The 115343-nt window shown below is 53.5% G+C and carries 90 protein-coding genes and 1 tRNA gene; 54 read left to right on the top strand and 37 right to left on the bottom strand.

The genetic code is table 11. From position 1 onward, the window contains the following. The first annotated feature begins 154 nt into the window (after positions 1-154). The 4 genes from QTO31_RS08400 to QTO31_RS08385 all read left to right on the top strand — a co-directional run bounded on the left by QTO31_RS08400 (position 155) and on the right by QTO31_RS08385 (position 5212). Positions 155-952 carry a hypothetical protein gene (locus QTO31_RS08400; RefSeq protein WP_301428739.1) on the top strand — a complete coding sequence of 266 codons (798 nt, stop codon included), beginning with the start codon at positions 155-157 and terminating at the stop codon, positions 950-952. A gap of 464 nt (positions 953-1416) precedes the next feature. Then, positions 1417-2955 carry a sulfatase gene (locus tag QTO31_RS08395; RefSeq protein ID WP_301428738.1) on the top strand — a complete coding sequence of 513 codons (1539 nt, stop codon included), beginning with the start codon at positions 1417-1419 and terminating at the stop codon, positions 2953-2955. 5 nt (positions 2956-2960) lie between these two features. Then, a complete protein-coding gene (lgt, locus tag QTO31_RS08390) occupies positions 2961-3806 on the top strand; it encodes a prolipoprotein diacylglyceryl transferase (RefSeq protein ID WP_301428737.1) in 846 nt (281 codons plus the stop codon). Next, on the top strand, positions 3803-5212 hold the full coding sequence (locus tag QTO31_RS08385; protein WP_301428736.1) for an alkaline phosphatase family protein: 1410 nt from the start codon (positions 3803-3805) through the stop codon (positions 5210-5212). Before lgt ends, QTO31_RS08385 begins: the two co-directional genes overlap by 4 nt. Positions 5213-5326: 114 nt before the next feature. Here QTO31_RS08385 and QTO31_RS08380 read toward each other — a convergent pair whose 3' ends face one another. The 4 genes from QTO31_RS08380 to QTO31_RS08365 form a co-directional block, all read right to left on the bottom strand. After that, positions 5327-6187 carry an FAD binding domain-containing protein gene (locus QTO31_RS08380; RefSeq protein ID WP_301428735.1) on the bottom strand — a complete coding sequence of 287 codons (861 nt, stop codon included), beginning with the start codon at positions 6185-6187 and terminating at the stop codon, positions 5327-5329. 73 nt (positions 6188-6260) lie between these two features. Further along, positions 6261-8627, bottom strand: a complete 2367-nt coding sequence (locus QTO31_RS08375; RefSeq protein WP_031460034.1) for a xanthine dehydrogenase family protein molybdopterin-binding subunit — start codon at positions 8625-8627, stop codon at positions 6261-6263. Between the two features lie 44 nt (positions 8628-8671). Beyond that, a complete protein-coding gene (locus tag QTO31_RS08370; protein WP_031460035.1) occupies positions 8672-9154 on the bottom strand; it encodes a (2Fe-2S)-binding protein in 483 nt (160 codons plus the stop codon). A gap of 135 nt (positions 9155-9289) precedes the next feature. After that, positions 9290-10105 carry an SRPBCC family protein gene (locus QTO31_RS08365; RefSeq protein WP_031460036.1) on the bottom strand — a complete coding sequence of 272 codons (816 nt, stop codon included), beginning with the start codon at positions 10103-10105 and terminating at the stop codon, positions 9290-9292. 386 nt (positions 10106-10491) lie between these two features. Between QTO31_RS08365 and QTO31_RS08360 the strand changes: the two genes are divergently transcribed. The 7 genes from QTO31_RS08360 to QTO31_RS08330 all read left to right on the top strand — a co-directional run bounded on the left by QTO31_RS08360 (position 10492) and on the right by QTO31_RS08330 (position 22147). Continuing rightward, on the top strand, positions 10492-10992 hold the full coding sequence (locus tag QTO31_RS08360; RefSeq protein ID WP_031460037.1) for a MarR family winged helix-turn-helix transcriptional regulator: 501 nt from the start codon (positions 10492-10494) through the stop codon (positions 10990-10992). Between the two features lie 54 nt (positions 10993-11046). Then, positions 11047-12861, top strand: coding sequence for an ABC transporter ATP-binding protein (locus tag QTO31_RS08355; protein WP_301428734.1), 1815 nt, complete (start codon positions 11047-11049; stop codon positions 12859-12861). 59 nt (positions 12862-12920) lie between these two features. Then, complete coding sequence (lon, locus tag QTO31_RS08350; protein WP_301428733.1) at positions 12921-15401, top strand: endopeptidase La; 2481 nt, start codon at positions 12921-12923, stop codon at positions 15399-15401. 90 nt (positions 15402-15491) lie between these two features. Further along, positions 15492-16310 (top strand): carbohydrate kinase family protein, encoded by an 819-nt coding sequence (locus QTO31_RS08345; RefSeq protein ID WP_301428732.1) that lies wholly within the window; start codon positions 15492-15494, stop codon positions 16308-16310. A gap of 342 nt (positions 16311-16652) precedes the next feature. Further along, positions 16653-18893 carry an FdhF/YdeP family oxidoreductase gene (locus QTO31_RS08340; RefSeq protein ID WP_301428731.1) on the top strand — a complete coding sequence of 747 codons (2241 nt, stop codon included), beginning with the start codon at positions 16653-16655 and terminating at the stop codon, positions 18891-18893. Between the two features lie 85 nt (positions 18894-18978). Continuing rightward, the gene (gene fdhD, locus QTO31_RS08335) at positions 18979-19830 is read left to right on the top strand and encodes a formate dehydrogenase accessory sulfurtransferase FdhD (RefSeq protein WP_301428730.1); all 852 of its coding nucleotides are present in this window, start codon (positions 18979-18981) and stop codon (positions 19828-19830) included. A 610-nt stretch (positions 19831-20440) separates the two neighbouring features. Then, positions 20441-22147, top strand: coding sequence for a DUF262 domain-containing protein (locus QTO31_RS08330; RefSeq protein WP_301428729.1), 1707 nt, complete (start codon positions 20441-20443; stop codon positions 22145-22147). A 51-nt stretch (positions 22148-22198) separates the two neighbouring features. Here QTO31_RS08330 and QTO31_RS08325 read toward each other — a convergent pair whose 3' ends face one another. From QTO31_RS08325 to QTO31_RS08310, 4 genes are read right to left on the bottom strand one after another with little or no spacing between them, the layout of a single operon-like run. Further along, the gene (locus QTO31_RS08325) at positions 22199-23302 is read right to left on the bottom strand and encodes a metal ABC transporter permease (protein ID WP_301428728.1); all 1104 of its coding nucleotides are present in this window, start codon (positions 23300-23302) and stop codon (positions 22199-22201) included. Between the two features lie 12 nt (positions 23303-23314). Continuing rightward, on the bottom strand, positions 23315-24190 hold the full coding sequence (locus QTO31_RS08320; protein WP_301428727.1) for a metal ABC transporter permease: 876 nt from the start codon (positions 24188-24190) through the stop codon (positions 23315-23317). A 20-nt stretch (positions 24191-24210) separates the two neighbouring features. Beyond that, positions 24211-24987 carry a metal ABC transporter ATP-binding protein gene (locus QTO31_RS08315; RefSeq protein WP_301428726.1) on the bottom strand — a complete coding sequence of 259 codons (777 nt, stop codon included), beginning with the start codon at positions 24985-24987 and terminating at the stop codon, positions 24211-24213. A 13-nt stretch (positions 24988-25000) separates the two neighbouring features. Continuing rightward, entirely contained in the window at positions 25001-25918 is a 918-nt protein-coding gene (locus QTO31_RS08310; protein ID WP_301428725.1) for a metal ABC transporter solute-binding protein, Zn/Mn family, read from the bottom strand. A 739-nt stretch (positions 25919-26657) separates the two neighbouring features. Between QTO31_RS08310 and QTO31_RS08305 the strand changes: the two genes are divergently transcribed. Continuing rightward, complete coding sequence (locus QTO31_RS08305; RefSeq protein WP_301428724.1) at positions 26658-28946, top strand: histidine kinase N-terminal 7TM domain-containing protein; 2289 nt, start codon at positions 26658-26660, stop codon at positions 28944-28946. An 800-nt stretch (positions 28947-29746) separates the two neighbouring features. Here QTO31_RS08305 and QTO31_RS08300 read toward each other — a convergent pair. The 4 genes from QTO31_RS08300 to QTO31_RS08285 all read right to left on the bottom strand — a co-directional run bounded on the left by QTO31_RS08300 (position 29747) and on the right by QTO31_RS08285 (position 34227). Beyond that, positions 29747-31291, bottom strand: coding sequence for a nicotinate phosphoribosyltransferase (locus tag QTO31_RS08300; protein WP_301428723.1), 1545 nt, complete (start codon positions 31289-31291; stop codon positions 29747-29749). A gap of 203 nt (positions 31292-31494) precedes the next feature. Next, entirely contained in the window at positions 31495-32730 is a 1236-nt protein-coding gene (locus QTO31_RS08295) for a tetratricopeptide repeat protein (protein ID WP_301428722.1), read from the bottom strand. A 73-nt stretch (positions 32731-32803) separates the two neighbouring features. Beyond that, a complete protein-coding gene (gene rph, locus QTO31_RS08290) occupies positions 32804-33556 on the bottom strand; it encodes a ribonuclease PH (RefSeq protein WP_301428721.1) in 753 nt (250 codons plus the stop codon). Between the two features lie 71 nt (positions 33557-33627). Next, entirely contained in the window at positions 33628-34227 is a 600-nt protein-coding gene (locus tag QTO31_RS08285) for a DNA-3-methyladenine glycosylase family protein (RefSeq protein WP_301428720.1), read from the bottom strand. 176 nt (positions 34228-34403) lie between these two features. Here QTO31_RS08285 and selB point away from each other — a divergent pair, with 176 nt between their 5' ends. Together selB and QTO31_RS08275 are read left to right on the top strand one after the other, a co-directional pair. Next, positions 34404-36254: a selenocysteine-specific translation elongation factor gene (gene selB, locus QTO31_RS08280; protein WP_301428719.1), complete on the top strand. Its 1851-nt coding sequence runs from the start codon at positions 34404-34406 to the stop codon at positions 36252-36254. Between the two features lie 81 nt (positions 36255-36335). Further along, positions 36336-37514, top strand: coding sequence for a zinc-dependent metalloprotease (locus QTO31_RS08275; RefSeq protein ID WP_301428718.1), 1179 nt, complete (start codon positions 36336-36338; stop codon positions 37512-37514). 90 nt (positions 37515-37604) lie between these two features. On the opposite strand, the gene ligA is transcribed toward QTO31_RS08275, so the two are convergent. The 3 genes from ligA to QTO31_RS08260 all read right to left on the bottom strand — a co-directional run bounded on the left by ligA (position 37605) and on the right by QTO31_RS08260 (position 42713). Further along, complete coding sequence (ligA, locus tag QTO31_RS08270) at positions 37605-39734, bottom strand: NAD-dependent DNA ligase LigA (RefSeq protein ID WP_081910065.1); 2130 nt, start codon at positions 39732-39734, stop codon at positions 37605-37607. A gap of 253 nt (positions 39735-39987) precedes the next feature. Next, positions 39988-41067 (bottom strand): M24 family metallopeptidase, encoded by a 1080-nt coding sequence (locus QTO31_RS08265; protein WP_301428717.1) that lies wholly within the window; start codon positions 41065-41067, stop codon positions 39988-39990. Positions 41068-42014: 947 nt separating this feature from the next. After that, complete coding sequence (locus QTO31_RS08260) at positions 42015-42713, bottom strand: hypothetical protein (RefSeq protein ID WP_301428716.1); 699 nt, start codon at positions 42711-42713, stop codon at positions 42015-42017. A 177-nt stretch (positions 42714-42890) separates the two neighbouring features. Between QTO31_RS08260 and QTO31_RS08255 the strand changes: the two genes are divergently transcribed. From QTO31_RS08255 to QTO31_RS08235, 5 genes are all read left to right on the top strand, one after another. Continuing rightward, entirely contained in the window at positions 42891-44210 is a 1320-nt protein-coding gene (locus QTO31_RS08255; protein WP_301428715.1) for a hydroxymethylglutaryl-CoA reductase, degradative, read from the top strand. 186 nt (positions 44211-44396) lie between these two features. Beyond that, a complete protein-coding gene (locus tag QTO31_RS08250; protein WP_301428714.1) occupies positions 44397-45446 on the top strand; it encodes a hydroxymethylglutaryl-CoA synthase in 1050 nt (349 codons plus the stop codon). A gap of 13 nt (positions 45447-45459) precedes the next feature. Then, the gene (locus QTO31_RS08245; protein ID WP_301428713.1) at positions 45460-46629 is read left to right on the top strand and encodes a thiolase C-terminal domain-containing protein; all 1170 of its coding nucleotides are present in this window, start codon (positions 45460-45462) and stop codon (positions 46627-46629) included. A 77-nt stretch (positions 46630-46706) separates the two neighbouring features. Then, positions 46707-47336, top strand: coding sequence for a YIP1 family protein (locus QTO31_RS08240; protein ID WP_031460856.1), 630 nt, complete (start codon positions 46707-46709; stop codon positions 47334-47336). After that, positions 47333-47728 (top strand): Zn-ribbon domain-containing OB-fold protein, encoded by a 396-nt coding sequence (locus tag QTO31_RS08235; protein WP_301428712.1) that lies wholly within the window; start codon positions 47333-47335, stop codon positions 47726-47728. Before QTO31_RS08240 ends, QTO31_RS08235 begins: the two co-directional genes overlap by 4 nt. Before the next feature lie 328 nt (positions 47729-48056). On the opposite strand, the gene QTO31_RS08230 is transcribed toward QTO31_RS08235, so the two are convergent. From QTO31_RS08230 to QTO31_RS08200, 7 genes are all read right to left on the bottom strand, one after another. Next, positions 48057-48359, bottom strand: a complete 303-nt coding sequence (locus tag QTO31_RS08230) for a rhodanese-like domain-containing protein (protein WP_236631275.1) — start codon at positions 48357-48359, stop codon at positions 48057-48059. 120 nt (positions 48360-48479) lie between these two features. Beyond that, positions 48480-50246: a SulP family inorganic anion transporter gene (locus QTO31_RS08225; RefSeq protein WP_301428709.1), complete on the bottom strand. Its 1767-nt coding sequence runs from the start codon at positions 50244-50246 to the stop codon at positions 48480-48482. Between the two features lie 9 nt (positions 50247-50255). Beyond that, entirely contained in the window at positions 50256-50756 is a 501-nt protein-coding gene (locus tag QTO31_RS08220) for a protein tyrosine phosphatase family protein (protein WP_301428707.1), read from the bottom strand. A 108-nt stretch (positions 50757-50864) separates the two neighbouring features. Beyond that, positions 50865-51233, bottom strand: a complete 369-nt coding sequence (locus QTO31_RS08215) for a rhodanese-like domain-containing protein (protein WP_301428705.1) — start codon at positions 51231-51233, stop codon at positions 50865-50867. A 92-nt stretch (positions 51234-51325) separates the two neighbouring features. Continuing rightward, entirely contained in the window at positions 51326-51901 is a 576-nt protein-coding gene (locus tag QTO31_RS08210; RefSeq protein WP_301428703.1) for a DsrE/DsrF/DrsH-like family protein, read from the bottom strand. A 31-nt stretch (positions 51902-51932) separates the two neighbouring features. After that, a complete protein-coding gene (locus QTO31_RS08205) occupies positions 51933-52181 on the bottom strand; it encodes a sulfurtransferase TusA family protein (RefSeq protein WP_031460863.1) in 249 nt (82 codons plus the stop codon). A gap of 75 nt (positions 52182-52256) precedes the next feature. Continuing rightward, positions 52257-53438: an MBL fold metallo-hydrolase gene (locus QTO31_RS08200; protein ID WP_031460864.1), complete on the bottom strand. Its 1182-nt coding sequence runs from the start codon at positions 53436-53438 to the stop codon at positions 52257-52259. Positions 53439-53755: 317 nt separating this feature from the next. Here QTO31_RS08200 and QTO31_RS08195 point away from each other — a divergent pair, with 317 nt between their 5' ends. Together QTO31_RS08195 and QTO31_RS08190 are read left to right on the top strand one after the other, a co-directional pair. Then, complete coding sequence (locus QTO31_RS08195) at positions 53756-55021, top strand: MFS transporter (protein WP_301428702.1); 1266 nt, start codon at positions 53756-53758, stop codon at positions 55019-55021. Positions 55022-56732: 1711 nt separating this feature from the next. After that, entirely contained in the window at positions 56733-56876 is a 144-nt protein-coding gene (locus QTO31_RS08190; RefSeq protein ID WP_301428701.1) for a hypothetical protein, read from the top strand. Between the two features lie 61 nt (positions 56877-56937). On the opposite strand, the gene QTO31_RS08185 is transcribed toward QTO31_RS08190, so the two are convergent. Further along, positions 56938-57483 carry an AAA-associated domain-containing protein gene (locus QTO31_RS08185; RefSeq protein WP_031459903.1) on the bottom strand — a complete coding sequence of 182 codons (546 nt, stop codon included), beginning with the start codon at positions 57481-57483 and terminating at the stop codon, positions 56938-56940. 768 nt (positions 57484-58251) lie between these two features. Between QTO31_RS08185 and QTO31_RS08180 the strand changes: the two genes are divergently transcribed. Together QTO31_RS08180 and QTO31_RS08175 are read left to right on the top strand one after the other, a co-directional pair. Then, positions 58252-59349 carry an NAD(P)-binding domain-containing protein gene (locus QTO31_RS08180; protein WP_031459902.1) on the top strand — a complete coding sequence of 366 codons (1098 nt, stop codon included), beginning with the start codon at positions 58252-58254 and terminating at the stop codon, positions 59347-59349. Positions 59350-59620: 271 nt separating this feature from the next. Next, positions 59621-59696: transfer RNA gene (locus QTO31_RS08175), tRNA-Arg, on the top strand. Between the two features lie 200 nt (positions 59697-59896). Here QTO31_RS08175 and QTO31_RS08170 read toward each other — a convergent pair. The 4 genes from QTO31_RS08170 to QTO31_RS08155 form a co-directional block, all read right to left on the bottom strand. After that, entirely contained in the window at positions 59897-60187 is a 291-nt protein-coding gene (locus QTO31_RS08170) for a helix-turn-helix transcriptional regulator (protein ID WP_031459901.1), read from the bottom strand. 113 nt (positions 60188-60300) lie between these two features. Then, positions 60301-61635 carry a DUF5010 domain-containing protein gene (locus QTO31_RS08165; RefSeq protein ID WP_301428700.1) on the bottom strand — a complete coding sequence of 445 codons (1335 nt, stop codon included), beginning with the start codon at positions 61633-61635 and terminating at the stop codon, positions 60301-60303. A gap of 91 nt (positions 61636-61726) precedes the next feature. Then, complete coding sequence (locus QTO31_RS08160) at positions 61727-63886, bottom strand: sodium:solute symporter family protein (protein WP_301428699.1); 2160 nt, start codon at positions 63884-63886, stop codon at positions 61727-61729. 33 nt (positions 63887-63919) lie between these two features. Continuing rightward, positions 63920-64201 (bottom strand): DUF4212 domain-containing protein, encoded by a 282-nt coding sequence (locus QTO31_RS08155; protein ID WP_028459820.1) that lies wholly within the window; start codon positions 64199-64201, stop codon positions 63920-63922. 363 nt (positions 64202-64564) lie between these two features. On the opposite strand from QTO31_RS08155, the gene QTO31_RS08150 reads away from it, so the two are divergent. The 4 genes from QTO31_RS08150 (at position 64565) to QTO31_RS08135 (ending at position 70086) form a co-directional block, all read left to right on the top strand. Next, entirely contained in the window at positions 64565-65542 is a 978-nt protein-coding gene (locus tag QTO31_RS08150) for a deoxyhypusine synthase family protein (protein WP_031459898.1), read from the top strand. 299 nt (positions 65543-65841) lie between these two features. Then, a complete protein-coding gene (locus tag QTO31_RS08145; protein WP_301428697.1) occupies positions 65842-67392 on the top strand; it encodes a potassium/proton antiporter in 1551 nt (516 codons plus the stop codon). Positions 67393-67445: 53 nt separating this feature from the next. Further along, complete coding sequence (gene pepF / locus QTO31_RS08140) at positions 67446-69257, top strand: oligoendopeptidase F (RefSeq protein WP_301428696.1); 1812 nt, start codon at positions 67446-67448, stop codon at positions 69255-69257. Between the two features lie 31 nt (positions 69258-69288). After that, entirely contained in the window at positions 69289-70086 is a 798-nt protein-coding gene (locus QTO31_RS08135; RefSeq protein ID WP_301428695.1) for an expansin EXLX1 family cellulose-binding protein, read from the top strand. 168 nt (positions 70087-70254) lie between these two features. On the opposite strand, the gene QTO31_RS08130 is transcribed toward QTO31_RS08135, so the two are convergent. After that, the gene (locus tag QTO31_RS08130) at positions 70255-70638 is read right to left on the bottom strand and encodes a hypothetical protein (RefSeq protein ID WP_301428694.1); all 384 of its coding nucleotides are present in this window, start codon (positions 70636-70638) and stop codon (positions 70255-70257) included. Positions 70639-70912: 274 nt separating this feature from the next. On the opposite strand from QTO31_RS08130, the gene asd reads away from it, so the two are divergent. Next, a complete protein-coding gene (gene asd / locus QTO31_RS08125) occupies positions 70913-71962 on the top strand; it encodes an aspartate-semialdehyde dehydrogenase (RefSeq protein ID WP_031459893.1) in 1050 nt (349 codons plus the stop codon). Then, complete coding sequence (locus QTO31_RS08120; RefSeq protein WP_301428691.1) at positions 71959-73011, top strand: hypothetical protein; 1053 nt, start codon at positions 71959-71961, stop codon at positions 73009-73011. Before asd ends, QTO31_RS08120 begins: the two co-directional genes overlap by 4 nt. 250 nt (positions 73012-73261) lie before the next feature. On the opposite strand, the gene QTO31_RS08115 is transcribed toward QTO31_RS08120, so the two are convergent. Next, on the bottom strand, positions 73262-73615 hold the full coding sequence (locus QTO31_RS08115) for a response regulator (protein ID WP_301428690.1): 354 nt from the start codon (positions 73613-73615) through the stop codon (positions 73262-73264). Positions 73616-73771: 156 nt separating this feature from the next. Here QTO31_RS08115 and QTO31_RS08110 point away from each other — a divergent pair, with 156 nt between their 5' ends. The 18 genes from QTO31_RS08110 (at position 73772) to QTO31_RS08025 (ending at position 92232) form a co-directional block, all read left to right on the top strand. After that, positions 73772-75376 (top strand): helicase HerA domain-containing protein, encoded by a 1605-nt coding sequence (locus QTO31_RS08110; RefSeq protein ID WP_301428689.1) that lies wholly within the window; start codon positions 73772-73774, stop codon positions 75374-75376. 256 nt (positions 75377-75632) lie between these two features. Continuing rightward, entirely contained in the window at positions 75633-77942 is a 2310-nt protein-coding gene (locus QTO31_RS08105; RefSeq protein ID WP_301428688.1) for a transketolase-like TK C-terminal-containing protein, read from the top strand. Positions 77943-78336: 394 nt separating this feature from the next. Then, positions 78337-78852 carry a thiol peroxidase gene (gene tpx, locus QTO31_RS08100; protein ID WP_301428687.1) on the top strand — a complete coding sequence of 172 codons (516 nt, stop codon included), beginning with the start codon at positions 78337-78339 and terminating at the stop codon, positions 78850-78852. A gap of 244 nt (positions 78853-79096) precedes the next feature. Next, positions 79097-79813: a 30S ribosomal protein S2 gene (rpsB, locus tag QTO31_RS08095; RefSeq protein ID WP_031459887.1), complete on the top strand. Its 717-nt coding sequence runs from the start codon at positions 79097-79099 to the stop codon at positions 79811-79813. 161 nt (positions 79814-79974) lie between these two features. Next, positions 79975-80502, top strand: coding sequence for a translation elongation factor Ts (tsf, locus tag QTO31_RS08090; RefSeq protein ID WP_028459804.1), 528 nt, complete (start codon positions 79975-79977; stop codon positions 80500-80502). Between the two features lie 69 nt (positions 80503-80571). After that, positions 80572-81306, top strand: a complete 735-nt coding sequence (gene pyrH / locus QTO31_RS08085) for a UMP kinase (protein ID WP_031459886.1) — start codon at positions 80572-80574, stop codon at positions 81304-81306. Next, on the top strand, positions 81306-81863 hold the full coding sequence (gene frr / locus QTO31_RS08080; RefSeq protein WP_031459885.1) for a ribosome recycling factor: 558 nt from the start codon (positions 81306-81308) through the stop codon (positions 81861-81863). Before pyrH ends, frr begins: the two co-directional genes overlap by 1 nt. A 25-nt stretch (positions 81864-81888) precedes the next feature. Further along, positions 81889-82614, top strand: coding sequence for an isoprenyl transferase (locus QTO31_RS08075; protein WP_031459884.1), 726 nt, complete (start codon positions 81889-81891; stop codon positions 82612-82614). Continuing rightward, positions 82568-83458, top strand: a complete 891-nt coding sequence (locus QTO31_RS08070) for a phosphatidate cytidylyltransferase (protein ID WP_301428684.1) — start codon at positions 82568-82570, stop codon at positions 83456-83458. Before QTO31_RS08075 ends, QTO31_RS08070 begins: the two co-directional genes overlap by 47 nt. 35 nt (positions 83459-83493) lie before the next feature. Beyond that, positions 83494-84447: an alpha/beta hydrolase gene (locus QTO31_RS08065; protein WP_301428682.1), complete on the top strand. Its 954-nt coding sequence runs from the start codon at positions 83494-83496 to the stop codon at positions 84445-84447. A 413-nt stretch (positions 84448-84860) separates the two neighbouring features. Then, positions 84861-86012 carry a glycosyltransferase family 87 protein gene (locus QTO31_RS08060; protein WP_301428681.1) on the top strand — a complete coding sequence of 384 codons (1152 nt, stop codon included), beginning with the start codon at positions 84861-84863 and terminating at the stop codon, positions 86010-86012. 228 nt (positions 86013-86240) lie between these two features. Then, positions 86241-86363: a hypothetical protein gene (locus tag QTO31_RS08055; protein WP_301428680.1), complete on the top strand. Its 123-nt coding sequence runs from the start codon at positions 86241-86243 to the stop codon at positions 86361-86363. 22 nt (positions 86364-86385) lie between these two features. Continuing rightward, positions 86386-87849 (top strand): cellulase family glycosylhydrolase, encoded by a 1464-nt coding sequence (locus QTO31_RS08050; protein ID WP_301428678.1) that lies wholly within the window; start codon positions 86386-86388, stop codon positions 87847-87849. Positions 87850-89688: 1839 nt separating this feature from the next. Next, positions 89689-90855, top strand: a complete 1167-nt coding sequence (locus QTO31_RS08045; RefSeq protein WP_031460004.1) for a M50 family metallopeptidase — start codon at positions 89689-89691, stop codon at positions 90853-90855. Further along, on the top strand, positions 90855-91079 hold the full coding sequence (locus QTO31_RS08040; protein WP_301428677.1) for a hypothetical protein: 225 nt from the start codon (positions 90855-90857) through the stop codon (positions 91077-91079). The genes QTO31_RS08045 and QTO31_RS08040 overlap by 1 nt, the downstream gene beginning before the upstream one ends. Continuing rightward, positions 91079-91591 (top strand): CRISPR-associated protein Cas4, encoded by a 513-nt coding sequence (gene cas4, locus QTO31_RS08035; RefSeq protein WP_301428676.1) that lies wholly within the window; start codon positions 91079-91081, stop codon positions 91589-91591. Before QTO31_RS08040 ends, cas4 begins: the two co-directional genes overlap by 1 nt. 93 nt (positions 91592-91684) lie before the next feature. Continuing rightward, positions 91685-91936 carry a hypothetical protein gene (locus QTO31_RS08030; RefSeq protein WP_031460001.1) on the top strand — a complete coding sequence of 84 codons (252 nt, stop codon included), beginning with the start codon at positions 91685-91687 and terminating at the stop codon, positions 91934-91936. After that, a complete protein-coding gene (locus tag QTO31_RS08025; RefSeq protein WP_031460000.1) occupies positions 91933-92232 on the top strand; it encodes a hypothetical protein in 300 nt (99 codons plus the stop codon). The genes QTO31_RS08030 and QTO31_RS08025 overlap by 4 nt, the downstream gene beginning before the upstream one ends. A 322-nt stretch (positions 92233-92554) precedes the next feature. On the opposite strand, the gene QTO31_RS08020 is transcribed toward QTO31_RS08025, so the two are convergent. The 4 genes from QTO31_RS08020 to QTO31_RS08005 form a co-directional block, all read right to left on the bottom strand. Beyond that, positions 92555-93166, bottom strand: coding sequence for a biotin transporter BioY (locus QTO31_RS08020; protein WP_301428675.1), 612 nt, complete (start codon positions 93164-93166; stop codon positions 92555-92557). A gap of 182 nt (positions 93167-93348) precedes the next feature. After that, positions 93349-94380, bottom strand: a complete 1032-nt coding sequence (locus QTO31_RS08015) for an alpha-ketoacid dehydrogenase subunit beta (RefSeq protein WP_031459998.1) — start codon at positions 94378-94380, stop codon at positions 93349-93351. A gap of 21 nt (positions 94381-94401) precedes the next feature. Then, positions 94402-95367 carry a thiamine pyrophosphate-dependent dehydrogenase E1 component subunit alpha gene (locus tag QTO31_RS08010; RefSeq protein ID WP_031459997.1) on the bottom strand — a complete coding sequence of 322 codons (966 nt, stop codon included), beginning with the start codon at positions 95365-95367 and terminating at the stop codon, positions 94402-94404. Between the two features lie 293 nt (positions 95368-95660). Next, positions 95661-96092: an Hsp20/alpha crystallin family protein gene (locus tag QTO31_RS08005; protein ID WP_031459996.1), complete on the bottom strand. Its 432-nt coding sequence runs from the start codon at positions 96090-96092 to the stop codon at positions 95661-95663. A gap of 308 nt (positions 96093-96400) precedes the next feature. Here QTO31_RS08005 and QTO31_RS08000 point away from each other — a divergent pair, with 308 nt between their 5' ends. Then, positions 96401-96625, top strand: a complete 225-nt coding sequence (locus tag QTO31_RS08000) for a type II toxin-antitoxin system prevent-host-death family antitoxin (protein WP_031459995.1) — start codon at positions 96401-96403, stop codon at positions 96623-96625. Between the two features lie 142 nt (positions 96626-96767). On the opposite strand, the gene QTO31_RS07995 is transcribed toward QTO31_RS08000, so the two are convergent. Then, positions 96768-97679: an SPFH domain-containing protein gene (locus QTO31_RS07995; RefSeq protein WP_301428674.1), complete on the bottom strand. Its 912-nt coding sequence runs from the start codon at positions 97677-97679 to the stop codon at positions 96768-96770. Beyond that, the gene (locus QTO31_RS07990; RefSeq protein WP_301428673.1) at positions 97676-98665 is read right to left on the bottom strand and encodes an SPFH domain-containing protein; all 990 of its coding nucleotides are present in this window, start codon (positions 98663-98665) and stop codon (positions 97676-97678) included. The genes QTO31_RS07995 and QTO31_RS07990 overlap by 4 nt, the downstream gene beginning before the upstream one ends. A 312-nt stretch (positions 98666-98977) precedes the next feature. On the opposite strand from QTO31_RS07990, the gene QTO31_RS07985 reads away from it, so the two are divergent. Together QTO31_RS07985 and QTO31_RS07980 are read left to right on the top strand one after the other, a co-directional pair. Further along, the gene (locus QTO31_RS07985) at positions 98978-101116 is read left to right on the top strand and encodes a BMP family protein (protein WP_301428672.1); all 2139 of its coding nucleotides are present in this window, start codon (positions 98978-98980) and stop codon (positions 101114-101116) included. Positions 101117-101697: 581 nt separating this feature from the next. Continuing rightward, positions 101698-103779 (top strand): 3'-5' exonuclease, encoded by a 2082-nt coding sequence (locus QTO31_RS07980; RefSeq protein ID WP_301428671.1) that lies wholly within the window; start codon positions 101698-101700, stop codon positions 103777-103779. Positions 103780-103881: 102 nt separating this feature from the next. Here QTO31_RS07980 and QTO31_RS07975 read toward each other — a convergent pair whose 3' ends face one another. Beyond that, positions 103882-105378: a DUF4129 domain-containing protein gene (locus QTO31_RS07975; RefSeq protein WP_301428670.1), complete on the bottom strand. Its 1497-nt coding sequence runs from the start codon at positions 105376-105378 to the stop codon at positions 103882-103884. Between the two features lie 428 nt (positions 105379-105806). On the opposite strand from QTO31_RS07975, the gene QTO31_RS07970 reads away from it, so the two are divergent. The 3 genes from QTO31_RS07970 (at position 105807) to QTO31_RS07960 (ending at position 112134) form a co-directional block, all read left to right on the top strand. After that, on the top strand, positions 105807-108749 hold the full coding sequence (locus QTO31_RS07970; RefSeq protein WP_301428669.1) for a transglycosylase domain-containing protein: 2943 nt from the start codon (positions 105807-105809) through the stop codon (positions 108747-108749). A gap of 337 nt (positions 108750-109086) precedes the next feature. Continuing rightward, positions 109087-110586 carry a glycosyltransferase family 39 protein gene (locus tag QTO31_RS07965; protein WP_301428668.1) on the top strand — a complete coding sequence of 500 codons (1500 nt, stop codon included), beginning with the start codon at positions 109087-109089 and terminating at the stop codon, positions 110584-110586. Between the two features lie 198 nt (positions 110587-110784). Further along, the gene (locus QTO31_RS07960; protein WP_301428667.1) at positions 110785-112134 is read left to right on the top strand and encodes a dihydrolipoyl dehydrogenase family protein; all 1350 of its coding nucleotides are present in this window, start codon (positions 110785-110787) and stop codon (positions 112132-112134) included. 107 nt (positions 112135-112241) lie between these two features. Here the strand turns inward: QTO31_RS07960 and QTO31_RS07955 are convergent, their stop codons facing one another. After that, positions 112242-113522, bottom strand: a complete 1281-nt coding sequence (locus tag QTO31_RS07955) for a hypothetical protein (protein WP_301428666.1) — start codon at positions 113520-113522, stop codon at positions 112242-112244. A gap of 204 nt (positions 113523-113726) precedes the next feature. Here QTO31_RS07955 and QTO31_RS07950 point away from each other — a divergent pair, with 204 nt between their 5' ends. Next, entirely contained in the window at positions 113727-115325 is a 1599-nt protein-coding gene (locus QTO31_RS07950; protein ID WP_301428665.1) for an amidohydrolase, read from the top strand. The last annotated feature ends 18 nt before the right edge of the window (positions 115326-115343 follow it).

Genomic DNA, 115343 nt, shown 5'->3' with positions numbered 1-115343 from the left:
TTTCTGGGATCGAAATGGAGGCGTCCGCATATTCGGTTATCCGCTGTCCCCTCCAGCCCTGCTGCATAGCCCTGAGGATGGTCATCTGTGCGTAACCCAAGATTTCGAGCGGCAACGGTTGGTATTTTGTCCTAGCCTCCCCGAACCCTACCGTATGCAACCGATCCGTATTGGCGCAGAGGTACTGCTCAAACAAGGGCGCAACTGGGAAAACTTTCCCAAAGATATACCAACTCCTGGATGTGATTTCTTTCCCGAAACGGGTTATACCCTCTGCGAACCGTTTCGCAGCTTCTGGCGAAACCACGGATTAGATTTAGGAATGGATGGAATAGCATGGGCTGAGTCACTTGCGCTCTTCGGTTACCCAATCTCTAAACCAATGGTAGAGACGAATGCAGAAGGGGCAACAGTGTTGACGCAGTGGTTTGAGCGAGCACGGTTTGAGTATCATCCTGACAACCCACCACAGTACCGCGTCTTGCTTGGCTTGTTGGGGAAGGAATTATACGGCAGCCATCGAACAGGAGTTGCCTCGGTAAGTGGAATTGTTTATGTCGAGCGCATTGCCAGAGCGTTTGTTGAGTCGGGCCTTTTCTGGGACATGGTTCATCGGCCAGATAGTGGAGTCAACATTAGCAAAGCGTCACTCTCGATCCGTGGGCCGATCTACCCGTCCGATCATCCTCTGGCTGGGGTCGGCGACAACTGGTTCAACATTCTGGTTGACATCAGACCGGATAGTACCTTTGCCTCGCCTGCGGATTTTGTGCCGGAAACACCTGGTGGGGTTATGGAAATTCGCCCCGGTATGCTCGAAGGCACCTGTGATAGCGGCGGAAACGCTGCTTTTTTTCCTTACAGTAGTAAGCAGTTTTCAATTACAGGGGGACAGTCGCTAGAGAATGTGATCTTTCAAACGGATATTGTGTGTGGTGATTTCTTGCCCTGAACATACCCTGAATATCTTCGGCAATGACACTCCCGTGCTTTTTGATACAGAAGCACGCCACTCTCAATCCTCTTCTGTGCATTGCGCACTGTCAGTGCATCCACGCCGAATGTCTGTCCCAACTACAACGGTAATAGCGGCAAGCAGTTCTCAAGACGGATAGCGTTTAGATATGGTATTGTTAGTACTCTGGCTCATGATAGAATGTGAACGTTCAAACTAATCGATTCTTCGTATCATCAAGCGCAAAACGGGTATCCTGTTCATGCGGATTGGCAATCACTTCGTTGATGCCTATGTTACGGCTAGCGCATACAATGTGCTCTGGTATGCACTGCGTTTCGGGTAGATGTGTGACCTGCACAAAACATCCATGGATTATGCTGCACGTTCTTCCAGTATGCGGGCACTAAACATGGTATAATCATGATGTTCTAACCGGTTTTCCCTGAGGAGGATCATTTGTGAGCCGGCGCCCCGATATTGTGCTGCTTGTGCTGGATACCCAACGTTACGACAGACTTTCGTGCTACGGCTATTCTCGACCGACCTCACCCTACCTCGATGAACTTGCGGCTGACGCGACTCTCTTTCGTCACGTTTATACCACTGCGCAGTGGACGATCCCGTCACACGCTTCGATGTTTACCGGTCTCTACCCATCGGAGCATGCGACGAACCAATCATCAGCGGTGCTCCCTGCCAACATTCCGACGCTGGCGGAACGGCTGCGTGAAGGCGGGTACATGACGGCAGCATTCTGCAATAACCCGCTGGTGGGCGTTGTTAACAACGGGTTGCGGCGCGGTTTTGAGAGTTTTTTGAATTACAGCGGCCTGCTGACCTCGCGTCCGAATCAGGCCGGCGCGCATCCAGGACTGATCGGGCGTTATCGACAGTGGTTTAAGGGGCGTCTAGCAGCGCTCCTTAACCGCATTCAGAACTCATTTGCCCACTCTGAACTGCTGCTGGAGTTCGCGTTTACGCCATTGATGGTGCCCCTCTGGCAGACGGCGCTCAGTTTCAAGGGGAATACTCCCAAATCGCTCAACGACGCGGCGCGTCTGATTATCGAACGACGTGGCGTTGAGCCAAATCAGCCTATTTTTGCCTTCATCAATCTAATGGGTGTTCACACACCGTACCATCCGAACCGACGGATGCTTGAACGGTTTGCACCAGAGGTGATCCGTGACCGGGAAGCAGCGCGCTATGTGCGTCGGTTCAACGGTGATGTGTTCGGATGGTTTGCCCCGTTCTCTGGGGTAGATGAGCGGTATCATCACGTGCTCAGTGATGTGTACGATGCCGAGGTTGCCACGCAGGATGCCCATCTTGGCGTGTTCCTACGCCGCCTACGCGAGAGTGGCGCGCTGAACCGTACCTTGTTGCTAATATGCGCCGATCACGGCGAACACCTAGGTGAAAAAGGTCTTATCGGACACATGATGTCGGTCTACAACGAACTGATCCACGTTCCACTGATAGTGCGTGATCCGGTTGGTGACTTTCCACGTGGTGCAGTAGTCGATCACCCGCTCTCGTTACGACGAGTCTTCCATACCTTGCTGAATGCCGCTGGGATTGCCAGCGGCATCGAGCGTGATCGTTCACTGGCGCAATCGCCTGCTGCTGATCCTGATGGCGGTATTATCTTTAGCGAGGCGGAACCGCCGCAAAACGTTTTGGGAATTATGCTGCGACGACGGCCTGATCTCGTGCATACGCGCCGCTTCGATCAACCGCGCCGTGCAGTGATTAGTGGTGCACACAAATTGATTCAGATCGGTGAAGACCAGGTTGAACTGTATGATGTTGATGCTGATCCCTGCGAAACAGTTGATTTGGCGGCAATCTTGCCGGAAAGAGTTGAAGAACTACAGGCGATCCTCAGTGCTTTTGTTCGTCGCACCATTACTAGAACGCCACTCATCCGACGTGCTGAGGAAGTGGATGATCCGATTGTCCAGCGACGTCTGAGAGAGTTGGGGTATCTTGAGTAACGACCATGTATCCTCCCGTTGACCCAGTGATCGTGCAGCTTGGTCCACTGACACTGCGCTGGTATGGCGTGCTGATCATGGCCGGCGTTATGCTAGCAGCGTGGGTTGGTTCCCGCCATATTGAGCGCCGCGGGCTAGATCGCGATTCAGTGTGGGATCTGTTGCTTTGGGTACTGATCCCTGGATTGATCGGCGCACGCCTCTACTATGTGTTCATTCAGTCACCGCGTGGGCCGGAGGGGTTAGGACGCTTTTTAAGCAATCCGGCGAGCATTCTGGCAGTATGGGAAGGGGGGCTGCACATTTTCGGTGGGTTCATCTTTGGTGCGCTCGGATTATGGGCGTTTGCCCATCTACGGAAGGCGCCACTTCTCGTGTACGCCGACGCGATTGCACTCGGTCTCCCCCTGGGCCAGGCAGTTGGACGATGGGCAAACTTTATCAACCAGGAGCTTTATGGGCCGCCGACGACCTTGCCGTGGGGGTTGCGTATCGACGCCGAACATCGTATCGGTCCATACCGAGATCTAGTGGCATTTCCAGAAACGACCCGTTTCCATCCACTTTTTCTGTATGAATCGCTCTGGAACCTCATCGGCTTTGCAGTGATCTTTTCCATCTGGCGTCGCTATGGCGACCGGCTACGCGACGGCGATATATCGATTATGTATCTTTTATGGTATCCGTTAGGGCGCTTCTTTATCGAGTTTCTCCGTACTGACTCCTGGTTTTTTCCTGGAACGCCATTCAATGTTGTACATATTCTTTCGCTCGTTGCAGTCATCGTGGCCTCCGTGCTGCTCTACCGCCGACACCGATATTCAACTGTAAGCGCAAGAGCCGAGTCATGACCTTTGCTCCCCGTCTCATTATTATTGGCCTCGATTCCGCCGAACCATCGCTGGTATTTGACCGCTGGCGCGCCGATCTGCCGACTCTCAACCGTCTGATGGCGGAGGGGGTCTACGGTGAACTGGAAAGTTGCATCCCGGCGATCACCGTCCCGGCCTGGAGTTGCATGATGAGCGGGCGCGATCCGGGTGAACTTGGCGTTTACGGGTTTCGCAACCGCCTTGATCGATCCTATAGCCGTATGATTGTCGCCGACAGCCGTGCCATTCGGTTTCCACGTTTGTGGGACATCCTCGGTGAGACGGGATGGCGCGTGGCAGTGATCGGCGTTCCTGGCACCTATCCGCCGTCTGCTGTGAATGGTGTGCTAATCTCGTGCTTTCTTGCACCGTCGACGGATGTGACCTATACCTTTCCACCGACATTCGCAGAACGTGTTGATACCTGGATCGCGAAAGTGACACCGGGACGCTCATACCTGCTTGATGTTCCCAATTTTCGCTCCGATGACAAAGAACGGATTTTGCGCGACATCTACGCTATATGCGATCAGCGTTTCGCGGTTGCCACAGCACTGATTGAGGAAGAGCGCCCTGATTTTCTCATGCTGGTTGATATGGGGGTTGATCGGATTCATCATGCGTTCTGGAAACATATGGACCCACAGCATCCACTGTTTGTTCCCGATTCGCCCTTTGCAGAGACGATTCACGCATACTATCGCTACGTAGATGCCCAGATTGCAAATTTGCTATCACGCTGCGACCATCAGACAGCAGTGCTGGTGGTATCCGACCACGGTGCGCGTCCGTTGCTGGGTGGAGTGCGGATCAATCAATGGTTGAGCGCGCAGGGTGAGCTGACGTTGCGAACAACGCCAGACGAACCAGCCAACCTCGATCAGGTGGAAGTTGACTGGTCGCGCACCCGCGCTTGGGGTGCAGGTGGCTACTACGGACGGATCTTTCTCAATGTGCGCGGGCGTGAACCGCAGGGCATTATTCCGCCGATGGAGTACGAGCGTGTACGTGCTGACCTCGCAGCACGGCTGGAAGCGATGCCTGGTCCAGACGGTCATCTGCTTGGAAACAGGGTCTTCATACCACAGCACCTCTATCGTACTGTACGCGGTGTTGCCCCCGACCTGATCGTCTACTTCGGTAATCTCGCCTGGCGTGCAGTGGGAACAGTTGGTGGTAACGGGATATTCACTCAGGAGAACGACACCGGTCCCGATGATGCCAACCATGCACAACACGGACTGTTCATCTGGCGCGATCCACAGCGACCCGGCGGCGGGCGGCGTCTCGACAATGTGCAGATTTACGATATACTGCCTACCCTGTTGGGACGGTTCAACATAGCTATCCCTGAAGGACTACGCGGTACGGCGCTGGAATTGTAAGTCCAAAAATTGAGCCGCCAGACCATGTCGACTCATATGAAAAAAGGCCCGACGTGCTCAACTGAAAACGAAGCGGGTAAGCGCAACGCCTACCCGCTCATTTTCGATCTAACTTTACCGTGCCCGTTCGACCGCTTTAAGCAGGGCGCGTTTCGTATACACCTTACACATAGCCCGCCGGTACTCTTCACTGGCGTGAATGTCGCCGAGCATGTCCATTCCTTCACCCGCGTGAGCCGCGGCCGCAGCGATTGCATCAGCGCTGCCATCCGTACCGATCAATGCCTGCTCAACCGCCGACTGGCGTTCGGCCTTAGGGCCGGCGCCGGTGATCGCTACTCGGCAGGCAGTAACCTGACCGTTCTCCATTTTCACGTAGGCCGCCGCACCAACGATGGCATAGCGACTGGCCGGATGAGGGAACTTGGCGTAGGCGGCGCCTTCACCGGGACCAAGGCTGTTGAACGTGATCGAGGTAATAATTTCCCCTGGCTCAAGGGCCGTGCTCAGCATATCGGTGAAGAAATCAGCAGCAGCAATCGCACGCGGCCCATTGGGGCCTTCAACGTGAATGTGGGCATCGAGAGCAAGCACAACCGCCGGCATATCGGCAGCCGGATCTGCGTGAGCAAGGGATCCACCAATGGTGCCACGGTTGCGAACTTGAATGTCGCCGATCAAGCTGACCGCTTCAGCCATCATCGGGCAGGCTTTGGCTAATGCGGCATCTTGCTCGATAGCACTCCATGTTGTCAGGGCGCCGATCTCGACCGTACCGTTCACCTTAATCCCGCGCAGTTCAGAAACCTTGTTAATATCGATCAAAACTGCTGGCGAGGCCAGACGCAATTTCATTGCCGGGAGGAGTGAGTGACCACCGGCCAGAATCTTAGCGTCGTCACCATGCTGCTGTAGCAGTGTCAGCGCCTCGGCCAGACTGTTCGGCGCGTAATAATCGAATGGGGCTGGAATCATAGCTACTCCCTTTTATTCGTGACAGAGGGGCACAGGTCGATAACCACCCTGTGCCCATGAGCTGTTTAACCCCTTACTTACTGCCGTGGATCGCCTTCCAGATACGCTCCGGCGTTGCCGGCATCTGGAGGTGCTTCACGCCAAACGGCGCCAGCGCATCGATAATAGCGTTCATCACGCATTGCGCCGAAGCAATAGTCCCCGCTTCGCCAGCACCTTTGACACCCAACGGATTAACCGGCGATGGAGTAACCGTATGGTCGGTTTCGATGTGGGGAACCATCGCTGCCGTCGGCACTGCGTAGTCCATCAGCGTACCGGTGAGCAATTGGCCGTCCTCATTATAGACGGCGCCCTCGTAGAGAGCCTGTGCCAGACCCTGCGCAATACCGCCATGAATCTGACCTTCAACGATCATTGGATTGATCTGATTGCCGCAGTCATCTACGGCGATATAGCGCAGCAACTTCACGTGACCGGTTTCAGGATCGACCTCAACGATGCTTACGTGAGTACCGAAGGGGAAGGTACAGTTCGGCGGATCGTAATAGCTGGTCTCATCGAGGAATGGCTCCATCCCAGGCGGTAAATTGTAGGCGACCGCCGCTGCTGCGGCCAATTCACCGATGGTCTTTGCCTTGTCGGGTGAACCTCTGACGTAAGCGCGGCCGTTCTCGAAGACAATATCGGCCTCGTTCGCTTCGAGCAGGTGGGCTGCCAGTTTACGTGCCTTCTCCTTAATCTTATCGACACTACGCTTGATTGCCACACCACCGACGGCCAGCGAGCGTGAACCATACGTACCGTAGCCGAACGGTGTGCCTTGCGTATCACCCCATTGAATTTCGACATCATCAATCGGCACACCCAGCTCGTCGGCAACGATCTGAGCAAAGGTTGTTTCAAGACCTTGCCCGTGCGGGAGTGAGCCGGTTGTGACCACTACTTTACCGGTCAGATGGACCCGCACATTGGCACTCTCCCAGAGGCCAGCTCCCCAGCCCTGACCACCCATCCAGGCACTCGGAGCGATACCGCAGATCTCAACATACGATGAAATTCCGATACCCAGATAGCGACCCTGCTTGCGCAATTCTGCCTGTTGCTTACGAAACTCGGCATAACCGGCAATTTCGAGTGCCTTGTTCAGGGCCGGTTCGTAGTTCCCACTATCGTAGGGCAACAGGCCAAGCCCGTTATCGTATGGGAAATCCTCTGGCTGGATAAAGTTCTTGCGCCGCACCTCCGCCGGATCCATACCGATTTCGGCAGCAAACCGATCGACCATCCGCTCGATCAGATAGCTCGCCTCTGGGCGACCGGCGCCACGATAGGCATCGACCATCGCCGTGTTGGTATAGGCACCCGTGACGTGCACATATGCAGCCGGTATCTTGTATACACCGGTGATGATCCGGCCATACAGCGTTGTTGGGATACCAGCGGCAACGGTCGAGAAGTAGGCACCGATATTCGCCCACGTCTTCACCCGTAAACCGGTAATCTTGCCATCACGGGTACCGGCCAGTTCAGCCTCAGTAATGTGGTCACGCCCATGGGTAGAATACTTGTAATTTTCGGAGCGATCTTCTACAAACTTCACCGGACGCCCCAACTTGCGTGCGGCCCACATCGTGAAGGCCATATCGTTGTAGCAGAAGATTTTCTGCCCGAAACCACCACCAACGTTAGGGGCGATGCAGCGCAGTTTAGTTTCAGGGACCCCGAAGACAAACGCTGTGAGCAGGAGGCGATGCACGTGTGGCGCTTGTGAAGTCATCCAGACGGTCCATTCGCCGGTTGCAGCGTCGTAACGTGCAATCGAACCGCGTGTCTCCATGGGGGTAGGAATCAGGCGCTGATTGATAATCTCTTCCTTGACCACAACCTCAGCGCTAGCAATTGCCGCATCGGCGGCTGCTTTATTCCCACACTCCCACTCGAACACAATATTGTTAGGTGCTGCCTCGTGGATCTGGGGTGCACCCGGTTCAACTGCCTTGCGCGCATCGACAACTGCTGGCAAGGGTTCGTACTCAACCTCAACTGCATCGGCTGCATCACGGGCGATGTACCGATTCTCGGCTACCACCATCGCCACCGGATCACCTACGAGCGCCACTTTATCAACCGCTAGTGCTCGGGGGGGAACAGGATAATTCTTGACCCCCGCAGCCTGCCAGGCCGCCGGCATTGGATTAATGTCGAGCATATCTTTGCCGGTAAAGACAGCCACGACACCCGGCATAGCCAGAGCTTTGCTGGCATCGATAGAAACAATCTTCGCATGCGCGTATGGGCTACGCACCAGCGCAATGTGTAGCATACCCGGCAACTTGATGTCATCGAGATAGTTGCCGTGTCCGGTAATCAGCTTCGGATCCTCCCGGCGCTTCAGCGCCCGCCCAACCAGTCGCTCCTTCATTTCGGTAGCGGTCATCCTTGACTCCTCACTAGGTTCTTTGTGAACGGTTGTCGGACTAATTAATCAGCCGCTTGCATTGCTGCCATCTTTTCAGCAGCGTAGCGTACAGCACGGACGATGTTCTCGTAGCCGGTACAACGACAGAGGTTCCCCTCGAGACCGTGGCGGATTTCCTCTTCGCTCGGATTGGGGTTGCGTTTGAGCAGATCGGCAGCAGCCATGATCATCCCAGGCGTGCAAAATCCGCATTGAAGACCATGCTTCTCCCAGAAACCTTCCTGCAACGGATGGAGCTGACCATCCTGAGCCAGGCCTTCAATCGTAGTGATTTCGGCACCGTCACACTGTACCGCCAGCATCGTACACGACTTCACGCTGACACCGTTGACATGCACGACACATGCACCACACTGGCTGGTATCACACCCGATGTGAGTTCCCGTCAGATTCAGGTGCTCGCGCAGATAATGTACCAGCAGCAAACGAGGTTCTACCTCGCTGGTATAGCGAACACCGTTGACCGTGACCGTAATCGTTGTCACTCTCCAACCTCCTCGTTGTCTGTAAAGCGAACTACCAACTACCTGCGATCAGAGCGGGCGAACCAGGTGGGGTAAGAGTGAAAGCAAGATCGCCCAGTTAATGAACTGAATATGCGCATCACCGGCGACGCACTATTAGCGTCGCTGACCGAGTAAATAACCAAGCAAGAAAGCAATAATGACCCACGGCACCCACGGACGCTCTTTCAAGAAGTCTTCAACGACACCTAGAGCAACGTCGATCTCGCTCAAACCTTCCCCGGCTGGAACATGGATTGTGCGACGGAACGAAGCGGAATCAGTAGTCGCCGATGAAGGTGATTCGGCAGCGCCTGGTGGTGAAGCCGGTGTTGACTGTGGCGATGAAGCTGTTGGTTCAGTCGGTTCAGTAGATGAAGTCTGAGACGAAACAGGTTCGGAGGTCGTCGTAATCGGCTCAGCAGCCGAAGCCGTAGGAGCTGGTGAAGGTTCATCTGCCACTGCGGGAGTGTCAGAGGTTACCTGTCCAGCACGCCGGGCTTCAATCTGAGCAGCTAAGGCTTTGAGACTTTGTGAGATAAGCGTCTTGGCTGCACCGTCGAGCAAACGTTGACCGACACTGGCAATCGTGCCACCAACATGGGCTTCACCACCATAATCAAGAATAGTATGCCCATTCTCTTCGCGAAGCTGAATACTCCCCGAACCCTTAAGAAAACCGTTGTTACCTTTACCGTCAACGTGTATTTCGTAGTACTCAGGTGGACGCAGATTGTCAATCTTGACCCGCCCGCTATATACCCCACGAACAGCTTGTAAGCCGATCTTCAATGTGCTCTCATATTCGTTTTCGCCAACTTGCTCAAGACGTTGACAGCCGGGAATCGTGCGGGCCAATACTTCTGGATCATTTAACGCAGCCCACACCTCTTCACGACGAGCGGCAAACGTGTAATTACCGACGATCTTCACACTGGCTCCTTGTGAACTGACCAATTCGGTCAATCACTACCACAGGAAAGCTGTTCTTGCCTGCACGTAGCAAAATAAGGATAGCAGGACAACAGCTACGCTATAAGGGCGGCACGTACAACTGTGAAATTATGTACATCTAGTTATGGGTTCCATATCTATCGTACCGAATAGCAAATGCTTTGTCAAGAGAAATCGAGGTCCGAAATCTCCCCGTACCCTCCAGCGCATTTCGGCGTTTGTAGCGTATAGATGTGGTGATGGAGGAGTGAGGAAGGACATCCGAACATCTTGAACATCTTGAACATCTTGCCTTTACAAGATTACTTGCCTCTGGTATACTCAACATTGTTGAATATCTATACACGCTAGCAATAGGGCAACGCATGACCGAATCAAAGCTGGTCGATGAAATGAATAGCTCCTCGACACTCGACGCTATTGAGCAGATGATCTTGCGTATCAGTTGGCTGGCACAGCGCCAGTTCATCCAGCTTCTTGACGATGAACGGTTTAATCTGACGCTGACCCAGTTTTACACCCTGTTACACTTGGCCCAGACCAACGGTGAATGCAAGATGTCGGACCTCGCCGAAGCGACGCAGCAGTCGGCAGCAGCCCTTACCGGTGTCGTTGATCGTCTGCTCGACAAGCAATTGGTCGAGCGCACACGCCACGAGCGAGATCGTCGGCAAGTAATGGTACAGGTGACTCCACGGGGTTTAGCACTGATTGCCGAGATTCGTCAGGCACGGCGTGAGCAAATTCACGCTGCCCTCGGTCATCTTCCGGCAGCCGATACCGAACGGTTGCTGGAATTACTTGAAGGGGTGTTAGTCGGTATGTCGCGCATCCTCGAACGGAGTGAAGCGGGTCGACTTGCGTGAACGACAGATGGTAGACGAAGACGAGAGTACCTGTCTTCGTCGAAGGAGAGGACATTGTTGCGGGTACCGTTCCAATTAACGCTGCCATCCCTGAATACCGGTAGTGCTGGTTGGTCACGATTGTTCACCTATCTCCGTCCGTACCGTGGTTGGATGGTGGCAGCAATGATCGCCATCATTATCGGCTCCGGTTTAGGGCTGATCGTTCCGTTGGCTATAGGGCAGGTAGTAAATCTGATCACTGGTGATCAGGCATTACCTATGCCGCAGCTTGCCCAGATCCTCGGTTTGGTAGTATTGGGACAGCTCGTTACCGGTGTGATCCAGACCTATTGTCTAAGCTTTGTGGGTGAGCGCGTGGTCGGTGATCTGCGAATCGCTGCCTACGAGCATTTGCAGACGCTCGATCTAGCCTTCTTTGAGCAGCGGCGAACAGGTGAGATTACGTCGCGGGTGACCAATGATGTGACACTTATTCAATCAACGGTGACGACCAGCTTAGCAACGCTGCTCCAGGGTGTTATTCAGTTGCTCGGCGCTGTGATCTTGATGGTTGTGGTTTCATGGCAACTCAGCGGATTAGCGTTGCTCCTGGTGCCGACGCTGGTTTTGATCGCGATCTGGTTCGGACATCGGCTTCGCCTTGTATCAACAACGGTGCAAGATCGGCTGGCCGATGCAACCAGCATCCTGGAAGAAACGGTTGCTGGAATACGAGTGGTACGTTCGTTCAGACGTGAAGCCTACGAGATTGCCCGTTTTCGGGCAGCCATTGCAACCACGGTGACCACAGCTCTGCGGCGTGCCCGCATCCGAGCAATTTTTCAGCCGGTTATGTCGCTGGCAGTGTGGGTAACGTTGATCGGTATTCTGGCAATTGGCGGCTACCTGGTAACAACCGGCAACCTGACTCCCGGCGATCTCGTATCTTTCCTGTTCTTTGCAGCAACGGCTGCCGGATCGATGGGCTCATTTGCCACGTTGTTTGGTCAGATGCAGGAAGCACTCGGCGCTATGACGCGCGTGTTTGAGTTGCTCGATCAGCAACCACGTGTCGTCGATGCGCCCGATGCTATTCCGCTCCCGCCTGTGCGGGGTCGGGTTGAGTTTCAAGAGGTGTCATTCGCGTATCAGTCTCTGCACGCAAACAACGGAGTATCGGCACCACCGGTTCTACGAAACCTATCTCTGACCATCGAAGCGGGTGAAATGGTGGCGCTGGTTGGGCCGAGTGGTGCCGGTAAGAGCACTATTGCCAGTCTGATCCCACGTTTTTATGATGTGACTGCCGGTAGTGTGCGGATCGACGGTTACGATGTGCGACGAGTGCAGATCCATACGCTGCGTGAACAGATCGGGATCGTACCCCAGGAAACACAGCTTTTTAGTGGAAGTATTCGTGATAACATTCGCTATGGCTGGCTTGATGCCAGCGATGCTGATATTGAAGCCGCCGCCCGTATGGCGAATGCCCACGATTTCATTTGTCAGTTACCCGAGGGCTACGATACCCTGGTCGGCGAACGTGGTGTACGCCTGAGCGGTGGTCAGCGACAGCGGATCGCCATTGCCCGTGCGATCCTCAAAAATCCACGGATTTTGATCCTGGATGAAGCAACCAGTTCGCTCGACAGTGAAAGTGAACGGTTAGTACAAGAGGCGTTAGAACGCTTAATGACCGGTCGCACCAGCATCGTTATTGCCCATCGGCTGAGTACAGTGCAGCGCGCCGACCGGATTGCGGTGATAGTAGCCGGTGAAGTAGTCGAGATTGGAACACATCAGGAATTGCTAGATCGTGATGGCGTATATACCCGTCTGTACGAACTGCAATTCCGCCAGTCAACACCGACAAAGGTTGTCGGGTAGTACGAGAATGATACACGGTGTGAGAAACGTTCACTCTGAACGCAGGAGATAACAGTCTTATGAATGAACCAATGTCAATGTTTGATGATCTGCCCGAAGAGCAAGACGATCTGCTCACCGAACCTGAGCGCCGCCTACCGATGGTTGTGCTCGGCGAAATGGTGATTATGCCACACATGACCATTCCCCTCCAAGTGCCACAGGGGAAATCCTATCGGGCTATGGAGCGGGCATGGGAAGAAGATCGCGACGTCTTACTCATTTTTGTCCGCGAGAACCAGCTTGAAGGCTATAAAAGTAACCAACCGCAAAATTTGCCACCTATCGGGGTGATCGCCCAACTGCAAGAGTTTGCCAAGCTCCCCGATGGCACGGCACGAGTGATTCTGGAAGGGAAGCATCGCGCACAGATTATCGAAGCGGTTCAGATTACCCCCTTCTATCGAGTGCGCTGCCGACCTGTATTTGATTCGCCGGTGAGCGGTATTGAGGTCGAAGCGCTGATGGAGACGGTCAAACAGCAGGTTGACGAGTTTGTTGAGCATCTCGGTGAGGTACCCCAAGAAGCGGTACAGTTTGTCCATCGCATCGATCGGCCTGGACATCTGGCCGATATTGTGACCTGGGGGCCGGCATTCGATTTCAAAGATCGGCTTGAGATTCTCAATACCCTTGATCCGGTTGAGCGCCTACGCAAGGCTTACCTGATTCTGGCCCGCCAGCTTGAACTCTTGAAGCTGCGGGTGAAAATCCAGCAAGATACTCGTGAAATTCTTGACCAGAGTCAACGAGAGTATTTCTTGCGTGAACAATTGCGTGTGATCCGCCGCGAGTTGGGTGAAGATGAAGAGGGTGAAGACCCGATTGATGAACTGCGGCGTAGGATTAACGAGCTGAACGCACCAGAGTACGTGAAGAATCAGGCCCTGCACGAACTGAAGCGACTCTCGCAGCAGGGAATGCATAATCCTGAGTCCGGTGTGATCCGCACCTATCTCGACTGGATTCTTTCGTTGCCCTGGGCCGATGAAGAATTGCCTGAGATCAGTATTACCGAGGCGCGGCGGGTGCTCGACGAAGATCACTACGGTCTCGAAAAGGTGAAAGAGCGTATTCTGGAATATCTGGCCGTGCGTAAGCTGGCTGGTGATAAACTGCGTGCACCGGTTCTCTGTTTCGTTGGCCCGCCTGGTGTCGGCAAGACTAGCCTTGGGCGCAGTATTGCTCGTGCATTAGGGCGCAAATTTGTGCGTACCAGCCTGGGTGGTGTGCGTGATGAAGCCGAGATTCGTGGGCATCGGCGGACGTACATCGGGGCGTTGCCTGGCCGGATTATTCAGGCCATGAAGACGGCGAAATCGCGCAGTCCGGTGTACGTGCTTGATGAGGTCGATAAGATCGGGATTGACTTCCGTGGTGATCCCACCTCAGCATTACTCGAGGTGCTCGATCCAGAACAGAACAATGCGTTTAGCGATCATTACCTCGAGATTCCGTTCGATCTTAGTAAGGTGATCTTTATCGCAACGGCGAATCAGCTCGAACCTATCCCGTTACCGTTGCGTGATCGGATGGAAATTATTGAGATCAGCGGCTATACCGAAGACGAGAAGATGGAGATTGCCCGTGGTTTCCTGATCCCCAAGCAACGTGAAGCCCATGGTTTGCGTGAAGATCAGATCGAATTTACCGACGGCGCAATCATCAAGCTCATTCGCGAGTACACACGCGAGGCCGGTGTGCGCAACCTCGAGCGCGAGATCGCCAGCCTATGCCGGAAGGTGGCGCGCAAGGTTGCCGAACAAAGCGAATCTTCAGATAGTACACCGCAGAAGTTCGTGATTGACGAGGCGGCAGTGCTGCAATACCTCGGCCCTGAGCGTTATACCTTTGGCATCGTCGAGGAAAAAGATGAGGTCGGGGTAGCAACCGGGGTAGCCTGGACGAGCGCCGGCGGTGATATTCTCAGTATCGAAGTGTTGCCGTTTAAGGGGAAGGGTCAACTCCAACTGACCGGTCAGCTCGGCGAAGTGATGAAGGAAAGCGCCCAGGCTGCGGTGAGCTATGTGCGCTCACGAGCTGCTGAGTTCGGTATCGATCCGAAGATTTTTGAAGAGCTGAACATCCATATTCATATTCCCGAAGGCGCCGTCCCGAAAGATGGTCCTTCCGCCGGTATTACGCTGACGACGGCGCTAATCAGTGCACTTACCGGGACACCTGTACGACGTGACGTGGCAATGACCGGTGAGGTAACACTGCGCGGGAAGGTGTTGCCTATCGGTGGTCTGAAAGAGAAGACCCTGGCCGCACACCGTGCCGGCATCCGTACATTCATCTTGCCTAAAGAAAATGCCAAAGACATCGGCGAGTTGCCCGAGAAGGTGCGGCGTGAGCTGAACCTTATTCCGGTCTCCTCGATGGATGAGGTGCTGCGAATTGCGCTCAGTCGGATGCCAACAGCGACCAGTGATCAAAACGGCTCACATTACCAGAATAATCGTGGGCCGCAAACGCCTGTTGCATCGACCGGAGTGTAGCAGACGTTTACGTTCATAGCCGCTGGGGGTGTTTCTACCCCTGGCGGGTGTCGGCTTGATGCCCGCATGAATATTGCGAGCTTTCATTCAATGTCTGACCTCCTCTGTTATGGATCAATTTGTGCCGATCTCTACATCTGGTTGCCACACTGGCCACAGCCGGGTAGTGGTCTGCACGCGCTGAATAGTCGCTGGGTGGCCGGTGGCAATGCGCTCAATGAGGCACGTGCGCTGGTAAGCCTGGGGGCGCAACCCCTACTGTACGGCGATCGGTTGGGTTATGATCCGGCTGGCGATCTCATCGCTGCTGAGCTGACAACGCTCGGTCTCATGACCCATATCGAGCGCCGTGCCGATGTAGCAACACCGGTCTGCCATATTCTTATCACCCCTGACGGTGAACGAACTATCATTGCTCTGCGCCGGCAAACTGCGGCTACTCCGCCACAGCCCGATCAACTGGCGATGTCTCAGATCGTGAGTGTCAGTCGTTACGGTCTCCACACCGCCGACGTTGCCCTGCTGGCAAGGCGCCTCAACCGGTTTGTCGTGGCAGGTGATGTAGCCGAGCCGACCGACCCTCTGGCTCAGGCAGCCGATGTCATTGTGACATCGGCTGATCTGCTCGGAGCCGATCCGCTTCATCAAGCTACGGTGTTGCAACACGTGCGCGGCGCCCCGATCTTTCTCACTGCCGGGTCGCAACCGGCTCGTGTGCTGGTATCGGGCAAATGGTACGAAGTCACACCAGCTTCATCTGTTGTCACGAATACAACCGGCGCTGGCGACGTCTTTCGGGCAGGGGTGGTATACGGTATCTGGCAGGGATGGGATTGGGAGACGATTCTGGCTTTTGCGACTCGTGTCGCTACAGCGTTCGTTGCCAGCCGACACGATGAAACGGCCTGAAGAATCCACTCCTTGTACGATACAGTGACGGTATCGTGCAGTATATTGCATCAGCACACCACCCACCGGGCTGCTTGCAGGAGAGACGAAACCAACGCCTGCTTGCGGTATGAGCACGAATAGTGAGATCACAGCGATTGGTCCCAGACCATAGTCGGAACAAGAAGCGCCGCGCCTCCGCACACGCTGGAGAAAGCACGTCGAAGCCCTTTGTTCCTATTCGATGAGCGACATCTAGAAACTTTTCACAAATACTTGTTTCAGCAAACGTTGCCGCCTCACCGGTATTTACTGGTACAATACATAGAGATTCCCGGTAACAACAAACCACGAGGTGGCACTATGAAGCGACGGCGCTGGAATCCCGCAACGTGGGTGAGCCTGGTACCGAATGGGTTGGGCCAGATCAAGCCCAACCACTATTGGGAAATTGTACGCACTGTCTGGGAGAATCGCGACAACCTCGGCAAGGCGTGGCGCATCTTGAACGAAGGTGTGTGCGATGGTTGCGCATTGGGAACGGCTGGGTTACGTGATTTCACAATGAAGGGCGTACACCTCTGTACGGTACGTCTGAATCTGCTGCGCCTGAACACAATGCCACCCCTGGATGTTCAACGCCTGCACGATGTGAGCACCTTACACCATCTGAATGGACGAGAGCTCCGATCATTAGGCCGACTCCCGTACCCGATGATACGGCGACGCGGTGAGCGTGGTTTTCGGCGGATCGGCTGGGAAGAGGCCCTGAATGAGATTGCCTCGTATATGCGCAACACCGATCCACGACGGATAGCATTCTATTTAACCTCACGTGGGATTACGAACGAGACCTACTACGTTGCTCAAAAAGTAGCACGTTTCCTGGGCACGAACAATGTTGATAACGCTGCCCGTCTCTGCCACGCACCGAGCACGACGGCAATGAAGCAAACCCTCGGTGTTGCCGCTTCGACCTGTAGTTACCGCGATTGGATCGGCACCGATCTGCTGGTCTTTATTGGCAGCGATGCCCCTAACAATCAGCCGGTGACGACAAAATACCTGTATTACGCCAAACAGTATGGCACGCGAATTATGGTGATTAATCCGTACCGTGAACCAGGCCTTGAGCGCTACTGGGTGCCAAGTGTGTTTGAAAGTGCTCTGTTTGGCACACGACTCGCTGATCGCTTCTTCCAGATTCATACAGGTGGCGATATTGCCTTCTTAAACGGCACACTGAAACACCTGATTGAACAGAACTGGCTTGATCGCGAGTTTATTGAAGCGCATACCCGCAATTTTGCCGAAGTCCAGGCAACTCTGGCGCAACAGTCGTGGGCCGAGCTAGAACAGGCGAGCGGTGCAACCCAGGCCGAGATGCTGGCCTTCGCCGAGGCATTGGCTCAGGCCAAAAGTGCCGTGTTCGTTTGGAGCATGGGCATCACCCAGCACGAATATGGGGTCGAAAATGTTAAAGCCATTCTTAATCTGGCGCTGGCTCGTGGTTTTATTGGACGTGAGTATTGCGGGGTAATGCCGATCCGCGGCCATAGCGGGGTGCAAGGCGGCGGTGAGATGGGTTGTACCGCTACAACATTTCCTGGTGGCCGACCGATAAACACAGAATCCGCACGCTGGTTGAGTGAACAATGGGGTTTCACGGTGCCTGATAGGAAGGGTTTGAGCTGCGGCGAGATGCTCGATGCCGCTGCTGCTGGCGAACTCGATGTTTTCTACGCGGTTGGGGGAAACTTTCTCGATACAATGCCCAACCCTGACTACATTCGGACGGCGCTCGGTCGGCCACGATTGCGGGTACATCAAGACATCGTGCTGACAACGCAAATGCTGGTTGATCCAGCCGAGACGGTTATCTTGCTACCGGCGGCAACCCGTTACGAACAGCGTGATGGTGGTACGGAAACAACTACCGAGCGCGAAATTATTTTCTCGCCGTACATTTCACCACCACCGGCTGAGGCGCGCAGTGAATGGGAGATTTTGCTCAATGTTGCAGAAAGAACGCAACCCGAACGAGCGCATCTCATCCACTTCAGTGATGGGCAGCAGATTCGGCGTGAGATTGCCCGTATAGTGCCCGAATATGAGGGGATTCAACATCTGCAACGAGCAGGCGATCATGTTCAATGGGGTGGCCGTATTCTGTGTCGCGATGGTCACTTCGGCACACCTGACGGTCGGGCTGTCTTTACCCCGCTTACTCCTCCGACCATATCATTACCTCCCGATATGTTTGTACTCAAGACCCGACGAGGCAAGCAGTTCAATTCACTCATTCACAGTGAACGTGATCCGCTTAACGGCGCCCATCGTGATGATGTGCTGATGCATCCATCTGATGCAGACAGGCTCGGTGTGCGCGAAGGCGACTGGGTTGTGCTCCGTTCAGCAACCGGCGAGATGCGCGCCCGAATTAAGTTTGCCGACCTCAAACCGGGCAACGTGCAGGTACATTGGCCGGAGGGTAATGTCTTGATTGATGCACATCGGCGTGATCCGGTTGCTGGAGTACCGGCCTATAAGGCTCTGGTAAGCATCCATCCGGTAAAAGACACTGTGATGCAGGAAACCCGGTAGTGCAGCGGGCGGTTCTCATCTCCCCTCTGCCACGGCAGAGCAAGAGAGAGCACATTCAACCATGTGGTAAAGTAAGGTCAAGCAGATGATTTCACGAGTAGGATTCCAGCGCCGTACTGTTATAAAGGTGCGAGAAGGGCACCGCCAACAGACGAAAGATGCGGTTGTGGTTGAAGAACCGCTTGAGATTCGGCTGGTTACCCAGGGTGATACGCATAGCATTCCACTGGCAACGGTCATGCGTACTCCAGGCGCCGATGTTGAACTGGCCGCCGGATTTTTGTTCAGCGAAGGGATTATCCGTGAGCGCCGTGATATTGCGACGATCCGGTATTGCCTCGATGCGAATCGCGATGAAGAAACACGTTTCAACACGCTGATTGTCACCCTACGGCCAGCGCTCGAGATCAATCTCGACCACGTCCGCCGACTCTTTTTCGTCTCATCATCATGCGGCGTCTGTGGCAAAATCTCGCTAGAGTCGCTGCGCCTGCGCGGATGTACCCCGCTCGATGATCATCCACCCATCCGGGTAAGCTCCACCGTGCTAACCGGCCTCGACCGGAAGGTACAGCAAGCCCAGGCACTGTTCTCGCGCACAGGAGGACTGCACGCGGCGGCGCTCTTCGCGCCTGATGGTCAGCTTTACGCACTCTATGAAGACGTTGGGCGTCATAACGCTGTTGATAAGTTGATCGGCGAATATCTGCTCAATGAGCGGCGTGATCTCTTGGCACAGTCGATGTTAATGGTCAGTGGACGGGCTAGTTTTGAGATTATGCAGAAAGCACTGGCAGGGCGCATCCCAATTGTGGTTGCGGTTGGCGCGCCTTCTGCGCTTGCGGTGTCGCTGGCTCAGCAGTTCAACATCACCTTGATCGGGTTTCTACGCGGCGCGTCGTTTAACATTTACGCTGGTGCAGAACGGGTAGTGTGATACCAATCTTAGCAATGCCCCCGTATTTCATCCTATCAACTACAGGCGTCAGCGTACGGAAGGAGAAAACGGACGGGATTGATACGCCTCGCAGTTGGCGCAATGCTATCCGGTACTGCGTGACCGAATTGGTCTCCAAGCGGATCGTACTCATCCCTGAGCCCACTGCAAAAACTCACCACGGAGCACACAGAGTACGCAGAGCGTCTAAGATGTATGAATAATCATTTTTGGCCATTGGGCGCATGGAAGAAAAATTTTTACACCCCATGTTCAACGATAGATAAAATTATCGTTAGTCTCTGTGATCTCCGCGGTCTCTGTGGTGAGAAGATCACCTTTTTGCAGTGAAGTTATCCCTTGAACTGCTAAAGTGTGGCTTCAGCGGTCCATAGATTAGATTCACACCTCGTTCCAACCCAGCATTGTTCCGGCCGTGCGCTTTGGCGGTGCATCTCGTATTTCAGACACACGTCCAGCTCTCATCCAGGGAAGGGAAGGTGACGATTCCTCAGCATAACAGTACCGTCCTGCGTGAAGATTTGCTATGATACCGTGCGCGAGGTTAGAGAACACTGTTCCAAAGGGGATCGCTTATAGTCTGGGTACAATGTTGAATACGCGCACGATCAGTTACCTCGAACTGATCGGAAATGGGAAACGCTACCGCGTACCGCCGTACCAGCGCGACTATTCGTGGAATGAGGAGCAGTGGGACGATCTGTGGAATGATATTGTTGATCTCCACAATCAGACCGACAGCTACCATTACATGGGTGCGCTAGTGGTTCAGGCCGAGAGCGATCGCGATCTCCTCATTATTGATGGGCAACAGCGCATGGCCACGCTGAGTATCCTGTCGTTGGCAGTGATTGCCCTGCTCAACGATCTGGCTCAACGGGGAATTGATCCGGATCGTAATCGCGAACGCATGCGCGAGCTGCGTCATCGATTCATTGGCGAGCGTGACCCGGCCTCACTGGTTGAGAGTAGTCGGCTGACACTTAACCAGACTGACGACCCCCTGTATCAGGATTATCTTGTCCAATTACGCACTCCTCTTAACCCGCGTGGATTACCACGATCCAACCGATTATTGTGGCAATGCTTCCAATTCTTCAAAGAAAAACTGAATGACCTGTTCAAAGATCGGTCTGATGGTGCGGTCATTACCCGTCTCTTGTCAGAGACCATTGCCCGGCGATTGCTCTTCATTCTGATTACAGTTGCTGATGAACTTAACGCATACACCATCTTTGAAACGCTTAACGCTTGTGGTCTTGAATTGACCGTTACCGACTTGCTCAAAAACTACCTTTTCTCGCGGATCAGGGTGTCAAGCGATATGCAAGCTCTCCAACGCCGCTGGCAACGACTTATCGAGACGGTTACACCAGAACGATTCCCAGAGTTTCTTCGCTATCACCTGCTATGTGAAGTGGCAAATGTACGTAGCCAACGTTTGTTCAAACTGGTACGTGAACGGGTACAAATACCTCAACAGGTATTTGCGCTGATCGATGCGTTGGAGCCACGTGCTGAACTGTTTGCCGCTCTATCAGACCCGACTCACGGCTATTGGATTGATCGCCCTGATGCACGCCAATATGTGCGTGAACTTGTCTTGTTTCGTGTACGCCAGATGATGCCAGTGCTCTTTGCCGCCTGGGAGCATCTTACACCTGATAACTTCGTGCGCGTACTCAGAATGATTAGTATCATTTCGTTTCGTTACACCGTAGTCAGTGCGTTAAACCCAAATGAACTAGAGTCGATATATCACTCAGCGGCACGGGCGATCATCGAAAAGCGGGCTACATTACCATCAGAGATCTTTGCTCTTTTGAAGCCGATTTATGTTCCTGATCAAAAATTCCTGAACGATTTTGCTTCTCTTTCCATACCTACCAGCGGACAACGCAAGAAGATTGTCAAGTACATCCTGACCAGGCTCGAAAGTCATTTGTCCGGTCGATACTGTGATTCTGAAACCGATCCCGCCTCGATTGAACATATCTTGCCCGAAAATCCAACCCAGGAATGGGAGGCCTTCTTTCCACGGGCACAGTGGGAAGCGGCGATGTACCGTCTTGGCAATCTGACACTCCTGACCCCGGCTGACAATCGACGAGTAGGGAATGCACTCTATTCCGAAAAACAAGCTGTGTACAGTCAGAGCGAATATATGCTGACACGTCGGATTTCAGACATGGCTCCTGAAGAATGGACACCTGCGCTACTCGAACAACGTCAGCAAGAAATGGCACGGCATGCTGTAGCCATCTGGCGTATTGATGTTACGAACACCGACGTTTAGATAACCGGTTTCAATCTGCTCTATGGCGGTGGCGCAAAGGGGTTAGGAGCGCTAAGCCACTATCGCCGCATCCGCAAACTGCCGACCCTGCTCGGTCAAGATGAGTAATTCACCTTGGCGCTGCACCAATCCTTTCTGTTCGGCTCGTCGCACAATGGTCACAGCAAATGATGCCGGCCAACGCAACTCTTCGATCAGGTGATGAGGGTGACACTCAACCCCGGCGTTGCCGGTGCCCTCGTGATTGAGTAAATGGAGGGTCAGCATTTGCAGCGCAAACCGTTCACGATTAATCTGCTGCTGACGAACTTGCGCAACAATTCCTCGCCGTGGTGCAAAAAGAAAGGTGCCTAAAAAGGCAACACCGGTCATCGTAGCCATCGTTCCGGCAATCGAGACATCGAACAGGCGGGCCAGCCAATAGCCGCTGAGTGCAGCAGCAATACCAATCGCAACACTGAGGACAATCATACGGGGGAGGCGGTCGGTCAGAAGATAGGCCGTGGCGGGTGGGGCGATCATCAGGGCAACGACCAACACAGAACCAACCGCATCAAAGGCCGTTACCGCAGTGAGCGAGACGCTGGTCATCAAACCATAGTGGATCAGGGTCGGCGTGAAGCCAAGGGTGGCGGCCAGTGCCGGATCGAACGTGACCAGCTTCAACTCTTTGTAGAAGAGAAGCAGCAGTGTCAGATTGAGAATGAGCGTACCGATACCACCAACCAGTGCTCGCGGCAGATCAAGGCCAAAGAACACAATGCGGTCAAACGGCGCAAACGCGAGTTCGCCGAGCAAGACGCTATCGGTGTCGAGGTGCACATTCCCGGCAAAGCGTGAGATAAGCAGCACTGCCAGCGCGAAGAGTGCCGGAAAGACCAGGCCAATCGCAGAGTCTTCATGCACCAATCGGCTACCGCTGACCAGTTCGACCAACCACACCGTTATCACACCCATCGCAACCGCACCGATAAAGAGCAGTGGCGAAGTTAGGGAATTGCTAATCAGGTAAGCCAGTACAATACCGAGTAAGACCGTATGGCTGATAGCGTCACTGAGCATTGCCATTCGGCGCAAGACCAGAAAGACGCCGGGGAGCGTGCAGGTAGTGGCAACGATTACCGCAATCAACTGGACTTCAAGTTGGGGACTCATCGTGTTCCTCGCTTAACTGGCCTGAAGAACCTGTCGGCGACGAAGATTACGCCATAGTAGACCGCGTCCAGGTGCAAACACTAGTGAAAGAACCGTTACCAGACTCATCATCAAAACAATCAGCGGGCCGGTTGCCAACCCCTCACCGAGTGTACTCAGCCAAGCGCCAGCCATTGCTGCCAGTGCACCGAAACCCGCTGCCAGCACCACCATCGTTTCGAGTCGGTTCGTCCATTGTCGGGCAGCTACCGCCGGCGCAACCAGCATCGCGCTCATTAACACAACCCCGACAGTCTGGATTCCAATCACAATAGCGGCTACTATCACAACGGTCAGTAACACATCAAATCCACGCACCGGTAGGCCGATGCTACGAGCAAAGTCGGGATCGAAAGTGACCAACTTTACCTGCGGCCAGAAGATCAGCACGAGGGCGAGGGCCGGAACCCCAACCACCAGCATTGCCCACAAATCACGTTCAATGAGCGCAGCCGCCTGACCGAATAGAAAACTCTTCAAACCAGCCTGTGCTGCATTGGGTTGCCGTTGCAAATACGAGAGTAACACCAGGCCAAAACCAAAAAAGACGGCCAAGATCAGCGCCAATGCTGCATCATCCTTGATCCGTGTGGTACGTACCACAACGAGTAGCCAGAGTGCCGCCAGCAAAGCAGCGCTAGCGGCGCCAACGAACAAGATAAACGGATCGCGCTGACCGGTAAGCAGAAACGCCAGTGCAATACCGGGCAGTGCTGCGTGTGACATCGCATCACCGAGGAGAGCTTGACGACGCAGCACAGCGAAACAGCCAAGAAAACCACTGATCGCCCCTAGCAGCATCGCACCAATCGTCACTGTGCGCAAAGTATAATCGGTAAACAGCTCCATTGGTCACCTCCGCCAGCCCATTAATCACCTGGCGCCGGAGCAGCCGACGAAGCAGGAGCTGCAACCCGACTCGTCTCAAGCAGCGCAAGCCGACCACCATACGTTGCGCGCAGGTTTGCTTCGGTAAAAACATCATGCACCAGCCCAGCGGCGATCCGACGCACATTGATCAGTGCAACCTGATCGAAATATTCGGTCACCGTCTGCAAATCATGGTGAACGACCACAACCGTCTTACCGGCAGCCCGCAAATCACGCAAGATATTGATGATGGCGCGTTCGGTGACCGCATCAACCCCCTGAAACGGCTCGTCCATAAAGTAAATCTCGGCATCCTGCGCCAGTGCACGGGCTAAAAACACGCGCTGCTGTTGCCCCCCAGAGAGCTGACCGATCTGGCGATGAGCAAACTCGGCCATCTGCACCTGTTCGAGTGCAGCAAGTGCTGCTGCACGCTCGGCACGTCCTGGACGACGGAACCAACCCAGATGACCATAGCGCCCCATTAACACAACATCGAGCACCGTTGTCGGAAAATCCCAATCAACACTACTGCGTTGCGGAACGTAAGCGATCAAATGGCGCTGCTGTTCATACGGTTTCCCAAAAATCCGTACACTGCCTGCCGCCGGTTTGACAAGCCCCAGCGTCGATTTGAGTAATGTTGTCTTGCCGGCGCCGTTCGGGCCAATGATGGCCATCAATACCCCTCGTGGCACTTGCAGATCAACATCCCACAAGACAGGTTTATCGCCATACGCCACTGTCAAATCCTGAATATCCACTGCGATTTCCATCACAACCTCCATCCTACGACGTTAAGGCCTCGACTATTGTCTGCATATTGTGCCGCATCATCCCGAAATAGGTACCGGCCGGCCCATCAGGTTCACCCAGCGAGTCGGAGTAGAGTGCACCACCCACCCGCACCTCATGGCCAACAGCGCGAGCAGCGTTCTGCACCGCTTCTATCGTGCGTGGTGAAACACTCGTCTCAACAAAGATGGCCGGAATACGATTCGTAACGACCAACTCAGTTAGTGCCCGAATCGTAGACGCACTGGCTTCCGTCGCGGTACTGATCCCCTGCACTGCTTCTACCCGCAAGCCGTATGCCTGCCCGAAATACCGAAAAGCATCGTGAGCAGTAACCAAAATCCGACGTTCAGGCGGAATACGCTCGGCCATCATACGTAGTTCGCGATCAAGTGCTTGCAAGTCGGCGAGATAGCGCTCACTACGCTGTTGATAGATTTCACTTCCCGGCGGATCAACCGCGATGAGGGCATCACGGATCGCAATGACTGCATAGCGCCAGCGCTGCGGATCGTGCCAGACGTGCGGATCATACGCTTTATCATGATCGGGCCATTCGAGCAGCAAGTGTTGAGGTACCGCTTCGGCAACAGCAACCGCTCGCACATACCCTCGACGATGAATATTCTCAAATACCCGTGAAAGGCCGGCTTCCAGATGAAGCCCGTTGTACAAGATGAGATTTGCCTCTTGCAAAGCGAACAGATCGCTTTCTGTCGCAATATAGGTATGAGGGTCGATCCCAGGCCCCAGCAGAGTACGCAACAGCACCCGATCACCGGCTATCGCCCGCACCGCATCACTGATCTGACCGGTTGTAGCAACTACTCGCAAACGACCATCAGTGACCGGAGTAGCGCAGGCGGTCAGGACGAACAGAACAATGCCTATCAGGACAGTACGAAATTGCATATTTATACCTACTAAAATATTTTTTAGTCAAACCTAAAATAGCAGATTTTTGTTAAACTGTCAAGATTGCATATAGCGCCGATCCAACAAACTCTGTTGCGCGAAACCAGAAAGGTTAACGCGGCGCTAATGATAATTGTTCTCGCGTTTGTCTTAGAACACACCGTGCGGGCGGATTTGGCAGCCCCTCTCCAATGCGCCGACGAGGATGATCGGCGAGAAAACAGAGGTTTGGCGGTAGATTAGCGTCGGAACGGGAAGTATCTTTATACGCACTCACTTCGCTCTTCTCTGAGAGGCTGAACAAAAACCCAGTTTTCTCATTGGGCACCTCCCGTACCCGTGCGCCCATTGCGTGAAGGGGGGACCGCCATGCTTTCGCGCCAGTCACGCTCCGTCCTCCCCTCCTCGCCCCGTGTGGGAGAGGAGGGGGCAGAGGGTGGTGAGGGCGCCGGTTGCTCGCCAACGTTCCCCTCACCATTCTGGCGATGCCTCTGCTGAGCGCCTGATCAAAAACACGAGTTTCCGATCAGGTTCTGGAAGCAGACGGTGAAGATTTGCAAGGCAGGGTTATTTCTTCGTTCAATATGCTAGAGTAAAATAATCGATGTATCTTTGAGCGGTACAGTGCGTTGCGCCACCACGACTCCACAAGCCATGGTTACCATATAAAGATGACTGATTCTTTGCAGAGCTTCGATGTATTATATGAAATTACTGACGCACCAGGAGTTTACCCATGGCGGCGCTCCCTTTCGTTATGATCTATCTCATTCCGGCAATCATTTCTGGCGGGCTGGCAATTGTTATGTGGAAACGACGTTACTATCGTGGCGGGCGCCCGTTTACGCTCTTGTTGGCGGCGATTGCCTGGTGGAATCTTTGCCATGCCCTGAGTATCGCCGACACCACATTTGAAGGAACCCTGTTCTGGTCATTGTTGCAAAACATGGGCATTGTTCTCATCGGGCCGTGTTGGTTGCTGATTGCACTCGCATACTCTGGTGAATGGTGGCGTGTCCCGCGCTGGATTCGGCGTGGCATTTTTATCCCTGAACTGATTGCACTACTCTTCGCGCTGACCAATAACTTGCACAACCTCTGGTGGTCAACGGTCACACCCGACACTTCACGTCCATTCTTCTGGATTTCAGTGACGCGAGGACCGGTCTTCTGGATGCACAGCATCTATGCCTACGTTTGTCTCATCATCGGGATCGCTATTCTGGCCCGTGCTTCTGCTCAGGCACCACCGGTTCATCGGTACCATGCTCGATTGATGCTTATTGCTGCCCTCATTCCAGCACTTGGCAATGTTGTGTTTCTCAGTGGTATCATCGGATCGTGGAATGATGATCCTACGCCGATCCTGCTGTTTATTTCGGCAGCCCTGGCAATGTTTACCACGATGCGTTATCAACTGTTCGATCTTGCCCCTCTGGCTGAACGCGAAGTGATTGCCGGTCTCCCCGATGGATTAATCGTCCTTGACAGTCGCGGGCTAGTTGCCGAAATCAACCAGCATGCCCCTCGTCTGCTCGGCATCCACGGCGAGCGCTGGATTGGCCGTTCGCTGGTCCAACTGGTTACTCATTCTCCGTTTGAACACGATCTGCGCCGCCTGCTCAATACTTCAGTGACGACCTCTGGCCGACCACTGATCTGTGAGAGTGGTCATCAGGCTATTGAAGTAAGAATCCGTCCATTACAATCAGCAGCCGGTATCACAACCGGATCGCTGCTGTTAATACGTGACGTCAGTGAGCGAATCCGCGTCGAACAGGAGCGCGCCCGTCATATTGCCGCCTTGCGTCTGATCAACAACATCGCCCGCAGTGCCAATACTGCTCAGGAAACATCCTCACTGCTGACAACGATTGCCCGCATCATCGTGCAAGAAGGGCACTGGCAACGGGTCGCAATTGGCTTGATCGAAGAAGGGCAGCGTATTAGCATCAAGATTGATTATACGCCTACCGGTGTTGGGCGATTACAAGACCAGGTCATAAGTGGCACGGCCGCAGCGAGACTGATTGAACGCATTCAGCAAGGGCAACCAGAACTGATCAATACCGATGAACTCACGGTTGATGACCCACTGACCATCGGTCTCCACCAGGAGGGCATCCGCTCGCTGTTACTGGCGCCACTACGTCACGACCAGAATGCGACCGGCATTTTAGGTCTGGCCTCAAGTGAAGCGAAGAGTATGACACCAGTGCTGGCCGAACTGGTCACCGCAATTGGCGAATTGATTACCGATGCGCTGATCCGCATTCGCCTGTACGAACAGGTGCAACGCGCCGACCGACTCAAAACCGGTTTCCTGGCAACCGTGAGCCATGAACTACGCACCCCGCTTACTTCTATTCTTGGCTACACCGATATACTTCAGCGGGGGGTACTAGGAGAGCTTAGCCCTGAAGTCCGAGAAACCCTGAGATATATGCGCCAGGCCAGTCTCAATCTCATGCGGTTGATCAACGATATTCTTGAATATTCACGCCTGGAAATCGGCCAGATGACAATCGAGCTTGAACCAGTTCCGGTTGCAGCGGTTGTTCAGAATGTCGTGGGGCAAATGTTACCGCAGATTCGCGAGCACGGATTGCAGTTGCGTACAACAATTCCGGCCGATTTGCCGCCTGTACAGGCTCATGCCGGCCGTCTCGAACAGGTCCTGATCAATCTCCTCAGCAATGCGATCAAGTTTAACCGGCCACAGGGGCTTATCGAAATTAAGGCAGCAAACCACGGTGACTTCATTCGCATTAGCGTTCGTGATACCGGAATCGGCATTGCTCTCGCCGATCAGAAACTGATCTTTGAGGAATTTCAGCGCCTCAAGCAGGCTAATGGCCGATCAGTTAGCGGCGTTGGTCTTGGCCTGGCGATCTGTCGGCGCCTGATCCAGCATATGGGAGGCAAGATAGGAGTAGAAAGTAAACTTGGCGAGGGATCGACCTTCTTTTGCGACTTACCAATAGCTACTGCATCGCGAACTGTGGGCGAGCGAGCCGACGTATGACCGTACCCCCGATTCTGTTCTAGCCGTCATCTCTCTCGCTGCCAGCGGCAGCGGCTACTCCTAACGCACCGGGTGTTACCCGGATTGTCGTCGTAGCTGCGATGCGAGCGAGCGCAGTGGTCTACAGAACAACAGCAGTGTTCTCCCACCGTTAAGCCCGCCCCACGCACCTTGCTCCCCATCAGTCGGCGCAGTCGCCTAGCCGCCGGCATTGCTGCCGACGCTGGTCGGCTCTTACCCGACCGTTTCACCCCTTACCGGAAACCCGGCGGGACTCCTCTCTGTTGCCGTCTTGCGTCACCGGCAGATTACTCCACCGGCGCCCCCGCTTCCTGTTTCGCGGGGCGACCTTCCACCGTTCGGTGGGCGGGGAGTCGGGAAGTTCCTCTGGGGAATACCCCAGCGACGGCCCGTCATACGTCGGCGCCATGCATAGTATACTATAACTGTCACGATATAAAAATAGGTGAGAGGACTGGTTTGCAGAGTTTTCAGTTGTTGGTCGTGTCCGCCAGTGAACCGTATCCTCAGTTGCAGCGATCACCGATCCACGCCGGCGCCTGGGAGCACGGGCCTCCGGTCCTGAGCAGTGCATAACAGGGAACGATCGTTTATCGCATCAACCCACCATCATCCCATCCCCAATTCCTCATGCGTGGGGTTAATCTACACTTACCGAGACGATGACGGGCATAATCGGCAAGACAACCGAATCGTAGCCGCAGACTATCGTTGGAAGAGGCATACATCCCTTCCTTTGGGGTAAGGCGGTACTTCACCCCAACGTGTAATTCCGTTCATTACATCTGAAACCGATTGAGCAGTTCTTGTTTTAGATCCCACAACCGCTGACTGAGCGAAACGTGATAGATGTGCGGGTTCATAATGCGCCGAACTCCAAGATCAAGCCGCTCGACGTCGGCATGGCGGCGTTCGCGCATCTGTTCAATTGACACCGGATGGGCCAAACGTCGGCCGTGTACCATCGCAGGCTCTAGCAGTGGCTCAATTCCGGTCAGCTCTGCCCGCAACACCGCACGCTGTCGGGTATGATCGCTGGGGTGGCGTAACCGAATCACCTCTTCCCTGGCCGGATCTTCATCTTCGAGAGCGATCAGATCGGCGGTCGCTTTCCCGCGTGCATCGTACAGCCGCCACACTCGTTTCAGGCCGGGATTGGTCAATTTTGCTGCACTCTCAGCAATCTTAATCGCCGGTTGCCAGCTCTGCCCATCGTGTAAGGCAACTAGCTTATACACCCCACCAAGCGCACCTTCACCGTGTGAAGTCACCAGCCTGGTACCTACCCCGTAGACCAGACGACGAATAATCGCATTGGCATCGGCTTGATAGCGCGGCGCTTCCTGAACGATCTGGCTCTGAATCTGCCAGATCACCAGTTCGTCGAGATCATTGGAAAGGACAATCACCGTATCAGGGAACCCAGCCCGATCAAGCATGAGCGCTGTCTGGATCGCCAGATACGCCAGATCGCCCGAGTCAAGACGAACGCCTACCGGCTTATGCCCTTTGGCGCGCAGCTCTTCAAAGACGCGAATCGCATTCGGCACCCCACTCTGCAAGGTGTCAATAGTGTCTACCAGCAGCAGACAATCATCAGGGTAAACCGCAGCATAGGCCCGGAAGGCGTCAAGCTCACTCATCCCAAGGGCTAGAAAGGCCTGTACCATCGCATGGGCATGGGTGCCTTTCGCGGTTTGCCCAATCGTATGCGCCAGACCAACATTCGACGTAAAGTCGGCGCCACCAATTAAGGCAGCACGTGTTCCGGCATTCGCACCCAGCCCCTGACCACGACGCAAGCCAAACTCAAGCACCGTACTGGCCCCACTCGCCTCACGAATCCGGCTGGCCTTCGTTGCCACCAGCGTTTGATAATTAAGATGATTGAGCAAAGCCGTCTCAAGCATTTGAGCCATCATCAATGGCCCGCGCACGATGGTCATCGGCGCCTGCGCGTGCACTACCCGCCCTTCGGGTACGGCCCAAAGGGTGATGCCCCCAAAATGACCGTGGCGACCCAGATAGTTCAGAAAATCCTCATCGAAGATTGGCTTGCCGACCCGATTGCGCTGACCGCGTAGCACCTCAAGCTCGGTTGGCCCAAAAGCAGCGGTCTCCATCCAGTCGAGTAACCATTCAAGTCCGGCAGCAATACAATAACCGGCTGAATGCAACCCGTAGTTGGGTGGTTGCCGAAAAAAATGATCAAACTGTGCCATCCGTTCGTGAATGCCCATCCGAAAATAGAGCTGGGCCATCGTCAATTGATATTGGTCGGTGAAGAGGATGCCCGTGGCAGTTCGCTGTTGGATACCGTTCATATCGCCTCGCTTGTATAGTGTACATTATACACTAATATACCAGCGCAAGAGCGTTGTGTCAACAAGACAGCAATGAAAACAGAGAGGGATGGTAGGCTTCGCCCTACCGCAACATCCCCCTCCTCTGCTTGACCTGAGAGGAGGGGTTAGAGAGGAAGGTAAGGGGAACCAGTCGTGCTGCTGCGCGGATACGCTCTCATTATTTATCTTGACCTTTGATACAGCGCATTAATAGCCAATCGCCGATGGTGGCGCGTATAATAGCGAATTTGACGCGGCAGATTATCTTCCGCTGGGAGCGTCTTAACGTATTGCACCAGTCGTTCGGCAATCTGCTGACTGCGTACCACTTGTTCGGTCGATGGAAGCCCCTGCAACGTTGACTCCCATGGATTGTTACACACGCCTTCGACAATGATCCCAATCAGTTCGGGTAACAACTTACTGTGACGCATCCAGTTCAGGGCCAGACAGAATCCAGGGCTGGGAACGGGCAGACGCTCACGGGCCACGGCCAGGAGATCGGCCGAGTGACCAACAGCGATGACTACCAAAACCGGTTCGGTGATTGTCGGCAAATGATGCAAATTCAGCAGCGGAACGTCTAACAGTTGCGCTACTGCCATCGCTAATGGTTTGCTGTACGGATCGGGGGTTGTGACTCCCCCAAAATACCAGTTACTGCTCCGGGCGAGGGCTAGAAAACGCTGTACGGTGCGAGCAACATCTTCTTCGCGCAACTGGTAATGCGCAAGCGGATGTATGTTCAGACCATCATCTGTCGCCGAACCAAGACAGACAACCCCTTCACGGATGTAGAGATCGTCTTTGCTATTGTCACACGTGCGGAACTCACGTCTGCGCTCAACACTTTGCAAACAGGTGAGCAATTCCAGTTGCGCCTCTGGTGTAGTAGCCAGCGCCAGGCCTTGTTGCCATGCCTGCTGGGCTTCATCGTAGCGTTGGAGTTGAAAGTAGCAACGACCAAGCAAATGAAAAACAGCCCAGTCGTCGTAATAGCGTTGGCGCGGTTTTTCCAATAGGCTTAACGCAGTCTCGTATTCACCACGGGCGACATAGATATACGCCAGTTCGAGTTGGGCTGCGACATCGCCCGGATCAAGTTCAAGACAACGGCGAAATTCGCGTTCAGCCTCATTGTATCGTTCAAGTTCGATCAAGACAAAGCCGAGATTGAAATGGGCAAAGTAATCGTCGGCCAAATCCGCCACTGCCGCAAAAGCTTCGGCAGCCTTTGCCAGCAAACCCTGTTGCTGATAGTGAAAGGCCAGAGCATTATGAGCATCACGCAGCGTCGGATCGGCAGCTATTGCCATGCGAAAATGGTCAGCCGCTGACGCCGGACGCTGCGTGCGCTCGAAAGCTAAACCGTAACGCAAGTGGCGACGACCGGCAACGCGCTTGGTCTCGTCTATCATTGTGAGCCTCCTCGCCCGTGGCAGGGCGACCATTGCGAGCCATGACGTCGCAGATTGACGGTGCGCACCATGGTTATGGTAATTGCGCACGGCTCATTGTATTGTTAGGCAGGGTAGCCGCTAAAGCAGCCGCCTGCACATCGAGAATCTGTCTGATCCCATATTCAGCCAGATCGAGTAGAGCATTAAGTTGGGATCGGCTTGCCGGTACTCGTTCAGCGGTGGCCTGGACTTCAATGTAAGCACCGGCGCTGTTCATAACGACATTGCAATCTAGATCGGCCTGACTGTCTTCATCGTAACAGAGATCAAGCAGCAGCGTTCCTTGCACGATACCAACACTCACCGCTGCTACCGGTGTCAGAGCAGGTTTGACTTCAATGGCGTTACTACGCACGAGGTGCTCAACTGCCAGAGCCAGGGCCACATAACCACCACTGATAGCCGCCGTGCGCGTACCACCATCGGCTTGCAAGACGTCACAATCGATAGTAATGGTTCGTTCGCCAAGAGCACTGAGATCGACTGCCGCTCGTAGCGATCGTCCGATCAGACGTTGTATCTCCTGGGTACGTCCACTTGGGCCGTTCCGTTCACGACGGGTACGCTGGAGGGTCGCACGTGGGAGCATTGCATATTCGGCAGTTACCCAACCACCCTGCTGACCACGCATCCAGGCCGGTACGCCATCCTCAACCGTGGCCGTGCACAGTACACGTGTGTTGCCGTATGCAATGAGCGCCGATCCTTCAGCATACGGCGCAGCACCTACTTCGATTGAAATCGCTCGTAGTTGATCGGGCAATCGCCCATCAATTCGCACCATACGCAACCGTTTCCTCTACTTCTTATTGCTCATCATACCATATTCATAACTGCGATACAACGTAATATTGCTTAACCGTGCAATATCATCCGGCGCGCCTGCCAGAGATACCAGCACGCAACGCTGCGGTACGGTCGCCAGCGTTCACCCAGCATTCGCACCTCGGGAGATGTTGGCAGGTGCGGCAGGTCGTATATCAAGCGCACTGCATCGCGCAAACCAAGATCGGCAGCCGGCAATACATCTAGACGTTCGAGTGCAAACATCAGATAGATTTCGGCTGTCCACCGCCCAATACCTTTTACCGCAGTCAACGCTGCAATCACCGCTTCATCGTCAAGCGTCGGTAATTGATCCAGGTCAAGTTGACCACGTATCACCCGTTCGGCAAGATCACGCAGGTAACTGCTCTTGCGGGCCGAAAGACCAGCAGCGCGCAAGAGAGCCTCGTCGGCAGCCAGGATGGTCTCTGGGTCGAGAATACCCAACCGTTCAATCAAGCGGTCACGAATCGTGCGGGCTGCGGCAAGCGATAGTTGTTGACTGATGATCGCATACGCAAGCGTGGCAAAGCCGTGGGGCTGGCGCTGGAACGTATACGGGCCGATCTGCTCGATCCATCGCGCTAAAGTTGGATCAACGTGGCAGAGATGATGAAGTGCATCTTCCATCGTTCCATCGTACAATAATACTAGAGCGCCGTCCTCTGGCGAGAGTTTTCAGTTACAACTTCTCCTTCTATTGTGGGCAAAGAAAAGGGCCAAAGGACAAATGAAAGTCGCGAACCGTACCTTTCCGCAGACACGCTTTTAGAGATATTGTACTCGACTATCAAATATGTACTGCAATGTTTACCATCGGTACCGCTGGTCATGTTGATCATGGGAAGTCAACGTTAATCAAGGCGCTCACCGGTATTGATCCTGATCGGTTGCGCGAGGAACAGAAACGCGCAATGACCATCGATCTGGGTTTTGCCTGGCTTACCTTGCCGAGCGGGCGTGAGGTGAGTTTGATCGATGTACCGGGTCACGAGCGCTTTATTAAAAACATGCTCGCCGGCGTTGGTGGTATCGATGCAGTGCTACTCGTCATTGCCGCCGATGAATCGGTAATGCCCCAGACCCGTGAACATCTGGCGATTATCGATCTGCTCGCAATACACCACGGGATTGTGGTCTTGAGTAAAGTTGACCTGGTTGATGCCGATTGGCTGGCGCTGGTCCGTGATGAGGTACGCGAGGTCCTAGCCGAGACAGGCCTGGCCGCAGCACCGATCATACCGGTCTCGGTTCGCACCGGGGTTGGTCTGTCTGAACTGATCCAAACGCTCGACCGACTTCTTGACACTTTGCCAATACGTCATCAGCCAACCGGTGTGCCACGACTAGCAATTGACCGCAGTTTTGCTATTGCCGGTTTTGGTACCGTTGTTACCGGTACTTTACGCGGTGGCCCGTTGTTTGTCGGCCAGGAAGTTGAGATATTGCCGCAGGGAATACGAGCGCGGATTCGTGGCTTGCAGAGTCATCAACGTCCTATAGATCAAGGACGCCCCGGCACACGCATCGCCGTAAATCTGGCCGGTGTCCATCACCGTGATCTCAAACGCGGGAATGAGTTGACTCTCCCAGGTGCGTTACGCCCAACAACCCTGCTCGATGCCAGGGTTCAGATCGTTCGTGAAGCCGCACCAGTCTGTCATAACACCACCCTTGATCTGTTTATCGGGAGTAGTGAGGCTGCTGCGCGGATCACGTTGCTTGATGCCGATGAGTTAGCAGGTGGCACAGAAGGATGGGTTCAGATTCGTTTGGCAACACCGGTCGTTGCCTCGGTTGGTGATCGCTTCATTTTGCGTCTCCCTTCACCCAGTCAAACGGTTGCCGGTGGTGTGGTGATTGATCCCCATCCTCCACGTCATCGCCGTTTTCGCGCCGACGTTATTACTGCGCTCAACCTCCGCACCCAGGGGAGTCCATCTGAACGCATCCTTCAAGCACTGGCCGATGGACAACCACGGCTGCGCGCCGATGTGATAGCCGCAACCGGAATGACCGGCTCGGAAGCAGAATCCATTCTGGCACCATTACTCGCCGACGGCAATTTGGTGGCCCTGGGTCAAGATGGTCTGACTACCAAAACGGGCTGGGATCGCTTGCGCGCAACACTGCGCGATCTGTTAACGTCATATCATCAGCGCTTTCCACTGCGTCGTGGAATGTCAAAGGAAGAGGTGCGTCAGCGCTTACAGGTGTCAAGCCGCCTCTGGCCGGGAGTGTTACAGGCAGCGCTCACCGAAGGTCTCATTGGCGCTGATGAAACAACGATACGTCTGGCCGATTTTACACCTCGGCCAACCGCCGAGCAACAACGGCTGCTCGATCAATTCCTGAATGCACTGAAGCGCCTGCCGTATACAACGCCAGCGGTTGATCCTGGTGATGAACTGTTGGCTTGGGCTTGTGATCAAGGAGTACTGGTGAAGATTGCTCCAGACCTCTATTTACTTCCGGCAACGTATTCCATGATGGAGACGTGGGTTCGCGCCACGATCGAAACCCAGGGGAGTGTGACAGTCGCTCAGCTCCGTGATCACTTTGGCTGCTCGCGTCGCTATGCGGTATCATTCCTTGAACACCTCGATGAACGACGGATAACTCGTCGGGTTGGCGATGTGCGAGTGCTGGCCCGTTGAAATACTCGTCGTTGTATTGGACATAAGCCTATGACGCATGATAGACTCTTAACATATATCCCCGCTGGAAAGGAGACGACCTTGACCGGTAAGCAAAATGATCTGCGCCGCTTTGGGGCTGCTCTGTTATTAGGCATGGCGGCTGGCTTTGCTGCACGCTACTACTTCGAGACGCGCACGCGCAGCGAAGGGCGGGTTGCCATCGGTCTCATTGATTGGGAACAGGCCCGCCAGACCGCTCTACGCCTATCACAATGGGAGCAGGCGCCGATAGATAATCGATCCTTTCGTCGTGAACAGTATGCACGTATGGTCACGCTGAGCGAACCGTTGATCGCCGAGTATCTCGGTGTGCAATTACCCGAACCGGTTAGTCGCATCTTTGTCTTTGACCGGCGAGAATGGCTGGAAGCCAACATCGTTTCGTTCAGCCAGCTCTTCCGCCCGATTGAAGAGATGTACGAAAAGAACGGCGGCGGTCGCGGGGCACTGGGCATGCTTATGAACGATGTGAGCAGTAAACTATTGGGCATGCAGATCGGCGGGCTGCTAGGCTATCTTGCGCAGCGTGTGTTGGGGCAATACGATCTCAGCCTGCTTTCGGCAGAGGCCACTGGTGGTTCCCTCTATTTCGTCGAACCCAACATTGCGCGCGTACAACAGCAGTTGGGACTGAGCGACGCAGAATTCCGTCTCTGGATTACCCTGCACGAGATGACCCATGCGTTTGAGTTTGAGGCTTATCCATGGGTACGCCGCTATTTCCGCGAGTTACTCGATCAAAACTTCGCGCTAATCAGCAGTCAAATGCTAAGCAGTGGTAACAATCTGTTTGATATGCTAGTGCGGCTCTTGCAAGGCATTGGCAGCGGCCAACACTGGATCGAGACAGTGCTGACCCCCGAACAGCGCGCCGTCTTTGATCGCATTCAGGCGTTAATGTCACTGATTGAAGGGTATGGTAACCACGTCATGAACGCCGTTGGTCGTCGCTTGCTGCCCAGCTTTAGCCAGATCGAACAGCGCGTCGCACAGCGGCAGAAGCAACGCACGATGCTCGATCTGATGATCTTTCGTCTGACCGGCCTCGACCTGAAGCTGGCCCAATATCAACAGGGCGAGGCGTTTGTCAACGCTGTGGTCGCGGAACGCGGGATACAATTTGCCGGTCGAGTGTGGGAACGGCCAGAAAACCTACCGACTATGGACGAGATTCGCGATCCGGCTCAGTGGATCAGGCGGATGGATCGTCAGCAATAAGAGAAAGGGGCGGGTTTTATGTCCGCCCCTCTGTTAGACAGTGCCCCTCTTGCTCCCCATTCTTCCCCAAGGTAGGGAAAGCCAAAATGATCATTCCCCTTCCGGCAGCGGTAATGGCAATTGCTCATCGGTGGCTGCGGTTGGTTGTGATGCTGATGGGAGAGTCTCCGGTGCTACCCCAGCCGCACCGACCAGCGCCAGCAAACCGGCCTCATCAATGACCGGTATTCCGAGTTGTTGTGCCTTTGCGAGTTTGCTTCCGGCATGAGCACCCGCTACAACGTAACTGGTCTTCTTACTTACACTATCGGTTACTTTACCCCCATGCGCAGTAATCAGCGCACTCGCCTGCTCACGACTCAGCGAAGGTAAAGTACCGGTTAAGACAAATGTCTTACCGACCAACGTATCACTGTGACGAGCCTGAGTTTCTGCGCCATCTATTTGTACACCAACAGCACGCAGCTTCTCGATCAACGCTCTATTTTCTGGGCGTGAAAAGAAATCAACAACACTGGCCGCGACCACCGGGCCGATACCGGGAATACGTTCGAGATCTTCCTGGCGGGCATTCATAATCGCTTCAAGAGAGCCAAACTCGTTCGCCAGCGTCTGCGCGGCGACCGTTCCTACATAACGAATACCCAGCCCAACAAGCAGCCGATCAAGCGGTCGCTGACGAGCAGCATCAATAGCGGCCAAGAGATTGGCAATGCGTTTCGGCCCGAATCCTTCAAGCGTTGCCAATTGCTCTGCCTTCAGCAAAAAAATGTCTGCTACGTCACGGATCAACCCTTGTTGCACAAAAAGTTCCGCCTGGCGTTCACCCAGCCCCACAATATCCATTGCCGACCGACTCGCAAAGTGCTCTACCCGTCGCACCAGTTGTGCCGGACAGATACTAAAGTTGTTGCAGCGCCAGGCTACCTCACCCGCTTCCCGTTCGAGCGGTGAGCCACACGCCGGGCAATGGGTTGGGAACTGCCAGGGACGCTCGCTGCCGTCACGACGGGCAATCACCGGGCCGACGACGTAGGGAATGACATCCCCAGCCCGCTTAACAACCACATAATCGCCTATCCGAATATCCCGTTGCGCAATATAGTCGGCATTATGCAGGCTGGCGCTACGAACGATGACACCACCAATCTGTACCGGCTCCAGTTCGGCATTTGGTGTTACAACACCAGTACGACCGACGTTCACCGTAATATCGATCAGACGGGTGATTGCTTCACGAGCCGGAAACTTGAGCGCAATTGCCCAGCGTGGATCGCGACCAACTACGCCCAATTCACGTTGTTGAGCAAAATCATCAACTTTTATTACCATCCCATCAGCTTCATAAGGTAGCTTGTCGCGTCGCGCCATCCACTCTTCGCAATAGGCCAAAACCTCTTCAAAATTGGTAAACCGACGAGCATCCTGGTTGACCGGAAAACCGAGGGCACGGAGATACCGCAACGTCTGCCATTGGCTACTGAGCGTAACCCCTTCGACCGCACCGACCCCGTAAGCGAAAAAGCGGAGCGGTCGGCTGGCCGTCACCATGGGGTCTTTCTGACGTAGCGAACCGGCAGCAGCATTCCGAGGGTTGGCAAAGACCTTCTCACCCGCTGCTGCCAGTCGATCATTCAAGACCTCGAAATCGGCGGTACGCATATACACTTCACCGCGCACTTCAATCATTGTCGGCTGCATTGCGGGCAGGTCATCAGCGACTGATTCGGGTACACGCAGTGTCAACGGGATACTGCTGATAGTGCGCAGATTGGCCGTGACATCCTCACCGATCTCACCATCGCCGCGAGTAGCACCCTGCACGAATTGACCGGCACGATAGGTTAAGGCAACGGCCAACCCATCAATTTTGGGTTCGACCACATACGCTACCTCTGCATCACTACCGAGTAGACGCATAACCCGATCACGCCAGGCCTGGAGATCGGCAGTTGTGAAGGCGTTACCAAGTGATAGCATCGGCTGAGCATGCTGCACTTTGGCGAATTGCGTAGCAGGAGTGCCACTTACGCGCTGCGTTGGCGAGTCAGGGGTTATCAATTCTGGATGCGCCGCCTCAAGAGCACGCAATTCAGCCATGAGTGCATCGTACTCGGCATCGCTAATGATCGGATCGTCGAGCACGTAATAGTGATAGTCGTAACGTCGGATCAGGTTACGCAGCTCTTTGATCCGCTCGGCAACCGCAGTTTGATTCATGAGTAACTCCATGGTCATGATAGAATTGCGCCAAAGGTACTATATATTGTTGGCATGAAGTAGTACCTTTGGGGGGGTTGCGAACACGTAAAAAAATCGTTATCATACTACCACCCCCCCCACACGAGACCCACTGGTAACCGCCAGTGGGTCTCGTGCATCATGAACTTGAACGATGCGAACATTTGTACATTATTGTAGCACAACTTCTAGGGCGCCAACCATTGTCGATCACGAGCATTATCACTATCGTTCACCGTGGCGATTGTGACAACACCTCACACCCATCAGCAGTGATCAGCACCAAATCCTCAATTCGCACACCACCCCAAGCAGGAAGGTAAATTCCCGGTTCAACCGACGTGACCATACCGGCTTGCAGAGGTGGACTCGGCGGTGCATCAGGCGCTGTCATCCGCAACCATGGCGCTTCGTGGATCACAAGACCGACCCCGTGACCAAGGCTATGCGCAATACCATCAGCATATCCGGCCTCACCGATAACCCGCCTGGCGACTACATCGGCTTCAGACCACGGCAACCCAGGACGCAACGCCTGTATTGCTGCCTGCTGAGCAGCGAGGGTAGCAGCATAAACGGTACGGAACATATCATCGGCTTGCCCTAATACAATTGTGCGCGTCAGATCGGCGTGATAGCCTGAGTAGCGAGCACCCATATCAATGATGATCGGCTGTCCTTCACCCAATTGATCGTCACCCGGTGTATGATGCGGACGAGCACTGTTACGACCTGCCGCGACAATAATCGGAAAGGATGGCCCCTCAGCCCCTAGCTCGTGCAGAGCGACTTCAATCTTCCACGCCGCTTCACGCTCGGTCATGGCAGGCGAAAGAGTGGGCAACACAGCCGCCAGCGCAGCATCGGTAATCGCCACCGCCTTTCGCAAAAGAGCAATCTCACCACTGTCCTTGACCATTCGTAGCTCTTCAACGATGTTCTCGGTGGCAACCAGCTCAACCTCATTACCCAGCGCAGTGGTCAATTGCCGATATTCGGCTACTGTCATCGTGGCAGCTTCAAAACCTAATTTCCCGATTCCCAGTTCAGCAGTCAATTCGGCAACGAGTTTGGGCAACGGTCTGGCAGGTGGGCGTATCTCACACAGGCTGAATGCCGGTGCCTCAGCCGCAGCCTGTACCACATAGCGACCATCGGTGAGCAATAATGCTGCTTCGGCACTGATCAACAATGCACCAGCACTACCGGTGAAACCACTAATGTAGCGACGACTAGCCGGGGCTGTGAGTAAGATTGCCGGCAAGTCACGTTCCGCTAACGCTGTACGGAGCCGCTGTAGTCGTTCTATCATGAGCATTCCTTTCGTTTTGACCCGCAATCTTGAGCAGTAGTAGCGTAGCGAACCCAGATGTCGGTACCAGGATACTACAAAAACAACAGGCGTATGTTTTAGAGCCGATCCGACCTATCCTGTCGCAGAAAAAGATGGGGCAGGGCGCAGCGCTGCTGCTACGCCGTGAGACGATTCTTCGGATCGGCACGCAGTTGAAATGGTGCATACCGCACCTGGGTACACGGGTCTCCGGCCCGCACAGATGGTGCGTACCGCACCTGGGTACGCGGGCCTCCCGCCCGCATAGATGGTGCGTACCGCACCTGGGTACGCGCTCCTCCCGCCCGCATAGATGGTGCGTACCGCGCCTGGGTACGCGCTCCTCCGGCCCGCACAGATGGTGCATACCGCACCTGGGTACGCGGGCCTCCCGCCCGCACAGATGGTGCGTACCGCACCTGGGTACGCGCTCCTCCCGCCCGCACAGATGGTGCGTACCGCACCTGGGTACGCGGGCCTCCGGCCCGCATAGATGGTGCATACCGCACCTGGGTACGCGGGTCTCCCGCCCGCATAGATGGTGCATACCGCACCTGAGTACGCGGGTCTCCCACCCGCACAGATGGTGCGTACCGCACCTGGAATCATCTTTTTTCGTCGTTCCTACCGAGTACAGCGGGATGAAGCGCCTATCTGACATATCATGTCGCGGAAGATCGGGGTGCAGTACCGCTGTGCCAGTCTATCAGGATAAGCTCGTGAGGAAAAGAGTCCAGCGTGTTCCATCCATCGACGGTTTTCATCTGTCGGACCGTGAGACGATTATACGGAATGAGAGTGCAATCCGCACCCCTATTGCTAGAATGACTCACATCATCCGAGGGAACGCAGAGCACAGACAGAACGTTCGCTTAGCGCGTTTGGCGGGCGAGCCGTTACATAGACGAAACCATCTCTATGGATTATCAAGGTGCTTGCGGCAACGGTGAGATCAACAACGGCTCAAGCTGCCCACGTTTCCAGAGCCCAATAACTTCCACATAGCCGTAGCGCACCGCACCACTGACTTGTAATCGAGCAAGCGCAGCCTGATCCCGATCACCATTCCGTAGTTTGATTTGGTACGCATTGGCAGCCGGTACACCACCGGGTCCGATCAGATCGACCAGCAAACTGGTACTGCTGGAAACAAGCAGGGCAGCTCGCGTTGTGACAACCTGACCTTCGTAGCGGTTATCGGCCAACAACTGTTTCAGCTCGACTTCAACCAGATTGAACGGCTGTAACGATGGCGTTTCAATGGTATAAAGCCACGCTCCGCCCGGCCCATAGTTACCGGCAGATCGCCAGACACCCTGTGCAATCACCAGCCCATATTGCACGCCGTCTACCTCACGGATAACCAGTTCAGGCGGTGGATCGAGACCACCAAGCCATACCTGCTGCGCTGGCGGATCGAGTGGCAGCGGTCGCTCTGCACTAACACTTATATGACTGACGAGCCGTGCTCCCTGTTCATCGCGGTAGAAGAAGGCAACCATCGGTTGGGAATAAGCCGGCGGACCCGGCAGAAGCTCGGCCAGCAACGGTAGGGATGGTGTCGATGAACAGGCACTAACCCAGAGCAGACTGATAAAAAGAGCGAACAAGTGTTTTCGTTTCATACTGTGCATTGTACCATAATTCGGCTCTTTAACACTCAAAAGCTCGCATGACAGCTCCCCGACAGATGCATGATAGGTTTTGACAGTTGTTGTTAACCGCCTTCGCACTATTGTCGTGGTATCGTATATTGCGGATACGAAAAATGTCTGGTGCAAGTATGAAGGAGGAGTCCTCTTATGGGGACCAAAAATTCTCGCTTACAAGGATTTTATCAACTCAATCCCTTCGAGCGATTACAGATGGTTAAGTCCTTTGATGGATTGGTAGATGAAGATTTGCGCGCCTTGCACGGCGGTCAGGGTGGTGCACTCACCATTGAGCGCGCCGATAAGATGATTGAGAATGTCGTTGGTACGTATAACCTGCCTCTTGGCATTGCGACCAACTTCCGTATTAATGGCCGCGACTATCTGATACCAATGGTGGTCGAAGAACCATCAATCGTGGCCGGGGCCAGTTACGCTGCACGTATGGTACGCGATGGTGGGGGATTTGAGACGAGTAGCACCGAGCCGCTGATGATCGGCCAGGTTCAGTTGGTTCATATTAGTGATCCCGATCAGGCTCGCCAGACCATCCTGTCGCGTAAAGAAGAGATACTCGCGCTGGCAAATGCTCAAAGCCGATCACTGGTCAGTCTCGGTGGTGGCGCTCGCGATGTCGAGGTGCGCTTCTTCCCAACTAGCCCCATGGGGCCAATGCTGGTCGTTCACTTGATTGTCGATTGCCGCGACGCAATGGGGGCGAACGCGGTGAATACCATGGCCGAGGCAGTTGCACCGCTGCTGGCCGAAATGACTGGAGGTCGCGTATACCTGCGCATCCTCTCGAACTTGACCGACCGCCGGTTGGCCCGTGCTCGTTGTGTGGTACCGGCGGCCTCACTGGCCCGTGACGGTCTCAGTGGCGAGGAGGTCGTTGAAGGTATCCTCTGGGCTTATGCCTTTGCCGTCGTTGATCCCTATCGGGCAGCGACGCACAACAAGGGCATTATGAACGGGATCGATCCAGTGCTGGTCGCTACCGGTAACGACTGGCGAGCGGTTGAGGCGGGCGCTCATGCTTACGCTAGTCGCAATGGTCGCTATACCTCCCTCTCACACTGGGAACGCGATGAACAGGGGAACCTGGTCGGTACCTTGGAAATGCCACTGGCAGTCGGTATTGTCGGTGGGGCGACAAAGGTTCATCCCACGGCACAGGCTGCATTGAAACTCCTTGGTGTACGCAGTGCCAGCGAACTGGCAGAAGTCTGTGTAGCGGCGGGGTTGGCCAATAATCTGGCTGCGATGCGAGCACTGGCCTGCGAAGGTATCCAGCAGGGGCACATGAGTTTACATGCCCGCCAGATTGCGCTGGCTGCTGGCGCCAGTGGTACGTTGGTCGATGAAGTTGCCCGGCGTATGGTTGCCGAACGCAATATCAAGCTGACTCGCGCCGAAGAGATTATCGCCGAACTCGAAGGACGGCGTGCCGGTGATCCCAACCGTAACTAGTCAGACTCCTCTGGCGGCCTGTATATGAATTTCAGCAGGCCGCCATTCATCTGAAGGGCGCAATGCCGCGCTGTTCACCCTGAATTGTCAGCAATCAGATATTGTGAGTCGGTTGCGATACATGTTCGTCGCTGAGCGGCGAGCAATGTCATAATATGCCTTGAATATCAGCACGGAGCATCTCTCATGATGAAACCACAACAGCCGGTTGGCATTATTGGGTACGGGACATACATCCCACGCTACCGGATTGCGGCTCGTGAAATAGCCCGAATCTGGACGGACGGACAAAGCGGTACGCCAGTTGAAGCTAAGAGTGTGCCCGGCCCTGATGAAGATACAATTACGATGTCTATCGAAGCAGCGCGTAACGCACTTGCCCGCGCCGCCATCCCAGCTTCAGCGCTGGGAGCAGTGTGGATTGGGAGCGAAAGCCATCCGTACAGTGTAAAACCATCAGGAACAGTTGTTGCAGATGCGCTGGGGGCAGGTCCGTGGGTAAGCGCTGCCGACTGGGAGTTTGCCTGTAAGGCCGGCTCCGAGGCATTCACAGCCGCAATGGCATTGGTAGGCAGTGGAATGCAACGTTACGCGCTGGCAATCGGAGCCGATACCGCGCAGGGTCGTCCCGGTGACGCCCTGGAATACACTGCTTCCGCTGGCGCCGCTGCCCTGATCGTTGGCCCCGCGGAAGAGGCATTGGCAACCATTGATGCCACGATCTCGTATGTTACCGATACGCCCGATTTCTACCGACGTGCTGATCGTCCTTACCCGGTGCATGGTAATCGCTTTACCGGTGAACCGGCCTACTTCCACCAGATTCAATCAGCAGCCGGTGAATTACTGCGGCAACTGGGGCGCACGGCTGCCGATTTCACCTATGCTGTTTTTCACCAGCCCAACGCCAAGTTTCCTCAAGCAGTTGCTAAACGACTCGGTTTTACCGATCGGCAAGTAGCGCCCGGGTTGCTCAGTCCACAGATCGGCAATACCTATTCGGGGGCAGCTCTCATAGGTCTCTGTGCAATCCTCGATATCGCCCAACCAGGTGATACGATCTTTATGACGACTTATGGCAGTGGCGCCGGTTCCGATGCCTATGCCCTAACCGTTACCGAGGCAGTTCTGGAACGCCGCGAACGAGCACCACTTACAGCTACATATCTGAAGCGGGCAGTGATGATTGATTACGCTATCTACGCGAAATGGCGTGGCAAGCTGGTGATGGGATAAGATGAGAGGTTTTATGATGTCAAATGTTTATATTGCAGGGATGGGTGCTACCGTCGTTGGCGAGCATTATCAGCGCAGTCTAGCCGATCTCGCGAGCGAAGCTGCACGCGCTGCGCTTATGAGTGCATCTGGCATTGCTCCACATCATATTGGCGCCCTCTACGTTGGTAGTGCCTTCAGCGAGGAGTTGTACGGGCAGAGTCAACTCGGCGCCTATCTGGCAAGCATGCTGGGCCTATCGCCTTCAATCCCGGCGCTGCGCGTTGAAGCCGCCGGTGCGAGCGGTGCACTGGCGCTGTATCAGGCGGTGCAGGCAGTACAACATGGGTTACCGGTCGCGTTGGTGATCGGGGTTGAGAAGGTCACCGATCATCTTGAAGATGAGATCGAAGCGGCTCAGGCAATGGCAACCGATAGCAACGAAGAGGCATTGCACGGCGTAACGCTGACGGCGCAGTGGGCGATGCTTATGCGTCGTTATATGTACGAATATGGCTACTCTGCCGATGCCTTTGCCCCCTTCCCGATCAACGCTCATACCAACGGCGCGAAGAATCCGCTGGCACTGTATCGCTTTCCGATAGATGCCGGCAAATATCGAAAGGCGGCCCAGATTGCCTCGCCGATCAATATGCTCGATTGTAGTACGCTGGCCGATGGCGCTGCTGCACTATTGATTGTGAACGAGAATCTGGCCCGTGAACTTGATGGGGTGCGAATCCGCATTGCCGGTGCGGCAGTTGCGACCGACCATCCAGCCCTGCATCGGCGACGGAATCCACTTGATCTGAGTGCAGCCCGTGCCAGTGCCCATATTGCACTTGGCCGCGCTCATTTAGGTGTCGGCGATGTTAATGTATGGGAACTGACCGACCCGCACGGAATTGCAGCGACGTTGGCCCTTGAGGCAATCGGCTGTTACGAAACCGGCACTGCTCCGCGTCATGCTGCCGAGGGAGCGATTACTCCAGGCGGAAAGACACCAATTGCGACGGCAGGTGGTTACAAAGCACGTGGCGATGTCGGTGGCGCAACCGGTATCTATCAGGTAATCGAGATTGCCCAACAACTTCGTGGTCAGGCCGGTGCTACTCAGGTGACCAACGCTCGTGTTGGGTTCGCACAATCGCTCGGAGGTATTGGTACAACGGCAGTTAGCCATGTCCTGATTCGCGAATCATGAGCCATCCTCTTCACAATATTCGTTGCGTGGGGTACAATATGGCTGCTTCCGCTATTTGCAACACAGGAGCATACCCCATGATTCAAGAGATGATTAACGGTAGCGTTGCAGTTCTTACCAATCCGTCGGTACAAACGTTCGAGCGGCACGAGCGGGATAATCTTGGTTGGGCATTGATCTATGCGGCCATTGCCAGTGTTATCAATGGGATTATTTCGGCTATCACATCCCCTTTTCGGATGGGGGAACTTCGAGCGCAACTTGAGGCTCAAGGGTTATCCCCAGACGCGATCGAGACAGCCATCGCTCAGCAATCTAATCCGATCTTTGTTGTCTTCGGAGGGGTTTTCGGCACAATTATCGGCTCATTAGTGATTTGGGGGTTCATTTACTTGCTAGGTCGGGCCTTTGGTGGTACTGGCAGCTTTGGCGAATTGGCCTGGGGTATCTCCCTCTTCTCGTCACCGTTATCTGTGGCCCAATTTATTGTATCTTCTATCCCACTTCTGGGCTGGATCCTTTCACTAGCCTTGGTCATTTACGGGATTTATCTCAATTATTTGGCAATCCAGTCTGGGATGAACCTGCCATCGCAGAAGGCGCTCTATATTTCGATCATCCTGCTGGTCATTGGTCTCTTCTTCTGGTGTATCGCGATTGGCCTTGCTGCTACTCTCGCGATCTTTGCAGGAGGTTTTGCACCATGAAAATAGCGCGACACTGGCGGGATCGTGTGCCCCGCTATCGTCTTGAAGGACAACGTCATCGCCACACTGGTGAGGTACGCTTTCCGCCTCAGCCACCGGCTCTCGATGAAGACCCCAACGATTGGGAGCCGTATCAATTGAGTGGACGGGGTGAAATCTACAGCTTTAGTGTGCTACGACAGGCACCAGAAGGCTTTGCCAGCTTTGGGGTCTATCCGGTAGCACTGGTGCGGTTAGAAGAAGGCCCGCTGGTGACCGCACAGCTCACTGATTGCGACGAATCAGAACTCACAATTGGTATGCCGGTTGAGATGGTCACACGACGGTTAATGGATACCGGTGAGGATGGCGTCTTAGTGTACGGTTATAAGTTTCGGCCCAGGCTATCGTGAGGAGAATGATTTTTTCCAGGCGTGTGGGTCGCTGATTGGTACGATGGCATGCAGGGTTTACACCTGATACCCGCCTGTGGCACGAAAAGAAGGAGGGGCGAGACGCTGTCTCGCCCTGTGCGGTATCATAACCCAACATGTGTTCCCGTCGGCATCAGGCTAGTCGTCAATCGTGTTTCTTCCATCGACAGGGTTCATCCGTCGTGGACGCGATGACGAGATATTCGGATAGGTACTAAGCATCACCGAAAACCGGAAACCTTGAAAACTTCGAGGGCACGGTTCTCATGCCCCACGATTTGCATCCTCCAGAGAACAACCGGTGCGCTCACTGGCCGAATACCGTTGGATAGCCAGCAGCTTTCCATGCTCGTATACCACCGGCAACGTTAATTGCCTCGTAGCCGCGTGACCTTAGCAGATCGCACGCCGCAGCACTACGATTCCCCGACCGGCAGATACAGACAATTGGCTTATCGGTAGGTAGTTCATTCAAGCGCTGTTCAAGCTCTTGCAAGGGAATAAGTGTTGATTGTGCAACCCGTCCATCTTGCAAGAATTCGGCGGGAGTCCGCACATCAAGCAGCAAGAAGTTCTCGTTTTGATCAAGCATGTTCTTCAACTGAGCCACGGTTATCTCTTTTGGAGTGGACGTTGCACTGGGGAGGGTCGTAGATGCCCCACACGCAGTTAAGATGGCGAATACGAACAGCGCAACGAATTTGAAAGCGTGTTGCATTGTGATATACCCTTAATCGTTACATCCTAGGGCCAGCATTGCGGCGTGCGTCGTCATATGGATATGATCGTAACCGATTTTATTGATTAGCTCCGACTGTTTGAGCCGATCCATCACCGGTCCCTTAATGTCAGCCAGGTGAAACTCAACCCCGGCATCACGTAGTTCATCGATAAGATGTTCAAGGGTGTGGAGGGCACTCGAGTCAATAAAGTTGATAGCTGAACCGATCAATACCAGATGTTTCACCTCTGGTCGTTCGGCAACGATCTGCAACAACGCACTCTCAAGATAGCGCGTGTTAGCAAAGTAGAGACTTTCATCAACCCGTACTGCCACCACGTGCGGCCAGGTCTTGACCTGATGACGTTCAACGTTGCGGTATACCTCGCTATTGCCAAGGCGCCCGACAATCGCAATGTGCGGACGACTGGTTCGCCACAGATAGAGGATTAATGCCGAGGCAACACCGACAAAGATACCGTTTTCGATACCCAGGGTGAGTACACCCAGAAAGGTGATAAGCCAGGTAAACGCATCGCCGCGATTAGTACGCCAGATGCGCTGCGGTTCTTGCAGATCTACCAGGCCGATAACGGCCACAATAACTGTCGCCGCCAGCACAGCTTGCGGTAGGTAGTAAAAGATCGGTGTGAAAAAGAGCAAAATCACCGCGATCCCAAGGGCTGTTACCAGTGACGCCAGACCAGTGATCGCGCCGGCCTGGGCATTAACGACCGAGCGAGCAAAGCCACCGGTAACCGGATAGCCACTGAAGAAGCTGGCCGTCATGTTCGCTGCACCCAGGGCAACTAACTCCTGATCGGGATCGATAGCTTGTCGTCGTTTACTGGCCAGGGCCTTCGCCACAGCAATCGACTCGACGACGCTCACCAGGACAATTGTCAGTGCGGTTGGTAAGAGCGCCTGCATGTCGGCCATTCCGAACGGCGGTACACTTATCGGCGAAATACCGGGCGGAATTGCACCCACCACCGCAACGCGGGCAGTCTGATCGAGCTGCAATCCTTGTACAACCAGAATACCCAAAATGACGGTTAAGAGTGGTGCACCACTGACGATTAGTGTCACTGCCAATGGTGGCAAGCCGATGCGGCGCAAGAGCGGGCGCAAGCCCTGCCGGAAGAAGACGAGCAGGCCGATACTCGCCAGCCCGATGGTGAACGTGACCAGATTTGTCTGGCTTAAGCCAGCGATAGCCTGTATGATGGTTTCGTGCAGATGTTCACCGCCAATGCGGTAACCGAGAATATATTTCAACTGACCAACCGCAATGATCAGCGCCGAAGCACTGGTAAAAGCCGTCAGGACTGGATGCGAGATAAAGTTCAGAATCGCGCCTAACCGCAGTATACCCAACGTCAGTTTTATTACACCGACCATGAAGGCCAGTAAGAGCACGAGTTGCAGATACCGCTCGCTCCCCGGATCGGCAAGCGTACTTACCCCGTTAAACACCAGTAATGAGGTAATAGCCACCGGCCCTACGGAAAGCTGTCCGGAAGTACCAAGCAAGGCATATACAACGAGCGGTGCAACTGAGGCGTAGAGGCCGATCTGGGGAGGCAGACCGGCCAACTGGGCGTAAGCCATGCTCTGCGGGATGAGCATAATGGCTGTCACAATACCTGCCACAACATCGCTTGGCAGATGTTCACGACGGTAATGGCGCAGCCAGTTAAGAAATGGAAGGTATCGATAAATTGCCGCTAACAGCGCAGCCTGCACGCCAGGCTGCCGAGCTGAAACGGGTGTCATAACACTCCCCTACCTCTGCTGCGGATCGAACCGTTCAAAGAAATCGCTCGCGCAAAAATCAAATGTCTCGATAGCATCATCATCGTAACCGGCGGCACGTAATTCGGCCTCGGCCTGCTCACGGCTCCAACCTTGATGCACCATTCGGTAGAGCATCCAGATCAGGCCTACCCGAGTAGCACTTCGACAGTGGAACACAAGTTTACCGGTTGCCGGATCTTCGACAATACGTGCAAACTCGGCGAGATGTTCAGGTTCGAGTTCGTAAGCTGGCCAGGGAGCGTGTATATAACGGAGTCCCACTGCACGGGCTGCTACCGCCTGAACGGCTGCCCGTTCGGGGTCGCTCCGAATATTGAGAACTGTCTGATACCCGGCCTCAACAAAGCGTTGCCAGTCTTCTGGCTGTGGTTGTGCTGCCAGTAAAACGCGGTCGGTGACTGCATAACTGCGCAACGGTGCAACTTCGGTTTGCTGTTGGAGAGCGTTGCAAGTAGTCTGGTGTTGCATAACGGTGTCCATATCCTATCGTTTCTAGTAGATCGACCATACGAGGCGAGACGGCCGTCCTGTGCGCCGAAAGGGTACTCACTCCGGCTGTCTCTCCTTCTGTGTATCCTACGACTGACGATTGACCGGATAACCAGCGCGTTGCCAGGCGATCATCCCACCCACAACGTTGGTAACATTGGTAAAGCCATAGCGTTGGAGCATTTCACAGGCCACCTGACTGCGATTTCCTGAACGACAGATACAGACAATCGGCTGGTCTTTCGGAAGTTCGTTTAACCGCGTTGCCAGTACCGGCAACGGCAGCAAGCGCGCTCCGGCGACATGACCATCGTAAGCAAATTCCTCTGGCTGACGCACGTCAACCAGCACCATCGGAGTACGTGCATCCAGTTGCGTTTTCAATTCTTGCACCGTCATCGTTGCAACTTGATGTGGTTGTGCTTCTCGCAGATGACGAAATAGTTGGCGAAACATAATCACTATCCTTTCACAATAAACGACGGCGCGCTCATTGAGCGGTGATCGCGCCGTCGTCGATCAATAATCGCAGTTCAGTTTACCTATTTTTAGATAAACAGCGTTACTTTAGCACGGGCAGCGTCACCAAGGAAGGTAGCAACACCACCGGTCTCCAGACCATCTACCAGCTCTTCATCTTTGATACCGAGCAGTTCACGCGACATATCGCACACGACCATCCGCACCCCTAGCTCACGGGCCATTGCGAAGAGTTCTTCCGGCGACGCTACGTCGTGCTTCTTCATCAGATTCCGGATGATCTGCGCACCAATGCCGAAGAAATTCATCTGCGACAGACCAAGCTCACCCAGTTTGCCGGGAAGCATCGCGGTGAAGCCCTGTTCGAGAATGTTCTTGCCACTGAAGACCTTCTGTTTCTTTACTGCACTGATCCCCCAGAAGGTGAAGAACATACTTACTTCCAGGCCCATCGAAGCAGCACCGGTCGCGATAATAAATGCGGCAATGGCCTTATCGAGATCGCCGGAAAAGACTACCATCGCCAGCCGATCTTCGATCCCCTGAGCCGGTGATTGCTCAAGTGCCGCCACCCGCTGTTCAAGCTCTGCAATGCGGGCCAGCAGCGCCTGTGTATCAATCACTTCTGTGGTTGGAGTTGACATGGGTTTCCTTCCTACGCTGAAATCTTCCTAATCAGGCCGTGCGCCGCAGGTAGTGAACGTACAGCTCCTGTCCATTCTCTTGCACAGTCTCTTGCGCAATCAGTTCGACATTTTTAGCAGTCTTGGCCCATCCTTGAAAATCGGCCACCGACCCACGATCCGTCGAGATGACCTGCAAGACCTGCCCTACCGGTAATTCAGCGATTGCCTTTCGGCTCTTGACCAGTGGCATCGGGCACTTGGCCCCCTTTACGTCGAGTGTCTGATCGAAATGTGGCATAATGTTTCTCCTCCCTATGAATTGCTGGCGGTGGTAATGCACCTACTGCCGCTACTGCTTCTTATTGTATAACGTCTACCCGGCCAATGCACAAATATTCTTGCCTAGCTCAAGCTCGCTGGCCTTGCCTTCACACGGCTCAACCAGACCGATGTTCACCCGCTTGATCTCAACATATTCGGGCGGGAACACCGGCAGATGGCTCAACACGAAGGTAGTGAACTCTTCGAGCGAGCGCGGTCGCAGGCTATCGTTCTGAGCGCGTACCTGTGCAAACGGTGCCGCAAAGATACCATTCCCGGCATCCTCTTCAAGCGAGCTAAAGTGGGCTGGCAAGATGACCGTATCGTCGGTTAAATGACGTGGCAGCCACTCGAACATACTGCGGTAGAGGATTGGCGTCCAAGCCTCGCCTTTACCACCAAGATCGGGGCGTCCGAACGAACGCAAGAAGATACCATCACCGGTAAAGAGATAGCGCCCACCATCCGGTGTTTCAGCCAGGAAATTGACTTGACCAAGTGTATGACCAGGATACCAGATTGTTGTGATACGCACCTGGCCAATCTGGAACACCTGTCCATCCCGCAGCGGTTCGTAGGCAATCACCGCAGGTAACATATCGATTGGGTGAATGGCGTCGTAAGGATGGATATAGTACGGTGCACCAGTCTCTTTTGCCAGCGCTGGCCCGCCGCTGATGTGATCGGCGTGAACGTGCGTATCGAGGATAAGTGTGAGCTTCGCCCCAGCATGATCAATCAGCTCGCGGTATACATTGATATGGCGCAGCGGATCGATTAGCACCGCTTGCTCACCGCTAATGATAGCAAAACTCAGATCGCCACGAGCAGGACGGGCAATTTGTACAATCCGCCCCCACTCTTTGCTAACCACGTCACGAACATCGTAGTAGTTACCCCAGCCAATCATCCCTTCACTGAGCGACACCGCACGATAGCCGTGATTGTTCAGGACTTCGGCTACGTACTGTGAGGCGCCACCTTTAGCACAGACTACAACCACTTCTGTAACATCTTTCGGCATCCGGGCCAGTGCCGCCTCTTCATCCTCGATAAAGTCGAAGTACGGGAGATTAAGCGTGCGCAGGGTCGCATGACCTTCAATCGGCATTCGCTTAAATTCCTCTTCATTGCGCACATCAAGGATGAAGAATGGTTGTGCGCTCAGAAGACGGGCATACAGTTCGCGTGGTGAGATTTCAGTAGCTGTTGATTGATTTTGTGTCAACGTCATTGCTTGTAACCCCTTCATTTTTTGTGAACTGACTCACATTTTTCCTACAGCCGTAGCATACTGCGCGAACGTTAGAGTTATGCGAGGGTTTTGTTAGGATTTGGTAAGGATAGTCGTAGAGAGACCAGGCAATGGCAGCAACAGTACCTGGGAACGCCAGAGCAGTGTTCCGTTCGTAAAAGATCACCACCCAGGCCAACGGAAGAACAGATACGTCTGAAGATGATCCGTCGTGTGGACGATCCACGACCGATAAAACAACGCTACGATAGAGCCGTTATGGTTGCATTCGTTCAACAAAGGCAGGAATTCTCGCTATGTCTTCACCATCGGAAGCGATACTGGCTCGCTATGCCCAACGCAACTTCTGGTTAAACGTCCTCGATGGCAGTGCATTTACATTTGGGATCAGTCTGGTTTCGCGCTTTACAGTACTACCGTTAATCGTCGAGCGACTGACGGATGCCCGCTGGGTACAAGGACTCATCCCGGCAATCTTTTTTGCTGGCTGGTTATTGCCGGGGTTGTTTACAGCGCCCTTCATTGCAGCACAGCCACGACGGAAACCGTGGGTGTTACTAGCAACAATCGGTGAGCGGTTACCGTTCCTGGTACTGGGGATCGTTCTGCTGACACTTCCTGACCTGCCAGCAAGTATTTTGCTGGTTATCGTCTTGAGTTTATATGCCATCTTTGCAACCTGTGCCGGTTTAACATCTATCGCCTGGCAAGATTTGATAGCCCGCATCATACCAGCCCAACGTTGGGGGCTATTCTTTGGACTACAGGCTGGCTTAGGCGGTCTGTTTGGCATTGGCGGTGGGGTACTAGCAGCAACCATTCTGTCCCAGCAACCATTTCCGCAGAGTGCCGGCATCCTCGCCCTTATCTGCTTTGCAGCGATGGTGATTTCGTATATCTTTCTCGCCTTGACGGTAGAACCGGCGCAGGCGCCAATTCCTGCCCGTCCATTTCATGTCTTCTTACGGGGCCTCATACCGTTACTACACCGTGATGTTGCATTTCGTCGTTACCTTTTTTGTCGTGCAGCAATTGCATTCGGCTTAACAGGGCATAGTTTTCTGACGGCGGCTGCACTTGAGCAGTTTCAGTTGCCAGCCGCCGATATTGGGTTATTCACCAGTGTTATGCTGGCAGCGCAGGCAGTTGGAAATATCGGTCTGGGTGCGTTGGCCGACCGCTGGGGACACAAGCAAGTGCTGGTACTATCGGCAGGTATGGGTATGATAGCCCTACTACTGGCATTGATCGCACCAACAAGCATTTGGTTTTTCTTCGTCTTTGCTCTGGTTGGAGCAGCCCAGGCTGGTTATCAACTTTCCGGTTTTACGCTTGTCTTTGCGTTCAGCCCACCAGCAGAACGAACAACCTATATCGGGGTCGCAAATCTGGCATTGGCGCCAGTAGCAGCTATCGGGCCGATGTTCGTTGGTCTGTTGGCAACTTTTGCAGGTTATCACACTATGTTTGTCTTGCTGGCACTGGTAGGCATGGCTGGTATTGGAATGCTCCAGTGGCAGGTAACCGTACCGCTTCAGGTTAAACAAACGCCGTCGGCATGATGAATGACGTTACGTCTGCACCAAAACGTTAATGCCCGGTCGTGTCTGATACGCCGATGAATGTCATGCCTCGCTATGCCGTTTTCACGTCCGCTTGTCGCATCGGCGCGCCATGTGGAGGAGGGTTGGGGATCGCCCCCTATTCTCCCTGACGATACGGTGACAGGCATCCCTCGCTTCAAGGTGAAGAAGAGAGGGTTCGTGCTTCCTACGACAAGGCATCGTCTTGCCCCACTACTCAACGTCGGAGCGGCCTCCGTTGCACCGCTCGCCGTCGGGACGATGATCACGAGACACGCCCAATGGCGGCGCTACGGGGTAGGCCGCGTGGGCCTGGTCAATGCGCCAGGTGTAGGCGTACCGGGAGGGACGAGACGGCGCCTCGCCCCTACACGCCCTGCCAATGGTTCACAACGATAGTCACGGTGCGCCTCTCCGACATCTCCTGGCGCAGCAGCAGATCGGTCGGAGCACCGCGCCGCTGCGCCCATCCACTGGGAGGCATCGGTCGAATCAGCCTCCGTTGCACCGCTCGCTGTCGGGACGATGGTCACGAGACACGCCCAATGGCGGCGCTACGGGGTGGGCCGCGTGGGCCTGGTCGATGCGCCGGGTGGAGGCGTACCGGGAGGGACGAGACGGCGCCTCGCCCCTACACGCCCTGCCAATGGTTCACAACGATAGTCACGGCGCGCCTCTCCGACATCTCCTGGCGCAGCAGCAGATCGGTCGGAGCACCGCGCCGCTACGCCCATCCACTGGGAGGCATCGGTCGAATTAGCCTCCGTTGCACCGCTCGCTGTCGGGACGATGGTCACGAGACACGCCCAATGGCGGCGCTACGGGGTAGGCCGCGTGGGCCTGGTCAATGCGCCAGGTGTAGGCGTACCGGGAGGGACGAGACGGCGCCTCGCCCCTACACGCCCTGCCAATGGTTCACAACGATAGTCACGGTGCGCCTCTCCGACATCTCCTGGCGCAGCAGCAGATCGGTCGGAGCACCGCGCCGCTGCGCCCATCCACTGGGAGGCATCGGTCGAATCAGCCTCCGTTGCACCGCTCGCTGTCGGGACGATGGTCACGAGACACGCCCAATGGCGGCGCTACGGGGTGGGCCGCGTGGGCCTGGTCGATGCGCCGGGTGGAGGCGTACCGGGAGGGACGAGACGGCGCCTCGCCCCTACACGCCCTGCCAATGGTTCACAACGATAGTCACGGCGCGCCTCTCCGACATCTCCTGGCGCAGCAGCAGATCGGTCGGAGCACCGCGCCGCTGCGCCCATCCACTGGGAGGCATCGGTCGAATCAGCCTCCGTTGCACCGCTCGCCGTCGGGACGATGGTCACGAGACACGCCCAATGGCGGCGCTACGGGGTAAGCCGCGTGGGCATGGTCAATGCGCCAGGTGGAGGGGGACTCGTGCTACGGCACGCACCGGAAACTGAAGGCGCTGAATGTGATCTTTGCCGATTCACCATGCTTCAGCCAGCCAAGATTCGTACTACGGCACGAACCTGCTCCCCCGCATCTTTCCCCTTCGCGGATATGGTTGGATGAGATTGAAACGGACTTGACACCCACTCTAACCGATGCCTGTGATGAAGAGCATAATAGTCGAAAAAGACCAACCTTGTGACGATAATGAACACACGCTGTCAGTGCGTGCTGCTCTGTGTTTGCCCTACCGTTTGATGCAGGAAACACCGGACAGGTGAGAGCAACCAATACGGTGACGAACACGATAACGGCGATAGTTGGCGATGTGGTCTGGCACGAGTATATCGTAAGGGTTGAGCGAGCAATACGGTATTGGGTACGATTAACTCACACACCAGCCCTGACCTTAGTGCTGTAGCGGTAACAAAAATGCTGCGTAGATACACGGCAAGATCGCACCCTGGCGTTCGCTACACCGCTTACGCACCGGTAGCGAAAGAGACCGTATTTGATGGCATCACCGAAGGGGTAACCGGTAACGCAGGCCCACAGTAGAACAACCGGTTGTCACGCCAGTCGGCTAACCCAATCTCGGTCAACCAGGCAATCACCGTTGAAGCACGGCGTTGAGCTGTTGAGTCGGCAAGTGGGGCAAGCTTTTGCAAGATACGAGCAACATCGTTACGGGTAAGTCCTTCGGGAGCGCCCCGCAAAGCAGCGATCACTGATCGAGTTGGTTCATAGCGGAACAACTGGCGACGTAGCGCAGCACGTTGATCGGCGCGGTTATAGCGGACAAAAGCGAGACCAAATTTGGTGAGCTGGGCTGTTTCAGCCTGTTCGCCGATCTCGATCAGCCCGATAATGCGAGCAGCCTGCATGTAGTAGAGTCCCTGACGCTGACCTTTTGCACCGATGTAGGCACCAATATCTTCAGCCGTCACTCGTCCACGTGCAATTGCTTCAGCTACACGCGCTACATCCCAAAGGAGATCAGCCTGCGGAATATCAACTGAGGTCAGCATCACGTATCCTCCTCTTCCTTGCACGTACCTGCTCGTCGTCTATCATTACCATATCATATTAGAACGTTTGTGTCAATAGGAATTTTCAACATGCTTTCTCTTTCCAGGCAGTGGCGAGGTGAAGAGAGAGGGAGAGAATTGAGGAGTGAGCAGAATTGAAGCAATTCCCAACCCGTCTGCAATGCATGCGACAGCGTACAGCTTCCGGTTCTGACGAACCTCACGTTTCTCGTCTGGCCGATTATGCCCGTCTCTATACCGTTCAGCACGGGTTCAATTCTCCTGGCGGGGTGTTCGTGTGCTCATCCATGGTTTTCAAACATACCAGGTTCATGTTCGTGCAGATGAATGCGATACGCAGTGTATGCACCTTCCGTTCCATACCAGACAGTGCTTCATGCGAAGTGCTGTTTACTATCCATCGGCTCTCGTTGACGATTGCACGCACAGCGATGGTGTTCATACCCCAGGCACTTGAACGCATCTTCACCCGACCCGGAGGGAAATCAGGATGGGGTGATGGAGAGGGGGACGCCTTCTCCAACGGTGGGATGCCAGGAGGAAGGCGATGCGGGGGCATTTCCCCCAGATAATCGCGGGTGATCAACTCGGTCACCGACGATACATCGAAGTTGAGAACGCTAAAAACGCCTCATTTGAAATACACTCCTCCGCTCTCCCTTTTCTTCATTGCCCTTCTCGCTTCTCACGCTCAATTACGGGTATGATACATGTGGCACGAGTACAGTTATAAAATGGAGGCAACAGATGACAGGATATGAGGAATTACCGCTAACGGCGTCACATGAAGTAGCAATTATCGGCGCCGGGCCAATCGGGCTTGAACTGGCAGTCTGTCTTAAACAGGCTGGTGTTGACTATATTCAGTTTGATGCTCATCAGATCGGCTATACTATGACCTGGTGGCCGCGGAATACGAACTTTTTCAGCACCACCGAACGCTTAGCGATTGCCGGTGTACCAATTCAGAATAACCATCAGCAGCGCATTACCGGTGAAGAGTATCTGGCATACTTGCGTTCGGTGGTTGAGTTGTTCGATCTCCATGTCCACACCTACGAGCCGGTTACTGAATTGGTACGTGATCAGGATGGCTTCACGCTGATTACTCGACCAATCAGTGGTGAACGGCGCTATCAGGCTCGAAAAGTCGTACTGGCAATCGGTGATATGCACTATCCGAATCGGCTCGGTATTCCCGGTGAAGATCTACCACACGTAAGCCACTATTTCCATGATCCGCACGAGTATTTTCGCCGTCGGTTGTTGATTATCGGCGGGAAGAATTCGGCGGTTGAGGCAGCACTACGTTGCTGGCGAGCGGGTGTACAGGTAACACTGGCGTATCGACGTGCGCAACTTGATCCCAATCGGGTGAAACACTGGTTGCTGCCAGACTTTATGGCTCAGGTTGAAGCTGGAACAATTCGATTTTTAGCGCAGACAAGCCCGATAGCAATTGATACGGGCGGTGTACTGCTGGCGCATACCGATGACGATGGTCAACCGACGGCTGAACAGTTCTACTATCCGACCGATTTTGTGCTGCTGGCGACCGGCTTTCGTGGCGATCAACGTTTGCTTGAACAGGCAGGCGTCATCTTGCAAGGGCCGAATCGGGTGCCGGTTTATAATCCGGCAACGATGGAAACCAATGTTCCTGGCTTATATCTAGCTGGTACGGTTGCTGCCGGTATTCAGCAACGTTATACCCTCTTTATCGAGAACTGTCACGAACACGCTGGCAAAATTACGCAGGCAATTACCGGACGTTGGCCAGCACGTTTAGGTGATGTAACGAGCCGTAATTACCAGCTTAGCTTCGAGCAGATTGCGGCGAACTGAGTCTTCGGATGCACAGAGCTTTTCAATAGCCGATAGAGGTGGTGCGAGGTGTGAGAAGTGGCGCGATTCCCAACCGCCCCATGCCGCGTCGTTACCGAACATACCTGTCCGTACCCGTAGGTCACCATCCTCCCCTGCTTCGGGAGGAGACTGGGGGAAGGTGAGGAGGGCATGCCTCTCCTTTCCTTGCCCCCGGTGGGAGCAGAGGAGACAGTCTCTACCAGAGATCTCTTGCCAGAATCGATGATTTTGCAGTATAGTATGGGCGTGCGGGGCTGTAGCTCAATGGATAGAGCACCGACCTTCTAAGTCGATGGTTGCGCGTTCGAGTCGCGCCAGCCCCGCCAGTTTCCCCAGTATGTTCGCTCGTGCAGCTACCAGAACCTAGCAGGCTTAGTGTCAGAGGTTGAGTCAGGCTGTTCGTATAACCGCAGCGTGCGCGGAATGAAGATATGCGCATCCGCTTGCGCTCAATCTTGCGTCTCTCCCTCAATATCGAGCAGAGTACGTTCAAACACTCTCGAAACGATAATCCCCACTTCCTACCTCATTCCCCGGCAACAACAGCACCATTGGCAAGCACTGCCAACAACTCGCGTAGCGTAATTCCTTGCAACGTTGGATGTCGTAGCGAACGATCTCCATAGATCGTATAGTAGTTATGCCGACCCTCACGCACGTGCGAGATGTACCCTTCCTCGTGCAGGTCGTGAAGAATTCGTTGCACAGCACGTTCGGTAATGCCGACCATCTGTGCAATTTCTTGAGCCGTGGCCCGCGGATTACGGGTAATACACAGCAGAACATAAGCGTGATTGGTCAGAAACGTCCAACTCATAGAACAATCTTTCTAGGCGCACAAGGCAAACACCTGTTTCATAATGGTATTGTACCAGTGTTTGACCGGCGTGAGAGGGAAACGTTACCCGCAATGTTTTCTGTCTTTATCCATTACGGCAACGGGGTAAAGTGCGCACGCCATTCACGGATGATCTGAAGGTAGAAATCGGGGGGAAGGGAACGACCCTCACGGTCGGTATAGGCTGCCAGCGCAACAGCGGTATTTTCTGGCCACTCATTCCACGTCTCGATCAACACCAGATCGGTATCGCGGGGAATAGCCGCCAGGCTGGTACGCAGGAATGCTCCGGGTTCCACCGACCCACCGCCTGGTGGCTCATCGCGTGGTTGAATGCGCGGCTCGCGTACTCCCGGAATGCGTGAATTGTCGAAACCAGGGCCAACACTGCTTACCTTGAACCCACGCAACTCACCAGTGTACGGCCCCAGCAGAGCCGTCCCCCAACGATAGACACCATCAGCTACTTGTGCACTATCCGGTAAACCAGATGGCGGTGCTAATGCCTGAGGATTCAGCCAGGTCTCTTCCAGAATCAGCCAGGGTTCAACGCCAAAATCGGCCCGAAATGCATCCTTCACCGCTCGCCACAAGGTACCACTCAACTCCAGATTATCACAGCACAGAGCAGTGTAAGTAATAATGATGGGTCGTCCATTGATAGTGGCCCACATCTCGCGTGGTACCCGGTTGAAGAAATCGCGAATGTGCAGGTTGTAGAAGAAATAACCGCTCCGCGGATCACGCAAGGGGAGACGTGGAACATCAGGCCCAAAACGGTACCCTTGGCCAAGGAACTCTTGATACATTCCCTGTTGGGCGGTGGTATCGAGAAACATCCCGATTGCCAGAGGTTGTTCAAGCACACCGTTGGCCTGCACCAGGAGATCAAGCCGATCGTTGCGAAACCACGGATGCGGATGATCGCCCCAGCTCACCGGAAAGACCATATCAATACCGGTTGCTGCCATTGTCCGCAGCTCTTGCTCGTACCAGTCGTAGTTATACGAAGAGTAACTGAAGCCATCACGTGGATCAGGATCGCCGGGAAGTGGTGTCAACCATCCCGGTGGGACGGCAAGTAGTTGCCTCGCATCACATTCTTGCTGTGGACAGTTATACCAGTAGAAGAAGAAGGTGCCGAGAGGCGGTTCACGGCGCAGAGTCTGTGCCGTCTGAGCAGGGGCGGTAGCTGTTGGGATAACTGGGGTCGGAGACGAGGGTATGATCGTCGGTGTAGGGGGTAATGTGGGTGTTGCCCGACCTGTCGGTGATGGCAACACCGGTACTGGCGTCTCAGCAGGAACCGCAGATGGTGACGGATCAACCACCTGGAGCGGACTACAGGCTACCAGGATGGTGAACAGTAAAACTACAGTAAGCCAATACGTTATGATGCCGATTGAAAAACCACTGCGCTGCTTCATACACCAGCAGTATAGCACATCCGAATCGGTGAGGGAAAGAAAAATAGCGTGGGAATAGTTTCCCACGCTACCAACTGTTCAGATAACTGGTTTACTTCGCCGGCGCCATCTTATCGACCATCTTCGACATACCCTCATCATCGGTAATCGGGTTGCGCAGATTGTCTACTAGGTCCTGAATCTCTTTCGATGGTTCCTTCGTGAGCAAGCTCACCACCACAATCAAGATAATCGCCACTGGCAGACCAAAGATACCGGCGCCGAGATGTGAGATGCCAAGGACATTGAACGCTGGATTGACGTAGTTATTCGCCATGTAGAAGAGTGTAACGGCCAGACCACCGATCATTCCAGCAATGGCACCGGGGCCATTCGCACGCTTCCAGAAGATACCGAGCAACACGACCGGGAAGAATGTCGAGGCAGCCATCGAGAAGGCCCAGGCCACCATTTGGGCGATTAGGGCGAGGCGTGGCATTGCCAGGAGTGCAGCAATAACAGCAGCTACCACAATCATCGACTTACCCAGCACGATACGAGTGTTGAGGCTGGCCTTGGGGTTAATCGTGCGGAAGTAGATGTCGTGGGCAATCGCCGATGCAATCACCACGAGCAGACCGTCAGCTGTGCTGAGTGCTGCTGCCAGACCACCCGCTGCGATCATCGCGCCGATCGTGAAGGGGAGACCAGCAATATCCGGGGTCGAGAGCACGACCAGGTCGCCATCGATTCCATCAGCCGCAGCGCGGCCCAACTCGTTAAGCTGCAAGATGCCATCGACCCGTGCCTTCGTTACCACCGTACCAGAAATCTCACCAGCGCGACCCTTGCCCTCACCGATGTCCTCCCATTCTCCAAGATCGATCTTGCCATTGCCGTTCGCATCCTCAACGACCAGTGATTTGGCATTGATTAAGTTCTTCACCCAGCCCGGTTCTTTACCGATCTCAACTCCATCGAGAACCTTCAGGTCACGAATCACGATCAGACCGTTGCTAGCCCAAGTCTTCGTCCAACCGGGCAACTCACTGATCTGCTTACCGACCACATTTTCCAGAATTTGCCAGCGCGAGAAGGCAGCGTAGGCAGGCGCAGTAAAGTACAAGAGGAAGATGAAGAAGAGCGACCAACCAACGCTCATTCGGCTCTCACGAACGCTCGGCACAGTGTAGAAACGAATGAGGATATGTGGCAGACCGGCAGTCCCCAGCATGAGACAGGCCATCAGCGCGAGGAAGTTCCAGGGTGTACCACGCCAGTCACCCAACTCCGGCTTCTTAGGGTCTGGAATTGTTTGTGCAGCCGGTGGGGTCAGATTCAGCCCGAACTGTGTGTTGAGCTGCTTAACAGCATCGACTGCGGCAGCGTTGCTAAGGCCCTCGTTAAAGGGTGGAATATAACCACTGGTAATAAATTTCCCAGGGACTACTGGTGACTCGGTCTTCTTCGACAAACCCTGCTGAACTTCCAGCTCTTGAATCCGCTGAAGGGCCTGACCATAGCTCAACTGCGGAATCGGGAAACCAGTAAGCTGAATTGACAGAGCCGTTACCGGAATCAGGTATGCGGTGATCAGAATGATATATTGAGCTACCTGCGTCCAAGTTACAGCCTTCATTCCACCCAGGAACGAACAGACCAACACCCCCGACAGCCCAAGAATGACACCGATGGTGTAGTCAACGCCAACAAAGCGCTGCATGATGAGACCGACACCAACTACCTGTGCCGTAACGTAGGTCAGTGAAACAATGATCGCGCAGATGGCCGCTACAACCCGTGCCGTATTACCACCGAAGCGAGCACCAACGAAGTCAGGTATTGTGTACTGACCGAACTTGCGCAGATACGGCGCGAAGAGCAGCGCCAGCAGCACGTAGCCGCCCGTCCAGCCCATAATGTAGGCCAGACCATCGTAGCCGAGTAGCCAGAGAGTACCGGCCATCGAAATAAACGATGCCGCGCTCATCCAGTCGGCGCCGGTGGCCATGCCGTTGAAGACAGCCGGCACATTACGCCCAGCAACGTAGTATTCATCGAGCAGCTTGGTTCGCGAGAGAATACCAATCGTCGCGTAGAGGGCCATCGTTAGCAACAGGAAAATCCAGCCAATAATTTGGGTGGGTAAGCCGGCCAATACCTCCAGCAGCAACATTAGCAGGCTAAAGCCGATAAAACCAATCGTAAAGTAACCGTAGTAGCGTGCTAACCGGTTACGAAAAACGCTCTGGCTCTGAGCTGAAGCAGACATCAGTTCTCCTCCTTTGAAGATGAAAAGACTTTATTAGCGGTCACGATCACTCAAACCGTACTTGGCATCCAACTTGTTCATTGCGTAAGCGTAGTAGAAAATTTCGACGACGAAGACAATGAGCGATCCCTGACTGCCCATGTAGTAGCCGAGCGGAAAACCGGCAATGACGATGTTATTCAATGCTTCGACGAACAGGACTGGCACATACGAAACGGCAAACCAGATCACTAACAGAATGGTGATCAGGCGCAGATTCTCTTGCCAGTACCGACGGTTGCGCTCCGCCACCGGGAGCTTCGTTAGATCCGACATAGGACCTCCTTTAACGTGCTACACTGCTGCTTCCAGACGATGCACTCCGACCATTCCTGACCATACCAGTACTACTCACAAACCTGGTGAGAGGTGCCACATTCCATGGTTGGCAACAACAGTGCACTGGCTGGTATACAACATGCCGGTTATGCATCTCATATCGCGGTGAGATGATTGTAGCAATCCTTTTTCAGCACAGGTTAAGTTTTTTGTAAAGTTTTGGTAAATTATCCCTTGGTTTCAAGTGGAAAACCTCACAAGTAACGGGAGGAAGGGATGAAGGTGCTATAATCAGCAGGCGTGAGCATACAGTGCCTCATAAGATGCAACAGGACAAATGAGCAGAAAGGACATACAGCAATGACCAAAGGATCGGTTAGCCAGTTCATTCGTCATCATTTTCGGCATTTCAATGCGGCTGCATTAGTTGACGCCGCCGAGGCGTATCGCCGTCATCTCGATCAGGGTGGAAAGATGATGATTACCCTGGCCGGTGCAATGAGCACTGCCGAACTCGGCCTTTCCCTGGCCGAGATGATCCGGCAGAACAAAGTACATGCGATTTCCTGCACCGGCGCCAATCTGGAAGAGGATATTTTCAATCTGATCGCCCACGACTTCTACGAGCGAGTGCCCCATTATCGCGACCTGAGTCCGCAGCAAGAACAAGAGCTGCTGGAACGCCATATGAATCGAGTGACCGATACCTGCATTCCTGAAGAAGAAGCGTTGCGGCGCCTCGAAAAAGCCCTGCTCGATGAGTGGACGCAGGCCGATCGAACCGGTGAACGCTTCTTCCCGCACGAGTTTATCTATCGCATCTTGCGCACCGGTAAACTCGAACAGTATTACCAGATTGATCCACGCGACTCGTGGGTGTATGCCGCAATGGAGCGGAACCTACCAATTTACGTTCCGGGATGGGAAGACTCGACAACCGGGAATATGTATGCTGCTCATTGTATTACCGGCGAAATCAAGAATGTCCACACAGTACGTACCGGTATCGAGTATATGATCGATCTGGCCGACTGGTACACCCGCACTTCGGCAGAAGCCTCAATTGGCTTTTTCCAGATTGGGGGCGGTATTGCTGGTGATTTTCCGATTTGTGTAGTGCCAATGTTACATCAAGATTTAGGACGCGACGGTGTTCCAGTCTGGGGGTATTTCTGCCAGATCAGTGATTCAACCACGAGCTACGGTTCATATTCAGGTGCTGTACCAAATGAGAAGATTACCTGGGGGAAACTGGCAGTGGATACGCCTAAATTTGTCATCGAATCAGATGCAACTATCGTGGCACCACTGATCTTTGCGCTGGTGCTGGGTTGGTAACGTTGCGCTATTCCATGTTTGTTCACCACACAAGGTAACTTCCTTCCCTTTCCTCGTCAAATACGCCATCTGGGGCGGGTTTTACGCTCGCCCCCACCGCTACGGTGACTGGCATAACCGGCACGAAGCGTCATGTTGTTCCTTTGTCGAGTGCAATCGATCAGGTCCGAGACGACTGTGGAGTGGAAGCAGGAAACCGTTGCCCCGCACTTCCACTCCAAACGACTATAAACTCACCGCCACTTCTCCGACGTTCCCCCGACTATGTTATGCTACTCTTACCTGCATAGAGAATGCCTATGGCGAGCGAACCATTATTGCTTATAACCGGCCTCCTCTTGGCGATCAGCGTCGCCGCAACACGAGCATCAAACCGGTTTGGTGTCCCAGCCCTCATCTTGTTTATGGCTGTTGGGATGCTGGCCGGTTCAGATGGACCGGGCGGCATCGTTTTTACCGATGCCGCACTGGCTCAGCTTATTGGTGTGGTGGCACTTGTCTATATCCTTTTTTCAGGAGGATTAGACACGGACTGGAAGATCATCAAACCGGTCCTCACTGAAGGATTAATTCTTGCCAACGTTGGGGTATTGGTCAGTACGCTCATCGCTGCGATTGGTGCGCACTTTATTCTTGGCTTCGACTGGCCGCTTGCTCTGCTCTTAGGAGCGATTATCTCCTCTACCGATGCGGCTGCGGTTTTTAACGTCATGCGTTCACGCGGTATTCATCTCAAACACCGACTCGAACCGTTGATCGAACTCGAGTCGGGGAGTAATGACCCTATCGCGGTGTTTCTCACCATCGGCCTGACCCAACTGCTGATGAACCCTGAATCATCACTGCTAACACTAATCCCTCTGTTCATTATTCAGATGGTGTTAGGTACAGCCGGCGGATACGCATGCGGTCGAATCATGATCTGGATTATCAACCGCATTCGCTTACAACAAGAAGGGCTGTACGTTGTGCTGACGATGGCGCTAACGCTCCTTACTTACGGCTTTACAGCCATTATTGGCGGTAACGGCTTCCTGGCAGTTTATCTGGCCGGGATCATGCTGGGCAATGCGAACATTGTTCACAAACGTTCTATTCTGCGTTTTCATGACGGAATTGCATGGCTCTGCCAGATTGCCATGTTCCTGGTTCTAGGTCTGCTCGTCTTTCCATCACAACTACCGGCGATTGCCGGGCAAGGCCTGGCTATGGCGCTCTGGCTCGTCTTTGTCGCTCGACCGATCTCGGTGATCATCGCGATAGGCTGGTGGCGGTGCTCGCTTTCCCAACTCCTTGTGATCGCCTGGGCCGGATTGCGCGGTGCGGTACCCATTGTGCTGGCAACCTTTCCTCTCCTGGCCGGGGTACCCGATGCACCACTCCTCTTCAATCTCGTCTTTTTCATCGTGCTCATATCGGTGCTCCTTCAAGGGATTTCGATCCGCTGGGTGGCTCGTCGTCTCGGTGTGATGACCACACAAGCCGAAAGCGTTGACAGTCATCTCTTCGTTCCCGAAGTAAGTGGTGCTAGCCAAATCCTTGAAGCGTACATCCCTCCCGACTCAGAACTGGTCGGTAAATCGCTGATCGACGCCGATCTTCCGCGCGGTCTGCTCGTTGTTCAGATTCAACGTGACGAAGGCTACATCATTCCCAACGGAAACACTGTCTTTGCCCCCCATGATCGGCTTGTACTGCTCGTTGCTCCCACCGCATTACCGGCAGTAACCAGACTCTGCGCCAGTTGCAGTTTGCAGCCACTCAGTCCGTTTCAGATCGGTGCTCAGGGTCAGGTTGAGTCGCGAACGGTTGCGCAAGCGGAAACGAGGAACAAATCCACTGAAATGTAGCACAAACGAGTATAATACCTGCGAACCGTCATCGTACAGAGGAGAACATTCCTATGCAGAAAATTACGGAACGCAGCGCAATTCCTGATCGCTACAAATGGGATCCATACAGTATCTTTCCCTCACAGGCAGCGTGGGAGGCAGCAATAGATGAAACCGATGCAATGATTGCAACCGCCGCTCAGTTTCGCGGTCGGTTGCGAGAAGGTCCGCACGTGATCAACGAGTTCCTGGGGTTGAGTGAAGCCATTCTCCGCAATGTTGGTCAGATCACAGTGTTTGCCACAATGTTCTATGCCGTCGATACCAACGACCGCGAAGCAAGTGCGATGCGTGATCGTGCCATTGGGTTGCAGGCCCGTGCTAGCGCAGCGTTGGCATTTGGCGAACCGGAGCTGCTGGCAATAGGTGGTGAACAACTGCTGGCGTGGGCCGAGCACGATGAATCCCTGGCAACCTATACCCACTATTTCGAGCGACTGATCGCCCGTGCAGCACACGTTCGTTCGGCCGAGATCGAGGAGCTATTGGGGCAGGTACGTGATCCATTCGCGGCAGCTAGTGCGATCCATGGGGTGTTGGCTAATGCCGAATTACGCTTTCCGCCTGCCTGTGATAGTCAGGGTGTAGCGCATGAGATCACACAGGGAACGATTAACGCTCTCATTACCCATCCCGACCGAACCCTCCGTAAGAATGCCTGGGAGGGATATGCCGATGCCCATATTGCCGTTGAGAATACAATGGCCCAATGTCTTGCTGCCGGGGTCAAACAGAACGTTTTCATCGCCCGTGCGCGACGTTACGCTTCGGCATTGGAAGCAGCTTTAAAGCCGAATTTTATTCCATTGGAGGTTTTCCACAATTTGATTGCTACCTTTGAACGCCATGTACCGGTTTGGCATCGCTACTGGCGCGTGCGTCGGGCCGCTCTTGGCGTTGACGAGTTACACGTCTACGATACCAAAGCACCGCTGGCTACACCTCTGGTCGTGCCTTACGAGCAGGCAATTGAGTGGATTTGCGAAGGAATGGCACCTCTGGGTGCTGAATACGTGCAGATCATGCGGCGTGGTCTACAGGAACAGCGCTGGGTTGATGTCTATCCGAACCGTGGCAAACGCGCCGGTGCGTTTTCAACCGGTGCTCCCGGCACCCATCCCTTCATTATGATGTCGTATAACGATGACATCTTCAGTCTGAGTACCCTGGCCCACGAATTAGGCCATTCGATGCATTCATATTACACACGTCGCACCCAACCCGTCATCTATACTAATTATGGTCTTTTTCTGGCTGAAGTCGCCTCAAACTTCAATCAGGCGCTGGTGCGGGACTATCTGTTTAAAACGCTACCTGATCGCAACGCGCAGATCGCCATTATCGAGGAGGCGATGGCGAACTTCCATCGCTACTTCTTCGTTATGCCGACACTGGCACGTTTCGAGCTGATTATCCATCAGCGTGCCGAACGTGGACAGCCGTTAACCGCTGCAATTTTCAACGAACTGATGGCCGATCTCTTTGCCGAGGGATACGGATCAGAGGTCGTCGTTGATCGGGCGCGGGTTGGAAATACGTGGGCTCAATTCTCAACCCATTTATACGCCAATTTCTACGTGTACCAGTACGCAACCGGTATCGCCGGCGCCCATGCCCTGGCGGCACCCATTATTGCCGGCGAGGCTGGAGCGGCTGAGCGCTACATTAACGAATTTTTGAAGGCGGGCGGATCGCGCTTCCCCTTAGAGATTCTACGTCGGGCTGGGGTTGATCTAGCTTCTCCTGAACCAATTGAACGTACCTTTGCCGTGATGGCCTCGTACATTGATCGTTTGGAAACGTTGGTGAAAGCGGAGGAGTAGGAAACAGTATGCTGGCTCAAAGGAGATACGTATGCGATGGTCAATCAGGAGCGTACAGTTGGTCTCTCGCCGACGATTCAATCTGCTCCTCCTCTGTCTGGCAGGATTGATTGCGTTGTTCATTCCTGCGGTATCTGCCCAACCACCCTATCGTATCCACCTGCCATTAGTTGTGCGACCGGCCCAGAATCCGTTGCTAAGCGGAGAGGCTACGTACTATCTCGAAGCTGATGGGAGTGGAAGTTGCCTGTTTGACCCGATCCCTGGCGATCGTATGGTAGCTGCAATTAGTTACCTTAATTATGGCAATGCTGACTATTGTGGAGCGTATGTCGAAGTTTTCGGGCCACAAGGGAGTGTCATTGTTCGGATTGTCGATATGTGTCCGGATAATCCGGGATGTGGCTTAAACCATCTTGATCTCAGCCCAGAAGCATTTGATCGCATTGCCCCAAGAGCATGGGGCCGCGTACCAATTACCTGGCGTGTCATCAGTCCAATACTGAGCGGGTCAGTGCAGTTTCACCTCAAAGCTGGGAGTAATCCATGGTGGTTGGCATTTCAAGTGCGTAACCATCGCAATCCAATTGCGAAACTGGAATATCTCACTCCACAAAATCAATGGGTGCAGCTCAGCCGTACCACATACAATTACTTTATTCGCGAATGCAAGTGCGCGAATGGTGAGACTGGTCCCTTTACGTTGCGCATTACCGATATTTACGGGAATGTGCTGACTGAAATTGTACAATTTACTACTCTTTCACGGAATAGTAATTCTCCGGGTGAATTAGTGAATGGAAGCGGCCAGTTTCCTTACGGGCCGTAGCCTGATCAGACAGGGAAGGGGGCGAACAAAAGAGATTGGCTGCAAGCACTTATTGCAGCCCTGATAGCCCGGCAATCGCCTGGAAATGCTAAATACGCCGATGCCTTTGCAGCGAGTGGTCTCACCCTACCGGGGAGAGGTGAGACCAGGTAGGGGTGAGCAAACTGCTCAGACGAATTCAAACCGTTCCAGCTCGCTACGCCGGAACGAAGCGAATACAGACAGATCGCGAATCGTGCGCTGGATCAAATCGCGCTCAATGGGGTCGTTGTAGCTGCGAACGAGACGGCGAATAGCTTCGTGCCACTCAGGTGGTGGTGTGTAGCGATAGACCGGTTGACCAGCGGCTACATTAGCGACCGACAAAAAGCCCGCCGCAGTCAGGTCTTCTAAGGCTTGCTGTACACTCCATATATCGCGAAAGAGCCGCTCGGCAATCGCCGATGCCGTAAGCTCGGCGCGTGAATGCTCGTGAAACATAAGGAGCAAGTGTAGCTTCGTCGGCGTATCGAGTACATGCTCAAGCAGACGTTGGACGAGAGGATCGATCATAGCGTTGCTCCTTCCTCGGTGATCGACCATGATCACGCGATGAGATTCCTGATAAACGACTCCTACGTCGTGGGAGGAGCATGGAACGGGGCGCAAATGAAAAATGTTTCAGGTATCACAGGCAATTATACATCATTCTTTGATAAAATGCCATACCTTTGCCGACTTTTTTCACAACTTCAATGAACGAATCGCAACCAATATTGTTGTTTATGCAACCGTTTTGGGGCGAGTATAATGTAGGTGACTGTGTTCTATTGTCAGGAGGTTGTCAATGTCTACCATTCCCGTTGCAGTGCTCGGTGCAACCGGTGCAGTGGGCCAGCGCTTTATTCAATTGCTTGAAGGGCATCCGCTCTTTCGCGTGGTTGCATTGACCGGTAGTGAACGTAGTGCCGGCAAGAAGTATCGCGAGGTGTGCCGATGGGTGCTCGATACCCCAATGCCGGCAGCAGTAGCCGATCTGACGGTCCTCGATGCCGACGCCGATGTACCGGCACAGTTGGTCTTTTCTGCCCTACCTAGTACGGTAGCCGGCCCAATCGAACAACGGTTGGCTGCCGCCGGACATATCGTCTGCTCAAACGCTTCCAACCATCGGATGGAACCAGATGTACCGTTAGTGATACCAGAAGTGAATCCTGACCATCTGGCGTTGATTACCGTTCAGCGCCGACGGCGGGGATGGTCAGGTGCAATTGTCACCAATCCTAACTGTACTTCAACCCCGGCAACAATGGTGCTCAAACCATTGCTCGACACCTTTGGGGTGCGGCGAATGTTGTTGGTCAGCATGCAGGCACTCTCTGGCGCCGGGTATCCGGGTGTACCCAGTTACGATATTGTCGATAATGTCATTCCATTTATCGGTGGGGAAGAACCAAAACTCGAAGTTGAACCACAAAAGATGCTTGGTCAGTTGCGCGATGAGACCATCGTCCCTGCTAGCTTTACAACCTCGGCCCACTGCAACCGGGTGCCAGTCCTTGAAGGTCATCTCGTGTGTCTCTCGATAGAGCTTGAGCGGAAAGCCAGTTCAGACGAGATAGCGACTGTCTTGAGTAATTTCCGTGGGCTGCCCCAAGAGCTACGTCTGCCTACTGCACCTGAACAACCAATCATTGTTCGCAACGAACCGGATCGTCCTCAACCACGACGTGACCGCGATGCCGGTCGGGGAATGGCAACAGTCGTAGGACGGATTCGCCCCTGTTCGTTATTCGATATCAAGTTGATTGCCCTCAGCCACAATACCATCCGTGGTGCTGCTGGGGCTTCCATCTTAAACGCTGAATTGATGCATGCACAGGGGTGGCTGGCATGAATACGTGGGCAACAATTGCTGACCTTACCGATGATCGAGTGATCTATCGCGATCTGCAACCATGCGATACCAGTCTACCCGGTCTGACAACACTGCGTGCCATTTTAGGGCTACCGGCCAACGCCATCCCCCGCAAACGCGATGCGGCGTATGCTCAGGTGATGCTGTCCTTAGTGCAAGCTGCACAGGCTTTACGCAATGGCCCACCGATCACGACCGTAGTTGTGATCGGTGATACCGAGAATGATCGCCTCTTGACGGTACATCTCCAGGCGATTGGTACGATCACTACGTATGGATTTATAGGTGCTGATCGACCGGTCGCACCGGCATCATTAACCTGGGATGGTGTCGTTGCGAATGCTACCCGTTGGGCGCTTGTTCATGAATGGGCAGCAGCATTGACCAACCAGGGGATCGTCTGGCCGCAAACAGCCGTGCTTATCGACATCGATAAGACCCTTTTGGGGCCACGTGGACGTTCCGATGGTGCAATTGACGATGCTCGAGCAGAGGCTGCCTTGCGCGTGGCAACTGATCTGTTGGGTGAGCGGGTTGATCGCAGTGTCTTTCGCCAGCATTACACCGAATTATGTCGGCGCGAATGGCATGCGATTACACTCGATAATCAAGACTACACCGTTGCAATGGCACTCTTTGCAACGGTTGAGGTTTTTGATCTGCCGGCGATTGAGGTACAGCTAGAAGCTGGTCTATCACCAACCCTGCTTGAGTTATTAATCGCCGCGCAACAGGTTCCGGTAGAACTACAGGCATTGCGCCAGCAACTAATTGAACGGATCGAAGCAGGTGATCCGACACCGTTTACGCAGTTCCGCCGTGCCGAGCTAGAAACGACGGCAGCTCGTATGGCCGACGGACGGCTAACCCTGAGTAACGAGCTTTTCACACTGGGCCGACGGTTGCAAGCGCAAGGAGCATTGATCCTGGCGGCATCTGATAAGCCGGCAGAGTCGGCGTTACCAACACCCGAACAGCAGGCAGCCGGGTTCCTACCATTACACCGTACACCAGCCATACTTGACTGAGAATAAATGTGGCATTTCCCTCGCCTTCCTCTTCTCCCAATGGGAGGGAGGAAGGTAACATACTGGTGTGGCGCAGACAGGTTCCTAGCTCGCTTGTATCTGCCCGACACGGGATGAGCCGACAGAGAGGATGATTCGGCGTTACGTATGATGAGGAGTAACCCCGTTTGCATCCATAGAAAGGTGGGTGAGGACATTGCCCTCACCCACCCGTTGCGTTGGAGCTTATACGGAGCTTTCGTACCGAAACTTACAACCCAAATACATCGAGCATATACCGCAAATTCTCCAATGGAATAGGTTTAAGTAGAAACATATTAGCGCCTGCATTCAATGCGTATGGCTCAACCACCGGATCAGCCGAAATCATCACGATGGGCATGGTGTACCCTTCCTGACGTAATGTGAATGTCATGTCAATGCCGTCCATTTTCGGCATATGATAGTCGGTGATGATCAGATCATATTGATGACGACGAGCCAGTTTTAAGCCATCGGCGCCATGATTCGCCGTATCAATTTTCACACTGCGCCGCAATGCCTTCATTGCGTTTTGCAAGAAAGAACGCACGTTAGCTTCGTCTTCTACGATGAGGATGCGCATAGGTTCTCTCATTGACACTATTCCCAATACTACTTCATGAAACGATGCGATACAGCGAATTTCCTCATACTCTTGAATGTTTAAGTGTCATTACTAAGCTGTAATCTCCTGAAATGTGCTAAGATCGACTCTGGCGGCAGGATAGAGGAGGTTAGCATGCAGCAACGACAACGGCTTGGGGTTGTCACTGGTGGCTCGCTCCAGGAAGGATTGACAGTACGACTCGATGCCGGAACATCGGTCGAAGATATGCGGGTCGGGAAGTTTGTTGTCGTACAAGGGCAACGGTTCACCTTTTTTTCGATGGTGACCGATGTGCGTCTTGGGGCAACTACTCCCAAAGTCACGCTCGATCCGCCACCAGCCGATGAGTTTTTTACCAGCGTTTTGACAGGAACAACCACGTATGGCGAGTTGAAACTCGATCTTCGTTTGATGCTGCCACTCGATGGGAGTGCTGATCTGCTACCGGTGAGAACGGTACCACACCACTTCGCCCCCCTGTACGAAGCCAATGAAGCCGACTTCACCCAGGTCTTCGGTCGTGAAGAGGGCAGTCATTTCATGATTGGAACGCCGCTCGATATGGCCGTACCGGTCTGTATTGACCTGAACCGATTGGTTGAACGCTCAAACGGCGTCTTCGGGAAGAGTGGTACCGGTAAGAGCTTTCTGACTCGTCTGCTTCTGTGCGGCGTTATCCTGAGCGATGTGGCATCTAATTTGATCTTTGACATGCACAATGAATACGGATGGACTGCTCGTTCAGAGGGAAGTTCCTTTGTGAAGGGTTTGCGCCAACTCTTTGGGAGTAAGGTCGTGGTGTATACCCTTGCCGGTGGCACAGAGCGCCATTATCCCAGCGATGGTGAGATCGCTATTGGGTACGATCACATTGAACCAGAAGATGTACTCTTGCTCAGTGAGGAACTTAACCTGAACCCGACTGCCGCTGAGACGGCTGAATTGCTGGTTGACGCATACGGTCAACAGTGGTTGGCCAAACTCTGGGATATGAATCAAGACACGCTTAAGGCATTTGCGGAAGAGAAAAATGCCAGTCTGGCCTCACTCAACGCATTGAAGCGGAAGACGTTACAACTCAAACGGCTCGGTTTCGTAAAACCACACGCGGATCTCGCGACTGTTGATCTGTTAATCAATGCCTTGATGAGCGGTCGGCACGTCGTGCTAAGTTTTGGTCGCTACGATGATCCGCTGGCATACATGCTGGTTGCCAACGTTCTGACCCGTCGCATCCATCAACGCTGGCGGGAACAAACAGAACGCTACCTGCAAACGAAAAACGAATCCGATCGGCCACGTCCGCTGATGATCACCATTGAAGAAGCGCACAAATTTCTCAACCCGCGCCTGGCCCGACAGACGATTTTCGGCACCATCGCACGTGAAATGCGCAAATATAGTGTCACCCTGCTGGTCGTAGATCAGCGCCCATCATCCATTGATAGCGAAGTGCTGAGTCAGCTCGGTACCCGCATTACAGCGCTGTTAAGCGACGAGCAAGACATCGATGCCGTGTTTACCGGTGTCGGCGGTAGTAACCGACTCCGTGCAGTGCTTGCCAACCTCGATACCCGCCAACAAGCCCTTGTGCTAGGCCATGCCGTACCGATGCCGGTTGTCGTGCAAACGCGATCCTACGATGAGGAATTTTACCGCTTCGTTGAACAACGAACCCGGCGTGCTGCTACGCTCGTTCAGGCTCAGCAGGAAGTTGACGAGCTGTTTCCTGACTAGCTGCGAACAAGCTTTTGCCCATCACGCTCAACCTCCTACCTGGCCGCTGAGAACCTCATTTCCTCTCCTACGAAAAACGAGAAAGATGAGGTAAGTGTTTGCCAGTAAACAACCTTGCCGACCAACCTCTCACCTCTTCGACAACGGACGAGGAAGGAAGAAGAATGCGTGGCGGCATTTCTTCCTTCTCGTTTCTCTTTCAGCTAATGCTATAATGGTTCCTAACCCCATACCGTGAACAAACAAGGAGCGATGTATGCCCCGTACCGAGCCAACTCCCGCGCTCATCAGCGCCACTGAAGAGGTGCAAAAGCGCGTGCTCTGGCTGGCCACATTGATGATCCATCATGCAAATCACGTGCGTCCCAACCACGACGGTGTGAAGGTCGGTGGTCATCAAGCCTCATCTGCCTCGATGGTGACGATCTTAACCACGCTGTACCTCCACTATCTACGCCCCGGCGACCGCGTTGCGGTCAAACCGCACGCTTCACCGGTGTATCACGCACTACAATATTTGCTCGGTCGATTAGATGCTCGTTATCTGACCCAACTCCGTGCATTCGGGGGTCTACAGGCCTACCCTTCACGGACAAAAGATCCCGATTCGCCCGATTTTTCAACCGGATCGGTTGGCCTGGGGGCCGTTGCCCCGGCATTTGCCGCGCTGAGTGCGCACTACGTGGCAGCCCACTTTGGCAGACCCGCTACGCAACGCTTTATTGCTTTGGTGGGTGACGCCGAACTTGATGAAGGGAATGTTTGGGAGGCTGTGCTCGATCCGGCACTCGGTGAACTCGATAATCTGCTGTGGATTGTTGATCTCAACCGCCAGAGCCTTGATCGCGTGGTACCTGGTATTCGTGCAGCCCATCTCAAACGCCTGTTCGCCGACAGTGGCTGGCGAGTATTGGAAGCAAAATACGGATGTCGCCTGCAAACGCTCTTTGCCCAACCCGATGGCGATCTCCTACGCACGCGCATCGACGAGATGAGCAACGAGGAATATCAAGCCCTGATCCGTTTACCGGGAGCCGAGCTACGTCCCCGGTTAACCAACGGCGACAAACGGCTCGCTCGTTTGCTCGATCAAGTACCCGATGCAGAGCTACCGGCAACACTGGCTAATCTTGGCGGTCACGATGTGACTGAACTGCTCAAGACATTCGCTGCCGCCGATGCTGAACCACGTCGGCCAACTATCATCTTTGCGTACACCATCAAAGGCTGGGGACTTCCCATTGCCGGTCATCCGCTCAACCACTCAATGCTCCTTAGCCCTGAACAAATCGAGACATTGCGCGAACAGTTTGGGATTCCACCCGGCCACGAATGGGATCGTCTCCCACCCGATTCACCTGGCGGAAGGCTGTGTGCCGAAGTCGCACACCGACTCTACGGTGTACCACCACAACCAAAGCCAACGCCGACGATCCCGTTGCCCGATGAAATTACGGTACCGACGAGTGGTATGATCAGTACCCAAGACACATTTGGACGCTTCCTGGTGCGCATCGCCGATCTCCCCGGCTTACGTGAGCGCATTGTTACCGCCTCTCCCGATGTATCGGTTTCAACCAATCTGGCCGGCTGGATCAACAAGACCGGTGTTTTTGCCCGTCGCGAAGAGCCGGATTTTGAAACTGAAGCCTACCGGATATTGCGTTGGCGACGTTGGCCAGGTGGACAGCACATCGAGTTAGGCATTTCTGAGATGAATCTCTTTATGTTGTTGGGGATGTTCGGGCTTGCCCACGATCTGATCGGCGAACCACTCATTCCCATCGGCACCGTCTATGACCCGTTTGTCTGTCGGGGGCTTGATGCCTTCATCTATGGTCTCTATTCAGGTGCTCGCTTTATCGTTGTTGGTACACCAAGTGGAATCACGCTCGCCCCTGAAGGTGGTGCACACCAATCCTCAGTAACAGCTTCATTAGGCATAGAACTACCGCAACTAACCAGTTTTGAACCATGTTTTGCCCTGGAAACCGCATGGCTCTTGCGCGAAGCCATCCGTCTATGTATCGATCCGCAAGGCTCGGCCAGCTACCTGCGTCTCTCAACCCGACCAATTGATCAGAACCTGCTGCAACCAGCCCTTGACCGGCTCGGCGCTACCGAATTACACCGACAGGTCCTCTTGGGTGGGTATCGGTTGATCGACCGGAACGACTACCAAGATCATCCCGATGCACCAATAGTGCACATCGTAACCAGTGGCGTTTTGGTACCGGAAGCAGTTGCAGCAGCCCACTATCTGCGCCGGGAAGGAGTGGCAGTCAACGTGATCAATCTTACCAGCGCCCGCCGTATCTACGAACGCTGGCGGCGTGGCAACGATCTGAGCTGGCTCTTCCCGCCAAATGAACGCACAGCGCCAATCGTGACTGTCCACGATGCGGCATCGCATGCGCTTGCATGGCTTGGATCAGTCTACGGCACTCCCCTACGCGCCCACGGGGTTGACCGATTTGGGCAATCAGGAAGCCGTGATGATCTCTACCGTGCGTTTCATCTCGATCCGCTGTCGATTGTTGAGACGGCGTTTGACCTGATAGACTAGACGGCGACAAAAAAAGACCTGGTAAGTGGAGCGATGGAACCCGTGCAATGCTCCGACGTGCCTGAGTTGCCTGGGTGCGCGGGCCACCGGCCCGCGTCGGGCAGAAATACTGGAGACGGCAGTCGGGTTGGGAACCCGCCCCGACCACGTGCTACCGCGCATCATTGGCGAGCGACCAGGAACCTGACCATAGACCACCTCGGCAAGGGCAGCAGTACGCCGTTGCACACACTGCGGACATTCCTCTCATCCTTCTCCCCCCTCCTCACCGCTGCCAGGTCGGGTGAGAACGTTGAAAACCCTACAGCCACATTCACCATATTGACAGACAACGTTCCTTTTTCTACACTAGTAATGCAAGAGTCGTGTATAACAAAGAAAGGTAGCGAAACGTATGACCATCGAGCGCCCGGAAGCGTTCGTCTTCTTTGGTCCACAGACCGTCGTTGGCCCGGAACTGAAGCCGGGGGATAAAGCTCCCGATTTCACCCTGATCAACAACAAATTGCAACCGGTCACCCTAGCAGATTTTGCCGGCAAGCCCCTATTAATTAGTGTGGTCCCATCACTCGATACGGGTGTGTGCAGCAAACAAACGACTCGTTTCAACGAAGAGGCAGCTCGCTTGGCCGGACAAGCCAACTTTATCACGGTTAGCGCCGACCTACCCTTTGCGCAGGCACGTTGGTGTGGAGCCAATCACGCTGACGCGATCCAGACCCTTTCCGATCACCGTGATATGAGTTTCGGCATGGCTTACGGTACCTATGTTCCCGCGTATCGGATCGAGCAACGTGCGGTCTTTGTCGTTGATCGCGAGGGGATCATTCGCTATAGCGAGTACGTACCGGTCGCCGGTCAAGAACCAAACTACGATGCGGCGCTAGAGGTGCTCAAATCGCTCCTCTAGGTACGCAATAGAAACACCAACAGCGTCGGTTATACCCTCTTCTCGCTAAGGCAGGTCACATCCCGCTTCGTCGATCAAGGGAGCGCTTGCCGCCTGCGCTCCCTTGTGCTATACTGCCCGTCGGCATAATGGAATGCCAAAATACACACACCCAGAGGCACAGTCGCTCCTCCGGTGTACACCGGCCCAGACTGTGAGACACAATGGGTGGAGGGGTTTTAGCCAGAAAAGGAGCAAACCAGGTATGACACAAGCATTGCCGCGCGTTGTTACGATTCGTGAGTTGTTGGAAGCGGGTGCACACTTCGGCCATCCCACCAATCGTTGGAATCCGAAGATGAAGCCGTACATCTTCACCGCCCGCAACGGAATCCACATTATCGACCTGCAACAGACGGTAGCCGGTCTGAGCCGAGCGTACCAGTTCATTACTGAACTTACTGCGCGCGGCGAAAAAATTCTCTTCGTTGGCACCAAAAAGCAGGCACAAGAGGCAGTTATGGAAGAGGCCACCCGCTCCGGTCAGTATTATGTCAATCAGCGCTGGCTGGGCGGAACGCTAACAAACTTTGCAACCATTAAGCGCCGTCTGAAGCTACTGAGCGATCTGGAAGAACAGCGCGACCGTGGCGAGTTTGCCCGTCTGACTAAGGCAGAAGCGGCCAAGCTTGAAGAGAAGATTGTGCGCCTCAACCGAGTGTTTGCCGGGTTGAAGGGGATGGAGCGTCTACCAGGCGCCGTCTTCATTGTTGATCCGCGCAAGGAAGAACTGGCGGTGCGTGAAGCGGCTAAACAAGGTATTCCCATTGTTGCCATGGTTGACACCAACTGCGATCCCGATCCAATTGATTATGTGATCCCGTGTAACGACGACGCGATCCGCGGTATTCGCCTCATGGCCGGCAAGATTGCCGATGCGGCGCTTGAGGGAATACGTCGGCGTGAAGAAACCCAGCAGTAATGTGCTGGGAGTCTGGTATCTGAGCACGCCAGGTAGGAATGCCTGGTTTGACAGGCCAAACCGACACGCACGGGGGGGCAATAGCCCCTCCGTCGCACGATCCAAACGTATGCGAACTATCACGAAGGATATACGACATTATAGCCAGAGGGAGTACTACTGTGGCGGTATCAATTGAATTGGTCAAAGAATTGCGTGAACGCACCGGCGCCGGTATTAAGGAATGTCGCGATATTCTCGAACAGACCGGTGGTGACATCAACAAGGCGATTGAAATTCTCCGTGAGCGAGGGATCGAGGCCGCCGCGAAGAAAGCCTCGCGTGAAGCCAGAGAAGGCCTGATCGGTGTCTACGTTCACTACGGCTCACGCATTGCAGCTATGGTCGAACTAAGCTGTGAAACCGACTTTGTCGCCCGCACTGCGGAGTTTGGGCAACTGGCTAACGATCTGGCCCAACACATTGTGGCGCTCAATCCACGTTTTATCAGCGCCAATGAGGTAACTGATGAGATGATCGCCGAGAGCGGCCAATCGCGGCAGGCCTTCCTCGAAGAAACGGTACTCCTCGAGCAGAAGTTTATCAAAGACCCAGCCCGTACCATCGAAGAAAAGATCAAAGAGGCAATTGCCAAACTAGGTGAAAATATCGTTGTCCGGCGGTTTGTCCGCTATGAGGTCGGTGCATAGGAAGAAGGAATCCGGACGGTTGTTCTCAGGAAACGACCGTCCGGTTCGTTACCAATGGTGAGTTATTCTATGCAGCAGCCAAAATATCGCCGGATCTTAATTAAACTGAGCGGCGAACAGATCAAAGGGAGCGATGGCGAGGTCATTAGCTACGACATGCTCGATTTCCTCGCCCAGGAGATCGGTCGCGTTCATCGCCATGGGGTAGAAGTCGCTGTTGTGGTCGGCGGTGGTAATATCTGGCGTGGTCACCGTGCTATCGAGCGGGGAATGGATGCCGCCCAGTCGCATTACATGGGAATGCTGGCGACCATTATCAACGCGCTGGCTATGCAAGATGCCCTCGAACGCCACGGTCTCGATACCCGTGCCATGACGGCGATCAAAATGGACGAGGTTGCCGAACCGTATATTCGCCGACGGGCAACTCATCATCTGGAAAAGGGACGAGTGATCATCCTGGCCGCCGGTACCGGCAACCCCTATTTCACCACCGATTCGGCTGCGGCGCTTCGTGCAGCCGAAATTCACGCCGAGGTCATCTTGATGGCCAAAAATGGTGTTGACGGTGTCTATGATGATGATCCACGCCGTAATCCAGCGGCTACGCGCTTCGATCATATTCACTATCTCGAAGCGATCAATCGCGGGCTAACCGTTATGGATAGTACAGCCCTTACCTTCTGTATGGATAACAATCTGCCGATAATCGTCTTTAACGCCCTCGAACCCGGTACAATCGAGCGGATCGTTATGGGAGAACACGTGGGAACTCTTGTGAGTAATCAGCGAGGAGGCGCGTGATGCTAAACGATGTCATCTCTGAGTATGAGGCACACCTGAAAAAGGCGACCGAAGCATTGCGTCATCACCTGGCGTCGATCCGAACAGGACGCGCCTCGTCGGCATTGGTGGAACATTTGCACGTTGATGCTTACGGAACCACACTACCGCTCAATCAACTGGCCAGTATCAGTGTTCCCGAAGCACGTCTGATCGTCATTCAGCCTTACGATGCTTCTATGATCAAGGCTATCGAAAAGGCAATCCAGCAATCGGATCTGGGTTTAAATCCTAGCAACGACGGACGTGTGATCAGATTACCCGTTCCACCACTGACCGAAGAACGGCGCCGTGAGCTGGTGAAGATGGTACGCCATCGAGTTGAAGAGGTGAAGATTTCGGTACGCAATCAACGCCGTAACGCAATCGATGATTTGAAGAAGCTAGAAGCGGAAAAGCTGATTAGCGAAGATGAACTACACCGCGGCCAAGATCGCATTCAGCAGTTGACCGATCGCTGTGTCCGCGAGCTTGATCAGATCGGAGCCGAAAAAGAAGCAGAAGTGATGGCAGTCTAGGGTCGTCACTGAGAGGCACTGTTGTATGAGCGAGGATGGTGTACTGGCCGGTGCAACGATTCCGCGACACATTGCGGTAATTATGGATGGCAATGGGCGTTGGGCGCAGCAACGCGGCTTACCGCGCCTCGCTGGTCATCGTGCCGGAACAGAGAATATCCGCCCAATTGTAACAGAATGTGCTCGCATTGGGGTACAGGTACTGACCCTGTACGCCTTTTCGACCGAAAACTGGAATCGACCATCGCTCGAGGTGCAGGGGCTCATGCAAATTTTGAGCGAGTTCATTGACCGTGAGATTCAAAATCTGCATGCCCAGAATGTCCATTTGCGCCATCTGGGGCGTCTTCATGGCCTTAGTCCGCATCTACGCGAGAAGGTCAACTATGCCATCGAACTCACTCGTCACAATACCGGTTTGACACTGGCGATTGCGTTTAATTACGGTGGCAGGGCTGATATTGTTGATGCGGTACGCGCTATCGTTGCTAGCGGTATTCCCGCCGATCAAATTACTGATGAAGTCATCAGTGCTCACCTCTCAACCCATGGTTTACCCGATCCTGATATGATCATTCGCACCAGCGGAGAACGACGACTCTCAAATTTTCTGATCTGGCAGTCGGCCTATAGCGAGTACTGGTTTACGCCAGTGTTTTGGCCCGATTTTCGACCCGAGCATTTGCATCAGGCAATTCTTGATTATGGACGGCGCGAACGCCGCTTCGGCGGGCTCCCCAAGCCGAACTAATGCACTTGCCATCCGTATTGCAAGTGTCGTTGTGTTGCTACCACTGATTATCGCCGGTGTCTGGTGGCCGCCAACGACGGTGTTGCTGGCTGGTGTAGCTACCTCGCTGGCGATTGGTGAGTTGTTCGCAATGTTTCGCCACGGTGGTTATCAACCACGACTGGCTGAGGGTCTCACGATTGGCTGGCTGATCTGTGCCGCAACGTTTTTTCAGCCGCTGACAACCATCGATCTCATGCTGGCGGCAATGTTCGTGGCGATTATCGGTACGCTGATTACCGAAATTGCACGCCGCAATCGCCAGACCAGTCTGCTAAGTTGGGCACTGACACTGGCTGGCGCCTATTACGTTGGTGGCTTGCTCAGCAGTTATCTTTTATTACGTCAACTTGAACAACCGCTGCAGGGCGGTTGGCTTGCATTTGCCCACATCCCACCAGGTGCAGCATGGGTGTTTTTTACGCTAGCCATAACCTGGCTGCAAGATACCGGTGCCTTTTTCGTTGGACGAGCTTTTGGGCGCACCAAAATGGCGCCAACACTCAGCCCCAAAAAGAGTTGGGAAGGCTTCGCCGGTGGGATGGCAGCAGCTATCGCAACGGCCCTATTTTGTGTCCCACTGTTAGGGCTACCGATTACTTTAGGGGAAGCCGTCATTCTGGGTGTCGTAGCTGGCATCTTCGGCCCCCTGGGCGATCTGGCTGAGTCGCTTATCAAACGACAGGTCGGCGTCAAAGACTCAGGATTTATCATTCCCGGTCATGGTGGTATTCTGGATCGCATTGACAGCATTCTCTTCACCGGACCGGTTGTGTACTACCTGGTTGTTATCTTTCTCCAGTAACAACTGCCGTTCCGCACTGTAAACAGGATCAGGAAATGACTACAGCGATTGATATCCAACAGCAATGGGTTCCTGATATTGTGCTATCCGGTTTTGAAGTACGATCAATCAACCTGGTCAGTGGTCGAGCTGTGCTGATCCGCCAGAGTAATCCACCAGTACAAGGGAGAGCTGTTCTCTACGTGCACGGATATTCTGACTACTTTTTTCAAGCTCACCTTGCCGATGTCTTCCGTGACCATGGTTATGCGTTCTACGCGATAGATCTCCCCGGTCACGGACGAGCGACCGATCCGGGACAGATTCCCTGTTTTTACCGCAATATCGCCGATTTTTATCCATTTCTCGACGCCGCCATCACCGTGATCGATGCTGAGCAGCAGCGACCTTGGATCGTACTGCACGGTCATTCGGCTGGTGGGTTAGTTACCGCACTCTACGCTGCTGAAGGCCAACGCCGTGATCGGATTAGTGCTCTTGCGCTCAATAGCCCATTCTTTGATTTTTTCATTGATCGCCTGACACGGGCATCAATCCCGCTGGTGATGCTTATCGGTCGTATTCAGCCCTCGCGAATAGTTGGCAAGCTCTCTTCAGTGTATGGCGAGAGCATTTACCGTGGTACGGGTGGTGAATGGGAATTCGACCAGCGCTGGAAGCCGGTCAACGGAATTCCAATGCGTGCCGGAACAGCACGAGCCATCTTGTTAGCCCAACGACGCCTGCGGCGCGGCCTCGGCATCCGCTGTCCGATTTTCATTGCCCATTCGGCACGCTCTGCCTGGCCGGTAGCCGGTAACCCCGAGGTTCAACGGGCTGACGTTGTGCTCGATGTTGCCCATATGCGTCGTGATGGTCCAAAACTGGGCGACGATGTGACTATGGTTGCCATTGAAGGAGGCATCCACGATCTGGCACTCTCTGCCAAACCGGTGCGCGAACACTATTTTAAGGAAATGATGAGCTGGTTGGCGGAAGTAGGGGGGTGAAGGTGGGAATACATGAAAGCAGCGAGTAGTCCGTTCCGTAGAGCCTACGTGCACACAAGGCGATCAATCTACCACCTGGGAGAAAGATACCCGCAGATGAACGGCATCTTACTGATAGGTATTCAAGTAGAAATGACACACTGAATGGAAGCCGTTTCATTGCTTCGCTCTGAGACTACAGACGTTTTAGACACTGTTTTTCTACTTAAAGATATTATGATTGCGGAGTTGTCACCATGAGCATGTCTCTTCTCATAAGCGTGCTTTGGGCTATAGTTATACTCCTGGCATATTTCCAATTTTGGCCTATTGTGCAGAAACAGAAACTGTCACCGCTAACAGCTTGTCTATTGATCGCTTCTCTTGCTTTCATATCCAGGCAAATACCCTGCATTCTGTTACCTATGGGGGCAATGTATGATATCGATTCATATCGCATGGTAGGTAGTGTCATTTTGCAGGGCGGAGATGTCTACAGTCATCCTGACCTTGTTAAGCGTTATCCATACTTACCACTACAAATGTACTGGATGGCCTTTTCAGTGTGGTTCTCTGAACACTTCCAACTTTCATTAGTAAAAGTTGTGAAACAGGCCCCCATAATGGCAGACGTGGGAATAGCGATAATATTATTTAGGTACTTTCATCGAAGTAATCAAACCGAGATCGCTCTTCATAGTGGTTTGCTGTATGCTCTAAATCCTATAGCTATCTTTGTGTCTGCATACCATGGCCAGTTCGATGCTATTCCCACTCTATGCATCTTACTTGCAATCTATTGGCTTGATCGTTCACCACTAATAGCGGGTTTTTGGCATGGATTGGGAATTCTTGATAAAAGCTGGCCGGTATTAGCTATCTTTTCTTTAGTAAAGAGCATCAGTGGTTGGAGAAAGAAATTTTATTTTCTTTGTGCTACCTTCACAATTCCTCTCACTGGTGTTATCCTATATGTAATCCTATTTCCATCAAATTTAGTAGATGTTCTTACCCGTGCTCTCGGATATAACCACGGCGTGGGAGTATGGGGTTACACTTCTATTATTCGTATGATTGCGGTTCTTAATCCTAATCTCAGCTTTTTATTTTTGTTGTTCATTGAGAATGGTCGGTACTTAACACTCGGCATCCTTGGCTTGGTTTGGATAATTCGCGCAAGAAGCGAGATGCCACACGAAGGAGTTCTAACGATACTTCTTGCTTTCTTTGCCGGGACTCACGCATTTTCTATACAATATCTTATGTGGCTTGTACCATTTGCTATCTTAAGCAGAGATTTTCGATTTCTGAAATTTTACACTCTGGGAGCTTTTGGATACATGTTGTTAACATATTCAACACTGATATTAGAGCCTCATATCTATAGCCTGTTTACCCAACAACAAGCAGATTGGATTATCATTCTATCTAGTTTTCCTGCCTGGATTGTAACCATCTATTGGTTGAAACAACGTTTGTTTAGAATCCACAAACGGTTGAGTGAAACGGTGAAAAACAGCTTATCCGAGCAGCTTAGCCCGATCTTCAATAAGCTTGATCAGTCTCGTCCAACGGAGCATAAATAACTCGTTTGCAATAGAACCAGTTTGCTAAGAAGTTTAACCGGTTACTGGAACTATTCCCTTGCCGTCTGGTTTACTATGCGTATCATGGGATGGAACGAAGCGCGAACTCCGTGAAGTGACAATACCAACACTATCACACACTTGAGACATCCTATGGCTACTACCGTCAACTCCTTAATTATCACCTCAAACGGCATTGAAATCTGATCGTCTAGCGGTCGTAGTTCTATGGTTGAGCAGCATGATGATGGTCGCATTCGAGTAGTGCTCGAAGGGAGCAATTCGTATAGCGTCGAACAGCAGCAGACTTGTCTGACAACCTGGTTACCTGCTATTCACTATCAGCCTTGAAAACATTGAAAGGAGGAATTCATTGCACCGCCATCGTCTTCTCGTCTTGCTTGCAGTATGGCTTATCGTCGTTGTGTTACCCGTAACAGCACAGCCTTCAACAAGCATTTCCACCATCTACCTCCCCCTGGTTGCGACAAACACGATCCGACCGTTTGGCTTTGAGACAAATACTGGCTGGCTTTACAATTCGGACGTCAAAACTCAAGCTGCCAACCTTAATGCGCACTGGGTGCGTTTGAATACGCTGAGCTGGCGAGAGGCGCAACCAACCGCCACCAGTCCGATCAACTGGAATGCCACCAGCTTCCAACAATTCGAGCAAGAGGTATTAGCTGCGAATCAGCTTGGGTTGCAGGTCATGGCCGTTATTGACGATCACCCATCGTGGGCCACTGGAAGTAATCATATCTGTGCAGCTATACTCGACGAGTACCACGATGAGTTCGCAGCATTTGTGCGAGCAGTGGTTGCAAAGTATAGCCAGTATCCGTACCTTGTGCGCTACTGGGAACTGGGTAATGAACCAGACGTTGATCCCAGATTAGTTGGCGAAAACTTTCCCTTCGGTTGCTGGGGAGTTATCGAGGATGAATACTACGGTGGCGAGCGCTACGGTCGAATGTTAATGAGGGTCACACCGCACATTCGAGCTGCCGATCCAGGAGCAAAGGTAGTTTTTGGTGGTTTGTTGCTAGCACGACCGGAAAACCGACCAACCAACACCGATGGTAAGCCGTTTAATTTCCTGGAAGGTGCACTCCGTGCTGGTGCTGGCCCTTATTTTGATATACTGGCCTTTCATACTTACCCAACCTTTTTTGAACGGATTGGTATGAATAGTGCGCATATTGACTTCGATAAGGATGCTCAAACCTTTGGTGGGGTCTGGCTGTCACGTGGCGGTGCAACCCTTGGCAAGATTATGTTCTTACGTGAGGTAATGCAACGCTACGGTATTAATAAGCCACTCTTTCTCAATGAAACCGGTCTGCGCTGTGATGACCGTTATACGTCTATTTCTGGCTCATGTGCAGCAGCCTCTTCGGTCTTCGAGCAGGCAAAAGCCAACCATTTGATTCGCTCGTCGATGCGGGCAATAGCCGCTGGTGTAGAGTCGTACATCTGGTATACCCTGCAAGGACCTGGTTGGAGCCAAACTGCCTTACTGGATGCTACTCAACAGCCGCGTCCGGCATTCACCGCAATGAAAGTCGCGATCGAACGATTGAATGAAGTACGCATACCTCCACAATCATTCACCGGCTACGGCAGTGGGATCGAAGCCTACCGATTTAGCGGTAACGGCTTTGTGCTCGATGTGATCTGGTCGGTTGATCACACAACCCGGCAGATTTCATTACCGGCCAGCGCTGTGATAGCAGCGTATAGTCGAGACGGCAACCCGATAACACCAACGATCAGTGGCGGCATAGCAACGTTCAACGTTGGTTTTGAGAATATCTATCTCAAGCGACAACCATAGTTGGCTGCCTCAACCTATCGTTGCCGGAACGTTCGACGCCGATTATCGTGCAGTGTGCATTGGTGCATAAATACACCATCGTAGGCGGGTTTGAAACCCGCCTCTACGATGCATTGATGGGCAAGATTGACAGGATAACGCAAGCTTGCTCCAGACCAGCGGTGGAATTGGTTTCGAGAATATCTATCCCAAGCGACAACCATAGTTGGCTGCCTCAACCTATCGTTGCCGGAACGTTCGACGCCGATTATCGTGCAGTGTGCATTGGTGCATAAATACACCATCGTAGGCGGGTTTGAAACCCGCCTCTACGATGCATTGATGGGCAAGATTGACAGGATAACGCAAGCTTGCTCCAGACCAGCGGTGGAATTGGTTTTGAGAATATCTATCTCAAGCGACAACCCTAGTTGGCTGCCTCAACCTATTGTTGCCGGAACGTTCGACGCCGATTATCGTGCAGTGTGCATTGGTGCATAAATACACCATCGTAGGCGGGTTTGAAACCCGCCTCTACGATGCATTGATGGGCAAGATTGACAGGATAACGCGAGCTTGCTCCAGACCAGCGGTGGAATTGGTTTTGAGAATATCTATCTCAAGCGACAACCATAGTTGGCTGCCTCAACCTATCGTTGCCGGAACGTTCGACGCCGATTATCGTGCAGTGTGCATTGGTGCATAAATACACCATCGTAGGCGGGTTTGAAACCCGCCTCTACGATGCATTGATGGGCAAGATTGACAGGATAACGCAAGCTTGCTCCAGACCAGCGGTGGAATTGGTTTCGAGAATATCTATCCCAAGCGACAACCATAGTTGGCTGCCTCAACCTATCGTTGCCGGAACGTTCGACGCCGATTATCGTGCAGTGTGCATTGGTGCATAAATACACCATCGTAGGCGGGTTTGAAACCCGCCTCTACGATGCATTGATGGGCAAGATTGACAGGATAACGCAAGCTTGCTCCAGACCAGCGGTGGAATTGGTTTCGAGAATATCTATCTCAAGCGACAACCCTAGTTGGCTGCCTCAACCTATCGTTGCCGGAACGTTCGACGCCGATTATCGTGCAGTGTGCATTGGTGCATAAATACACCATCGTAGGCGGGTTTGAAACCCACCTCTACGATGCACTGATGGGCAAGATTGACAGGATAACGCGAGCTTGCTCCAGACCAGCGGTGGAACGAGAAACTGCACCACTCGCACACGTTGTGAATAGATTCGGAACCCGGTTCTTTTCGCGCTTTTCTCTCTCTCCGCACTCTGCTTCAGGACTTATCAATTCTCCGACATTGTGGTAAACAGAGAGGCTGAACTCGGATCGGAGGAGGGAGCGATGAGCGACGAGCAACACAACGGGTTGCACGCCTCTCTGCGGGAAATACCGCATCACCATCGCCGTCAAGGGCGTATCTCCCCCGTGGTGAACATGGTGGGTGGAAGCCGATGACGCGATGCGGACCGCTCTGGAGCAGGAATGTGGCTGGCCGAACGTGCGCTGGGTGTTGGGTGTGAGACGTGACGTATCAGGAAGACCACACTCATGCGCGAACGGTTGGCTGGCCGCTCCACGCCATCCGCTGCGTGGCGATGAACATCATTCGTCGGCAAGGCTTCCGTTACATTCCTGATGAACATCGGGCAGCCTCCGCACGCCCAGACCGTGGCCTGGTTTGGTTGGGTATGTATTAGAGAGTTGATAAGCCCTGACTCTGCTTGGGTTTCCCTTGACTCAGCCGCTTCAATCCGGTACACTACTCTTGCATACGAGCGGCGACGAGCTACCTGCTCGTCGCCGCCATTACTCTACCCAGCCCTATTGGAGCGTGCTATGCTCATGACAACTGCAAATAACATCTGGCAACAGGTTACAGGTACTATTTTCGATCCGTTATTGACCGTTCTCGTCTTTCTCCTAATGCTCAGTCTGCTCGTATTCGTTCACGAGCTGGGCCATCTGTGGATGGGTTTACGCATGGGCATTAAGGTTGAAGAGTTTGGGATCGGCTTTCCCCCGCGGGCGCTGGTCCTCTTCGAGCGGAACGGGATTAAGTACACGCTGAACTGGCTGCCTCTAGGCGGTTTTGTTCGCTTTGCCGGAATGGATGGCGAGAAAGATGCCGTGTACGGTACCGGAAGTCTGGCTACTGCACCACCCTGGCGCAAAATTCCGGTGATGCTGGCCGGCCCGTTGATGAATTTTGTTCTGGCGGTAGTAATCTTTTCCGTGCTCTTTGCGACCGTCGGTGTGCCTACTCCAACCGGTCGCATGCAGATCAGTAATGTGTATCCCGGCACGCCGGCGGCAATCGCTGGGTTTCAAGCTGGTGATGAGCTGATCCGGCTCGATGGTCAGTCCATTAGCAATGAAAACACCATCCGTGAGATAGCTCAGCGCCGTGTAGGAAGTGCTATCGAAGCAGTAGTTATTCGTGATGGTGTTGAAGTCACGTTAACGGTAACTCCAGGCCCATGGACAGCTCCTGATGGCCGTGAGTTCAGCGCCGGTTTTGGGTTCAGTTATGGTGCTGCGGTGGTTAATCAGCGGGTTAACCCAATTGCTGCGATTGGCGTCGGCTTTATGCACAGTGTCGAACTGACCGGACGCATGGTGATGATGCTAGGCGAGCTACCGGCTGCTTTGGCCGGTCTGTTCAGCCCTACACCACCTCCAACCGGCGAGCCACTTGGTCCGGTTGGGATTGCACGGGCAACTGGCGAGGTGATCCGACAACCCGATGGCTTCATTTCATTTTGGTCGCTGACGGCAGTACTGAGTCTTAATCTCTTTATTCTGAACCTGTTACCGATTCCAGCCCTTGATGGGAGTCACATTCTCTTTGCGCTGATTGAATGGATACGTGGTAAGAAACTGCCGCCTGAAAAAGAGGCGCTGGTACACGCTTTCGGGTTTATGGCCCTGATGGGCTTGATGGTGCTATTAACGGTCAATGACGTGTTGAACGCAGTACAGGGAACACCAATCTTTGGTCGCTGATGGATGTCATTCGAGCCAGTGAATTGGGTGAATACTACTATTGTGCGCGGTCGTGGTGGCTACGCCGGGTCGTTGGCCTCAAGCCGACCGGTGTCGAGCGTCGTGAACTCGGCACAATCGCTCACATCCGGCATGGATGGTTAGTAGCAACGAGCCAACGTCTCCTCTGGATCGGATTGGGCTTGCTGATCAGCGGCGTTGGCCTGATTATCTGGGCAAGCTGATGGTAGCGCTAGGGATTGCGCTGATTCTGGGTGCCATCGGGATATTTGTACTGGCCTTTATCTTGCGGCAGCGTAGCGGTTTACCCTGGGTCAGAGTGGTGAGCCAGGATGTCAGTGAAGCTCGCACGTTGGCTCGTCCGCTTTATAGTGCACGCCTGGGCTTGACCGGCAAACCGGATTATGTGCTGCAACGCGGGTCGGACCTGATACCGGTTGAAGTGAAACCTAATCGCTACGCACAGCAGCCGTACCGGTCTGATCTAATGCAGTTGGCTGCTTACCTTGTCTTGATCGAGGAAACTACCGGTACGGCCCCACCGTATGGTCTGCTGCGCTACGCTGAAGCAACGTTTCGATTACCTTATACAGCAGCCGTGCGTGCTGAAGTACTGACGACCCTGAGCGAAATGCATGACCTGTTACGAGCAACCGATGTTGCCCGTGATCACGAAGATGCTGCACGCTGCCGTAAATGTGGTTTTCGCGATCAGTGTGAAGATGCGTTGAGTTAATACTGAGGGAAACAGACAGTGTTTGCCAGACATGTGTGGTACCATGAAGTTTGGATGCCAGACATATAGTGCATATTATCGGCGAGAGATTGTATGCAGCTCACCAGTGATGATTTAATCGCAGCGATTGCCGAACATTTAGCCGGACGGTTGTCAATTGCACAGTTGGCAGACTGGGCATTCGACCGTTTCTACAGCCTCGAACAGGAAGAACTGATCGTACCAGCCGCTGAAGAGGAAGTTATTCGCGAGGTTCTTGACGAACTAATGTTTGCGGATGATGAAGCGTTTGCACTATCAGTCGAAGAGCTGCAACGCTTGATGGATCGATTGGCACGACTATGAAGATTCAATCGCATCCCCGTTTACGCGGCGTTATGATTGGCGATGAAGTCTACTCGTACCACTACCATCTGGCTGCCCGGGTCGCTGACATCTTCCCCGCCGCGGTCTGTGTCCGGATCGGTGTTCTATCTACCGAAACTCCGATGGAGCTAAGTCAAACACCGCAGTTATGGCGAGCTGATGAGATCGAGAACTTATCGGTGTGTCGGTATTGTGGGACACGCGATAATGTACGGGTTGTGAACGAGAACGGGATTCCGTTTAGGGTGTGTACACAGTGTCTCCCGGAAGAGTAGGGTCATTCCGAATAAGAGCCTATCTGAATGCCGCGTCGTTATGTGACACCTGGTGATGGGCAGAACACGATGTGACCAGCGTGTTGCGGTAGTTGAGATAGTGCGTCGCATCGTTATATCGCACATGGATTGTCCTGATGACCAACGCCGAGAGCAATGAACCGCTTCATTCGTATGGAAACACCTGCTGTAACCTTACGCCAGGCCTGTGGATGGGGAACCCGACTCTATCAGTGTAGCGACAGTTGCTGGTTCAGATACGCTCTCAGTAAGAAGGGGTAGGTTGGCGCCTACCCCTTATTCACCCTCTTTGCTTTTACATTCACGCTCGCCCACGGAGCCACTTTAACACCTGCCAGCCACCAGGCAAGACAGCGGCAGCCAGCACAATCTTGATTGCATCACCGATCAAGAAAGGAAGAACACCCTTTGTCAGGGCATTCTCTGCCCCGATAAAGAAAGCCAGCCAGGTTGCACCAATCAGATAGATCACCAGATTGGCCAATACCATCGAGGCCACTGCACTCAGAAAACGACGATCCCAACCACGTGCCGCCAGCCAGCCGGTAATTGTCGCTGCTATTGGGAACGAGATTAGATAGCCACCAGTAGCGCCGAACAGGTGATTATATCCGCCAGCACCACCGGCAAAGAAGGGAAGTCCGATTGCGCCTTCCAACAGATACAAGAGGAGCGCCATTAATCCTAGGCGTGGACCAAGGAGACTTCCGACCAGAACAACCCCCAATGTTTGACCGGTAATCGGTACTGGTGAGAACGGTAAGAGTGAAATGCGGATCTGCGCAGTTAAGGCGACAAACAGACTCCCCAGAACAACAAGTAATGTGTCGGCGACGAGGGGATAAGCTAGCCAACCCCTTCGTGGTAGAACGGCCTGTGCTAATGTCTCGTTGGTGGTTAATGTCCGATTCATGACACCTCCATCAGGTGCAAGCCTTTACCAGGATGGATAGATTATAGCCGACTCGGTTCCAACTGCCAACAAGAAGCACATCAACAATAGTGAAAGGTCTTTCACCTTCCCTCCAGCCTCTTTACTCTCCCACATGGGGAGCTGACCGTTATGTTCTGGAACGAGATATTTCGGATAGACTCTTAATACGCCAGCAACTCGCGTGCTGCGGCCAGAATTTTGGCCGCATTTGGCCGATACGCATCTTCGAGTGGTGGGCTGTAGGGTACCGGTGTATCGGGAGCGGCCAAGCGCGTAATTGGCGCATCAAGATATTCGAAGGCCTGTTCAACAATAATTGCCGCAACCTCGCCACCCACACCACAGGTGCGATTGGCTTCGTGAACGATCAAGACCTTACCGGTCTTACGTGCCGTTGCCAGGATCGCCGTTTCATCAAGTGGTTTCAGCGTGCGCAGATCGAGCACCTCGATGCTATGACCATCCTGTTCGAGCACGGTTGCTGCACTTAACGCCTCTTGTACCATCGCACCGTAGGCGATAATACTAAGCTCTTCACCACTGCGACGCACCACAGCCTGACCGATTGGAACAGGTACATCACCTTCGGGTACCAGACCCTTGAGTGAACGATATAAATACTTTGTCTCATAGTAGATAACCGGATTCGGGTCGCGGATCGCACTCAGTAACAGCCCATAGGCATCGGCAGGGGTAGCCGGTGCGACAACTTTTAGACCAGGCGTGTGCACAAACCATGCCTCATTTGACTGAGAATGAAACGGGCCAGCGCGCAAACCACCACCCCCAGGAGCACGCACGGTAATCGGCACCGGTTGACGCCATCGGAAATGATTGGTAGCCGCAAACTGTACTATTGCATCAAAACCGGTCGAGATAAAATCGGCAAACTGCATCTCTACAACCGGTCGAAAACCTTCAAACGACATACCAATCGCTGCGTACAACATGGCCAGTTCGGTCATCGGGGTATCAATAACCCGATCCTCGCCAAATTCCTCGATCAGCCCCTGCGTCACCTTAAACGCACCACCGTACACACCAATATCCTCTCCCATCAACAACACTCGCGCATCGCGTTGCATCTCAAAGCGAAGCGCAGCTCGGATCGCTTCCAGGTAAGTCAATTCGCGTGTGCCCTGTTCGCCATTGAGCACGGTCGTTGTTTTATGTAGGCCTTGATCCCAGGTCATCATCTTCCTCCTGTGCATAGCTTAAGCGTAGACACCATCAGTAAGAGTTGCCGGATCAGGGTACGGTGACGCTTCGGCAAAGGCCTGGGCTTCATCGAGTTCAGCTTCGATCCGCGCCAGGAGTGCAGCTAATGTTGCATCATCAAGTAATCCACGTGCTCGCAACACCTCTTCGATCCGGGCAATGGGATCACGTGCTTCCCATTCAGCAAGAAGTTCTTTGGGAACATAAGCCATATTATCGTGAATCGCATGACCGCGCATACGCATCGTTTTACATTCGATAAATGTCGGCCCGCCACCGGCCCGCGCCCGTTCTACTGCCTCACGTGCTGCGCGATAGACGGCAACAAAGTCATTCCCGTCAACGATCACTCCTGGCATCCCATAGCCGGCTGCCCGCTGTGCAATATGTTCAATCGCCATCTGACGACTCAACGGCGTTGAATATGCGTACTGATTATTTTCGCAAATAATCACCATCGGCAACTTAAAAACACTGGCCCAATTCATCGCTTCGTGAGCCAACCCCTGTGAGGCACTCCCATCGCCGAAAAAGCACATTGCAACCCGTGGTTCACCCTTCAGTTTGATAGCATGGGCGACACCGGCAATCACACCGGTAGAGGCCGGTAGATGGCTGATAAAGCCGATAATGCCCAGACTCAAGTCACCCATACCGTGAAGATTCGCATCGCGCCCACGAGTGACACCAGTCTCGCGGCCCAGCCATTGAGCCAGGATGCGTCGTGGGGTCAGCCCCCGCACTAAATACGCACCCAGATCACGGTGCATTGGGGCAATAATATCGTGCGGCCCAAGGCTGAGCGCTGCTGCAACACTAAGCGCTTCGTGCCCAATTTGTGAAAAATAACCACCGACAATCTTGCTCTGCTTATGCAAGAAGGTACCTCGGTCATCGAGCGCACGAGTGAGGCGCATCCAGTAGTGTGCTCGTTGCAACAGATCGTCATCAATTTCGTTCATGCCATCTCCCTCTCGCTACACATACAATCGGGCATCCATTGCCATCTTTATCATTGAACCGTGGGTATATCGTTATTGTACCCGATTACGTGAATGGGAGAGGAAGGCGAGAAAAGAGAATCGAGAAGATAGGAAACAGAAAAAAGGAATAGTGGGAGGAACTCCCTCCCATCTCTCGCTTCCTTTTACCCGGTGGAAGCGGGGAGAGGGTGAGGAGGTCAAAAAGAATAACAGCGTGCAGGAAGATTGTTTCCTGCACGCTACATGCTCAACCGGCAATATCAGGACAACGACTATTGAGCAACATTGACAGCAATCTTGCGCGGCTTGATCTCTTCAGCCTTCGGTATCGTGACCGTCAACACGCCATTCTCAAGCCGAGCCTCAATCCGATCCGGATGAATCTGATTGGGCAGGCGGATGCTGCGGCTGAAGCGACCATAGCGACGCTCGGTGACATGATACTGACGATCCTTGCGATCGCTGCTCTGCGTAATCTCACCGCTGATCGTCAGGACATTGTTCTCAAACGTAATGTTCAGTTGATCAGCAGTCATGCCAGGTACCGCCATCTCCACGTGATAGGCATCAGCGGTCTCGCTCAGATCAAGTGCCGGTACCAGGCTCCCACTGCGGGGCATCACACCGGTGAAACCGGTGAAGAAGGTGTCATCGAGCAGTTGCGTCATCTCGCGGAACGGATCCCAACGGGTCAGGTTCGTCATAGTCGTCCTCCTTACCTCCTCGTATTTTTACTGGTTGTGCTCTCATTCGAGCCTGGTTATACCTTAGCAAATCATTGTTAGAACGACATTGGCAAACTGTTAAAGCTCTGTCTACAATTCTTGAAGACCGGATTCAATGACATAAGGTATGAGGCAAACAACCACAGCAAATCATTCGGACAGAAATATAAGCGTTGAAAAAGACTACTATCGGCAACCAAATCTTTATTTTTGATCTATGCAGGTTGAGTGCAGCGTGCTACAATGCAATCACACTGTAAATGGCACTTATTTAAAGGGGTACAAACATGACACGTGCAATCAACATTGACTTGCAGGGAGGTGTGGTACCGATTTCACAGGCGGCAGCCAGTCTTGCTGCCTTGATCCGACGGGCAAAGGTGAGTGGACAGCCGATTGTGATTACCCAGAAAGGGTATCCATCAGCCGTCCTGCTAAATATCGAGCTCTTTGAGCAATTACGGGCACTCGCTATGCAGGCGGAACAGAGCAGGCAACAACAAGAGATGTAACCTATCGATTCAGTGATACGTCATACTGTATCAAACGAGGATCATCTCGCCAGACGGGAGGCAATAAGCGATGACTACATATAATTGCTGCCCGCCATCTGGCAACGTGACGGGCAGCACCGGTAATCAACTATTTTAACAGCTACTGTCGGTTATTTTGTACTGCCATAAGCGCTGACATAACACGCTGGTCGGTTTGGGCTGGCACGAGGGTGACTCTAGCTTTGCTCTCGGTCAAGTTCTGCACTTCGAGGATCGTAAAGAGGGCATCGCGCACTTCAGGGTCGGCTCCAATACGAGCCAGGGCTTGACCTAAAATCTTCGGACGAACGGCCTTTGCGCGGGCAAACTCGATAGCAGCCTGGCGCTCGGCAGTGCTGGTGATAACGCTTACCCGGTTGGCGCCGTCTTGCAAGATTGCCGATGTCACCTGGCGCAAACGGTTCACAACCTTAGCCTCAATCTGGCGGATCATATTGCGATCACGGAAATGCACTTTCCGAATGTACACCGATCCTAGCCGGTATCCCCACTCAGAGGCTTTTGGCGACACCTCCGCCCGCACCGCCTGACTCATCGCATGACGGTTTTCCAACATCTGAGCCAACGGCATATTGCTTAATGTGCGCACGACTGCATTGCTGACATTAGCCGCCAGTGAGCCTTGCGGATCGGCATTCTTAAACAGGTAAGCCACCGGATCACTAATCGACATCTCGTACCAGACACCGATACCCATCGGAGCGCCCTCTTCCGAATTCACGGGCTGGCTACGCAGGTAGCGCTGGTCGAGACGCATATCGATCACGTAGCGACGCCCAAAGAAGCTGATGAGAAAGGCGTTCACTCCCAGATGGAGGGGAAGAATGACCAATCCTGGCTCACGCAGGACACCGACCACGCTACCGAAGAGGGTATACACGTGGCAGGTACCCTCCTGGACAATGGTGTAAAAGCCGAATAACCGCAGCAGGCCAAAGAAGGTCGGCGCCAGAATAAAGGCAGCGATAAACGTAATCGTGGCAACAAACAGCGTAGAGATCAGGAATGTCATTGCTCCACCTCCATAATAACCCGCTCAGCCTGTTGGTAGAGACCAAGCCGCACATTACGCAGATACGCACTGAGGGCGTCTGAGCCACTCTTCTTAAGTGCGTAGAGCTGTTCGGCAAGTGCCAGTAGTGGCTCGACTTCGGCCTGTGCCTTGAGCGTCTCAATTTCAACCGCCCGTTTCGACTGGACGATCTTTTGATCGGCGGCCGCTTGCGCCAGGCTAATGTCTGATGAAACCTGGTTATGTGCCGTGTTGATCGCTGCCATTGCCGACTCTACTTCTGGCGGGGCATCGATTTCGGTGATAAGTGATGCGTCAAGAATGATTCCATAGCGCGCCGCCGAGGAGAGGCACTCGCGATCCATGAGTTCGTTGAGATCGCGCAGGTTCTTACGTAGATCGTTGATCGAGACACCACTCATCTCGGCGCCCTCACCTACACTTGTGCTCAATTGCCCGGTTTCGGTTGCCGGTGCGGCAAAATTGGCGATCCGTTCGCGCAAGATCGAGATAAAGTAGCCCATCACGTGCACAACCGGATTTTTAACCCCAAACAGATAAGCATACAGATGTCGCTCGGAGACACGGTAACGAATCTGGCCCTTTAAGCCAACATTAAGCTGATCCTTCGTTACTGCCTCGAGCACCGTCCCACCCTGGTTGGCCCGTGGGTCTTCTAGATCAAGCGCCATGTTAATGGTCTGCGTGGCAATTGAGACCTTGTAGATCTTTTCCCACGGCCACTTGAAATACGGCCCACCAGGCGGAATAACCCGTACTTGTGGGTAGCGATAACGTTCACGCTCTTCAGGGCGGAGGTACTCGGTGAACGGATCATCCACAGGAGGGCCAGGTAATCGCTCAGCCCGCCCAAAGATGGTCTTTACTGCCCGCTCATTCTGATCGACGGTGTAAAAACTAAAAGCGATGTAGCGAACGATGAACCACGCCAGTAAGCCCAGTACAATTCCTAATGGAACAGACATACTTCCTCCCTACTTCCTCCTAAGCCGACCAAACAATAACGTTCACGGCGTAAATGCCGTGAACGTAGATCACGTCCTCTGTACTACAGCTATCATCCTGATCGGTGCTGAATTCATCGAATAACCTTTCCATCATTTGTCTTTCAGTATAACATACGCAGCCGCGAAGAAAAGGTTGCGTTAGATGTGATATAATCGCGCCAATCCAAAAGGTTTGGGGGCGTCAGGGATGCCCTCACAGCAGAATGGCCATGTTCGCCCGTATGGCGCTTCTGCATGGGTTCGCCCGCTTATAGTTCAGGAGAATGGAAGATGCGCAAGACTCTGATTACGCTAGTAGCACTTTTCACGCTGCTGGTACCCTTGCTGGCAGCCTGCGGTCAGCCAGCAGCTCAACCCACAGCAACACCGGTACCGACCACTGCACCGGCAGCACCAACCGCAGCTCCTACAGACTCTTCAAAACCTCGGATCGCGTTAGTAACCGACCTGGGGAAGGTCAACGATGGAACGTTCAATGAGTTTGCTCACCTCGGTGCGCTGCGGGCGGCGCAAGAGTTTGGGCTAGAGTACAAGTACATCGAGACCCAGGCCCAGGCCGATTACGAGAAGAACATCCAAACCTTCGTCGATGAGGGCTTTGATGTGATCGTGACCGTCGGCTTCCTGATTGCAGACGCCACCAAGAAGTTTGCCGCCGAGCATCCCGACATCATCTTCATCGGCGTTGACCAGTTCTACGAGCCGGGGACGGTCACCGACAACCTGGTCGGTTTGCAGTTCCGCGAAGACCAGGCCGGCTTCCTGGCCGGCGCCCTGGCCGGAATGATGACCAAGACCGGCACTGTCGGCGTGGTGGCTGGCGTAGAGATTCCACCAGTCAAACGCTTCAAGAACGGCTTCGACAATGGCGCCCGCTACGTCAAGCCTGACATCAACCTGCTCGGCGTCTATCTACCCACCTTCATTGACCCGGCCCTGGGGGCCAGCACAGCCCAGCAGATGATCGGTGACGGCGCCGACGTCATCTTTGGCGCTGGTGGCCCAACCGGTTCTGGCGCGATCAAAGAGGCGGCGGCACGCGGCGTCTATGTCATCGGTGTTGACCAGGACGAGTACGTTACTACTTTCGCCAACGGTGCGGCCCCCGGCGCCGACCGTATCCTCTCCTCAGCTATCAAGCGCGTCGATGTGGCTGTTTACGACCAGATCAAGGCGGTGGTGAACGGCACTTTCAAGGGCAACGGAATTGCCCTGTACGAAGCGGCCAACGGTGGTATCGGCTATGCCGATTACCACGAGACTGCTGACGACGTACCGCCAGCCGTGAAAGCGCGTATGGCGCAGATCCTCGCCGCCTTGTCGAAGGGTGAACTGACAACCGGTGTTGATCCGGTGAGCGGCGATGTTGATCCAAACACGATTCCTGAACCGAAGCCGTTCGTTTCATCAGATGTCAAATTACCCCGGATCGCGTTAGTAACCGACCTAGGGAAGGTCAACGATGGAACGTTCAATGAGTTTGCTCACCTCGGTGCGCTGCGGGCGGCGCAAGAGTTTGGGCTAGAGTACAAGTACATCGAGACCCAGGCGCAGGCCGATTACGAGAAGAACCTTCAAACCTTCGTCGATGAGGGCTTTGATGTGATCGTGACCGTCGGCTTCCTGATTGCAGACGCCACCAAGAAGTTTGCCGCCGAGCATCCCGACATCATCTTCATCGGCGTCGACCAGTTCTACGAGCCGGGGACGGTCACCGACAACCTGGTCGGTTTGCAGTTCCGCGAAGACCAGGCGGGCTTCCTGGCCGGCGCCCTGGCCGGAATGATGACGAAGACCGGCACTGTAGGGATCGTCGCCGGAGTCGAAATCCCACCAGTCAAGCGCTTCAGGAATGCCTTCGAACATGGAGCCCGCTACGTCAAGCCAGATGTCAATGTGCTCGGCGTCTACTTGCCCACCTTCATCGACCCGGCCCTGGGAGCCAGCACGGCCCAGCAGATGATCGGTGAGGGAGCTGACGTTATCATGGGTGCGGGTGGCCCGACCGGTTCCGGTGCAATCAAAGAGGCGGCGGCACGCGGTGTCTATGTCATCGGTGTTGACCAGGACGAGTATGTCACCACCTTCGCCAACGGTGCGGCCCCCGGCGCCGACCGCATCCTCTCCTCGGCGATCAAGCGCGTGGACGTGGCCGTCTACGACCAGATCAAGGCAGTGGTGAACGGCACTTTCAAGGGCAACGGGATTGCAATATACGAAGCGGCTAACGGTGGCATCGGCTATGCCGATTACCACGAGACTGCGGACGACGTACCGCCGGCCGTGAAAGCCCGGATGGAGCAGATCCTCGCCGCCTTGACGAAGGGTGAACTGACCACCGGTGTTGATCCGGTGAGCGGCGATGTTGATCCAAACACGATTCCCGAACCGAAGCCGTTCCAGCCCTAATCTGATTATTGCAGTCTGATAAAACCTCTTACCGGTGTACCATTGAGTGGTACACCGGTACATTTTTTGGGAACAACATATTAGAAACGTTATGACCACGTTATAATAAGGAACTGTGTAGAATAATCTGGTTCTACGCAGTTCTTGCTACCTGTCCATTGCCTAGCAAATGTCTTTTGATATAGTATGTATCAAAACACAATTGTCTGCAGCCTGAGCAGAGAGGGAGAAAGACGCGAAGAGTGAGCGAATCTCCGCAGCTTCTACAAAGGCGCGCTGCTGCCCATTCTGAGATGGTTCAAGCCCCCAGGGTCGCTCGCCGATGATGCGTGTTCGAGCATTATTGGGGTGGCTTCTCAATCCGGCCATCTGGTATGCTCCCGAGACGGGCACAGAGTTGCCGCTGACAATACAGAACGCGGGCCGACGGCTGAGCATCAGGGCAACGGCGCCACTTCAGCGATCGGTGTGACGGTGTGAACGACGTTCATCGGTGAACATAATCAAAAACTGAGAACTTCAAAATCCCTACGGTAATGCCGTTCAGGCTATCGATCAGGTCAGAGAAACGGGATTATTCGATGATCAAATATCAGCTCATTACTCCACCAACATTTCTCAACGAACTGCTTGGCTTACCAGGCAAAATCCAGAAAGCAGTTATGCAAAAAATTAAAGTTCTTGAAAGCAATCCAGTTTCAGAGCAGGGAGATATCAAGAAGCTCAAACATACCGAGCAACCACTCTATCGAATAAGAATCGGCGACTATCGCTTAATCTATACCTTTGGAAAAGGATGGGTAAAACTGATTTCCATTCGTAAACGTGATGATCAAACATATCAAAGAGACTTCGGTCATATTGACATGCCTGACATCTCTATCATTGATATTGTTGAGACAAGCGTCGAATTGCCGACACATTCAGTAGAAAGCAACTCTTTTCCTGAAAAAGAGGCCAGTGCACAATCAGTCCTGAACGCTGACAAACCATTACCACATCGATTAACCATCGATGATCTCAAGCGATGGCTTATCCCAGAACAATATTGGTCAGTATTGTTGAGCGTCTATACGGAAGACGATCTTCTCAATGCGCCTGTTCCTCCGCATGTCATTGATCGGCTGATCGATATTCTTTACCCACGAAGCATAGATGAGATTTTGCAACAGCCCCAGTTTCTGATCGGCGAAGCAGAAGATCTTGATCGGTTTGTGGCTGGCGAGCTGACTGAATTCCTGCTTATGCTTGACCCTGAACAGCAACGACCGGTCGAAACACCTCTTGAAGGCCCAATACTGGTGAGAGGCGGACCAGGAACCGGAAAATCGATTGTTGCACTCTATCGGGTTCAGCGGCTTGTTAAGGAAGGGCAGACACCGGTGCTGTTTACGACCTTCACCAATACCCTTACAAAATATTCCGAGCAGCTTCTGGAGCGCTTACTTGGCGAGCCTCCAACCAGCAAAGGGGTCGAAGTTAATACGGTAGATGCACTGATTGTTCGCAGATACACCCAGGCGTATAATCAACCACGATTCGCCCCAGAAGACACGCTGCTTAGCATCCTTCGCCAGGCCCTCCAGACAACATCACTTCCCGCCAGTAATGATAGTGAGCGAAAACGTCTTGCTGAAGTACTACAGTCACTCGGCGAATCGTATCTGCTCGATGAGTTTACCAGCGTGATCGAACACTGGGGGCTGACGAAATGCGAAGAATACTTGAATCGACCGAGAATTGGGCGTCGACTGCCGCTACGAGAACCGATCCGTAAGGCGATTTGGGCGGTGTATGAGACCTGGAAGAGCATGCTACAGCAGCAGGGATTAACAACATGGGGACAAGTTCGCCAGCAGGCGCTAGAGCTGGCTTTGCAACAACCCGATCCCTGCTACCGTGCGATTGTGATTGATGAAGCGCAAGACGTATCACCGGTTGCGCTGCGTTACTTGCTCGCTTGTGTTGAATCGCCGCGTTCAGTTTACCTTACTGCCGATGCTGGTCAGTCGCTTTACCAGCGTGGGTTTTCGTGGCAACAGATCGATAGTTTGCTGCAAGTACGGGGGCGTAGTTACACTTTGCGGCGAAACTACCGCAATACTGCCGAAATTGCCGCAGCCTGTGCCGCAATTTTGGGCGATACCGACAAAGAAGTGAACGCTGTGCACCACGGTAGCTTACCGGTAGTAAGATTTTGTCGCAATATCGAGGAAGAGGCAGTGGCTATCCGTAATTTCTTCATCGCTGCTGCGCGTCAATGGCGTCTCCCTGCTCATACTGGTGCAGTGCTCTGCCACAGTAAGCAGGTCGCACAACAGATTTGTGCGCAATTACAACAAATTGGAATGCCGGCTGAGTTTATGGAAAAGAAGCAGATTGATCTGCGTAAGCCGGTCGTAAAAGTATTGACTATCCATTCGGCAAAAGGTCTAGAATTCCCTTTCGTGGCAGTTATGCGTTTGGCACAAAATCACTTTCCACACGATTTTAATCATTTACCAGAAAAAGAACGCGCAGAGATGATAAATCAGGAGCGCCGCCTATTCTACGTTGGTTGCTCACGAGCGATGCGTGCCTTGCTGGTTTGTGCTGCTGCCGATCAGCCGTCATCGTTTGTTCTTGACTTGCCGACAGCACTGTGGCAGCATGAAAATGGGTAAATCTCATTTGAGCAATTGCTGGAACGATGACCAATCACAATCGTTTCCAATGCGATAAAGCCGTTCCTTCTTTGCATTCTCAATGCGGTGGTACGATCCTGATTACACCTTCTGCCGAAAGCGGCGCAGCACCTGTCTGAGTAATCGTTGCTCTTTCCGATCAATGCTTTTACCGGCGTAGACCACACGCTGGTAGGTATCTGTTAATACCTGTAGCTCTGTCACTCCGTCTGGTAATCGGGTGAGAGCGTAGGTAGCATACTCTGCCGGAGTCTGAGACGGTCGGCGCGGATAGCCACGAGCGGCAGCATGGCGCAGAGCAGCATGGTAGCAGGCATTGACCGTATCAACTAATGGAACTTTCGTCCGACGCCGACGTGCCAACCTGATAGCACCGTTTCCTCGTTGCGGTCGCAGCAACAGCTTACGCCAGAAACGGCGCTGCCGCGCAACAGACCACCAGGCTAAAACCCCGGCAATAATTCGTTTCAGTACATGCTTTACCCAGGTCTGACGCCGGAGAATCTGCCAAAACGCGAGCAGTGCTAGCAGTGCTATACACAACCAGAAAATCAGGCCAGGCCAGAATTGCGATTCACGCGCCGCATGAGCTATAGCCACCGGTTCAGGAGGAAAAAGCGGCTCTGTTTTTGAAGACGTATTAAGCAGCCAGGTTAGCAAAAAGTATAAAAGAAGTGGTAATAGAATGATCAAACTCATTAAACTAATAAAACAAGTTGAGAAAAACAAATTTATAAGCAAAATAATACCTAGTATTGCATAGATCACATCACGCCATTCTCCAGAGATCGGTATCCAAATCCGAACAGGCATCAGCAGAGCCAGTAATACTATCAAACCAATGATTGCTATGCTCAGCAAACGCCAACGCACAACAACATCTGGGGCAACCGCTGATCCATCACTCTGCCAGTCGGCAATCTGCGCCCGCTGCTGGGCAAGCGCAAGCAGGCTCAGACCACCGATCAGATAAAGGGCCATCCAGCCAGATGCAAGCACTCCCTCATGGTTACGCAAGTTTTGCATAATAATCATAAATAGCCCACCCCAGGCCACACCGTTACCAATAAACTGCACCGCATTCCAACGGCGCAGTCGAGCATTACTGTCGTAAAATAGAGCGTCGAGCGTATAGAGTGGTGCCTTTTGTGGTGGGTTAGGGACAAGTACAGCGATAGCAGCAATTCCACTGCGGCTGAGCAAAGCAACCGTTGTCAAGGTAAGGAGACAAAGGAAAAAAGGCACATCGAGGGAAGCCAACGGATCGACAATCCACGCCTGCATCACCGTAATGCCATCAACCCCAAAGCCAAGCGTGGCAACCATACGCGCCAACACGACCAGGCCAAAAATCTCAGCAGCCAGATACCGCAACGCACCTCCTGCGGCTTCGTGCAATCCGGCTGCCATCCGCATCCGCAACGCAACAGTCTCTAAACCAACAATCACGCTGGCGCCGATCAACCAGATAGATTGCCAGCCGATCTTTTCGTAAATTAGATCACCGACTGAAGCAATAGGAAGCGTTATTAACAAAACAATGAGTATTGCCGGACCGACAAGTGAAGGCTGCTTCATTCTTTATCTCCGTCTTTTACTGATGAAGCAATAAACACGAGTAGATTTATGGCTTATCAAGACACTTAAGAGTGTACACACATCTGTAGCATTTGGCAACGTTTTCTCCTGTCGGTTAACAGTGACGTACTGAAAACTCCTACGCATTCGCAGGACTCTACAACGTCTTCGGCAATGTTTGATACGCCAATGACCATCATGCCCCCGAACACAGCAATCCCATCACACTATTCGTTGGACGTGCTGCAAAGCGTGTCTCGTCTGACCTACCCTTACCCTCTCTTGCAATTAGCGCGACCGGTGGATATGATTGTGGGATCAGGCTTTCCTCAGCTTTCATCTGATTATAACGTGCTATACTACCTGCGACGCTAACGATCAGCGTTCAGCGCAAGTATAAAGATAACGAAGCAGGGTTTGAAGGTTTTATGATCCGCTCACGTCGTATCGTTACGAATGATCGTAATGGTCGCCATGGTCGGCGCCCTCTACCACCGCGCCTCTTACGTGGTCGACCGGCCCCACGTTCTGCGGTTAGTAAGTTTCTCTTGAACGTCATTCTAATGTTATTAGGAATCGGCGTAGTGATCCTGCTTGCCCTGGCTGGCATAGCCTACAACGCATACACACAAATCGCCGAGAGCTTGAAACCACGATTAGCGCTCCTCGACAAGCGTGAGTTGTTTGAAAACTCGCGTATCTTTGACCGGAACGGTGAATTGCTCTACGAGTTCTTCGATGCCGGCAAGCGCACGAAGGTCACGATTGACGAAATCAGCCCGTTACTCATTCAGGCGACGATTGCCATTGAGGATAAGACATTCTATACCAATCCGGGAATTGACTTAGGCGGTATCATTCGCACGCTGCTCGACAGTCTCCGTGTAGGAGAAGAGACCGGTGGCGCTTCGACGATCACCCAGCAGGTGATAAAAAATAGTGTGCTGACGCCCGAAGAGCGCCTACCTGAACGACGCTATGAACGTAAATTGAAAGAGATTATTCTCGCCCAAGAGCTTGATCGTATCTACACCAAAGATCAGATTCTTGAGCTGTACCTCAATGAGAATTTTTATGGCAATCTGGCCTACGGCATTCAAGCCGCCAGTGAGGTTTACTTTGGAGTCAATGCCGCCGATCTTGATCTTAATCAGGCATCCCTGCTTGCCGGTCTGCCTCAGCTACCATCGGTATACAATCCGGTAAACTATCTTGAACGCGATGAGCAAGGCAGCTACCTGCCACCAGTCTTCGTAGGTGACGATTGGCTAGATCCGAATGCACGCCTACCTGCTGGCACGCCATTACCCAGGGTTCGCCAGGCAGCAGTCCTGCGCCGTATGGTCGAAGATGGCTACATCACTGAGGCCCAGGCCCGCCAGGCGTTAGCAACACCACTACGCTTCGCCCCCCAAGAAGCACCGCTCAATGCGCCGCACTTTGTCTTTTATGTGCGCGATCTCCTTCTACAGCGCTATGGAGCGCAGATAGTGTACGGTGGCGGATTACGCATTACAACCACGCTCGACCTGCAATTACAACGAATGGCACAGGCCACAGCTTTCGACCGCATTGCCGAACTAGAGGCTCGCAACATTCACAACGCGGCAGTGGTTATTATGCAGCCGAACACCGGTCAGATTCTGGCAATGGTCGGTAGCATCGATTACAATGCCGTCAAACCAACCAAAACACCCAGCGAGTCAGGGAATGTGCTCGATGGTCAGGTGAATGTGGCAACCCGTGAACGACAACCAGGCTCGGCACTCAAGCCGTTTACCTATCTGGCGGCAATGGAACAGGGTATGACACCAGAAACTGTCTTGTGGGATGTGCCGACCCGCTTTCCAACCGGTACCGGTGACTGGTACGCGCCACAGAATTACAATGGTCAGTGGAACGGCCCAGTACGCATCCGCACTGCGCTAGCCAACTCTCTCAATATGCCCGCAGTCCGTGCACTCAAGTTTGCCGGAATCGATTATACTCTCCGTTTGCTCGAACGGGTTGGCATTCGCAATGGTTTGAAACGAGGTGCCAACTTTTACGGACTATCGCTAACTCTCGGTGGTGGTGAAGTCTCACCACTTGAACTGACAACGGCGTACAATACTCTGGCGAGTGGTGGTCGCTACTTCGCACCGGTAGCCATTCTGGAAATTACCGACTCACAGGGACGGACACTCGAACGCTTTACCCAAACCACCGGTGAAGAGGTCGTTGACCCAAACCTGGTTGCAATCATCACCGACATGCTCAGCGATGATCGCGCCCGCCAGGCCATTTGGGGCTTGAACAGTCCGCTCAAACTCAGCTTGCCCGCAGCGGTCAAAACCGGTACGACCAACGACTGGCGTGATGCCTGGGCAGTAGGTTACACGCCGTTTGTAACGGTTGGCGTCTGGACGGGCAACAACAATAACGAACCAACGGCACGAGTTGAGAGCTTAACCGGCGGAGGAATTATCTGGCGTAACGTGATGGAAAACATCTTCCGCTTAATTGCCGAAGATGAACGCTACCGGGCACTCTTTGCAGCCCCCTTTCCCAATGGTGAGATTCAGACTGAATTTACACTCCCGGAAAACGTTGTGCGGCGTCCGATTTGCGAGCTACCCGGCCCCTTTGGTGGCTACCGCGAAGAGCTTTTCACGCCTGAGATGGTCAAGCGTCTCGAAGAGGAAGCACAACAGGCATCGGCCACCACAACCGGTAACACAGTGCCGACTGAAGAATTCTGTTCGGCCTACACAAAAGTTACCGTTGTCCGCATTCCAACGCCGGAAGAGTGGACGAGTACCGGTGAGCTGCGGCCGAATCCGCCACCGCCACCTCCTACCGATCCCAAGGCGCCACCACCGGCCCAGGATTTGAGCGCCCTGACTGATGGAGCGTATTGTCGGCCTGTGCCCGAAATCAGTTACCCGCCTGAACTGGTACGCGAAATCTATCTCTGGAAACTGCCACCACCCGATCCGGATGAGGAGGTTGAATACAAATGGCGCGGTGGAGACGCTACCGTTTCACTCAAGTACGAAGAGTTACCGGAATGCACCGCTGAGATGTTCCAGCGACCGATTCCGGTACCACCGGTCGCAGGGGCAATTCTGATGCCCGATCTGCGACAACTAGGCGAAAATCAGGCAAAGGAGGTGTTGGCGCTCTTGGGAATTGACCCCGGACGCATTTACGTCGATTATCAAGGGCCTGACCGCGCTGGCGAAGATTATTACCGCTTCGGACCATACGTGGTACTCAGTTCAATGCCAGCACCAGGTGAATGGATTTTGCCGGATACAACGATTGTCCTGGGGATTCGAGCGCCTGATCCTGGACCTGAACTGAACACTACGCTGGAAAGCACAGAGTAATTAACTTACCCCGATCTTCTAGGGAAAACCATATATAATCCTACCAAATTGGTGCGTCAAATGGAAGAAAGAAGAGAAACTAAACTATACGATGGCTGAATTTGAACTAGAATAAGCACAAAAAATCTGAAACAATTATATCTATATGCGAAAGACTCCCACTCGCGGATGAACAGGTCAGCAGTGTGGGTGTTATGTAACTATTTGGATAGGCTCTTTAAATGAATTTTGTGGTGATCGTTTCATTCGTCCGCGTCTTACTTGTAGTATATCGAACATGTTTTAAGATTTCTGCGTTTGTCTATGCTAAAAATATTATTGAAAGGAGTCCTTGCACATGCGCACTAATATGCGACATCAAAAGAATTATTATTACTATATTCAAACGCTTGTCTTACTAATCGTCACAGTTTTTATTCAATCTTACAATATGAATACTCCGTTGTGGCTTGATGAGATTTACAGTGTCCATATTGGTCGAAAAGATTTTTTATCGATTATTCAAAACAGCTTATCAGACGCACATCCACCATTATTTTATCTTACAATACATATTATAACAAACTATCTAAAGTTTAATAATGAAATAGGGTTAAGGTTTGTATCATTATTTAGCAGTATCTTTACAGTGTTAATATTAACTTCCCTTACCACAAGACTCGCGAATTCACTGATCGGTTTCACTGTGGGGATCATCACAGCAACATTACCACTGCTCGCATTCTACAGCCAGGAAGTTCGATCTTATGCTTTACTAGTAATGCTAGCTTCCCTCTCAACATGGATAACTATAGACATATTAGATGGTTGTTCCCAAAGAAGAATTCCATGGATTGGATGGATAAGTATAAACATGTTTGGAATACTCACTGGCTATGCATACTTGATGGTTGCCTTTGTTCAACTATTGTTTCTAGGGTATTACTATTCACGTTCTTTGTACTGGTTGATTGCAGCTATTATCACATGTTGTACATCTCTAATAATCTTACCATTCTTGTTCTCCAGTATCATCTCTGTTGCATCAGCGCATCGCAATTCAATGCCTTTGACATTTTGGTTTACTCTTCAAGTATTGCTTGCCGGTGATCCTCTCCGATACAAAATGTCATTCTCTCATGTCTTCTTACCTACTGTGGCATTGGGAATAATGATTTTCACCAGTATAAGAGGATTAATACGTCGAGATCTCAAAGTTACATTCTTGATCACACAAGTGGCAGCCCCAATCAGTTCTTTCTTCATGATAAGCCCATTGATTGGTATAAGATTACCACTATCAGAGGCAAAGCAATTTATTGTTCTTCTTCCGGCAGTATTATGCCTAATTGCTATCGGTTTGCGAGATATAGCACAACAGAAAAAAGGCCTAATATTAGCACTCTTCCTATCGGGGTTATTCGTCATTTGTAATGGAATTGGTCTTCAATCATATTATACCTATCCCAAGAGCCCAGAGGGTCTAACAGTGCAAAGACTCCGAGAGAAATTACATCCAACCGAATCTGTCGTTAGTTTACACTATTCAATAAACTATGCTTTGTGGTTTTACATGCCAGATACTTTTGTTTTTTACAACCCTGTAAAAATCGAAGATACTTATTGGTACCGTTATGACAAGTCTAGTGCTATTTTAGATCCAGATCAAACATCGGGTGACATGAGATCAATAGAAGAAATCCGTTCTAACAAAACTTTCTGGATCTTGGCAAATAAACTTGCTTACCGAGAATCTCTCCCGCCGTTAATCAGAGAATGTATCATAACAGAGCAAGACACGTTCTCTGCAAATCATGGCGCATTTGAAATAATCCACGTTAGATGCGACAAAGACTAATTGCTTATTTACTTCCTTAACAGATATACCTATATATCTACCTAAACTTGTACTGGATCACAAACATCTACAAGAAGTATAGTTACTATAGACTCGGTATACAACCCTGTAACCTCTTACCCACTTCCTGCATCATCTTCTATAGTGGAGAGTCTAGCAAGAGGTATCTATCAGACCGATAGTAATTGGAGCGCGATAATGAAAGAGATTGTTGTGATCGGCAGCGGTCCGGCTGGTGTTGAAGCAGCAGTTGCCGCTGCCCAGGGAAACACAAAAGTAACCCTTATCAGCGAGGGGCCAATAGGCGGTCGTACCGGTTGGGATAGTTTGTTGCCGAGTAAAGTCTGGCTGCATGCAGCGGAAGTTGCCGACATTGTTGCCCATGCCTCATCTGAAGGAGGAACTGCTGGACGTGTCGAACCGGCAACGGTCATCCAACGCATCAAACAGGTCGCGCATCAATGGAGCGAGCACGAAGCGCAACGCTTACAGGCTGCTGGGGTACAGGTTGTGCACGGTACCGCCACTGTCAGCAGTCCACATCATCTGACGGTGCGCAACGATGATAACCAGCAGACATTACACGCCGATGCAGTGATTATTGCTACCGGTTCAGTGCCACGCTTCCCGCCTGCGATGAAACCTGACGGCCAACGCATTATTGCTCCGCGCTTCGCCAGCCATCTCAATACATTACCGCCTGATATGATCGTGATCGGGGGTGGTCCGACCGGCAGTGAGTTTGCCTCCCTTTTCAGTCGTCTGGGAGTTCGTGTCACGTGGATCGTTGGGAGTCCTGGAGTGTTACCTATGTTTGCTCCGGCTGCCGGTGCAGCACTAAACCGGGCAATGACTGCGCGGGGGGTGAACATTGTACAGGTTGATGGCGAACGAGTTGAGCGCAGCGAAACAGGGGTGCGCGTGACGACGACCGATGGTGCAGTGTATGAAGCGGCAATGGCGTTTCTCGCCATTGGACGGTTACCCGATCTGAGTCGTCTTGATCTGGCAGCAGCCGGTTTGACCGTGGATGCGAACGGGCAACTTACGGTTGATCAACACGGTCGCACTGCGGTTGATCATATCTTTGCCATCGGTGATGCAGCCGGTGGGCCGATGCTGGCGAATCGGGCCCTGGCACAAGCCTGGATTGCCGGACGTACTGCTGCCGATTTACCGGCGCCAGGGTATTGCCCACACACTATCGTGCATGCGGTCTATACGGTACCCGAAATTGCACAGGTTGGGATTGTGACCAGCGCCGAAGAGGAGCTGAAACGGGTACGAGCACCCTATACAACATCACTCAAGGCTTTTCTTAGCGCTGACACTGACGGCTGGGTTGAATTAACCTTCGACCCGATCACCCGTCAGGTTCGTGGCGGAGTCGCGGTTGGGAGTCACGCTGCTGATTTGCTTGCACCGGTAGCACTGGCGATCCAGACTAATGCGACTCTTGCCGATCTGGCAGCCGTCTTTGCCGCCTACCCAACATTGAGCGAGACGATCTTTACGGCTGCGCGGGCGGCCAGTCAGGTCATGGCTTGACGATGAAGTTATTCCTTCGGCATTCCCTGCCATCTCATGTAGATGATAGCGTTTGGCCGAGATAGAGGGGCGGGTGCAAGACCCGCCCCCGTCTGCGAAAAGAGCGCTTAACCGGTGAGGTCGACTACGCGCTGCCGATCACCGATTCGACGCACCGCTCGTATCAGTAATGACAACAGCACTAACATCCCTAGCACACCATACTCAAGGATCGGCACCCGCAGCACGTCGGGCAGGCGGTGCCACTCGCGGCGCAGACCGTAGTAGGCTAGCACCGTCGTTGCATAAGCGGTACCAATCGTCCACCGTGCTCGCTTTGAGAGGCCGAGACCGTGCATCTGGTTAACAACAAACATTGCCAGCAGGCTGAAGGTAAACATAGCCCCAAGACCACTTCGTTTGTAAAGGGTAGAAATCACTGCATGCGGTAAGACCATCAGCTCAAGCGCCAGAGTCCAGCGTGGGTCGCGGTGAGCTTTGGTATAGATCAACGCTGACTGAACGAAGAGCAGCAAGGTGTGGAAGAGACCAGTGTAGTGCAGCGGCTTAGGATCGATGGGGTGATACCAGAAATTGTAAGTTGCCGCCCACGAGAAAATGTAGCCATGAAACTTGCGCGCAAAACGGACTAACTCAGCCGGTGGCATGAGTTTGCGACTACCGAAGAAGAGGCCGCGTCGCGGTGCTTCCAGCGCCAGAGCCATCATCAGAATAAACGAGACCGAGCCGAGTGCACTACCCTCTGGCACATCACGAGCGAGGCCATCGTAGGTATAGTGCGACTGCAAGTAGTGTAAGGCCACACCACCTACATTCACGGCCAGCGCAATCCAGTTAAGCCGACGCAGGGCAGCAGTGTAACGCAACTGTTGTCGTTGTGCAGCATAGATACATCCCCAACTTGCCAGTTGATGCACAAGATACCCACTCCAGGCCAACCAGCGCTGAGCCGGATGCGGCGTTGCCGCAATCCAACGATAATCGCCAGGTTTACCGCTGTATTCAATGTATTGTTCGGGTGTCCGGCCTACCAGTGCCGATATTCCAACCGCTCCAGCACAGACTGCGGCTGCCGGTAAGAGGAGATCATGCCCTTCCACTGAGGCAACCGGTGCTTCTATCTGTCCTGCAACCCAATCAACATAGTGCCGTAATGCCCAACCAACCAGCGCTGCACCGGCGGCGGCTGCAAAGCCGCTTGCCAACGCACGCCATGGGTGTTGACGTGGCCCGGCAGCTAATCCAGCACAGAGTGCACCCGCCGTACCAACGAATGCCAGACCGATCCCGGGACGTTGACCACGTGCGACATCAAGCCAATACATTGCCGCCATCGGGTTGAAGAGAGCTGCCCCCGCTAGCGCGTAATTTGTGCGTGGATTGGTCACGGTCGGCCTCCTTTTGTGCACGGGCTGGTATCGATATTTGCAAAATCATGACATATCATACCACGATTACAGTGGGCATGAAGGTTGAACCATCAACAAGTTGTGAATACTCTCTACTGCGTAAATATTTGACTACTCAGATTTGACAGAATAGAGTAAGCTGCGTAGGATACGACGCAATATTCTCATTGTGGGAGGCTCTTTATGAAGACGATCATGTTCTATGGCGGCCCGATTTACACGCTTGATCCCGCTCAACCGGTTGTACGCGCCCTGGCCGTTCGCGGTGAGCGTATCGTAGCGATTGGTGATGAAAAGACAGTGCGGGAAGCCGCCAGTCATCAGGTAGAGTTGATAAACCTGGAAGGACGGGCGATTGTACCAGGACTGACCGATGCCCATGTGCATATCGTGCTGCATGGTCTGAACCAACAACAGGTACGGTTAAGCGACTGTCACGATCTATCCACTGCTCTTAATCGCGTTGCCGCCGCCGTCCAACACTTGCCAGCCAGGGCATGGCTGCGTGGAAATGGCTGGGATCACGTGCGCTGGGGTGGACACTGGCCAACTCGCTATGATCTTGATCGCGTCTGCCCGGATCGTCCGGCCATCCTTACTCGCAAAGATGGTCACTCGCTATGGGTGAACAGTCAGGCGCTTGCACTGGCCGGTATCACTGCTGCAACTCCCGATCCAGATGGTGGTCATATTCAACGCGATGACAACGGTGAACCAACCGGTATCTTGCTGGAAACAGCAATGAGGTTGGTACAATCGATAGTTCCTTCGCCGGGTCGTGCCGAACGGATTGCAGCGTTACGGCTGGCGATAAGCGAAGCGCTGAGCTATGGCCTGACGGCTCTCCACGTGCCACCGGCGACGAATCCCAGCGACGGCCCTGAGACACTCATCGATCTCCAGACCCTGCACGCTGCTGGCGACCTCAAGATCCGTGTGCTAGCCCATCTCGCCGGTGCGCATCTCGATCATACGATTGCTCTTGGCCTGCGTAGTGGTTTGGGGGACGATTGGTTACGCATCGGGGGACTGAAACTCTTCGCCGATGGCTCGCTCGGTTCTGAGAGCGCACACATGTTGAGGCCGTATGAAGGTCGGGATCACACCGGGATTGCGGTTATTCCACCCGCCGAGCTGCGAGAGATTGTTACTCGCGCCAATGCCCATGGCATTAGCGTTGTCGTGCATGCTATCGGCGATGCCGCCAATCGCAGTGTACTTGATGCCATTGCTGCTGCTCGCGCTACAGCAATTCCGCTGAGGCTGCCCAATCGGATCGAGCATTGCCAAATCCTCGACCCAAACGACATTCCACGCTTTGCCGAGCTGGGAGTCATTGCTTCCATGCAGCCGATCCACTGCACTGCCGACATGGTGATGGCTGATCGACTCTGGGGATCACGCTGTGCCACCAGCTATGCCTGGCGAAGTCTGCTCTCGGCTGGCGCTACGCTCGCCTTTGGTTCTGACGCACCGGTCGAGACGCTCGATCCCTGGGCAGGCATTCACGCAGCAGTAACCCGTCAAACGACCGATGGCAGACCAGAAGGTGGATGGTATCCTGAACAGCAACTGACTCTTTCTGAAGCGATAGCGGCGTATTGTATTGGCCCGGCGATTGCCGGCGCCGATGCTGATCGCAGAGGGCGCCTGCAACCCGGAATGCTCGCCGATCTGGCAGTACTCAACGGCGATCCTTTCCAGATACCGGCATCCCAGCTCTACACTCTGCACGCCGAACTCACGATGGTCGGGGGTCAGATCGTCTTTACCCGTAGCTAAACAAAAAGAAAGGGATTG

Source organism: Chloroflexus sp. MS-CIW-1 (genome assembly GCF_030444705.1).
Taxonomy (GTDB): domain Bacteria; phylum Chloroflexota; class Chloroflexia; order Chloroflexales; family Chloroflexaceae; genus Chloroflexus.
Note: the sequence above shows the minus strand (reverse complement) of the source record. Positions and strands in the feature narration are given on the sequence as shown.

Coding starts and splice junctions, on each gene's coding strand:
- QTO31_RS08400 (WP_301428739.1), top strand. CDS start 155: ATGCAACCGATCCGTATTGGCGCAGAGGTACTGCTCAAACAAGGGCGC.
- lgt (WP_301428737.1), top strand. CDS start 2,961: ATGTATCCTCCCGTTGACCCAGTGATCGTGCAGCTTGGTCCACTGACA.
- QTO31_RS08385 (WP_301428736.1), top strand. CDS start 3,803: ATGACCTTTGCTCCCCGTCTCATTATTATTGGCCTCGATTCCGCCGAA.
- QTO31_RS08380 (WP_301428735.1), bottom strand. CDS start 6,187: ATGATTCCAGCCCCATTCGATTATTACGCGCCGAACAGTCTGGCCGAG.
- QTO31_RS08375 (WP_031460034.1), bottom strand. CDS start 8,627: ATGACCGCTACCGAAATGAAGGAGCGACTGGTTGGGCGGGCGCTGAAG.
- QTO31_RS08360 (WP_031460037.1), top strand. CDS start 10,492: ATGACCGAATCAAAGCTGGTCGATGAAATGAATAGCTCCTCGACACTC.
- lon (WP_301428733.1), top strand. CDS start 12,921: ATGAATGAACCAATGTCAATGTTTGATGATCTGCCCGAAGAGCAAGAC.
- QTO31_RS08345 (WP_301428732.1), top strand. CDS start 15,492: ATGTCTGACCTCCTCTGTTATGGATCAATTTGTGCCGATCTCTACATC.
- QTO31_RS08340 (WP_301428731.1), top strand. CDS start 16,653: ATGAAGCGACGGCGCTGGAATCCCGCAACGTGGGTGAGCCTGGTACCG.
- fdhD (WP_301428730.1), top strand. CDS start 18,979: ATGATTTCACGAGTAGGATTCCAGCGCCGTACTGTTATAAAGGTGCGA.
- QTO31_RS08330 (WP_301428729.1), top strand. CDS start 20,441: ATGTTGAATACGCGCACGATCAGTTACCTCGAACTGATCGGAAATGGG.
- QTO31_RS08325 (WP_301428728.1), bottom strand. CDS start 23,302: ATGAGTCCCCAACTTGAAGTCCAGTTGATTGCGGTAATCGTTGCCACT.
- QTO31_RS08320 (WP_301428727.1), bottom strand. CDS start 24,190: ATGGAGCTGTTTACCGATTATACTTTGCGCACAGTGACGATTGGTGCG.
- QTO31_RS08315 (WP_301428726.1), bottom strand. CDS start 24,987: ATGGAAATCGCAGTGGATATTCAGGATTTGACAGTGGCGTATGGCGAT.
- QTO31_RS08310 (WP_301428725.1), bottom strand. CDS start 25,918: ATGCAATTTCGTACTGTCCTGATAGGCATTGTTCTGTTCGTCCTGACC.
- QTO31_RS08305 (WP_301428724.1), top strand. CDS start 26,658: ATGGCGGCGCTCCCTTTCGTTATGATCTATCTCATTCCGGCAATCATT.
- QTO31_RS08300 (WP_301428723.1), bottom strand. CDS start 31,291: ATGAACGGTATCCAACAGCGAACTGCCACGGGCATCCTCTTCACCGAC.
- QTO31_RS08295 (WP_301428722.1), bottom strand. CDS start 32,730: ATGATAGACGAGACCAAGCGCGTTGCCGGTCGTCGCCACTTGCGTTAC.
- rph (WP_301428721.1), bottom strand. CDS start 33,556: ATGGTGCGAATTGATGGGCGATTGCCCGATCAACTACGAGCGATTTCA.
- QTO31_RS08285 (WP_301428720.1), bottom strand. CDS start 34,227: ATGGAAGATGCACTTCATCATCTCTGCCACGTTGATCCAACTTTAGCG.
- selB (WP_301428719.1), top strand. CDS start 34,404: ATGTTTACCATCGGTACCGCTGGTCATGTTGATCATGGGAAGTCAACG.
- ligA (WP_081910065.1), bottom strand. CDS start 39,734: ATGAATCAAACTGCGGTTGCCGAGCGGATCAAAGAGCTGCGTAACCTG.
- QTO31_RS08265 (WP_301428717.1), bottom strand. CDS start 41,067: ATGATAGAACGACTACAGCGGCTCCGTACAGCGTTAGCGGAACGTGAC.
- QTO31_RS08260 (WP_301428716.1), bottom strand. CDS start 42,713: ATGAAACGAAAACACTTGTTCGCTCTTTTTATCAGTCTGCTCTGGGTT.
- QTO31_RS08255 (WP_301428715.1), top strand. CDS start 42,891: ATGGGGACCAAAAATTCTCGCTTACAAGGATTTTATCAACTCAATCCC.
- QTO31_RS08250 (WP_301428714.1), top strand. CDS start 44,397: ATGATGAAACCACAACAGCCGGTTGGCATTATTGGGTACGGGACATAC.
- QTO31_RS08245 (WP_301428713.1), top strand. CDS start 45,460: ATGATGTCAAATGTTTATATTGCAGGGATGGGTGCTACCGTCGTTGGC.
- QTO31_RS08240 (WP_031460856.1), top strand. CDS start 46,707: ATGATTCAAGAGATGATTAACGGTAGCGTTGCAGTTCTTACCAATCCG.
- QTO31_RS08235 (WP_301428712.1), top strand. CDS start 47,333: ATGAAAATAGCGCGACACTGGCGGGATCGTGTGCCCCGCTATCGTCTT.
- QTO31_RS08225 (WP_301428709.1), bottom strand. CDS start 50,246: ATGACACCCGTTTCAGCTCGGCAGCCTGGCGTGCAGGCTGCGCTGTTA.
- QTO31_RS08220 (WP_301428707.1), bottom strand. CDS start 50,756: ATGCAACACCAGACTACTTGCAACGCTCTCCAACAGCAAACCGAAGTT.
- QTO31_RS08215 (WP_301428705.1), bottom strand. CDS start 51,233: ATGTTTCGCCAACTATTTCGTCATCTGCGAGAAGCACAACCACATCAA.
- QTO31_RS08210 (WP_301428703.1), bottom strand. CDS start 51,901: ATGTCAACTCCAACCACAGAAGTGATTGATACACAGGCGCTGCTGGCC.
- QTO31_RS08205 (WP_031460863.1), bottom strand. CDS start 52,181: ATGCCACATTTCGATCAGACACTCGACGTAAAGGGGGCCAAGTGCCCG.
- QTO31_RS08200 (WP_031460864.1), bottom strand. CDS start 53,438: ATGACGTTGACACAAAATCAATCAACAGCTACTGAAATCTCACCACGC.
- QTO31_RS08195 (WP_301428702.1), top strand. CDS start 53,756: ATGTCTTCACCATCGGAAGCGATACTGGCTCGCTATGCCCAACGCAAC.
- QTO31_RS08185 (WP_031459903.1), bottom strand. CDS start 57,483: ATGCTGACCTCAGTTGATATTCCGCAGGCTGATCTCCTTTGGGATGTA.
- QTO31_RS08180 (WP_031459902.1), top strand. CDS start 58,252: ATGACAGGATATGAGGAATTACCGCTAACGGCGTCACATGAAGTAGCA.
- QTO31_RS08170 (WP_031459901.1), bottom strand. CDS start 60,187: ATGAGTTGGACGTTTCTGACCAATCACGCTTATGTTCTGCTGTGTATT.
- QTO31_RS08165 (WP_301428700.1), bottom strand. CDS start 61,635: ATGAAGCAGCGCAGTGGTTTTTCAATCGGCATCATAACGTATTGGCTT.
- QTO31_RS08160 (WP_301428699.1), bottom strand. CDS start 63,886: ATGTCTGCTTCAGCTCAGAGCCAGAGCGTTTTTCGTAACCGGTTAGCA.
- QTO31_RS08155 (WP_028459820.1), bottom strand. CDS start 64,201: ATGTCGGATCTAACGAAGCTCCCGGTGGCGGAGCGCAACCGTCGGTAC.
- QTO31_RS08150 (WP_031459898.1), top strand. CDS start 64,565: ATGACCAAAGGATCGGTTAGCCAGTTCATTCGTCATCATTTTCGGCAT.
- QTO31_RS08145 (WP_301428697.1), top strand. CDS start 65,842: ATGGCGAGCGAACCATTATTGCTTATAACCGGCCTCCTCTTGGCGATC.
- pepF (WP_301428696.1), top strand. CDS start 67,446: ATGCAGAAAATTACGGAACGCAGCGCAATTCCTGATCGCTACAAATGG.
- QTO31_RS08135 (WP_301428695.1), top strand. CDS start 69,289: ATGCGATGGTCAATCAGGAGCGTACAGTTGGTCTCTCGCCGACGATTC.
- QTO31_RS08130 (WP_301428694.1), bottom strand. CDS start 70,638: ATGATCGATCCTCTCGTCCAACGTCTGCTTGAGCATGTACTCGATACG.
- asd (WP_031459893.1), top strand. CDS start 70,913: ATGTCTACCATTCCCGTTGCAGTGCTCGGTGCAACCGGTGCAGTGGGC.
- QTO31_RS08120 (WP_301428691.1), top strand. CDS start 71,959: ATGAATACGTGGGCAACAATTGCTGACCTTACCGATGATCGAGTGATC.
- QTO31_RS08115 (WP_301428690.1), bottom strand. CDS start 73,615: ATGCGCATCCTCATCGTAGAAGACGAAGCTAACGTGCGTTCTTTCTTG.
- QTO31_RS08110 (WP_301428689.1), top strand. CDS start 73,772: ATGCAGCAACGACAACGGCTTGGGGTTGTCACTGGTGGCTCGCTCCAG.
- QTO31_RS08105 (WP_301428688.1), top strand. CDS start 75,633: ATGCCCCGTACCGAGCCAACTCCCGCGCTCATCAGCGCCACTGAAGAG.
- tpx (WP_301428687.1), top strand. CDS start 78,337: ATGACCATCGAGCGCCCGGAAGCGTTCGTCTTCTTTGGTCCACAGACC.
- rpsB (WP_031459887.1), top strand. CDS start 79,097: ATGACACAAGCATTGCCGCGCGTTGTTACGATTCGTGAGTTGTTGGAA.
- pyrH (WP_031459886.1), top strand. CDS start 80,572: ATGCAGCAGCCAAAATATCGCCGGATCTTAATTAAACTGAGCGGCGAA.
- frr (WP_031459885.1), top strand. CDS start 81,306: ATGCTAAACGATGTCATCTCTGAGTATGAGGCACACCTGAAAAAGGCG.
- QTO31_RS08075 (WP_031459884.1), top strand. CDS start 81,889: ATGAGCGAGGATGGTGTACTGGCCGGTGCAACGATTCCGCGACACATT.
- QTO31_RS08070 (WP_301428684.1), top strand. CDS start 82,568: ATGGACGGCGCGAACGCCGCTTCGGCGGGCTCCCCAAGCCGAACTAAT.
- QTO31_RS08065 (WP_301428682.1), top strand. CDS start 83,494: ATGACTACAGCGATTGATATCCAACAGCAATGGGTTCCTGATATTGTG.
- QTO31_RS08060 (WP_301428681.1), top strand. CDS start 84,861: ATGTATGATATCGATTCATATCGCATGGTAGGTAGTGTCATTTTGCAG.
- QTO31_RS08055 (WP_301428680.1), top strand. CDS start 86,241: ATGGTTGAGCAGCATGATGATGGTCGCATTCGAGTAGTGCTCGAAGGG.
- QTO31_RS08045 (WP_031460004.1), top strand. CDS start 89,689: ATGCTCATGACAACTGCAAATAACATCTGGCAACAGGTTACAGGTACT.
- QTO31_RS08040 (WP_301428677.1), top strand. CDS start 90,855: ATGGATGTCATTCGAGCCAGTGAATTGGGTGAATACTACTATTGTGCG.
- cas4 (WP_301428676.1), top strand. CDS start 91,079: ATGGTAGCGCTAGGGATTGCGCTGATTCTGGGTGCCATCGGGATATTT.
- QTO31_RS08030 (WP_031460001.1), top strand. CDS start 91,685: ATGCAGCTCACCAGTGATGATTTAATCGCAGCGATTGCCGAACATTTA.
- QTO31_RS08025 (WP_031460000.1), top strand. CDS start 91,933: ATGAAGATTCAATCGCATCCCCGTTTACGCGGCGTTATGATTGGCGAT.
- QTO31_RS08020 (WP_301428675.1), bottom strand. CDS start 93,166: ATGAATCGGACATTAACCACCAACGAGACATTAGCACAGGCCGTTCTA.
- QTO31_RS08015 (WP_031459998.1), bottom strand. CDS start 94,380: ATGACCTGGGATCAAGGCCTACATAAAACAACGACCGTGCTCAATGGC.
- QTO31_RS08010 (WP_031459997.1), bottom strand. CDS start 95,367: ATGAACGAAATTGATGACGATCTGTTGCAACGAGCACACTACTGGATG.
- QTO31_RS08005 (WP_031459996.1), bottom strand. CDS start 96,092: ATGACGAACCTGACCCGTTGGGATCCGTTCCGCGAGATGACGCAACTG.
- QTO31_RS08000 (WP_031459995.1), top strand. CDS start 96,401: ATGACACGTGCAATCAACATTGACTTGCAGGGAGGTGTGGTACCGATT.
- QTO31_RS07995 (WP_301428674.1), bottom strand. CDS start 97,679: ATGACATTCCTGATCTCTACGCTGTTTGTTGCCACGATTACGTTTATC.
- QTO31_RS07990 (WP_301428673.1), bottom strand. CDS start 98,665: ATGTCTGTTCCATTAGGAATTGTACTGGGCTTACTGGCGTGGTTCATC.
- QTO31_RS07985 (WP_301428672.1), top strand. CDS start 98,978: ATGCGCAAGACTCTGATTACGCTAGTAGCACTTTTCACGCTGCTGGTA.
- QTO31_RS07980 (WP_301428671.1), top strand. CDS start 101,698: ATGATCAAATATCAGCTCATTACTCCACCAACATTTCTCAACGAACTG.
- QTO31_RS07975 (WP_301428670.1), bottom strand. CDS start 105,378: ATGAAGCAGCCTTCACTTGTCGGTCCGGCAATACTCATTGTTTTGTTA.
- QTO31_RS07970 (WP_301428669.1), top strand. CDS start 105,807: ATGATCCGCTCACGTCGTATCGTTACGAATGATCGTAATGGTCGCCAT.
- QTO31_RS07965 (WP_301428668.1), top strand. CDS start 109,087: ATGCGCACTAATATGCGACATCAAAAGAATTATTATTACTATATTCAA.
- QTO31_RS07960 (WP_301428667.1), top strand. CDS start 110,785: ATGAAAGAGATTGTTGTGATCGGCAGCGGTCCGGCTGGTGTTGAAGCA.
- QTO31_RS07950 (WP_301428665.1), top strand. CDS start 113,727: ATGAAGACGATCATGTTCTATGGCGGCCCGATTTACACGCTTGATCCC.